This window comes from Allobosea sp. GW821-FHT12C12 (assembly GCF_058807355.1).
In genome coordinates, this window is the sequence record NZ_JBXAQP010000004.1 from 167,064 (window position 1) to 276,699 (window position 109,636).

Annotated in this window: 110 protein-coding genes (2 of these 110 only partly in view); 47 read left to right on the forward strand and 63 right to left on the reverse strand. The window is 68.4% G+C overall.

Translation table 11 applies throughout. From position 1 onward, the window contains the following. The 14 genes from AC1RRW_RS07500 to AC1RRW_RS07565 all read right to left on the reverse strand — a co-directional run. On the reverse strand, positions 1–54 hold the 5' end (the start) of the coding sequence (locus AC1RRW_RS07500) for a RidA family protein (protein ID WP_492900017.1). It extends 405 nt beyond the left edge of the window; 54 of the gene's 459 nt are visible here — the first part of the coding sequence; it begins with the start codon at positions 52–54; the stop codon falls past the left edge of the window. Between the two features lie 149 nt (positions 55–203). Then, a complete protein-coding gene (locus tag AC1RRW_RS07505; RefSeq protein ID WP_492900018.1) occupies positions 204–1,364 on the reverse strand; it encodes an amidohydrolase/deacetylase family metallohydrolase in 1,161 nt (386 codons plus the stop codon). 58 nt (positions 1,365–1,422) lie between these two features. Beyond that, positions 1,423–1,821 carry a type II toxin-antitoxin system tRNA(fMet)-specific endonuclease VapC gene (vapC, locus tag AC1RRW_RS07510; RefSeq protein WP_492900020.1) on the reverse strand — a complete coding sequence of 133 codons (399 nt, stop codon included), beginning with the start codon at positions 1,819–1,821 and terminating at the stop codon, positions 1,423–1,425. Continuing rightward, positions 1,821–2,069, reverse strand: a complete 249-nt coding sequence (gene vapB, locus AC1RRW_RS07515) for a type II toxin-antitoxin system VapB family antitoxin (protein ID WP_492900021.1) — start codon at positions 2,067–2,069, stop codon at positions 1,821–1,823. Before vapB ends, vapC begins: the two co-directional genes overlap by 1 nt. Before the next feature lie 67 nt (positions 2,070–2,136). Beyond that, on the reverse strand, positions 2,137–3,072 hold the full coding sequence (locus tag AC1RRW_RS07520; RefSeq protein ID WP_492900022.1) for an N-carbamoyl-D-amino-acid hydrolase: 936 nt from the start codon (positions 3,070–3,072) through the stop codon (positions 2,137–2,139). Beyond that, complete coding sequence (locus tag AC1RRW_RS07525) at positions 3,069–4,193, reverse strand: diaminopropionate ammonia-lyase (protein ID WP_492900023.1); 1,125 nt, start codon at positions 4,191–4,193, stop codon at positions 3,069–3,071. The genes AC1RRW_RS07520 and AC1RRW_RS07525 overlap by 4 nt, the downstream gene beginning before the upstream one ends. 31 nt (positions 4,194–4,224) lie before the next feature. Beyond that, the gene (locus AC1RRW_RS07530; RefSeq protein WP_492900025.1) at positions 4,225–5,271 is read right to left on the reverse strand and encodes an ABC transporter ATP-binding protein; all 1,047 of its coding nucleotides are present in this window, start codon (positions 5,269–5,271) and stop codon (positions 4,225–4,227) included. Continuing rightward, positions 5,268–6,257, reverse strand: a complete 990-nt coding sequence (locus tag AC1RRW_RS07535; RefSeq protein WP_492900027.1) for an ABC transporter ATP-binding protein — start codon at positions 6,255–6,257, stop codon at positions 5,268–5,270. Before AC1RRW_RS07535 ends, AC1RRW_RS07530 begins: the two co-directional genes overlap by 4 nt. Positions 6,258–6,273: 16 nt before the next feature. After that, positions 6,274–7,191: an ABC transporter permease gene (locus tag AC1RRW_RS07540; RefSeq protein ID WP_492900028.1), complete on the reverse strand. Its 918-nt coding sequence runs from the start codon at positions 7,189–7,191 to the stop codon at positions 6,274–6,276. Next, complete coding sequence (locus tag AC1RRW_RS07545; RefSeq protein WP_492900029.1) at positions 7,188–8,129, reverse strand: ABC transporter permease; 942 nt, start codon at positions 8,127–8,129, stop codon at positions 7,188–7,190. The genes AC1RRW_RS07540 and AC1RRW_RS07545 overlap by 4 nt, the downstream gene beginning before the upstream one ends. Before the next feature lie 189 nt (positions 8,130–8,318). Further along, positions 8,319–9,917, reverse strand: coding sequence for an ABC transporter substrate-binding protein (locus tag AC1RRW_RS07550; RefSeq protein WP_492900030.1), 1,599 nt, complete (start codon positions 9,915–9,917; stop codon positions 8,319–8,321). 218 nt (positions 9,918–10,135) lie between these two features. Next, entirely contained in the window at positions 10,136–11,548 is a 1,413-nt protein-coding gene (locus AC1RRW_RS07555) for an amidase (RefSeq protein ID WP_492900031.1), read from the reverse strand. 90 nt (positions 11,549–11,638) lie between these two features. Then, positions 11,639–12,868 carry a Zn-dependent hydrolase gene (locus AC1RRW_RS07560; RefSeq protein WP_492900032.1) on the reverse strand — a complete coding sequence of 410 codons (1,230 nt, stop codon included), beginning with the start codon at positions 12,866–12,868 and terminating at the stop codon, positions 11,639–11,641. A gap of 58 nt (positions 12,869–12,926) precedes the next feature. Further along, positions 12,927–14,429, reverse strand: a complete 1,503-nt coding sequence (locus AC1RRW_RS07565; RefSeq protein ID WP_492900227.1) for an amidase — start codon at positions 14,427–14,429, stop codon at positions 12,927–12,929. 137 nt (positions 14,430–14,566) lie between these two features. Between AC1RRW_RS07565 and AC1RRW_RS07570 the strand changes: the two genes are divergently transcribed. The 4 genes from AC1RRW_RS07570 (at position 14,567) to AC1RRW_RS07585 (ending at position 19,302) form a co-directional block, all read left to right on the forward strand. Further along, positions 14,567–15,982, forward strand: coding sequence for an MATE family efflux transporter (locus AC1RRW_RS07570; RefSeq protein ID WP_492900033.1), 1,416 nt, complete (start codon positions 14,567–14,569; stop codon positions 15,980–15,982). A 192-nt stretch (positions 15,983–16,174) separates the two neighbouring features. After that, positions 16,175–16,933, forward strand: coding sequence for a L,D-transpeptidase (locus tag AC1RRW_RS07575; protein ID WP_492900034.1), 759 nt, complete (start codon positions 16,175–16,177; stop codon positions 16,931–16,933). A 177-nt stretch (positions 16,934–17,110) separates the two neighbouring features. Beyond that, a complete protein-coding gene (locus AC1RRW_RS07580) occupies positions 17,111–18,415 on the forward strand; it encodes a UDP-glucose dehydrogenase family protein (protein ID WP_492900035.1) in 1,305 nt (434 codons plus the stop codon). Positions 18,416–18,525: 110 nt separating this feature from the next. Next, positions 18,526–19,302: a DUF2076 domain-containing protein gene (locus AC1RRW_RS07585; RefSeq protein ID WP_492900036.1), complete on the forward strand. Its 777-nt coding sequence runs from the start codon at positions 18,526–18,528 to the stop codon at positions 19,300–19,302. A 73-nt stretch (positions 19,303–19,375) separates the two neighbouring features. On the opposite strand, the gene AC1RRW_RS07590 is transcribed toward AC1RRW_RS07585, so the two are convergent. Further along, positions 19,376–20,194 (reverse strand): L,D-transpeptidase, encoded by an 819-nt coding sequence (locus AC1RRW_RS07590; RefSeq protein ID WP_492900037.1) that lies wholly within the window; start codon positions 20,192–20,194, stop codon positions 19,376–19,378. A 430-nt stretch (positions 20,195–20,624) separates the two neighbouring features. Beyond that, positions 20,625–22,070, reverse strand: coding sequence for a lipopolysaccharide biosynthesis protein (locus AC1RRW_RS07595; protein WP_492900038.1), 1,446 nt, complete (start codon positions 22,068–22,070; stop codon positions 20,625–20,627). Positions 22,071–22,181: 111 nt separating this feature from the next. Here AC1RRW_RS07595 and AC1RRW_RS07600 point away from each other — a divergent pair, with 111 nt between their 5' ends. Then, positions 22,182–22,946 carry a sulfite exporter TauE/SafE family protein gene (locus AC1RRW_RS07600; protein ID WP_492900039.1) on the forward strand — a complete coding sequence of 255 codons (765 nt, stop codon included), beginning with the start codon at positions 22,182–22,184 and terminating at the stop codon, positions 22,944–22,946. 5 nt (positions 22,947–22,951) lie between these two features. Here the strand turns inward: AC1RRW_RS07600 and AC1RRW_RS07605 are convergent, their stop codons facing one another. Together AC1RRW_RS07605 and AC1RRW_RS07610 are read right to left on the reverse strand one after the other, a co-directional pair. After that, positions 22,952–23,077: a HepT-like ribonuclease domain-containing protein gene (locus AC1RRW_RS07605; protein WP_492900040.1), complete on the reverse strand. Its 126-nt coding sequence runs from the start codon at positions 23,075–23,077 to the stop codon at positions 22,952–22,954. A gap of 177 nt (positions 23,078–23,254) precedes the next feature. Then, positions 23,255–23,596 (reverse strand): nucleotidyltransferase family protein, encoded by a 342-nt coding sequence (locus AC1RRW_RS07610; protein ID WP_492900041.1) that lies wholly within the window; start codon positions 23,594–23,596, stop codon positions 23,255–23,257. 131 nt (positions 23,597–23,727) lie between these two features. Here AC1RRW_RS07610 and AC1RRW_RS07615 point away from each other — a divergent pair, with 131 nt between their 5' ends. Beyond that, complete coding sequence (locus AC1RRW_RS07615) at positions 23,728–24,231, forward strand: GNAT family N-acetyltransferase (RefSeq protein WP_492900042.1); 504 nt, start codon at positions 23,728–23,730, stop codon at positions 24,229–24,231. After that, positions 24,228–25,070, forward strand: coding sequence for a DMT family transporter (locus AC1RRW_RS07620; RefSeq protein ID WP_492900043.1), 843 nt, complete (start codon positions 24,228–24,230; stop codon positions 25,068–25,070). The genes AC1RRW_RS07615 and AC1RRW_RS07620 overlap by 4 nt, the downstream gene beginning before the upstream one ends. Positions 25,071–25,072: 2 nt before the next feature. On the opposite strand, the gene AC1RRW_RS07625 is transcribed toward AC1RRW_RS07620, so the two are convergent. Both AC1RRW_RS07625 and AC1RRW_RS07630 read right to left on the reverse strand, forming a co-directional pair. Further along, a complete protein-coding gene (locus tag AC1RRW_RS07625) occupies positions 25,073–25,552 on the reverse strand; it encodes a PaaI family thioesterase (RefSeq protein WP_492900044.1) in 480 nt (159 codons plus the stop codon). An 89-nt stretch (positions 25,553–25,641) separates the two neighbouring features. Beyond that, the gene (locus tag AC1RRW_RS07630) at positions 25,642–26,109 is read right to left on the reverse strand and encodes a MarR family winged helix-turn-helix transcriptional regulator (protein WP_492900045.1); all 468 of its coding nucleotides are present in this window, start codon (positions 26,107–26,109) and stop codon (positions 25,642–25,644) included. A gap of 228 nt (positions 26,110–26,337) precedes the next feature. On the opposite strand from AC1RRW_RS07630, the gene groES reads away from it, so the two are divergent. The 5 genes from groES (at position 26,338) to AC1RRW_RS07655 (ending at position 33,644) form a co-directional block, all read left to right on the forward strand. Further along, positions 26,338–26,625 carry a co-chaperone GroES gene (gene groES / locus AC1RRW_RS07635; RefSeq protein ID WP_476846971.1) on the forward strand — a complete coding sequence of 96 codons (288 nt, stop codon included), beginning with the start codon at positions 26,338–26,340 and terminating at the stop codon, positions 26,623–26,625. A 46-nt stretch (positions 26,626–26,671) separates the two neighbouring features. After that, entirely contained in the window at positions 26,672–28,312 is a 1,641-nt protein-coding gene (groL, locus tag AC1RRW_RS07640) for a chaperonin GroEL (RefSeq protein ID WP_492900047.1), read from the forward strand. 446 nt (positions 28,313–28,758) lie between these two features. After that, entirely contained in the window at positions 28,759–30,936 is a 2,178-nt protein-coding gene (locus AC1RRW_RS07645) for a methyl-accepting chemotaxis protein (RefSeq protein WP_492900048.1), read from the forward strand. 201 nt (positions 30,937–31,137) lie between these two features. Then, the gene (locus AC1RRW_RS07650) at positions 31,138–31,554 is read left to right on the forward strand and encodes a hypothetical protein (RefSeq protein ID WP_492900050.1); all 417 of its coding nucleotides are present in this window, start codon (positions 31,138–31,140) and stop codon (positions 31,552–31,554) included. 5 nt (positions 31,555–31,559) lie between these two features. Continuing rightward, positions 31,560–33,644: an ABC transporter ATP-binding protein/permease gene (locus AC1RRW_RS07655; protein WP_492900051.1), complete on the forward strand. Its 2,085-nt coding sequence runs from the start codon at positions 31,560–31,562 to the stop codon at positions 33,642–33,644. Positions 33,645–33,656: 12 nt separating this feature from the next. On the opposite strand, the gene AC1RRW_RS07660 is transcribed toward AC1RRW_RS07655, so the two are convergent. The 4 genes from AC1RRW_RS07660 to hisS form a co-directional block, all read right to left on the reverse strand. Next, a complete protein-coding gene (locus tag AC1RRW_RS07660) occupies positions 33,657–34,139 on the reverse strand; it encodes an META domain-containing protein (protein ID WP_492900052.1) in 483 nt (160 codons plus the stop codon). 315 nt (positions 34,140–34,454) lie between these two features. Next, positions 34,455–35,462 carry an ATP phosphoribosyltransferase gene (hisG, locus tag AC1RRW_RS07665; protein WP_492900054.1) on the reverse strand — a complete coding sequence of 336 codons (1,008 nt, stop codon included), beginning with the start codon at positions 35,460–35,462 and terminating at the stop codon, positions 34,455–34,457. After that, positions 35,459–36,571, reverse strand: coding sequence for an ATP phosphoribosyltransferase regulatory subunit (locus tag AC1RRW_RS07670; RefSeq protein ID WP_492900055.1), 1,113 nt, complete (start codon positions 36,569–36,571; stop codon positions 35,459–35,461). Before AC1RRW_RS07670 ends, hisG begins: the two co-directional genes overlap by 4 nt. Positions 36,572–36,834: 263 nt before the next feature. After that, the gene (gene hisS / locus AC1RRW_RS07675; RefSeq protein ID WP_492900056.1) at positions 36,835–38,415 is read right to left on the reverse strand and encodes a histidine--tRNA ligase; all 1,581 of its coding nucleotides are present in this window, start codon (positions 38,413–38,415) and stop codon (positions 36,835–36,837) included. Between the two features lie 128 nt (positions 38,416–38,543). Between hisS and AC1RRW_RS07680 the strand changes: the two genes are divergently transcribed. The 3 genes from AC1RRW_RS07680 to AC1RRW_RS07690 are packed head-to-tail and all read left to right on the forward strand — an operon-like array spanning position 38,544 to position 39,998. Beyond that, positions 38,544–38,963, forward strand: coding sequence for a PIN domain-containing protein (locus AC1RRW_RS07680; RefSeq protein ID WP_492900057.1), 420 nt, complete (start codon positions 38,544–38,546; stop codon positions 38,961–38,963). Then, entirely contained in the window at positions 38,960–39,250 is a 291-nt protein-coding gene (locus AC1RRW_RS07685; RefSeq protein ID WP_492900058.1) for a pilus assembly protein HicB, read from the forward strand. Before AC1RRW_RS07680 ends, AC1RRW_RS07685 begins: the two co-directional genes overlap by 4 nt. A 46-nt stretch (positions 39,251–39,296) precedes the next feature. Beyond that, complete coding sequence (locus AC1RRW_RS07690; RefSeq protein WP_492900060.1) at positions 39,297–39,998, forward strand: DUF3053 family protein; 702 nt, start codon at positions 39,297–39,299, stop codon at positions 39,996–39,998. Here the strand turns inward: AC1RRW_RS07690 and AC1RRW_RS07695 are convergent. The 4 genes from AC1RRW_RS07695 to AC1RRW_RS07710 all read right to left on the reverse strand — a co-directional run bounded on the left by AC1RRW_RS07695 (position 39,995) and on the right by AC1RRW_RS07710 (position 42,509). Further along, positions 39,995–40,927, reverse strand: a complete 933-nt coding sequence (locus AC1RRW_RS07695) for an SMP-30/gluconolactonase/LRE family protein (protein WP_492900061.1) — start codon at positions 40,925–40,927, stop codon at positions 39,995–39,997. The genes AC1RRW_RS07690 and AC1RRW_RS07695 overlap by 4 nt on opposite strands. Before the next feature lie 9 nt (positions 40,928–40,936). Then, the gene (locus AC1RRW_RS07700; protein WP_492900062.1) at positions 40,937–41,128 is read right to left on the reverse strand and encodes a hypothetical protein; all 192 of its coding nucleotides are present in this window, start codon (positions 41,126–41,128) and stop codon (positions 40,937–40,939) included. After that, positions 41,125–41,358: a hypothetical protein gene (locus AC1RRW_RS07705; RefSeq protein WP_492900063.1), complete on the reverse strand. Its 234-nt coding sequence runs from the start codon at positions 41,356–41,358 to the stop codon at positions 41,125–41,127. The genes AC1RRW_RS07700 and AC1RRW_RS07705 overlap by 4 nt, the downstream gene beginning before the upstream one ends. A 245-nt stretch (positions 41,359–41,603) precedes the next feature. Beyond that, the gene (locus AC1RRW_RS07710) at positions 41,604–42,509 is read right to left on the reverse strand and encodes a LysR family transcriptional regulator (RefSeq protein ID WP_492900064.1); all 906 of its coding nucleotides are present in this window, start codon (positions 42,507–42,509) and stop codon (positions 41,604–41,606) included. Between the two features lie 112 nt (positions 42,510–42,621). Here AC1RRW_RS07710 and AC1RRW_RS07715 point away from each other — a divergent pair, with 112 nt between their 5' ends. From AC1RRW_RS07715 to glcF, 3 genes are all read left to right on the forward strand, one after another. Beyond that, entirely contained in the window at positions 42,622–44,058 is a 1,437-nt protein-coding gene (locus tag AC1RRW_RS07715) for an FAD-binding oxidoreductase (protein ID WP_492900065.1), read from the forward strand. Continuing rightward, positions 44,055–45,242 carry an FAD-binding protein gene (locus tag AC1RRW_RS07720; RefSeq protein ID WP_492900066.1) on the forward strand — a complete coding sequence of 396 codons (1,188 nt, stop codon included), beginning with the start codon at positions 44,055–44,057 and terminating at the stop codon, positions 45,240–45,242. Before AC1RRW_RS07715 ends, AC1RRW_RS07720 begins: the two co-directional genes overlap by 4 nt. A 108-nt stretch (positions 45,243–45,350) precedes the next feature. Then, the gene (gene glcF, locus AC1RRW_RS07725) at positions 45,351–46,727 is read left to right on the forward strand and encodes a glycolate oxidase subunit GlcF (RefSeq protein WP_492900067.1); all 1,377 of its coding nucleotides are present in this window, start codon (positions 45,351–45,353) and stop codon (positions 46,725–46,727) included. Positions 46,728–46,739: 12 nt separating this feature from the next. Here glcF and AC1RRW_RS07730 read toward each other — a convergent pair whose 3' ends face one another. The 5 genes from AC1RRW_RS07730 to mscL all read right to left on the reverse strand — a co-directional run bounded on the left by AC1RRW_RS07730 (position 46,740) and on the right by mscL (position 50,312). Beyond that, the gene (locus tag AC1RRW_RS07730; RefSeq protein WP_492900068.1) at positions 46,740–47,804 is read right to left on the reverse strand and encodes an AbrB family transcriptional regulator; all 1,065 of its coding nucleotides are present in this window, start codon (positions 47,802–47,804) and stop codon (positions 46,740–46,742) included. 120 nt (positions 47,805–47,924) lie between these two features. Next, the gene (locus AC1RRW_RS07735) at positions 47,925–49,115 is read right to left on the reverse strand and encodes a pyridoxal phosphate-dependent aminotransferase (protein ID WP_492900069.1); all 1,191 of its coding nucleotides are present in this window, start codon (positions 49,113–49,115) and stop codon (positions 47,925–47,927) included. Between the two features lie 168 nt (positions 49,116–49,283). After that, positions 49,284–49,628, reverse strand: coding sequence for a type II toxin-antitoxin system YafQ family toxin (locus AC1RRW_RS07740; protein ID WP_492900070.1), 345 nt, complete (start codon positions 49,626–49,628; stop codon positions 49,284–49,286). Next, positions 49,543–49,818: a type II toxin-antitoxin system RelB/DinJ family antitoxin gene (locus AC1RRW_RS07745; protein WP_492900071.1), complete on the reverse strand. Its 276-nt coding sequence runs from the start codon at positions 49,816–49,818 to the stop codon at positions 49,543–49,545. Before AC1RRW_RS07745 ends, AC1RRW_RS07740 begins: the two co-directional genes overlap by 86 nt. A 77-nt stretch (positions 49,819–49,895) precedes the next feature. After that, complete coding sequence (gene mscL, locus AC1RRW_RS07750) at positions 49,896–50,312, reverse strand: large conductance mechanosensitive channel protein MscL (RefSeq protein WP_492900073.1); 417 nt, start codon at positions 50,310–50,312, stop codon at positions 49,896–49,898. A gap of 168 nt (positions 50,313–50,480) precedes the next feature. Between mscL and AC1RRW_RS07755 the strand changes: the two genes are divergently transcribed. Further along, positions 50,481–54,044: a hybrid sensor histidine kinase/response regulator gene (locus AC1RRW_RS07755; RefSeq protein ID WP_492900074.1), complete on the forward strand. Its 3,564-nt coding sequence runs from the start codon at positions 50,481–50,483 to the stop codon at positions 54,042–54,044. A 4-nt stretch (positions 54,045–54,048) separates the two neighbouring features. On the opposite strand, the gene AC1RRW_RS07760 is transcribed toward AC1RRW_RS07755, so the two are convergent. After that, a complete protein-coding gene (locus AC1RRW_RS07760; protein WP_492900075.1) occupies positions 54,049–54,609 on the reverse strand; it encodes an acyl-CoA thioesterase in 561 nt (186 codons plus the stop codon). Between the two features lie 132 nt (positions 54,610–54,741). On the opposite strand from AC1RRW_RS07760, the gene AC1RRW_RS07765 reads away from it, so the two are divergent. From AC1RRW_RS07765 to AC1RRW_RS07790, 6 genes are all read left to right on the forward strand, one after another. After that, positions 54,742–55,254 (forward strand): tyrosine phosphatase family protein, encoded by a 513-nt coding sequence (locus tag AC1RRW_RS07765; protein WP_492900077.1) that lies wholly within the window; start codon positions 54,742–54,744, stop codon positions 55,252–55,254. A 147-nt stretch (positions 55,255–55,401) separates the two neighbouring features. Next, positions 55,402–55,866, forward strand: coding sequence for an Lrp/AsnC family transcriptional regulator (locus AC1RRW_RS07770; RefSeq protein ID WP_492900078.1), 465 nt, complete (start codon positions 55,402–55,404; stop codon positions 55,864–55,866). Positions 55,867–55,945: 79 nt separating this feature from the next. After that, a complete protein-coding gene (locus tag AC1RRW_RS07775) occupies positions 55,946–56,215 on the forward strand; it encodes an exodeoxyribonuclease VII small subunit (protein ID WP_492900079.1) in 270 nt (89 codons plus the stop codon). A 72-nt stretch (positions 56,216–56,287) separates the two neighbouring features. Next, positions 56,288–56,509 (forward strand): DUF4160 domain-containing protein, encoded by a 222-nt coding sequence (locus AC1RRW_RS07780; protein WP_492900080.1) that lies wholly within the window; start codon positions 56,288–56,290, stop codon positions 56,507–56,509. Positions 56,510–56,517: 8 nt separating this feature from the next. Continuing rightward, the gene (locus AC1RRW_RS07785; RefSeq protein ID WP_492900081.1) at positions 56,518–56,937 is read left to right on the forward strand and encodes a DUF2442 domain-containing protein; all 420 of its coding nucleotides are present in this window, start codon (positions 56,518–56,520) and stop codon (positions 56,935–56,937) included. 30 nt (positions 56,938–56,967) lie between these two features. Next, positions 56,968–57,888, forward strand: coding sequence for a pirin family protein (locus AC1RRW_RS07790; RefSeq protein ID WP_492900082.1), 921 nt, complete (start codon positions 56,968–56,970; stop codon positions 57,886–57,888). A gap of 1 nt (position 57,889) precedes the next feature. On the opposite strand, the gene AC1RRW_RS07795 is transcribed toward AC1RRW_RS07790, so the two are convergent. From AC1RRW_RS07795 to AC1RRW_RS07815, 5 genes are all read right to left on the reverse strand, one after another. After that, on the reverse strand, positions 57,890–58,543 hold the full coding sequence (locus AC1RRW_RS07795; RefSeq protein WP_492900083.1) for an MT-A70 family methyltransferase: 654 nt from the start codon (positions 58,541–58,543) through the stop codon (positions 57,890–57,892). Then, positions 58,524–59,144: a BglII/BstYI family type II restriction endonuclease gene (locus AC1RRW_RS07800; protein ID WP_492900084.1), complete on the reverse strand. Its 621-nt coding sequence runs from the start codon at positions 59,142–59,144 to the stop codon at positions 58,524–58,526. The genes AC1RRW_RS07795 and AC1RRW_RS07800 overlap by 20 nt, the downstream gene beginning before the upstream one ends. Positions 59,145–59,182: 38 nt before the next feature. Further along, a complete protein-coding gene (locus AC1RRW_RS07805; RefSeq protein WP_492900085.1) occupies positions 59,183–60,406 on the reverse strand; it encodes an MFS transporter in 1,224 nt (407 codons plus the stop codon). Between the two features lie 76 nt (positions 60,407–60,482). After that, positions 60,483–61,895: an amidase gene (locus tag AC1RRW_RS07810; RefSeq protein ID WP_492900086.1), complete on the reverse strand. Its 1,413-nt coding sequence runs from the start codon at positions 61,893–61,895 to the stop codon at positions 60,483–60,485. Between the two features lie 4 nt (positions 61,896–61,899). Further along, positions 61,900–63,525 (reverse strand): ABC transporter substrate-binding protein, encoded by a 1,626-nt coding sequence (locus AC1RRW_RS07815; RefSeq protein WP_492900087.1) that lies wholly within the window; start codon positions 63,523–63,525, stop codon positions 61,900–61,902. 167 nt (positions 63,526–63,692) lie between these two features. Between AC1RRW_RS07815 and dxs the strand changes: the two genes are divergently transcribed. Both dxs and AC1RRW_RS07825 read left to right on the forward strand, forming a co-directional pair. Continuing rightward, on the forward strand, positions 63,693–65,600 hold the full coding sequence (gene dxs, locus AC1RRW_RS07820) for a 1-deoxy-D-xylulose-5-phosphate synthase (protein WP_492900229.1): 1,908 nt from the start codon (positions 63,693–63,695) through the stop codon (positions 65,598–65,600). Positions 65,601–65,623: 23 nt separating this feature from the next. Then, the gene (locus AC1RRW_RS07825) at positions 65,624–66,385 is read left to right on the forward strand and encodes a TlyA family RNA methyltransferase (protein WP_492900088.1); all 762 of its coding nucleotides are present in this window, start codon (positions 65,624–65,626) and stop codon (positions 66,383–66,385) included. On the opposite strand, the gene AC1RRW_RS07830 is transcribed toward AC1RRW_RS07825, so the two are convergent. Beyond that, complete coding sequence (locus AC1RRW_RS07830; protein ID WP_492900089.1) at positions 66,352–66,741, reverse strand: hypothetical protein; 390 nt, start codon at positions 66,739–66,741, stop codon at positions 66,352–66,354. The genes AC1RRW_RS07825 and AC1RRW_RS07830 overlap by 34 nt on opposite strands. Positions 66,742–66,901: 160 nt before the next feature. Between AC1RRW_RS07830 and AC1RRW_RS07835 the strand changes: the two genes are divergently transcribed. Continuing rightward, the gene (locus tag AC1RRW_RS07835; protein WP_492900090.1) at positions 66,902–67,693 is read left to right on the forward strand and encodes an SOS response-associated peptidase; all 792 of its coding nucleotides are present in this window, start codon (positions 66,902–66,904) and stop codon (positions 67,691–67,693) included. Positions 67,694–67,700: 7 nt separating this feature from the next. Here the strand turns inward: AC1RRW_RS07835 and AC1RRW_RS07840 are convergent, their stop codons facing one another. Beyond that, positions 67,701–67,952, reverse strand: a complete 252-nt coding sequence (locus AC1RRW_RS07840; protein ID WP_492900091.1) for a hypothetical protein — start codon at positions 67,950–67,952, stop codon at positions 67,701–67,703. Positions 67,953–68,222: 270 nt separating this feature from the next. Here AC1RRW_RS07840 and AC1RRW_RS07845 point away from each other — a divergent pair, with 270 nt between their 5' ends. Both AC1RRW_RS07845 and AC1RRW_RS07850 read left to right on the forward strand, forming a co-directional pair. Continuing rightward, on the forward strand, positions 68,223–69,800 hold the full coding sequence (locus AC1RRW_RS07845; RefSeq protein WP_492900092.1) for a gamma-glutamyltransferase family protein: 1,578 nt from the start codon (positions 68,223–68,225) through the stop codon (positions 69,798–69,800). 113 nt (positions 69,801–69,913) lie between these two features. Next, positions 69,914–71,095 carry a MalY/PatB family protein gene (locus tag AC1RRW_RS07850; protein ID WP_492900093.1) on the forward strand — a complete coding sequence of 394 codons (1,182 nt, stop codon included), beginning with the start codon at positions 69,914–69,916 and terminating at the stop codon, positions 71,093–71,095. A gap of 19 nt (positions 71,096–71,114) precedes the next feature. On the opposite strand, the gene AC1RRW_RS07855 is transcribed toward AC1RRW_RS07850, so the two are convergent. Both AC1RRW_RS07855 and AC1RRW_RS07860 read right to left on the reverse strand, forming a co-directional pair. Then, positions 71,115–72,521 (reverse strand): FAD-binding oxidoreductase, encoded by a 1,407-nt coding sequence (locus AC1RRW_RS07855; protein ID WP_492900094.1) that lies wholly within the window; start codon positions 72,519–72,521, stop codon positions 71,115–71,117. A gap of 14 nt (positions 72,522–72,535) precedes the next feature. Further along, positions 72,536–73,819, reverse strand: a complete 1,284-nt coding sequence (locus AC1RRW_RS07860; RefSeq protein ID WP_492900095.1) for a class I SAM-dependent RNA methyltransferase — start codon at positions 73,817–73,819, stop codon at positions 72,536–72,538. A gap of 70 nt (positions 73,820–73,889) precedes the next feature. Here AC1RRW_RS07860 and AC1RRW_RS07865 point away from each other — a divergent pair, with 70 nt between their 5' ends. After that, a complete protein-coding gene (locus tag AC1RRW_RS07865; protein ID WP_492900097.1) occupies positions 73,890–74,936 on the forward strand; it encodes a cysteine synthase A in 1,047 nt (348 codons plus the stop codon). Between the two features lie 13 nt (positions 74,937–74,949). On the opposite strand, the gene AC1RRW_RS07870 is transcribed toward AC1RRW_RS07865, so the two are convergent. The 4 genes from AC1RRW_RS07870 to AC1RRW_RS07885 form a co-directional block, all read right to left on the reverse strand. Beyond that, on the reverse strand, positions 74,950–75,939 hold the full coding sequence (locus AC1RRW_RS07870) for a magnesium transporter CorA family protein (RefSeq protein WP_492900098.1): 990 nt from the start codon (positions 75,937–75,939) through the stop codon (positions 74,950–74,952). A gap of 275 nt (positions 75,940–76,214) precedes the next feature. Continuing rightward, positions 76,215–77,075, reverse strand: coding sequence for an SDR family oxidoreductase (locus AC1RRW_RS07875; protein WP_492900100.1), 861 nt, complete (start codon positions 77,073–77,075; stop codon positions 76,215–76,217). Between the two features lie 14 nt (positions 77,076–77,089). Further along, positions 77,090–77,941, reverse strand: coding sequence for an SDR family NAD(P)-dependent oxidoreductase (locus tag AC1RRW_RS07880; RefSeq protein WP_492900101.1), 852 nt, complete (start codon positions 77,939–77,941; stop codon positions 77,090–77,092). Then, positions 77,938–79,713, reverse strand: coding sequence for an acyl-CoA dehydrogenase family protein (locus tag AC1RRW_RS07885; RefSeq protein WP_492900102.1), 1,776 nt, complete (start codon positions 79,711–79,713; stop codon positions 77,938–77,940). Before AC1RRW_RS07885 ends, AC1RRW_RS07880 begins: the two co-directional genes overlap by 4 nt. A 156-nt stretch (positions 79,714–79,869) precedes the next feature. On the opposite strand from AC1RRW_RS07885, the gene AC1RRW_RS07890 reads away from it, so the two are divergent. Then, positions 79,870–80,847: an L-threonylcarbamoyladenylate synthase gene (locus AC1RRW_RS07890; protein ID WP_492900103.1), complete on the forward strand. Its 978-nt coding sequence runs from the start codon at positions 79,870–79,872 to the stop codon at positions 80,845–80,847. A 35-nt stretch (positions 80,848–80,882) separates the two neighbouring features. After that, positions 80,883–81,833 (forward strand): LysR family transcriptional regulator, encoded by a 951-nt coding sequence (locus AC1RRW_RS07895; RefSeq protein ID WP_492900105.1) that lies wholly within the window; start codon positions 80,883–80,885, stop codon positions 81,831–81,833. Positions 81,834–81,838: 5 nt separating this feature from the next. Here AC1RRW_RS07895 and AC1RRW_RS07900 read toward each other — a convergent pair whose 3' ends face one another. Beyond that, positions 81,839–82,216, reverse strand: a complete 378-nt coding sequence (locus AC1RRW_RS07900; protein WP_492900107.1) for a DUF2513 domain-containing protein — start codon at positions 82,214–82,216, stop codon at positions 81,839–81,841. Between the two features lie 128 nt (positions 82,217–82,344). Between AC1RRW_RS07900 and AC1RRW_RS07905 the strand changes: the two genes are divergently transcribed. After that, positions 82,345–82,629, forward strand: a complete 285-nt coding sequence (locus tag AC1RRW_RS07905) for a helix-turn-helix domain-containing protein (protein ID WP_492900108.1) — start codon at positions 82,345–82,347, stop codon at positions 82,627–82,629. 15 nt (positions 82,630–82,644) lie between these two features. Here the strand turns inward: AC1RRW_RS07905 and acuI are convergent, their stop codons facing one another. Both acuI and AC1RRW_RS07915 read right to left on the reverse strand, forming a co-directional pair. Next, complete coding sequence (gene acuI, locus AC1RRW_RS07910; protein ID WP_492900109.1) at positions 82,645–83,631, reverse strand: acrylyl-CoA reductase (NADPH); 987 nt, start codon at positions 83,629–83,631, stop codon at positions 82,645–82,647. A gap of 88 nt (positions 83,632–83,719) precedes the next feature. Continuing rightward, entirely contained in the window at positions 83,720–84,970 is a 1,251-nt protein-coding gene (locus tag AC1RRW_RS07915) for an MFS transporter (RefSeq protein ID WP_492900110.1), read from the reverse strand. 235 nt (positions 84,971–85,205) lie between these two features. Between AC1RRW_RS07915 and AC1RRW_RS07920 the strand changes: the two genes are divergently transcribed. Beyond that, positions 85,206–86,513, forward strand: a complete 1,308-nt coding sequence (locus AC1RRW_RS07920; protein WP_492900111.1) for a cell wall hydrolase — start codon at positions 85,206–85,208, stop codon at positions 86,511–86,513. Between the two features lie 274 nt (positions 86,514–86,787). Further along, positions 86,788–87,399 (forward strand): hypothetical protein, encoded by a 612-nt coding sequence (locus AC1RRW_RS07925; protein WP_492900112.1) that lies wholly within the window; start codon positions 86,788–86,790, stop codon positions 87,397–87,399. Between the two features lie 345 nt (positions 87,400–87,744). Here AC1RRW_RS07925 and AC1RRW_RS07930 read toward each other — a convergent pair whose 3' ends face one another. The 5 genes from AC1RRW_RS07930 to AC1RRW_RS07950 all read right to left on the reverse strand — a co-directional run bounded on the left by AC1RRW_RS07930 (position 87,745) and on the right by AC1RRW_RS07950 (position 91,289). Further along, complete coding sequence (locus AC1RRW_RS07930) at positions 87,745–88,014, reverse strand: hypothetical protein (protein ID WP_492900113.1); 270 nt, start codon at positions 88,012–88,014, stop codon at positions 87,745–87,747. 10 nt (positions 88,015–88,024) lie between these two features. Further along, positions 88,025–88,297: a translation initiation factor IF-1 gene (gene infA / locus AC1RRW_RS07935; RefSeq protein ID WP_056795444.1), complete on the reverse strand. Its 273-nt coding sequence runs from the start codon at positions 88,295–88,297 to the stop codon at positions 88,025–88,027. Between the two features lie 84 nt (positions 88,298–88,381). Next, positions 88,382–89,839 carry a DEAD/DEAH box helicase gene (locus tag AC1RRW_RS07940; protein WP_492900114.1) on the reverse strand — a complete coding sequence of 486 codons (1,458 nt, stop codon included), beginning with the start codon at positions 89,837–89,839 and terminating at the stop codon, positions 88,382–88,384. A 285-nt stretch (positions 89,840–90,124) separates the two neighbouring features. Further along, positions 90,125–90,334 carry a cold-shock protein gene (locus AC1RRW_RS07945; RefSeq protein ID WP_492900115.1) on the reverse strand — a complete coding sequence of 70 codons (210 nt, stop codon included), beginning with the start codon at positions 90,332–90,334 and terminating at the stop codon, positions 90,125–90,127. Between the two features lie 256 nt (positions 90,335–90,590). Then, entirely contained in the window at positions 90,591–91,289 is a 699-nt protein-coding gene (locus AC1RRW_RS07950; RefSeq protein WP_492900116.1) for an HAD family hydrolase, read from the reverse strand. Between the two features lie 89 nt (positions 91,290–91,378). Between AC1RRW_RS07950 and AC1RRW_RS07955 the strand changes: the two genes are divergently transcribed. Together AC1RRW_RS07955 and AC1RRW_RS07960 are read left to right on the forward strand one after the other, a co-directional pair. Further along, positions 91,379–91,624: a type II toxin-antitoxin system Phd/YefM family antitoxin gene (locus tag AC1RRW_RS07955; RefSeq protein WP_492900230.1), complete on the forward strand. Its 246-nt coding sequence runs from the start codon at positions 91,379–91,381 to the stop codon at positions 91,622–91,624. Then, complete coding sequence (locus tag AC1RRW_RS07960; RefSeq protein ID WP_492900117.1) at positions 91,621–92,007, forward strand: type II toxin-antitoxin system VapC family toxin; 387 nt, start codon at positions 91,621–91,623, stop codon at positions 92,005–92,007. The genes AC1RRW_RS07955 and AC1RRW_RS07960 overlap by 4 nt, the downstream gene beginning before the upstream one ends. 4 nt (positions 92,008–92,011) lie before the next feature. On the opposite strand, the gene ppdK is transcribed toward AC1RRW_RS07960, so the two are convergent. Continuing rightward, the gene (gene ppdK / locus AC1RRW_RS07965) at positions 92,012–94,711 is read right to left on the reverse strand and encodes a pyruvate, phosphate dikinase (RefSeq protein WP_492900118.1); all 2,700 of its coding nucleotides are present in this window, start codon (positions 94,709–94,711) and stop codon (positions 92,012–92,014) included. Between the two features lie 250 nt (positions 94,712–94,961). Then, complete coding sequence (locus tag AC1RRW_RS07970; RefSeq protein WP_492900119.1) at positions 94,962–95,453, reverse strand: YcgN family cysteine cluster protein; 492 nt, start codon at positions 95,451–95,453, stop codon at positions 94,962–94,964. 439 nt (positions 95,454–95,892) lie between these two features. Between AC1RRW_RS07970 and AC1RRW_RS07975 the strand changes: the two genes are divergently transcribed. From AC1RRW_RS07975 to AC1RRW_RS08000, 6 genes are all read left to right on the forward strand, one after another. Next, a complete protein-coding gene (locus AC1RRW_RS07975; RefSeq protein ID WP_492900120.1) occupies positions 95,893–98,118 on the forward strand; it encodes a transglycosylase domain-containing protein in 2,226 nt (741 codons plus the stop codon). Between the two features lie 148 nt (positions 98,119–98,266). Beyond that, positions 98,267–99,298 (forward strand): amino acid ABC transporter substrate-binding protein, encoded by a 1,032-nt coding sequence (locus AC1RRW_RS07980; protein WP_492900121.1) that lies wholly within the window; start codon positions 98,267–98,269, stop codon positions 99,296–99,298. Positions 99,299–99,381: 83 nt separating this feature from the next. Next, the gene (locus AC1RRW_RS07985) at positions 99,382–100,554 is read left to right on the forward strand and encodes an amino acid ABC transporter permease (RefSeq protein WP_492900123.1); all 1,173 of its coding nucleotides are present in this window, start codon (positions 99,382–99,384) and stop codon (positions 100,552–100,554) included. Between the two features lies 1 nt (position 100,555). After that, positions 100,556–101,689, forward strand: a complete 1,134-nt coding sequence (locus AC1RRW_RS07990) for an amino acid ABC transporter permease (protein WP_492900124.1) — start codon at positions 100,556–100,558, stop codon at positions 101,687–101,689. Positions 101,690–101,786: 97 nt separating this feature from the next. Beyond that, a complete protein-coding gene (locus AC1RRW_RS07995; protein WP_492900125.1) occupies positions 101,787–102,362 on the forward strand; it encodes a DUF1214 domain-containing protein in 576 nt (191 codons plus the stop codon). Next, positions 102,359–103,009, forward strand: coding sequence for a DUF1254 domain-containing protein (locus tag AC1RRW_RS08000; protein WP_492900126.1), 651 nt, complete (start codon positions 102,359–102,361; stop codon positions 103,007–103,009). Before AC1RRW_RS07995 ends, AC1RRW_RS08000 begins: the two co-directional genes overlap by 4 nt. On the opposite strand, the gene AC1RRW_RS08005 is transcribed toward AC1RRW_RS08000, so the two are convergent. Both AC1RRW_RS08005 and AC1RRW_RS08010 read right to left on the reverse strand, forming a co-directional pair. Then, positions 103,006–103,821: a hypothetical protein gene (locus AC1RRW_RS08005; RefSeq protein ID WP_492900127.1), complete on the reverse strand. Its 816-nt coding sequence runs from the start codon at positions 103,819–103,821 to the stop codon at positions 103,006–103,008. The genes AC1RRW_RS08000 and AC1RRW_RS08005 overlap by 4 nt on opposite strands. Continuing rightward, positions 103,818–104,042, reverse strand: coding sequence for a hypothetical protein (locus AC1RRW_RS08010; RefSeq protein WP_492900129.1), 225 nt, complete (start codon positions 104,040–104,042; stop codon positions 103,818–103,820). Before AC1RRW_RS08010 ends, AC1RRW_RS08005 begins: the two co-directional genes overlap by 4 nt. A 207-nt stretch (positions 104,043–104,249) precedes the next feature. Here AC1RRW_RS08010 and AC1RRW_RS08015 point away from each other — a divergent pair, with 207 nt between their 5' ends. Beyond that, on the forward strand, positions 104,250–105,374 hold the full coding sequence (locus AC1RRW_RS08015; RefSeq protein WP_492900130.1) for a hypothetical protein: 1,125 nt from the start codon (positions 104,250–104,252) through the stop codon (positions 105,372–105,374). A 7-nt stretch (positions 105,375–105,381) separates the two neighbouring features. On the opposite strand, the gene AC1RRW_RS08020 is transcribed toward AC1RRW_RS08015, so the two are convergent. From AC1RRW_RS08020 to AC1RRW_RS08030, 3 genes are read right to left on the reverse strand one after another with little or no spacing between them, the layout of a single operon-like run. Then, positions 105,382–105,717: a DUF1491 family protein gene (locus AC1RRW_RS08020; protein ID WP_492900131.1), complete on the reverse strand. Its 336-nt coding sequence runs from the start codon at positions 105,715–105,717 to the stop codon at positions 105,382–105,384. A gap of 22 nt (positions 105,718–105,739) precedes the next feature. Continuing rightward, positions 105,740–106,351, reverse strand: a complete 612-nt coding sequence (locus AC1RRW_RS08025; RefSeq protein WP_492900133.1) for a hypothetical protein — start codon at positions 106,349–106,351, stop codon at positions 105,740–105,742. 17 nt (positions 106,352–106,368) lie between these two features. Further along, positions 106,369–108,171, reverse strand: coding sequence for a sensor histidine kinase (locus AC1RRW_RS08030; RefSeq protein ID WP_492900134.1), 1,803 nt, complete (start codon positions 108,169–108,171; stop codon positions 106,369–106,371). Between the two features lie 343 nt (positions 108,172–108,514). On the opposite strand from AC1RRW_RS08030, the gene AC1RRW_RS08035 reads away from it, so the two are divergent. Continuing rightward, positions 108,515–108,745, forward strand: coding sequence for a hypothetical protein (locus AC1RRW_RS08035; RefSeq protein ID WP_492900136.1), 231 nt, complete (start codon positions 108,515–108,517; stop codon positions 108,743–108,745). A gap of 170 nt (positions 108,746–108,915) precedes the next feature. Next, complete coding sequence (locus AC1RRW_RS08040; RefSeq protein ID WP_492900137.1) at positions 108,916–109,344, forward strand: SufE family protein; 429 nt, start codon at positions 108,916–108,918, stop codon at positions 109,342–109,344. 3 nt (positions 109,345–109,347) lie between these two features. Here the strand turns inward: AC1RRW_RS08040 and AC1RRW_RS08045 are convergent, their stop codons facing one another. Beyond that, a protein-coding gene (locus tag AC1RRW_RS08045; protein ID WP_492900138.1) for a DUF6456 domain-containing protein crosses the window boundary here: on the reverse strand, positions 109,348–109,636 show its final stretch. 551 nt of this gene lie beyond the right edge of the window; the window shows 289 of its 840 coding nt (coding positions 552–840); its start codon lies beyond the right edge, outside the window; it ends in the stop codon at positions 109,348–109,350.

Below are 109,636 nucleotides of genomic sequence, written 5' to 3' on the forward strand. Positions count from 1 at the left end.
CGCGACGGCGGGAAGGGTCAGACCGAGCTCGGCAAGTTTCTGTTCGGCGGACATGGGAGTTCCTCTTGGACGAATGAATGCAACGGCCTTTCCCGTCATGGTCGGGCTTGTCCCGACCATCCACGTCTTTGCCGCCGAGGGTCAAAAGACGTGGGTGCCCGGGACAAGCCCTAGCATGACGGCGATATTTCAAGAGCGAAGTCTCAGGCCACCTTCCTGAACTTGTTGCTTCGCTTCGGATGCCACCAGGCGCCTTTCAGCACGACGCCCTCGGAGACGATCTTGCGGTCGCCGGTCATGTGCTCGCCGGTGACGTCGGCATAGTCGAACTTGCCTTCCTTGATCGTCAGGATCGTCGCGTCGCCGAGCGAGCCGACCTTGAGCGAGCCGTATTCCGGCCGCTTCAGCGCCATCGCGGCGTTCACCGTCGAGGCCGCGATCACGTTCTCCAGGTTCATGCCCATCACCAGGAACTTCGACATGGTCGTGACCTGATCGTAGGCCGGCCCGTCGATGCAGAGCTTGTGGACGTCGGACGAGATCACGTCCGGCTCGAAGCCGTTGGCGAGCATGACTCGCGTCGTCTTGAACGAGAACGAGCCCTTGCCGTGGCCGATGTCGAAGATGACGCCGCGCTTGCGGGCGGCGAGCACCTCGGGCTTCACCGTGCCCTGCGCGGTCGCGGGCGCGTTCGGAAAGGGGCGGAAGGCGTGGGTCAGCACGTCGCCGGGACGCAGCATGTCGACCACCTCCTCGTAAGAAGGCGGCGGATGGTCGATATGGCACATCAGCGGCATGCCGACCTCGTTGGCGACCTGCAAGGCGATGTTGAGCGGCGCCGTGCCCTGGTCGCCCGAGGCGTGAAGGCCGACGCGGACCTTGATGCCGACGATCAGGTCGCGGTTCCTGTCGGCCACCTCGGCGCAGTCGATCGGGTTCATCATCGCCATGTCGCGGCTCTCGCCGACCATGACGCGGTGGTCGAAGCCGTAGATGCCGGCATGGGAGACGTGGAGATAGGCGAGGATGCGCGCCTGCGAGCGCTCGATCACATGCTTGCGGAAACCCGGCCAGTTGCCGGGGCCGGCCGAGCCGGTGTCGACCGAGGTGGTGACGCCGGACGCGCGGCAGAAATCGTCGGCGTCGATGCCGAGCGAGGTGCCGCCCCAGTAGACATGGGTGTGCAGGTCGATCAGGCCTGGCGTCACGATGTAGCCGGAGACGTCGCGCGTTTCCTTCGCCCCCTTCAGGTCCTTGCCGAAGCCGGAAACCTTGCCGGCGGTGAAGGCGACGTCGAGCACGCCGTCATGCTTCTGCGACGGGTCGATAACCCGGCCGCCCTTGAGAATGAGATCGTGGGTCATGGCGTGTCCTGAGGGGCGGCTGAGGATCGGATGGAAGGAAGCATATCGGGCGGGCCCGTCAGACCCAATTCTCGACGCGCAGGCCTGGCATGCGGTCGAACTCGCGGCGGTCGCTGGTGACGACGATCAGGCCTCGGCTGCGGGCATGGGCGCCGATTTCAACGTCCAACAGGCCGCAAGGCGTTCCGGCAAGTTCCAATTCGGCCCGGAGCGTTCCAAAATGTAAGGCGGCATCAGCGTCAAAGGGCAAAATCGGCATGCGTTCCGCGAAACGCTCAAGCGTTTGTAGGCTCTTTGCGCGGTTCTGCGATTTCTCGGCACCATATTGCAATTCGCCGAGCGTGATACTCGAAATGCAAATGCGTGCCGATTCAGCGTTGAACCGATCGTTAAGCTGGATCAGGTCGCCCTTGATGACATATATACAGATATTCGTGTCGAGCATGTACTCCAGCATCAGAATTCTTTGCGTTCCTCATCTTGAGGCTGAACGCGTTCGCTCATGAAATCTTCATCCATGAACGGACCGTTCTGAAAAAAATCGTCCCAGCTCTTGCCCTTCGGGACCACGAGCCGCCCTTCGCCCTGCTTGATAATCTCGACCTCGGTGACGCCTTCAGGAAAGGCGAATTCCTTTGGCAGGCGCACAGCCTGCGTCCTGTTGGTCACGAACAGCTTGGTCGTCGCCCGGGTTCTCGCAAGCATCGTCACCTCCGTATATCCAAGACGGATATACTATGCCTGAGACGCTGCGCCGACAAGCGCGACTTACTCATTCCGGCCCCACCGCACCTTTGCGCTCGACGATCAGCCCATAATGCTGCGGCTCGCGGTGCCTGGCGAAGTTGAAGGTCGAGGCCTTGTAGCTCTTGCCCAGATCCATGTCGCAGCGCGCGATCACCAGTTCGTCGCCCTCCGTCACCGCCTGCGCCACGACTTCGCCGGTCGGCGCGATGATGCAGGAGCCGCCGATCTGGTCGACGCCCGCCTCCAGCCCCGCCTTGGCGACGCCGACGACCCAGCAGGCGTTCTGGTAGGCGCCCGCCTGCATCACGAGCTGGTTGTGGAAGTTGCCGAGCCGGTCATGGTCGGGGGCGGGCGGGTTGTGCTTGGGCGTGTTGTAGCCGAGCACGATCAGCTCGACGTCCCGCAGGCCCATGCTGCGATAGCTTTCCGGCCAGCGCCGGTCGTTGCAGATCATCATGCCGATATTGACGTCCATCGTGCGCCAGACCGGCCAGCCGAGGTTTCCGGTCTCGAAGTAGCGCTTCTCGAGGTTCTGGAACGGGGCATCGGGCCTGTGCTCGGGATGGCCCGGCAGATGGATCTTTCGGTATTTCCCGACGATCGCGCCCGCCTTGTCGACCAGGATCGCGCTGTTGAAGCGGCGCTTGCGGCCTTCCTCCCGCGCCAGTTCGCAATAGCCGAGATGGAAGCCGACGCCGAGCCGCCGGGCCTCCTCGAACAGCGGCGCGGTCTCGTTCCCCGGCATCGCGCCCTCGAAATATCCGTCGATCTCGGCCTCGTCCTCCATCCACCAATGCGGGAAGAAGGCGGTCAGCGCCGCTTCCGGGTAGACGACGAGATCACAGCCATTCGCCTTGGCTTGCCGCATCAGCGCGATCATGCGCGCGACCGCCGAGGAGCGCGGCTCTTCGCGCTGGATCGGGCCCATCTGGGCGGCGGCGATGGTCAGGATGCGGCTCATCTCGCCACCTCCTCCGCGCCGCGCCCGACGATGGCGCGGTAGACCTCGGCATCGGTCGCGCCCTCGGTGCCGTAGCAGAGCACGCGGGAGTTTCCGTCGAGCTTGAGCTGCGCGCGCGGATGCGGATCGCCGGCAGCCTTGATCAGGCCCGCCAGTCCCGCGACGCCGGATTCGCCGCCGACCACGCCGAGGCTCGCCAGCAGCTTCATCGCGTCGGCAGCCTCGGTATCCGGGATCGTCATGAAGGCGTCCGCGCCGGGCTTGAGGATGCGCCAGGCCAGGATCGAGGGCTCGCCGCAGGCGAGTCCCGCCATGATGGTGTCGAGATCGCCGCCGACCGAGGTGACGTCGCCGGTTTTCGCGGATTCGAACAGGCAGGCGGCCTTTTCCGGCTCGACCACGACGAGGACCGGCCGCTCAGCTCCCAGCTTCTCCCAGCGATGCGACAGCACGCCGGCCGCCAGCCCGCCGACGCCGCCCTGCACGAAGACATGCGTCGGCCTTGCGCCTTGCGCCTCCGCTTCCATGGCCAGCACGGCATAACCCTGCATCACGTCCTTGGGCACATCCTCATAGCCCGGCCATGAAGTATCGGAGACGATCTCCCAGCCATTGCGAGCGGCGGCCTCCGCGCAGGCGCGCACGCTGTCGTCATAGGTGCGGCCCTCGCGCACAACCGTCGCGCCGAAGCCGCGGATGGCTTCCGCCCTGCCCTCGCTGACGGTCTCGTGGACGTATATCACCGCCCTGACGCCAGCCCGGCGCGCGCCCCAGGCGACCGAGCGGCCATGGTTGCCGTCGGTGGCGCAGGCCACGGTCAGATTGACGCTGCCTTTCGCCGCGCCCCTGGCCGCGACCAGCCGGTCGACCGCATAGGCCCCGCCGAGCGCCTTGAAGCTCTTCAGCCCGAAGCGCTCGCTTTCGTCCTTGTAGAGCACCTGCGCCAGGTCGAGCCGATCGGCGATGGCGGGCAAGTCGCGCAGCGGCGTCGGCGCATAGCCGCTCCAGCCGGCGATCGCGGCATGGGCCGTGCGGGCGGCGTCCAGCGACAGGATGGCGCGGCGCGCGTCGCCATAGGCGGCCGAGCGATCGAGATGCGGGTTGAGCACGAAATCGGTCATGGCGGATCGTCGGCTTCGAGCCTTGGCCCGGTCAAGCGTCGGCGGGCGCAGGCTCGCCTTGCGTCAGGAGCGGGTTCTGCGTCGGCGGCAGGTCGTGGAGATGGCAGGCCGCGACATGAGCCGCGTCGTTCAGGTCCGCCGCCATGGCGCGCAAAGGCGGCTCCTCCGAGCGGCAGCGGTCGAAGACATAGGGGCAGCGCGTGTTGAAGCGGCAGCCCTTGGGCGGATTGATCGGGCTCGGCACGTCGCCCTTGAGCAGGATGCGCTCGCGCCTGATCTTCGGGTCGGGCACCGGCACGGCCGAGAGCAGCGCCCTGGTGTAGGGGTGGCGCGGGGCGGCGAAAATCTGCCGCTTGGTCCCCATCTCGACGATCTTGCCGAGATACATCACCGCGACGCGATGGGTCATGTGCTCGACGATGGCCAGATCATGGCTGATGAAGAGCAGCGCCAGACCGAGCTCGTTCTGCAGGTCGCAGAGCAGGTTGACGATCTGCGCCTTGACCGAGACGTCGAGCGCGGAAACCGCCTCGTCGCAGATGATGATCTCGGGCTCGGCCGCGAGCGCGCGAGCGATGCCGATACGCTGGCGCTGGCCGCCGGAGAACTCGTGCGGCCAGCGATGCACGGCGTCGCGCGGCAGGCCGACCTTGTCCATCAGCTTCATGGCGCGCTCGGTGATCGCATCCTTGCCGGTCGCGAGGCCGAAATTGGTCATCGGCTCGGCCAGGATGTCGCGCACCCGCATGCGCGGATTCAAACTCGAATACGGGTCCTGGAACACCACCTGCACGCGCTGGCGCAGCGGCCGGAGCTTGCCGGCGGAGAGCTGGTCGATGCGCTGGCCGGCGAGCACGACCTGGCCGGCCGTGATCGGGAACAGCCGCAGGATCGCCTTGCCGACGGTCGACTTGCCGCAGCCGGATTCGCCGACGAGCGAGAGCGTCTCGCCCTTGTCGATATGAAAGGAGATGCCGTCGACGGCGTAGACGTTGGCGGTGACGCCGGAAAAGAAGCCGCCGCGGATCGGGTAGTGTTTCTTGAGGTCGTTGACCTGGAGGATCGGTTCGCCCGTCATGCCGCGACGGCCTCCTTCGGCGCGAAATGGCAGGCGGCGATGTGACCCGGTGCCTTCTGCTCCAGCCCCGGCGCAAGCTGGCGACAGACGTCCCGCACCTTCGGGCAGCGGCCGGCGAAGACGCAGCCGTCGATCTTCTTCTTCAGACTCGGCACGAGGCCGGGGATCTCGGCGAGACGCTCGGTCGCCCCCGTCAGCGAGGAGCCGAGTTTTGGCACCGCGCCGAGCAATCCCTGCGTATAGGGATGGCGCGGCGAGGCGAAGAGATCGCCGACCGGGGCCTCCTCGACCTTGCGGCCGGCATACATCACGACGACCTGGTCGGCGACCTCGGCCACCACGCCGAGATCATGGGTGATCAGCATGATCGCCGCGCCGACGCGGGCTTTCAGGTCGCGCATAAGGTCGAGGATCTGAGCCTGGATCGTCACGTCGAGCGCCGTCGTCGGCTCGTCGGCGATCAGCAGCTTCGGCGAGCAGGCGAGCGCGATCGCGATCATCACGCGCTGGCGCATGCCGCCCGAGAGCTGGTGCGGATACTCGGCGACGCGGCGGCGGGGTTCCGGAATGCCGACCAGCGTCAGCATCTCGACGGCGCGCTCTGTCGCCTCGTTGGCCGAGAGCTTCTGGTGCAGGCGCAGGGTCTCGCCGATCTGGCGGCCGACGGTGAGCACCGGGTTGAGGCTCGTCATCGGCTCCTGGAAGATCATCGAGATCTCGTTGCCGCGGATCTGGCGCATCTCGGCGTCGCTGCAGTCGAGCAGGTTTCTGCCCTGGAACCGGATCTGGCCGGCCATCCTGCCCGGCGGCTCCGGGATCAGCCGCAGGATCGACATGGCGGTGACGGACTTGCCGCAGCCGGACTCGCCGACGACGGCGAGCGTCTGCCCGGCCTCGATCTTGAACGATACGCCGTCGACCGCACGGTTGATGCCGTCGGGCGTCCGGAAATGGGTCTGGAGCTGGTCGATCTCGAGCAGGGCCATGTCAGGGGTTCTTCATCTAGATGTTCTTGGCCATGCGGGGGTCCAGCGCGTCGCGCAGGCCGTCGCCGAGCAGGTTCACCGCCAGCACGGTCAGCGAGAGGAAGATCGCCGGAAACAGGATGATGTGCGGACGCACCTGCCAGAGCGCGCGCCCCTCGGCCATGATGTTGCCCCAGGACGGCGTCGCCGGCGGCACGCCGGCGCCGATGAAGGACAGGATCGCCTCGACGATCATGGCGCTGGCGCAGATATAGGTCGCCTGCACGCTCATCGGCGCCATGGTGTTGGGCAGGATGTGGCGGAAGATGATCATCGGCGTGCGGGTGCCCGCCGCGATCGCCGCGTCGACATAGGGCTGTTCGCGCAGCGAGAGCACGACGCCGCGCACGAGGCGCGCGACGCGCGGGATCTCGGCGATGGTGATGGCGATGATGACGTTCTGCACCGAGCCGCGGGTCAGCGCCATCAGGGCGATGGCGAGCAGGATCGGCGGGATCGACATCATGCCGTCGATGACGCGCATGACGATGCCGTCGGCGACGCGCACGAAACCGGAGAACAGGCCGATGGCCAGCCCCGCGATCGAGGCCAGCGTCGCGACGCTGAAGCCGACCAGCAGCGAGATGCGCGCACCGTAGATGACGCGGGAATAGATGTCGCGCCCGAGCATGTCGGTGCCGAACCAGTACAGTTCGGAGGGCATCCGGGTGCGCCGCGCCGGCGAGATCGCGGTCGGATCCATCGTCCAGAGCAGCGGCGCGACGATGGCGATGAAGAACATCACGCCGAGCAGCGCGCCGCCGATCGCGATGGAGGGGTTCTTGCGCAGGAAGCCGGTGAAGCCCTTGAGCGGCTTGCGCGGTTTCAGCACGTCGGGAAGCTCGGGCGCGACCGCGAGATCGGCCGGCGCGGGAGCGGGGGGGTGCGCGTTCAATAGCGTATCCTCGGATCGACGAGGGTGTAGATCAGGTCGATGATCAGGTTCACCAGCACGTAGACGAAGGAGAAGATCAGCACGACGCCCTGGATGACGGGATAGTCGCGCCGCAGGATCGCATCCAGCGTCAGCCGGCCGAGGCCGGGAATGGCGAAGACGCTTTCGGTGACGACCGCGCCGCCGATCAGGAGCGCGACGCCGATGCCGATGATGGTGATGATCGGCACGGCGGCGTTCTTGAGCGCGTGCACGAACAGGATCGCGTTCTGGGCGACGCCCTTGGAGCGGGCGGTGCGGATGTAGTCCTGCTGCAGCACGTCGAGCATCGAGGCGCGGGTGATGCGGGCGATCAGCGCGATATAGACGAAGCCGAGCGTGATCGCGGGCAGGATCAAATTCCTGAACCAGGGCCAGAGCCCTTGCGAAAGCGGCGTGTAGCCCTGCACCGGAACCCAGTCGAGCTGGAGCGCGAAGGTGTAGGCGAGCAGGTAGCCGACGACGAAGACCGGCACCGAGAAGCCGAACACGGCGAAGGTGACGACGGCCCGGTCGATCCAGGTGCCGGCCTTCCAGGCGGCGAGCACGCCGAGCGGAACCGCGATCGAGACCGCCAGGATCAGCGTCAGCACCATCAGCGAGAGGGTCGGCTCGATGCGCTGGGCGATGAGCTGCGTCACCGGCAGCGATGTGAAGATCGAAGTGCCGAGATCGCCCTGCAGCACGCGGAAGAACCATTCGCCGAAGCGCACGAGATAGGGCCGGTCGAGCCCGAGCGACTGGCGGATGCGCTCGACATCGGCCGGCGAGGCCTGGTCGCCGGCGATGACGGCGGCCGGGTCGCCAGGAGCGATGTAGAGCAGCGAGAAGACGAACAGCGCGACGAACCCCATGACGGGGATCGTCGTGATGACGCGTCTGACGATGAATGCGAACATCGGGGCGGGCAAACCTGTTTCGAGCGGATACGGCTCTCGTCAAAAGCCGACGTCATCCCGGACAAGCGAAGCGCGGACCCGGGATCCACCATAGGGGTCGGTCGGTGTTCCATGATGGATCCCGGATCGGCGCGGCTTGTCCGGGATGACGGCGGAGAGGGCCGAGCGAACCGCCCTCTCCTGTGACGATCACGCCTTCGTGACGCCCCAGAACACCGGGAACGGTCCGCTGGTCACGCCGGTGACGTTCTTGCGCCAGGCCTGGTAGCCGAGGAAGAAGCCGGTCGGCGCATAGACCACGTTCTCGACGGCGGCCTTGTTGAGCCGGCCCATCGCCGCCTTCTCCTCGGCCGCGTCCTTGGCGTCGAACCAGTTGGTGACTTCGGTCTCGACCGCAGGCACGTCCGGCCAGCCGAACCAGGCCTTGTCGCCATTAGCGCGTATGGCGGTGTAGGAGGCCGGGTTCACGCAGTCGGCGCCGGCATGCCAGGTGTGGAACATGCTCCAGCCGCCCTGGCTCGGCGGCGTCTTCTGGGCGCGGCGCGCGCCGACGGTGCCCCAGTCGGTGGCGACGAACTCGACCTTCATGCCGATGCTCTTGAGCAGTTCGGCCGTGACGTCGCCCATCGACTTCACCGCGGCCATGTCCTGCGCGACGACGCAGACCACCGGCTCGTCCTTGTAGCCGGATTCCGCCAGCAGCTTCTTGGCGGCGGCGACGTTCTTCGCCTTCATCATCTCGCCGCCCTCCTCGGTGTAGAGCGGCGTGCCGGGCGTGAAGAAGCCCGCCATCGGCTTCCAGAGCTTGTCGTCGTCGCCGACGATCGAGCGCATGTAGTCTTCCTGGTTCAGCGCCGTCATCACCGCCTGGCGAACCTTGAGATTGTTGAAGGGCGGATGCAGGTGGTTCATCCGGAAGGCGCCGATATTGCCGAGCGGATCGCCGATATCGACGTTGATGTTGGCGTTCTTCCTGAGCACGGGCACGAGGTCCGACAGCGCGGTCTCCCACCAGTCGATCTCGCCGCTCTGGAGCGCCGCGGCGGCCGTGGCCGCGTCGGGCATGATGACCCATTCGACCCGGTCGAGGAGCATCTTCTTGCCGCCGGAGAGCCAGGAGGCCGGCTCGTCCCGCGGCACGTAGTCGGCGAACTTCTCGAACACCGCCTTGGCGCCGGGCACCCATTCGCCGCGGGCGAATTTCATCGGCCCCGAGCCGATATATTCGGTGATCTGCGTGAACGGATCGGTCTTGGCGATGCGCTCCGGCATGATGAAGGAGCAGGGCGAGTTGTTCTTGCCGAGCGCGAACAGCATCTTTGGATAGGGCTGCTTCAGCGACCATTTGAAGGTCGTGTCGTCGACGGCTGTGATCTCGTTCTGGATCGCACGGATCATCAGGCCCATCGGGTCGCGGGCCGACCAGCGGATCAGGCTGGCGACGGCGTCCTTGGCGAGGACAGGCGAACCGTCGTGGAATTTGAGGCCGGGCCGCAGCTTGAAGGTCCAGGTCAGGCCGTCGGCGGAGACCTCCTCGCCGGCTGCCATCTGGCGCTTGGGCTGGAACTTGTCGTCGATGCCGTAGAGCGTGTCCCAGACCAGCAGGCCGGCGTTGCGCACGACATATTGCGTGCCCCAGATCGGGTCGAAATTGGCGAGGTTGGCCTGCGGCACGAAGCGCAGGGTCCTGGCGGCGGCGCCCTGCGACAGCGCCGGCATGGCGAGCCCGCCGGCGGCGGCGAACGCGCCGGCGCCCGTCGCGGTCTTCAGAAATGTTCTGCGATCCATCACTTGCTCTCCCCTGAACGCGGCGACCTCTGTGCGGGCGACCTTGGCGCGAGTTTGGGCAGAAAATTCGGCCCTGACAACACGCGAAACGGACGGCCTAAGCGCCGAGTTCGCTTGCACGCATCGTGCCATACGGAACCGATCGGCCGACCGTAAGCAAAATTGGCAATCCCTGCCGGATTTGCTGCGCTCGCCGTACAAAATTGCGAATAATGGCCTTAAATCGATTTGATCGGCGCATTGACCCGCGCGAACGGCCGCGCCGTCTCGAATGCGGCGGCCGCACGCAGCACAAGCGCATCGCGGCCGAATGCAGCCACGAGCTGCAGGCCGGCCGGCAGACCGGTCTTGGTCAGTCCGCAGGGGAGCGAGATCGCCGGCGCCTGGGTGATGTTGAAGGGGTAGGTGAAGGGCGTCCAGCGGGTCCAGTCGTCGCCATAGCCGCCATGGGGAGGCGTGTTGGCGCCGACGGCGAAAGCCGGCAGAGGCAGCGTCGGCGTCAGCAGCAGATCGAAGCGTGCATGAAATTGCGCCATGCGATGCGCAAGCGCGTTGCGCTGGTTCAGCAGCGCATCGACATAGCCCGCGCCCGGCACGCGTTCGCCGGCTTGCGCGACCGCGACGAGACCGGGGTCCATCCGCGCGCGCTCGGCCTTGCCAATGCCGCGCAAGGCGAGCGCCGCGCCCGCCGACCAGATCGTCATCAGGGTCTCGATCGGGTCGGCGAAGCCGGGATCGACCTCCTCGACGCTCGCGCCGAGACCACTGAAGGCGAACGCCGCCTCTCGCGTCAGCGCCGCGATCTCGGGATCGATCGGAACGTCGCCGCCGAGGCTCGGCGACCAGGCGAGCCGCAGGCCTTTCACGCCGCCCTTCAGCGCGGCGACATAGTCGGGCGGTTCGTCGATCGTCGCCGTCATGTCACGGTTGTCGGGCCGGCCGATCGCGTTCATCGCCAGCGCGACATCAGTGACCGTGCGGGTCAGCGGGCCGAGATGGGCGAGGAAGCCCATGGTCGAGATCGGCCATGCCGGCACGCGACCATAGGTCGGCTTCAGGCCGACCACGCCGGTAAAGGCGGCGGGAATCCGCACCGAGCCCGCCCCGTCCGTGCCGAGATGGATGCAGCCGAGATTGAGCGCCGCGCAGGAGGCCGCGCCAGCCGAGGAGCCGCCCGGCCCCGTATCGGTATTCCAGGGGTTGCGGGTGATTCCCGACAGGGGGGAATCGCCGACCCCCTTCCAGCCATATTCCGGCATCGTCGTCTTGCCGAGAAAGACGCAGCCGGCCTCGCGCAGCCGCGCGGCCGCCGGCGCGTCATGGGCGAAGGGCGCATCGCCGCCGACCGCCGAACCCCGCCGCATCGGCCAACCGGCGATGCCGATATTGTCCTTGATCGTCACCGGCACGCCGTCGAGCGGGCCTAGCGCCTGCCCCTTGAGATGGCGCGTCTCGGCCGCCTCGGCCATCGCCAGCGTGACCTCGGCGTCGCGAACGACGAAGGCGTTGATCTCGGGCTCGAAGCGCTCGATCCGGTCGAGCGCGTCCTTCGCGACCTCGACAGGCGAGAGCGTGCGGGAGGCGAAAAGCGGGCCGAGTTCGGCGGCGGAAAGGGCAGCGATCGCGGTCATGATAAAGGTCTCTCGAAAGCAGTGACGGAGACAAGCGTAGCTCCTCCCCTCCCTCTTGTGGGGAGGGGAATCAGGTCTCGCTTGACAACGTCACGCATTCGCGACGCGCCACGCCGCGCTCAGCAGCACGTTCGCGCCCTTGACCATGTCCTCGTCGGTCGAGAACTCGGCCGGGTTGTGCGAGAGGCCGCCGATCGAGGGGATGAAGACCATCGCCGTCGGGCAGAGCCGCGCCATCATCTGCGCGTCGTGGCCCGCCCCCGAGATCATCCGGCGGATCGGCAGTCCGAGCTCCGCGGCGCCGCGCTCCACATCGGCGATCAGCTCCTCCGCGAAGGCCGTCGCCGGAAAGCGGGCGAGATCGCGGAAGGAGATCGCGATGTCGTCCGCGGCCGAGAGTTCGGCGCAGAACCGGCGCAGCGCCGCTTCCGCCTCCGCCAGCGGCGCGTCGAGCGGATTGCGCAGGTCGAGCGTCATCACGACGGTCTCAGGCACGACGTTGACGTTGCCGGGCCGGACGCGGATGACGCCGGAATTGGCGAGCTGGCCGGGGATGCGCTTCGTCAGATCGTTGGCGAAGAGGTTGATGCGCGCCGCCGCCAGTCCCGGATCCTTGCGATAGGCCATCGGCGTGGTGCCGGCATGGCTGGGCTTGCCCTTGAGCGTGAGTTCGAGCCAGCAGATCGCCTGGACGCCGGTGACCGCGCCGAGCCCGCCGCCCTCGCTCTCCAGCACCGGCCCCTGCTCGATATGAAGCTCGAGATAGGCATGCGCCTCGAGGAAGCCCGGCGGCTCGGTTCCCTCGTAGCCGATGCGGCGCAACTCCTCGCCGAGCACGGCGCCGTCGGAATCCTGCTCGGCATGGGCGTCGGCCACGCTCATGCCGCCGGCCCAGACATGGGAGCCGAGCATGTCGGGATGGAAGCGCGCGCCCTCCTCGTTGGTGAAGGCGATCACCGCCATGTCGCGCTTCGGCATCAGGCCGGCATCCTTCAGCGCCGCCAGCACCTCGACGCCGGCGACGACGCCGAGCGCCCCGTCGAAGCGCCCTCCGGTGCCGACCGTGTCGATATGCGAGCCGAGGATGACGGCCGGCCCCTCCTGCTGCCCTTTCAGGATGCCGACGATGTTGCCGATCGCATCGACGCGGACATCGAGGCCGAGCGCCTTCAGTTCGCCGACCAGCCAGTCGCGGCCCTGCCTGTCCTCGTCGGACAAGGCGAGCCGCCGGCAGCCGCCCTCGGGCGTCGCGCCGATCCGCGACAGCGCCGCCAGTCGCGAGACCAGCCTGTCGCCGTCGATCCGCAGATTGGTGCTCATCGACAAAGTCTCCATGGCGGACGGGAATGCGGTGGCGGGGCGGGCCCGGGGCGTCGGCTCAGCCGGCAAGCAGGTCGGGCTTGCGCGCCTCGACCCAGCCGGTCGCATCCTCATAGGCCTGCGAGAGTTCGAGCAGGAAGCGCTCGGACTGGTTCGGCCCCCAAAGCTGCATGCCCATCGGCAGGCCCGCCGCGTTGAAGCCGGCCGGAACGCTGATCGCCGGGCAGCCGGACATGGTCACCGCCACGACGACCTCCATCCAGCGGTGATAGGAATCCATCGCCCGGCCGGCGATCTCGCGCGGCCAATGGGTCTCGATCGCGAAGGGAAAGACCTGCGCGCTCGGCAGCGCCAGGACGTCGTAGCGCTGGAACAGCCTGACGACCTGCTGATACCAGGCCGAGCGCAAAGCGGACGCCTTGAGCACGTCGCCGCCCGACATCGCCAGCCCCTGCTCGATCTCCCATGCCGCTTCCGGCTTGAGCAGGCCGCGCCGCGCCGGGTCGGCGTGGATCGGCAGCAGGGCATGGCCGATCTGCCAGGAGCGCAGGCTGCGCCACGCCTGCCAGATCGCCTCGGGATCGAAGCCGAGGCTCGCGTCCTCGACGGTCGCGCCGAGCCCCTCGAAGGCCTTGAGCGCCTCGCGGCAGAGCGCGGCGACGCCTTCCTCCATCGCCAGATGCCCGTCGAGATCGCCGAGCCAGCCGATCCTCAGGCCCTTCACGTCGCGATCGAGCGGACCGAGGAAGCCGGCCGGGTCCTGCCGGATCGACATCGGCGCGCGCGGGTCATGGCCGGCCTGCACCGCGAGCAGCGCCGCGAGATCCCTCGTCTTGCGCGCCATCGGCCCGGCGACGCTCATGCCCGGCAGGAAGACCTCGTCGACCGCCGCCGGCACGCGGCCATGGGCCGGGCGCAGGCCGAGCACGTTGTTGAAGGCGGCCGGGTTGCGCAGCGAGCCGCCATGGTCGGAGCCGTCGGCGACCGGCAGCATGCGCATGGCGAGCGCGGTCGCGGCCCCGCCGCTGGAGCCGCCGGCCGTCCGCGACTGGTCGTAGGGGTTGCGGGTCGGGCCGAAGACCGGGTTGAAGGTGTGCGAGCCGAGCCCGAACTCCGGCGTGTTGGTCTTGCCGACGAAGATCGCGCCCGCCGCCCGCATCCGCGCGACGAAGATCGCGTCGGCAGGGGCGACGATGTCCGCGAAGACCGGCGAACCCTTGGTCGTGGCGAAGCCGGCGCAATCGGCCAGATCCTTGATCGCCTGCGGGAAGCCGTGCATCCAGCCGCGCGAGCGCCCGGCGTCGAGTTCGGCATCGCAGGCGGCGGCTTCCGCAAGGAGCACCTCGCGCGGGCGCATCGAGACGATGGCGTTGACGACCGGGTTGAAGCGCTCGATCTGGTCGAGATGGGCCTCCATCACGGCGACGCAGGAGATGGTGCGGGCGTGGATAGCCGAGGACAGCGCCATCGCGTCGAGGGAGACGATCGCGGGATCGGTTGAAGGGGCCAAGGCGGTCGTCTCGCTGCGCGGACTCGGGAGCGCGATGATGGCCGGGCGCATCGACGCCTGCCAGCACTGTTTCGACAGGCCAGCGCGCGCCCGGCGCAGATCGGCCAAGCAACCGCGCCTTGCGCCGGCGCGGCTGTCGCCCGCCCGGCGATCCGGATAGAAGCGACGCCCCGGTTCCAAAGATCGCCATGTCCGAATCCGCCGTGCCCGTGCCGAGACGAAATCCCTGGGCGACCGAGGCGAGGGCGATGCTCGCGCTGGGCTGGCCGATCGTTCTGACCAATGTCGCGCAGACGGCGATGACGACGACCGATGTCGCGATGATGGGCCATCTCGGCCCGGACGCGCTCGCCGCCGGGGCCCTCGGGGCGAATCTCTATCTCGCCGTGCTGATCTTCGGCATCGGGGTGATGGGCGCGGTGCCGCCGATGCTGGCGATCGAGCTCGGGCGCAACCGCCATGCCGTGCGCGAGATCCGGCGCACCGTGCGCCAGGGTTTCTGGGCGGCGCTGACGCTCGCCCTGCCGATGTGGCTCTTCCTCTGGCAGGCCGAGGCCGTGCTGCTGGCGATGGGGCAGGATCCGGCCCTGTCCAGGGCGGCGGGGTCCTATGTCCGCACCCTGCAATGGGGCCTGCTGCCCTTCTTCCTCTACCTCGTGCTGCGCGGTTTTCTGGCTGCGCTGCAGCGGCCGTTCTGGGCGATGGTCGTGGTGATCGCGGCCGTCGCCTTCAACGCCCTGGCGAACTGGTGCCTGATGTTCGGCCGGCTCGGCCTTCCGGCGCTCGGCCTGCCGGGCTCCGGGCTGGCGACGTCCTTGTCCTCGCTGCTCATGCTGCTCGGGCTCGCCTTCGTCGTGACGCGCGACCGGCGCTTCCGGCGCTACCGCCTGTTCGGCCGCTTCTGGGTCGCGGACTGGCCGCGCTATCGCGGGCTCTGGCGGCTCGGGCTGCCGATCGGCGCGGCGACCGGCTTCGAGGTGCTGATCTTCAGCGGCGCGGCCTTCCTGATGGGGCTGATCGGGCCGAACTCGCTCGCGGCGCACGCCATCGCGATCCAGATCGCCTCGCTGACCTTCATGGTCCCGCTCGGCATCGGCCAGGCGGGCACGGTCAGGGTCGGGCGGGCCTTCGGCGCCGGCGATCCCGACAGCGTCACCCGGGCCGGCGCGACCGCGATCGCCCTCGCCATCGGCTTCATGACGCTGACGGCGCTGGCGATGCTGCTCGCGCCGCACTGGCTGATCGCGCCGTTCCTCGACAGGGCGCAGCCCGGGGCGGCCGCCGTGGCGGAACTGGCGATCGCCTTCATGCTCTGGGCCGCGATCTTCCAGATCGCCGACGGCGCGCAGGTCGTCGGCGCCTGTGTGCTGAGAGGCCTCGGCGACACCCGCATGCCGATGCTGTTCGCCATGCTCGGCTACTGGGGCTTCGGCCTGCCGCTCTCGGCCGTTCTAGGCTTCCGGACGCCGCTCGCCGGCGTCGGCATCTGGGTCGGGCTGGCGGTCGGGCTGGCCATCGTCGCGGCGCTGATGCTGTGGCGCTGGCATCGGCGCGAGCGGCTCGGGCTGGTCGCCGTTCAGCCCGCGGGGCGTCACCTGTCGTGACGGACGCGGCCCGGCGCATCCGTCCGTTGCCGAATCGCAACAGTCCGTATCTGACACGTTTTCGCCATGATCTGTTCACCCCGCCGCCATGCCGCGGGCCTTGAAGGCATTGTGCAGCGCATCTAGGGAACCAGAGGCCTGTCCTTTCGTTATCCGCCCGTCCGCAATATCAGACAAGCAGAGCCAAACTTCATGTCCCCCGCCACAAACCTCCCGGCCCGTCCCCTTCTTCAGCGCCTGCTCGGCCGGCTCGCTCTATTGCTGATGCCGCTGGCGCTCGGCGCCTGCGTCAGCGCGCAGCCGCAGCCCTTCGAGGTCGCGACCCCGCCGGGCATCAGCGCCCAGTATCTCGCCATGTATGGCGAGCAGCCGGAAGAGACCTTCCCGCTGCCGGCGACCGATCTCACCGAGGTCGATCCGCGCTTCCTGCGCCAGGAGGTCGCCTATCCGACGCGCGAGGCGCCGGGCACGATCGTGGTCGATACCGACAACCGCTATCTCTATCTCGTCCGCGAGGGCGGCCGCGCCATCCGCTACGGCATCGGCGTCGGCAAGCAGGGCATGTCGTGGCGCGGCCGCGCCACCGTGGGGCGCAAGGCCCAATGGCCGCGCTGGACGCCGACCGCGGCGATGATCGCGCGCGACCCCGAGAAGAACGGTCCCTGGGCGGGCGGCATGGCGGCCGGGCTCGACAACCCCCTCGGCGCGCGCGCGCTCTATCTCTACCAGGGCAACCGCGACACGCTCTACCGCATCCACGGCACCTCCGAGCCCTGGTCGATCGGCAAGTCGGTCTCGAGCGGCTGCATCCGGATGTTCAACCAGGACATCATCGACCTGCACAGCCGCGTCCCGACTGGCACGACCGTCGTGGTGTTGAACCGCGGCAAGCTGCTGGCCCCGGATCCGGACGAGGACGGCTCGATCCCGCCGCCCGACGACAGCATCTGAGGCCTCCTGCCTCGGCGGGGCAAGCCGGCCAAGCGTCATCGCAACGAGACCCTCGCCCGCCATCACAAGCCGATGGCGGGCTTCCTGTTGTGCGCGCCACGCAATCTGCTGTAGGCGGGGCGGCTTCCATGAGCCGGCCCGCCTTCCGGCGAACCTTCAGGCGAGAAAGACCCGCCCATGCGCGTGACGATGATCGGATCGGGCTATGTCGGCCTTGTGTCGGGCGCTTGCTTCGCCGATTTCGGCCATGTCGTGACCTGCGTCGACACCGACTCGGCCAAGATCGCGGCGCTCGACCGCGGCGAGATTCCGATCTTTGAACCCGGCCTCGACGCGCTGGTCGCCAGCAATATGCGCCAGGGCCGACTGACCTTCACCGCCGACCTGACCGGGCCTGTCGCGCAGGCGGACGCCGTCTTCATCGCGGTCGGCACCCCGGCGCGGCGCGGCGACGGCCATGCCGACCTGTCCTACGTCTACCAGGCGGCGCGCGACGTGGTCGCGGCGCTCGACGGCTTCACCGTCGTCGTGACCAAGTCGACCGTGCCGGTCGGCACCGGCGACGAGGTCGAGCGGATCATGCGCGAGGCGCGCCCGGACGCGGACTTCGCCGTCGTCTCCAATCCCGAGTTCCTGCGCGAGGGCGCGGCGATCGCCGACTTCAAGCGGCCCGACCGGATCGTCATCGGCACCGACGACCCGCGCGCCAGGGCCGTGATGGAGGATGTCTATCGGCCGCTCTACCTCAACGCCGCGCCGCTGCTGTTCACGCAGCGCCGCACCTCCGAGCTGATCAAATACGCCGCCAACGCCTATCTCGCGACCAAGATCACCTTCATCAACGAGATGGCGGACCTGTGCGAGGCGGTCGGCGCCAACGTCCAGGAGGTGGCGCGCGGCATCGGGCTCGACAACCGTATCGGGGCCAAGTTCCTGCACGCCGGCCCGGGCTATGGCGGCTCGTGCTTCCCGAAGGACACGCTCGCCCTGATGAAGACGGCGCAGGATCTGGCGAGCCCCCTGCGCATCGTCGAGACCGTCGTCGCCGTCAACGACCAGCGCAAACGCGCCATGGCGCGCAAGGTCGTCGCCGCCTGCGACGGAGCCGTGCGCGGCAAGACGGTCGCGGTGCTCGGCCTCGCCTTCAAGCCCAACACCGACGACATGCGCGAGGCGCCCTCGATCGCCGTCATCACGGCGCTGCAGGACGCCGGCGCGAGCGTCGTCGCCTACGACCCCGAGAGCATGGAGGCCGCGAAGGCGCTGATGCCGGACGTGACCTATGCGGCCGACGCCTATTCCTGCCTCGACGGGGCCGACGCGCTCGTCATCGTCACGGAATGGGACGCTTTCCGCGCGCTCGACCTCGACCGCGTCAAGGCGAAGCTGCGCGAGCCCGTCGTCGTCGACCTGCGCAACATCTATCGCTCGGAGGACATGCGCCGGCGCGGCTTCCGCTACAGCAATATCGGCAACGCCTGAGCGGAATTGCCGAGTTCCGGCGCTTCGCTGCGCCTTGATACCGTCACAGCCGCGCCCCACCTTCCGCGAGGCCGCGCAGCCGCGCCGCCCAGTGATGAGAGGAGATGACGATGACGCCGCAAGAACGCGACGTGATCGCCGGGATTTTCGACCGCCTGCGTCCGGCGGCTAACCAGCCCCGCGACCCCGAGGCTGAACGCTACATCGCCGAGCGCCTGCGCGACCAGCCCTATGCGCCCTACGCCATGGCGCAGGCCGTCTATGTGCAGGAGGCCGCGCTGGCCAACCTTCAGTCGCAGGTCGAGGATCTGCAGGCGCGGCTGCGCGACGCGCAGAACCGCCAGCACAGCGCGCCGGCCCAGTCGGGCGGGTTTTTCTCCGGCATCTTCGGCGGACGTCATGACGAGGCCGCGCCGCGCGCGGGCTCCGTGCCGGCCATGCCGCAGCGTGCGCCCGGCCAGCCGTCCGCGGCCTGGAACGCGCCGCAGGCCGGACCGATGCAGGCCGCGCCGATGCAGGACGGCCCGCATCAGGGCATGCCGCAGCAGCCCGGCCCCTGGAACGGCCAGCAGCAGCAACCGCCCCCGCGCGGCGGCGGCTTCATGGCGACCGCGGTGACCACCGCCGCCGGCGTCGCCGGCGGCATGATGCTCGGCAACGCGCTGACCAACGCCTTCGGCGGCGGGGCCAAGGCGGCGGAGAGCGCCAGCGGCTCCGCGCCGAAGGACCAGGCGGCCAACACGCAGACGGCCAGCGACAACACGAACTACGACGACGGGTCGTCCAACGCCGCGAACTACCAGAACGCCGGCTACGACGCGCCGCGGGACGCGGGCTACGACGACGGCTCCAGCTTCGGCGGCAGCGACGACGACAGCTGGGCCTGAAGCCGCGCGCCGACAATGAGAACAGCCCGCCCGGCTCGCGCCGGGCGGGCTTTCTGCTGACCGATCCGTTGCCTCAGATCACCAGCACTTTCGTACCGACGCGGACGCGCTCGTAGAGATCGACGACGTCGTCATTGGTCATGCGGATGCAGCCGGAGGACACCGCCTGACCGATGGTGTCGGGTTCGTTGGTGCCGTGGATGCGATAGAGCGACGAGCCGAGATACATGGCGCGCGCGCCCATCGGATTGTCCGGCCCCCCGGTCATGAAGCGCGGCAGGTCGGGACGGCGTTTCAGCATCTCGGGCGGCGGCGTCCAGCTCGGCCATTCCGCCTTGCGGGTGATGGGCTTCATCCCGGCCCATTCGAAGCCGGGACGGCCGACGCCGATGCCGTAACGCAGCGCCCGCCCGCCCGGCTGGACGAGGAAGAGGAAGCGCTGCGGCGTGTCGATGACGATCGTGCCCGGCGCCTGCTTGCCATCATAGGCGACCTCCTGCTTGCGGAAGCGCGGATCGATGACGCGCTCGACCGGGCGCCCGGCCTCGACCGGCTCGCCCAGAGCCGCCACGCGGCGGCCTGGAGCCCGTTGCTCCATGGCCGGCGCGAAGGGATCGGATCCATAGCCGGCCGGGTGGCTGCGCTGGCCATAGGCAGCCTGCGCGCCCGGGTGGTTGTAGACCGCGCCGCCGCGCGCCTGCGGCGTCGGATCGCGGCCCGTCATCAGCATCTCGATGAAGCCGCCGCCATAGTTGCCGCCTCGGGCAGGCATCGAGCCCCTTGTAAACGGATCGGGCCTGGCGGGCTGGCCGAAGCTCTGCGCGGCGGCGGAGCCGGTTAACGCCAGCACCCCGGCCAGCGCGGTGAAGGTCAGGAAGCGGACTGAACGCATGACGCAAACTCTCTCGACATCAACCTGCGAAAGAGCCTGGGCGTCGTTCTTAAAAGAAATGGTGAATCGTTCGCCGCGATGCGGCCATGAGCGGATTGATCCCGCCAATTCAGCGAATTAACCTTAGCGGATCGGCAATGGACACGGTGAACGAAAGGTTGTCCGCCTGCCGAGCACGGACGATTTCACGACATGCTCGCCGGTCCGGCTTTCATCCGGCCGGCGCGGCATGACGCCGCCGTTGGGGCCCTGGCGATGATGTAGGGCGCGCCGCGTCGGCCCGCGGCGGCGCGGACGCGGGGCACGCGTCCGCCTCGCGGAAATAGGCCGCCAGCCCAGCGGCCGACGAACCGAGGGGCGGCCCGTCCAAGCGCGGGGCCGGCGGCGCGGACGGCAAGCCCGGCGAAGATCGCCGCGATCGGGATCGCTTTCATGTCGTCGCCCTTCCGGCTTTGCGGCTCTTGCGCATCGTCCACCACAGCATTAGCGCGGTGCGCAATCGTGCGACATCGCCGATCCAGACGATCGCCAGATAGATCGCGCCGCCGATGGCGATCTGCAAGGCGAGTTCGAGCGGCGCGGCGAGGCTGCCCCGGAGCGGCCAGATCGCGGCGGCCATGACGCAGCAGGCGAGCACAACGAGCCCGCAATCGCGCAAGGGCGGCCATTCCGGCAGGGCGCGCAGGGCCGCGATCGCGGTCACCGCCAACACGGTCAGGAAACCCGCGCTCTGGGCGATCGCATAGGCGCGCGGCTCGCCGCCGAGCGCGAAAGCGGCGACCACGCCGACATTGACCGCGAGGCCGAGCAGCGCGACCAGCGTGGCGATGCCGGTGCGCTTGCCGATCAGGAAGACCGGGTAGAGCGCCGCCTGAAAGATCGTGATCGCGGCGAAGCCCGGCAGCAGGATCGCCATATAGGCGGCGAAGCGGCCCTGGAAGTTCGACGGCACGATCAGCCGGTCGAAGGCCGGAAGCGCCAGCCAAAGTCCGGCGGCCACTGGCAGCGCCACCGCCAGCACGATGACGACGTTCTTCGCGATCTTCCTTTCGGCGGCGCGCCGGCCGCGCGTCTCGTCGAGCCGGATGATCTCACGCAGCAGCACGATCTCGAGCGTCGCCCCGAGCGCGCCGAACAGCCGCAGGCCCATATCGGAGGCAAGCGAGAAATAACCGGCCTCGGCATAGCCATGGGCGGAGGCGAGCAGCGAGCGGTTCATCAGCGGGATCAGCGAGTAGATCGCGTTGCCGGCGACGAGCGGCAGCGCGTAGACGAAGAACATCCAGGCGATGTCCTTGCGCGCCGCCCCGATCGAGAGCGGCGCATCGGCCAGCGCCCGGCGCACCGCCAGCAGCGCGACCGCGACGCTGAGCAGCCCGCCGAGCAGCACCACCGTCGGATCGCGCGTCAGCCAGGCGCCGCCGACCATCAGGACGAGCGCCAGCACGTTCTTGACGACGATCAGCTTCGCATAGGCGGCATCGAGAAAGCGGGCGCGGGCGATCGCGCCATGATAGTCGAACAGCCCCGCCCCGATCCCGGCCAGCACGGCGGCCGAGAGCAGCATCGCCGGCAGCCTGAAGTCGATGCCGGCCGCGACGGCGGCGACGAGCAGCGCGGCCGTCGAGATGCTGATGCCGGCGACCAGCAGGTCGAGCGTGGCGCGGATCTCGGGCTGGGTCGCGCGCGTCGTCAGCGAATAGAAGCGCAACGCCGAGAGCCTGACCCAGTCGAGCAGCGCCGTATTGACCAGCACGATGATCGCCGCGCCTATGGCGTAGCGGCCGAACTCGGCCGGCCCGAGACAATAGGCGATGAGCAGTCCGAGGACGAAATTCAGCCCGGCATTGATGACGAAGGGCACGAGGACGGTCATGTCGGCTCGGTCGCGGCGGGGCGGCGGAGGCCTCGCGACTCAGGCGGATGCCGGAGACGGGGCCGGAAATTGGCGTAACCACATGACGCCTGTTTTCCAAGCGCCGAGCTGATGCCGACCGATCCGTTGTTCTATCTCGTCGGCTGGACGACGATCCTCGTCATCGCCGTCGGCAAGAGCGCCTTCGGCGGCGGGCTCGCCATTCTCGGCATCCCGCTGCTCGCCTTCGTGGTGAAGCCGCTCGACGCCGCCATCATCGTCGCCATGCTGGTGTCGCTGATGGACCTCATCGCGCTGCGGCGCTTCGGCGCCGAGACCCGCTCGAAGCCCGATCTGGTCTGGCTCCTGCCCGGGCTCGTGGTCGGCATCGGCATCGGCTATCTCGTCTTCGTCCATGTCGATCCGCGCATCGTCACGCTGGTCATCGGCCTGACCACGCTCGCCTTCACGCTGCAATGGTTCCTGACGGGCCGGCTTGCCGCGCCGGCGCAGCGGCCGGTCTCGCCTCCGCTCGCGCTTCTGGCCGGCACGGCGTCGGGCTTCACCACCTTCGTCGCCCATGCCGGCGGACCGCCCGTGGCGATATACCTGCTCGGGCGCGGCCTGCCCAAGAGCCTGCTGGTCGGCACCACGATCGCGCTGTTCACGCTCGCCAACTGGCTGAAGCTGCCGCCCTATCTCCTGCTCGGGCTGAAGAACCCGGACGCGCTCCGGGGCGCGCTGGCCCTGGCGCCCGCCGTGCCGTTCGGCATCTGGCTCGGCCGCATCGCGCATGACCGGCTCGACCAGAAGACGCTGTTCCTCTGGTGCTACGGGATGCTGTTCGTGGCGGCGCTGAAGCTGACGGCGGATGCGGGACTGGCGCTGTGGGATTGAGGTCGTCAGGCCGGTCCTGACTCCAGCTCAAGACGGATCGCCGCCATCACCGCCTGCAAGCGCGGGAGATCGTCTTTGACCACGCTCCAGATGATCTCGTCCGAAATGCCTTGATGCTCATGACGCAGCACATTTCCGACAGCCCGAACCTTAGGCCAGGGGATTTCGGAATGACGCGTCAGATATCCGGTGGGAGATGGCGCGCCGCTTCCGAGATGATCTCGACGCCGCGCTAACGCCATGACGAAGCACCCAACTCGAGCGGAATTCGTCCAGCGTCTTGCCGTTCGTTGCCTAGATGATGCCCCTCAATCGCCGCTTCGATGTCGAAGACGAAGACGGTCGCGCCTCATCGGAACAACCCTAACCGCGTCCTGCTGAATGCGCGCGCTTAGCAAAGGATAGAGGCTGTCGCGTGTCGTCAAGTCGATGGGGATGAGCAATTCGTCTTCGAGGTAGAGTTTGATCCCCACGAGATCGAGCAACAAAAAACGGCTCTCCCGATCATAGTCGATAAACAAGTCGATATCGCTACCGTCGGCGGCCTCGTCGCGAACCGTCGAGCCGAACGAGTAAAGCGATGTCGCGCCCATCGCCCTGAGGGCATCGGCTCGCTGGTTCAGCTCCCGCAGGGCGATCTCGCGTTTCATCATGCGCAGTATGGCGCAAAGGGCGATGACAGGGAACGCGGGCAGCCGCCAAGCCTCGGCATGCGTCAGCCGAATAGGACTGCCCTGCCCGCCCCCTGTCGTGGGCGAGGCGCTATCGTTATGCCGGAGACATGACCACCGCCCTGCCGCCGATCCGCGACGCCCGCGACAGCGATTCCGAACCGCTGGCCGCGCTGATCGCGGCGAGCTTCGCCGAATATCCGAACTGCCTGTTCGAGTGGCCGGAGTTTCCCGAGCTGCGGGCGCCTGCTAGCCACTTCGCGGCGAAGGGCGGACGGCTCTGGGTGGCGGATGCGCCGGGTGGCGGCATCGCCGGCTCGCTCGGCGTCGTGCCGCTGCCGGAGCAGAACGCGGCCGAGATCGTCAAGGTCTATGCCGATCCGGCCTTTCGCGGCTCCGGGCTGGCGCAGGCGTTGTTTTCCCGCGCGCTCGCCTTCGCCGAGGCCGGAGGCTTTTCCGAGCTGATGCTGTGGTCCGACAGCCGCTTCGCGCGCGGCCACCGTTTCTACGAAAAGCTCGGCTTCGTGCGCTGGCCGGGCGAGCGCTATCTCGCCGACGTCTCGGCGACCTGGGAATACCACTTCCGCAAACCTCTCGCCGGCCCCGCGCCATGAATCCGACGACGGCGCTGCGCGCCATGCTCGGCATCGCGCTACTGACCGCGATGGACGCGGTCATCAAAGGGCAGATGCGCGAGCATCCCTTCATCGTGGCGGTGTTCATGCGCTTCGCCATGGGCGGGCTCTGCTCGCTCGCCGTGCTGGCGCTGGTGCGCCCGGCCTTCCCGACGCGCGCGAGCCTGATCGGCAACGCCATCCGCGTGCCGGTGGTCGTGGTCACGGCCGGCAGCTTCTTCTATTCGATCTCGGTGCTGCCGCTGGCGGAAGCGCTGACGCTCTCGTTTCTCGCGCCGGTCTTCGTCGCCCTGCTCGGCGGCCTGCTGCTGAAGGAAAAGCTCGACAGCCGCATCTTCACCGCGCTCGGCTTCGGCGTCGTCGGCATGCTGGTGATGGTCTGGCCGCGGCTGCAGGGGAACATGCCGAGCGCCGAGCTCGGCGTCGCGGCCGCGCTGTTCTCGGCCGTGGCCTACGCCTTCAACCTCGTCCTGCTGCGCCGCATCGCGCTGAAGGAGCATCCCGCCGTCATCGTGGTCTTCCAGAACTGCGGGCCGGCCCTGTGCCTCGCCGTTCCGGCGGCGCTCGCCTTCGTGCCGATGACGCTGGCCGATCTCGCCGCTTACGCGCTCGCCGGCGCGCTCGCCGTCGGCGGGCACCTGTCGCTGACCTCGGCCTTCGCCCGGGCCGAGGCCTCGCGGCTGGCGCCGATCGAATACACGGCGCTGATCTGGGCGAGCCTGCTCGGCTACCTGATGTTCGGCGAGATACCGCTGATCACGACCTATGCCGGGGCGCTGCTGATCGTGGCGGGGGCGGTCGCGGTGAGCCGGCGATAGGTTCAGCTTTTCGCCTTCGCCGAGAAGACAAGGCAGGTTTCCGCGCCATGCGCGAGCAGCCTGCCGCGCTCGTCGACCAGCCGCCCCTCGGTGGTGATAACCGTCCCGCCGCGATGGATCAGCCTGCCCTCGCAGCGCACCGGCCCGCTCTCGGGCATCACCGCGCGGACATAGTTCAGCTTCATCTCCAGCGTGGTGTAGCCCTCGCCCGCCTTCAACGTCGAATGCGCCGCGCAGGCCATGGCGGAATCGAGGATCGTCGCGGTCCAGCCGCCATGGATCGTGCCGAGCGGGTTGAAGAAGCGGGCCGAGGGCCTGCCGGTGAAGACGACGCGGCCTTCCTCGACCTCGGCCAATTCAAAGTCCATCTCGGCCGCGAAGGGCGCGCCGGGATGGCGGCCTTCCAGCATGCCGCGCAGGAAGGCGACGCCGCCCCCCGCCAGCAGAACCTCGCGTGAGACGACCCCGATTTGCCGCGCCATGTCTGCTCCATCCATGTCCGCTCATCTATTGTGTAGATACACTATAGGCAGCGGACGCCGGGCGGGTCAAGCCGCTCTCGATCACGTCGTCAGGCCGGCTGGCGCGCGATCCGGCGCAGCGCCTTCAGTCCTTCGCGGGTCTCGCCCCAGCGCGTTTCGCCGAGCCCGCTCTCGATCCGGTCCTGCGCCGCCCGCCAATACGGGATCGCGGCCTCGATCGCCGCCCTGCCCTGGTCGGTGACGGCATAGATCGAGGCGCGGCCCTTGCAGATCACGGGTTCCACCAGCCCTTCCGCCGCCAGAAGCTGGAGATTGCGGGTGAGCGAGGTCCGCTCCAGCGCGAAGCGTTCGGCCAGCTCCGTGACCGACTTCCACTGCCCGGTGCTCAGCGCCGAGAGCAGCACGAACTGGGTGATCTTGAGCCCGCTCGGGCGCATCGCCTCGTCATAGGCCCGCGTCACGGCGCGCGCCGTCATGCGCACGTGCAGCGCGACGCAGGAGCGGGCGATGTCGTCGAGCCTGGGATCAGGACGAGGGTGGGAAGAAGGCGTCGTCATCCCGCCATGCTAGCGTGTTCGTATCGGATTTGGCAGCGGACCGTTCCGGCCCTGGTGTCGCGCGCGGAATTCACCTTCCGCCGCATGCTTCCTTGACTCGGGCGAGGCCCGCGCCTATCTCCGCGCCATCCCTTAGCACTCTCCTTGCGTGACTGCTAACGGATGCCCCGTCGCGGGCGCCGTTCGGGCGGCCCGCAGCAAAATTCGATTCGAGAGGAAGACAGAACCATGAAGTTCCGTCCTTTGCATGACCGCGTCGTGGTCCGTCGCCTGGATGGCGAGGAGAAGACCAAGGGTGGCATCATCATCCCCGACACCGCCAAGGAAAAGCCCCAGGAGGGCGAGGTCATCGCCGTCGGCCCGGGCGGCCGCGACGAGGCCGGCAAGCTGACCCCGCTCGACGTCAAGAAGGGCGACCGCGTCCTCTTCGGCAAGTGGTCGGGCACCGAGGTCAAGATCGATGGCCAGGACCTCCTGATCATGAAGGAATCCGACATCATGGGCGTGATCGGCTGACCGGCCTGCGACCGCCTTTCCCCAAATTCCACAAGGAGTTGCTCTCATGGCAGCCAAAGACGTCAAGTTCTCCACCGATGCCCGCGACCGGATGCTGCGCGGCGTCGAAATCCTCAACAACGCCGTCAAGGTGACGCTCGGTCCCAAGGGCCGCAACGTCGTGATCGACAAGTCGTTCGGCGCGCCGCGCATCACCAAGGACGGCGTCACCGTCGCCAAGGAGATCGAGCTCTCCGACAAGTTCGAGAACATGGGCGCGCAGATGGTGCGCGAAGTCGCCTCGAAGCAGAACGACGCCGCCGGCGACGGCACCACGACCGCGACCGTTCTCGCCGCCGCCATCATGCGCGAAGGCCTGAAGTCGGTGGCCGCCGGCATGAACCCGATGGATCTGAAGCGCGGCATCGACCTCGCGGTCGATGCGATCGTCTCCGACCTGAAGAAGAACTCCAAGAAGGTCACGACCAACGCGGAAGTCGCGCAGGTCGGCACCATCTCGGCGAACGGCGACGAGTCGGTCGGCAAGATGATCGCGACCGCCATGCAGAAGGTCGGCAACGAGGGCGTCATCACCGTCGAGGAGGCCAAGACCGCCGAGACCGAACTCGACGTCGTCGAGGGCATGCAGTTCGACCGCGGCTATCTCTCGCCCTACTTCATCACCAATGCCGAGAAGATGGTCGCCGAGCTGGAAGACCCCTACATCCTCGTCTTCGAGAAGAAGCTCTCCTCGCTCCAGGCGATGCTGCCGATCCTCGAGGCCGTCGTGCAGACCGGCAAGCCGCTGCTCATCATCGCCGAGGACGTCGAGGGCGAGGCCCTGGCCACGCTCGTCGTCAACAAGCTCCGCGGCGGCCTGAAGGTCGCGGCCGTCAAGGCGCCGGGCTTCGGCGACCGCCGCAAGGCCATGCTCGAGGACATCTCGATCCTGACCGCCGGCCAGATGATCTCGGAAGACCTCGGCATCAAGCTCGAGACCGTGACGCTCGCCATGCTCGGCCGCGCCAAGAAGGTGCGCATCGAGAAGGAGAACACCACGATCATCGACGGCGCCGGCAAGAAGAAGGACATCGAGGGCCGCGTCGCGCAGATCAAGGCGCAGATCGAGGAGACCACCTCGGACTACGACCGCGAGAAGCTCCAGGAGCGCCTGGCCAAGCTCGCCGGCGGCGTCGCCGTCATCCGCGTCGGCGGCGCGACCGAGGTCGAGGTCAAGGAGAAGAAGGACCGCGTCGACGACGCCCTCAACGCGACCCGCGCGGCTGTCGAGGAAGGCGTCCTGCCGGGCGGCGGCGTCGCCCTCCTGCGCGCGCTCTCGACCGTCAAGTCGATCAAGACCCAGAACGACGACCAGAAGACCGGCGTCGAGATCGTCCGCAAGGCGATCATGGCCCCGGCCAGGCAGATCGTCGACAACGCCGGCGACGACGGCGCGGTCGTGGTCGGCAAGCTGCTCGAGTCGAAGGAATACGCCTACGGCTACAACGCCCAGACCGGCGTGTATGGCGACCTGGTCAAGGCCGGCATCATCGATCCGACCAAGGTCGTGCGCACGGCGATCCAGGACGCGGCTTCGATCGCCGGCCTGCTGATCACCACCGAGGCGATGATCGCCGAGGCGCCGAAGAAGGACTCGCCGATGCCCCCGATGGGCGGCGGCGGCGGCATGGGCGGCATGGATTTCTGATCGAAATCCAAACGCCCATCTCCTTGGAGCTCTGGAACCGGGCAAGCCCGGTTCCAGTGGCGGCATGGATTTCTGATCGAAATCCAAACGCCCACCTCCTTGGATCTCTGGAACCGGGCAAGCCCGGTTCCAGTGGCGGCATGGATTTCCGATCCAGCCATCCGGCCCAGACAGACGAGGCCCGGCGCAAGCCGGGCCTTTTCATTTATCAATCTTGAGTTGCACAATCCCGGAGCAGGCGTTGAAAGGCCGTTCGGACGTGCCGCCTTCATTGCTCTACAAAAAACGAAATTTTAGGCGGAAACATGGTCATTTTCCGCAAATAGACGCTGAATCTTCACAGTTCCTCAACCATTCCGAGCGATTTTACAGATAGAGACTACTTACCTCAGGTTGCAGGCCCGCGACACGCATCCGCTCCCGCCTGGCGAAGGAACAGACGAGCCATGTTCTCCCGATCCCGGAAATCGCCACCCGTCGATCTGGCGCGGCGCGAACTGGAAGCCAAGGTCGCGGCGATCAGCCGGTCGCAGGCCGTGATCGAGTTCGATCTCGACGGCCGCATCCTCGATGCGAACGCCAATTTCCTGAACGCGATGCGATACGCCCGGGACGAGGTCGTGGGCCAGCACCACAGCATCTTCGTCACGGCGGAAGAGCGCGCGTCGGAGGCCTATCGGCAATTCTGGAAAAGGCTCCGCAGCGGCGAGTTCGAAACCGCCGAATACATGCGCATCCGCAAGGACGGCAGCGAGATCTGGATCCAGGCAACCTACAACCCGATGCTCGATGGCGACGGCAAGCCCTACAAGGTCGTCAAATTCGCGACCGACATCACCGACAGCAAAATCCGCAGCGCCGATCATTCCGGCCAGATCGAGGCGATCGGCCGGTCCCAGGCGGTGATCTCGTTCAACCTCGACGGCGTCATCCTCGCGGCGAACGCCAATTTCCTCGCTCTGATGGAGTATGGACTGCCCGAGGTCGAGGGCCGTCACCACCAGATGTTCGTGACCCCGGCCGAGCGCGCCAGCGACGGCTATCGCGAGTTCTGGAACCGCCTGCGCAAGGGCGAGTTCTTCAGCGCCGAGTTCAAGCGCCTGACCAAGAGCGGCCGCGAGGTCTGGATCCAGGCGTCCTACAACCCGATCTTCGACCTCAACGGCAAGCCGTTCAAGGTCGTCAAATTCGCCAGCGACGTCACCGCCACCAAGCTGAAGCTGGTCGACTATTCCGGCCAGGTCGCGGCGATCGGGCGATCGCAGGCCGTGATCGAGTTCGATCTGCGCGGCACGATCCTCAACGCCAACGAGAACTTCCTCAAGACGGTCGGCTATGGCGCCGCCGAGGTCATCGGCCAGCATCACAGCATCTTCATGCCGCCCCCGGAAGCGCAGAGCGCGGCCTATCGGGACTTCTGGGCGGCGCTGGGACGCGGCGATTATGTCGCGGGGGAGTTCCGCCGGCGCGGCAAGGGCGGACGCGAGGTCTGGATCCAGGCGTCCTACAATCCGATCTTCGACCTCAACGGCATGCCCTTCAAGGTGGTCAAATACGCCACCGACATCACAGCCGAGATCGAGCGGCGCGCCATCATGAACCAGTTGTCGCTGGTCGCGAACGGCACCGACAATTCGGTCATCATCACCGATGCGCAGCGCCGGATCGAATACGTCAACAGCGGCTTCGAGCGACTGAGCGGCTTCAAGGCGGCCGACGTCATGGGCAAGAGCCCCGGCAAGGTTCTGCAGGGCGCCCATACCGATCCCGAGACGGTCAAGCGCATCCGCTGCAAGCTCGATCGCGGCGAAGCGTTCTACGAGGAAATCCTGAACTACACCCGCGATGGCCAACCCTACTGGATCAGCCTGGCGATCAATCCCGTGCTGGGCGCCGATGGCCGGGTCGAACGGTTCATCTCGATCCAGGCGAATGTGACCGACACCAAGCAGCGTGCGTTGGAGTTCACGACCAAACTGGAAACGATCGGCGAGACCAACGCTCTTGCCGAGTGGAAGTTCGACGGCGCGATCTCGGCGGCGAACGCCGCATTGCTGAAATGGGAGGCGCAGACCGAGGGCGCGGCCGTCAGCCTCGACCGCCTGCTGCCGATCGCGGACTGCGCGCAATTGCGGGCCGGCGAGAGCATTCGCCGGGAAGTGACATGGCCGACGAAGAGTGGACATCGTTCGCTCGACGCCGTGTTCTCGGGCATGCGCGACATTCAGGGCAATGTCGCCAATGTCCTGATGTGCGGGATCGACGTCTCGGACCGACGCCGCGCCGTCGACGAGACCAGCGTGGCGATGAAGGACGTGCTGCAATCGAGCCAGCGCATCGCAGACATCGTGTCCTATATCGACAACATCGCCTTCCAGACGAATATTCTGGCGCTGAACGCCGCGGTCGAGGCCGCGCGGGCGGGGGACGCCGGGAAGGGCTTCGCCGTCGTCGCGGCCGAGGTGCGCTCGCTCGCGCACCAGTCGGCCGAGTCCGCGCGCGACATCTCGCGTCTGGTGACCGAAAGCCGGGAGCGCATGGCGACGCTGGCGGAATCGCTCGCCCGGCTCGACAAGGCTGACGTGGCCCGGGACGGCGAGGCCGCGAGCCGCCAGGCCGCCTGAACCCGGCTGCGCATCCCGCGCGGTTCACCACGCCTGCATGATCTGTCGACAGTCGCCGCGACAGGCTCGCCCCGCGCCTCCCGCCTTCTCCTATGCGTCGGAAGCGCAAGCGCTTTTCGTCCTCTGTCGATGAAGATGGCAGAGGCTTGCCGCGCACGGCCGGGGCCATGCCCGCAGCGCGGGCAAAGCAGGCGTCGCATCATGGTTCGGCGCTCTGCCGTGGTCGTCGGCATCCATGCCGTCATTGCCTTGATTGCGGTCGCGGCGGCGCTGGCGAGCGGATGGTGTGCCTTCGAGGAAATGCCGCCGGTCACCCTTGCGGTGGCTGCCGGCGGCCAGGGCGGCAATGTCGACCAGTTGATCGGAGAGGTCCGCGACCTCGTCGCCAGCCAATCGAAGACGCCGCGGCCGACGCTGGTGCTGCGAGCCTCGATCGCGGAGGCTATCGGCGAGGTCCGCGCGGCCGGACAGCATTCGGGCCGGGCGGCGGCCTGCGGCACATCACAAATCGCTGAGCGAGGGAGCCTGCGCCTTGAGCCTGGCTTTCTTGTCTGTTGCGCTGCGGTGGATCATGGTCCGAATCGCGGCGTCCGCCGCGAGCCTTCCCAATCAGGATAGCGCCGATGCGTCCGTTGAGCTTTGCCGTCGCCATCCTGGCCGTAATCGCGCTCGCCATCGGCATCCAGGCCGGCAACGCCGGGGTGATCGGGATGGGCGTGGTCGGCCTCCTGCTGGCGGCGGCCGTGTTCCGCGCGACCGGCATCGCCTACTTCCTGAAGATCTTCTCGGCGATCTTCGGCACGGAATATGTCGCCTTCGGCGCGGGCGCCGTGCTGGCCCAGCTCGGCTTCTGGCCGCAGAACTGGACGGCGGTCGCGCCGCCGCCGAGCCTGCCGACCACGGTCGCGGTCTTCGGCATCCTGATCTACCTGATCTCCTTCGCGCCGGTGGTGCAGCGCATCGCGCGCATCGCCTCGCCCTATTTCCTCGCCGATCAGCGTTCGACGCTGAATTTCGGACCGCTCGGCAAGGTCAGCATCAGCCTCGGCCATTCGGCCGTCGCGCTGCTCGTCTTCCTGATCGTGCTCAACCAGGCGCAGGTCGGCATCTCGCTCAGGCTGAACTTCTTCTACCGCGACTTCTACAACGCGCTGCAGAACTACGACGTCTCGGCGTTCTGGTATCAGTTGATCTGGGTCTTCGGCGTCTGGGCGACGATTTCCGTCGTGACCAACCTGATCGAGATCGTCGCCAACAGCGTCCTGCTGATCCGCTGGCGCGAATATATGGCCGACGATTACAACCGGCGCTGGCTCTCGGCCGGCGCGCATTATCGCATGTCGCTCGCCGGCACGGCGGACAACCCGGACCAGCGCATCGCCGAGGACACGCGTTCCTTCCTGAACCAGACCTACGCCTTCTCGCTGACGCTGCTGACGCAGATCTCCACTCTGGTCTCGTTCTCGATCATACTCTGGTCGCTGCCGGTGACGATCAAAGTGCCGGGCACCGAGATCGTCATCCCCGGCTTCATCTTCTGGGCGACGTTTCTCTATGCGGCGCTGGCGACCTGGATCACCCATCTGATCGGGCGCTACCTGATCCCGCTCGAATTCGAGCAGGAGCGGCGCGAGGCGAATTTCCGCTTCTCGATGGCGCGCCTGCGCGAATATTCCGAGCAGATCGCCTCGATGCGCGGCGAGAAGGCCGAGCTGACGCATCTCCGCCACCGCTTCCGCGACATCGTGCGGAACTTCTACGAATTGATGTGGCGCAAGCTGAAGCTCACCAGCTTCACCCTGTCCTACAACCAGGCGAACGTCATCATTCCTTTCCTGCTGCTGGCGCCCGGCTACTTCGCCAAGGAGTTCCAGCTCGGCACGCTGACGCAGACCTCCTCGGCCTTCGGGCGCGTCGAGACGGCCCTGTCCTTCATCATCAACAGCTACCAGTCGATTGCCTCCTATCTCGCCTCGATCAACCGCCTGACCTCGTTCGAGGCGGCGATCCGGCAGGCGCAGGAATCGCAGGAGGGCGGCGTCGATCGCACCCGCCAGCCGGGCGCGAGCCTCACCGTCGACGGCGCGACGCTGACGCTGCCCAACGGCAAGCCGATCGTGCGCGCGGACGGGCTCTCGCTCGGCGGAACCCGCACGACGCTGCTGGTCGGCCCCTCGGGCTCGGGCAAATCGACCCTGTTCCGCGCCATAGCGGGGATCTGGCCCTTCGGCGACGGCAAGGTCGGCATCCCCGAAGGGGCCGAGGTCATGCTGCTGCCGCAGCGGCCCTATCTGCCGCAGGGTTCCCTGCGCGCGGCGCTGGCCTATCCGGCGCAGGAGAACGCCTTCGACGACGCGGCCCTTCGCGATGCGATGGACAAGGTCAAGCTCGCCCATCTGGCCGAGCGGCTCGACGAGGTCGATCTCTGGGGCCAGCGTCTGTCGGGCGGCGAGCAGCAGAGGCTGGCCGTGGCGCGGGCGCTGCTGGCGAAACCCGACTGGCTCCTGCTCGACGAGGCGACCGCCTCGCTCGACGAGAAGCTGGAAGGCGAGATCTACGAGACGATCCGGACCGGGCTGCCCGAGACGAGGATCGTCTCGATCGGCCATCGCTCGACGCTGCGCGAGATGCACGACGCGATCGTCACGATGGAGCCGAACCCGGACGGCACCTTCAGCCCGAAGGCGGCAGCGCTGGCGCCGGCCTGACCGGAGACGCTGTCAGAGCGCGCGTTCGAAGACGAGATCGCCGCCGGCGGTCGAAAGCACCAGCCGGCCCTGCACCAGATCCCATTTGCGGGCGCCGCGCAGCGCCAGGAGATAGCTGCGCTCGAAATCAGACACGCCCTTGTCGCAGGCGCGCTTGGTCAGGGCGAGCGGGCCGACGGCGAAGCCCTGCTGGCGCAGCGGATAGGCGGCGGCCGAGAAGGTGTTGCAGCCGCCGAAGCCGGTGCCGCGCAGATTGGAGTCGACCAGCAGCGTCGCGCGCATGCTGGCGATCGGCTTGCCGTTCATCGTCGAGGCGCTCCAGGCCGCACCGAACGGAAAGATCTTTTCCTGCGGCGCCATCGGCATCGGCGCGGGCTTGCCGAGTTCCTCTCGCGAAGGCATCGGCATGCGGCCCTGCGCACAGGCCTCGGAGACGGCAAGCGTCATGACGGCAAGAGTGGCGAAGGCGGCGGCGAGGCCGGGGCGTCGGTTCATCATCATCTCAACCTGCACTCATCGAGAAAAGCGGTCGCGCTGCTGTCTTCAACAGACAGCGCGTAGAGCGCTATCGTTAACGGATCAACCCTGAACGCAAGCCATCGGCCGGATTCCCCGGAGAGATGACGAAAGCAGGGCGCTGTCGAAGCGGGGAAAAGGTCCGACGCAAGAAATTCGCGGCGTCCGCATCCGCCCGCGAGGGGTGGCGCGTAGCATGTACATGTCGGGATCACGGGTTCGGCGACCTGCCATTCCCCCCTTTGACAGGTCGCGCCATGCGAGGCTGCTCCCCCCGGAGCGGCCCCGTTTTGATCAGCCCGCGCTGCCGATCCGGGCCAGCAGCCTGGCCAGCAAGGGGTTCTCGCGCCGGAAGACATAGGCCGGCGCGGAGACCGTGACATCCTCGGCCCCGGCCTCGGCCAGCCGCGCGACCAGCGCGAAGACGGCTTTCTCAGGACAGTGGATCGTCGCGGGCGCGCCCGCCACGGCCGGCCCGAAGGGCAGGCGCGCGCCGAGGCCGGCGACGATATCGGCGAGCTGACCCGTTTCGCCCAGATTGGCGCGGACCTCCCGCACCGTGCGCGCCTCTTCCTCGGCGGCGATGCGCGAGAGGATGGCGTGGGCCGCCCTGCGCGCGGCCGCGTTCCAGTTGGCGTTGACCGAGGCGACGAGGTTGGCTTCCGAGGCCAGCATCACGCCGTCGTCGAGCACCTTCAGCGCGTTGGCCGCGAGCGTCGAGCCCGTCGTCGTGATGTCGACGACGATGTCGGCCGTTCCGGCCGCGGGCGCGCCCTCGGTCGCGCCCAGGCTCTCGACGATGCGGTAGTCGTTGAGCCCGTGGCCGGCGAAGAAGCGCCGCGTCAGGTTGACGTATTTGGTCGCGACGCGGAGCTTGCGGCCTTGCCGCGCGCGCATCAGCGAGGCGACGTCGTCGAGATCGGCCATGGTCGCGACGTCGATCCAGGCCTGCGGCACCGCGACGACGACATTGGCCTGGCCGAAGCCGAGCGGCGTCAGCATCTCGACGGCGTTGTCGGCGTCGGCGACCTGCTCGCGCACCAGATCCTCGCCGGTGACGCCGAGATGGGCCTTGCCCGAGGCGAGTTGCGCCACGATCTCGGAGGCCGAGAGGAAGGCGACCTCGGCGCCCTCCACGCCGGCGATCGCGCCGCGATACTCGCGCGCGCCGCGCGACTGCACGAATTTCAGCCCGGCGCGGCCGAAGAAGGCGGTGGCGTTCTCCTGAAGCCGGCCCTTGGACGGAACGGCGATGACGAGCGGTGCATCATGGACGAGCGGCGCATCGTTCGAAGCGGTCATGAGGCGGCTCCCGGCAGCCGGTCGAGCCAGAGCGAGGCGCCGACCGCAGGCGTCGGCTTCGCGGCGCCGAGCCGGCCGAGCACGCCGTCATAGCGCCCGCCGCCGGCGACGGGCTTGCCGTCGCCGCGGCCTGCGTCGTGCAGCTCGAAGATGAAGCCGCTGTAGTAGTCGAGATTGCGGGCGAAGCCGGCCGAGAACGCGATTGAGCCCACATCGACGCCGCGCACGGCGAGGAAGCCGGTGCGCTCGTCGAAGGCGTCGAGCTCGCGGGCGAGATCGAGCGAGGCGGTGTCGGCGAGCGCGCGCAGGCGCGCGGAGGCCGTATCGGGATCGCCAGCCACGGCGAGAATCTCGGCCAGCAGCGCGCGCGTCCCGGCATTGACCGGGTTCTCGCGCTCGGCGGCGCGGGCCAGGAAGCGCTCGGCGATGTCGCCGGGGCTGCGCCCGCCGACCGCCGCGATGCCGGCGATCGAGAGCACGTCCTCGACGAAAGCCTTGGCCGCCTTGGGATCCTGCCCTTCCAGCGCCTTGAGCAGGCCGGCATGCGCCGCCTCGCCCTCGGCCGCGACCGGGGCGAGCGCCTCGACGGCGTCAGCCCCCCTGCCCTGCACCACCGCGCGCATCAGCCGGCGGCGCGCGCCATGGGGCACGGCAAGCGCGTCGAGCACCGCGTTCAGGATCGCGACGTCGCCCATGACGATGCGCGGCGTGACCAGCCCGAGCGCGGCCGCCGCCTCGATGGTCAGCGCCATGATCTCGGCGTCGCTGGCCGAGAGATCGTCGCGGCCGAAGGATTCAAGCCCTGCCTGGACGAATTCGCCGGGCTCGCCCGAGCGCATGCGGAAGACCGGGCCGCAATAGCAATAGGCGGCGGGCTCGGTCGCGCCCGAGGCGATATGGGCGAGCGCGACGGGGATGGTGTATTCCGGCCTGAGGCACCAGTCTCTGCCCTCGGCGTCCTGCGTCATGAAGATGCGCCGGCGGATATCCTCGCCCGACAGGTCGAGAAAGACATCGGCCGGCTGCAGGATCGCGGGCTCGGCCAGGCCATAGCCCTCGCCTGCGAGCAGCGCGGTCACGGTCTCGATGCTGGCGCGCGATGCGGGCAAGGGCGTTCGTCCTGTTGAGCGCGCTGTCCTAGCAGCGGTGCCGGGGATTTTCGACGGTTTTTAGGGAATTGGGTGAATGGGAACTGGCGCGAGGGAAGCACCGCCGCTTTCTTCCCTTCTCCCGGATGGGAGAAGGTGGCCCGGAGGGCCGGATGAGGGCCTGCCGTTGCCGCATGAAGTGCACCGGCTCCGTCTCACTTCAATCACGAGCGGCGGGCCCTCATCCCTGCCCTTCTCCCTCCGGGAGAAGGGTTCCCCGCGCTCTATGAGTAGCGTGCGAGCACTTTTCTGACGCCCTCCACCAACTCCTCCATCGGCACCGCGAACTGCGCCTGCGCCTGCCGCTCCTTGTGCTCGGCGGAATCCTTGACCTCGCGCCCGGCGGCGGCTAGCTCCGCGCCCATGATCAGATCCTTGACGATCGCTGTCCCCGCCTCGCGTTCGGACGAGCCCTGGATCACCGCGCAGACCGCATTGCGCCGGTCGGCATACTTCATCTGGGCGTTGAAGCCCGAAGAGCCGAGATAGAGATCGGCGCGCAGCAGCGGTTTTCCGGCGTCGTCGGTCGCCTTGCGCAGCTCGGAGACCATCGCCTGATAGGCAGGCATGTGCTCGGGCGTCTTGTTGTCCATCGCGGTGACGACCACGAGCGGCAGCTCCGCCTTGGAATCGACGATCGGCGACTTCACCGCCTTCAGCGCGGAGTAGAGCCGCGAGACACCGATCGAGAAGCCCGTCGCCGGCACGGGCTCCGGCCGGAAGCGGCCGACCAACCCGTCATAACGCCCGCCGCCCGCGACCGAGCCGAAGCGCACGACCTGGCCGTCCTCGTTGGTCACCGGAAAGGTCAGTTCGACCTCGTAGACCGGGCCGGTGTAGTATTCGAGGCCGCGGACGACGGAGGGGTCGATGCGGATGCGGTCATCTTCATAGCCGCTAGCGTGGAGAAGAGCTTTCATATCGGACAGTTCGACCACGCCTTGTCCGAATGTCATGTTAGCAGTTTTGCTGAAGAGCTCATTCAGAGGAAACCGCTTGTCAGGAGTGAACGCTGCTGCGCCTCCATAGGCTTCTCCACCTCCAGCCTTGCCCTGAATAGCTATGGTGGCATGTATGATTGCAAGAACGAGGTCAGCCTGCTCTTCGCTCAGCCCCGCCCCCTTCGTAAAATCCCCGCTCTCGTCCTTGCGCCCCTCGCCCAGCAGCAGCCGCACGCCCTCCGGACCGAACTTGTCGAGCTTGTCGATCGCCCGCAGCACTGTCAGCCGCCGCCCGGCGTTCTCCTCGCCGCCGAGCCCTATCGCCTCCATCACCCCGTCCAACACCTTGCGATTGTTGACCTTGACGACGTAGTCGCCGCGCCTGATCCCCAGCGCCTCCATCGTGTCGGCCGCGAGCATGCAGATCTCGGCGTCGGCCGCGACCGAGCCCGCGCCGACGATATCGGCGTCGAACTGCATGAACTGCCTGAACCGCCCCGGGCCCGGCTTCTCGTTGCGGAAGACGTAGCCGGCGCGGTAGCTGCGATAGGGCTTCGGCAGCGCATCGAAATTCTCGGCGACGTAGCGGGCGAGCGGCGCGGTCAGGTCGTAGCGCAGCGAGAGCCACTGCTCGTCGTCGTCCTGGAAGGAGAATACGCCCTCGTTCGGCCGGTCCTGATCCGGCAGGAACTTTCCGAGCGCATCGGAGAACTCGACGAACGGCGTTTCCACCGGCTCGAAGCCGTAGCGCGAAAAGCTCTCGCGGATGACGCCGAGCATGCGCTCGGTCGCGGCGACGTCGGCCGGCCCGCGATCGACGAAACCGCGCGGCTGGCGGGCTTTCAGCTTGGTGGGGGTGGACATGGGCGTTTCGTTGACTTGAGACAATGGTTGCGGAGGCGGGTTAGACCGCGCCGGGCCGGCCGGCAAGCGGCGCGCGACGATGCCTGCGCGCAATTGCTCTCAGCGTGGATTTCGATATCCTATGAGATATGCTGCGCTGGGTTTTTGACACGTCGGTGATCGTCTCCGGCCTTCGCAGCAGCAGAGGGGCGAGCTTCGTGTTGCTCGAGGCTATCGCGCGCGGCACGCTTCGTCCGCTGATCACGACAGCATTGCTGCTGGAATACGAGGATGTTCTCAAGCGAGCGTCGCAGGCCGCTATACATGGTTTTGCAGAAGCCGAGATCGACGCCTATCTGCGGCAGTTCGCGCTCCTCTGCGATCCGGTCGAGATCAGGTTTCGTTGGCGTCCGCAACTCCGTGACGCGGCCGACGAACTGGTTCTGGAAGCCGCGATCAACGGGGGCGCTACGGCGATCGTGACGCATAACGTCCGCGATTTCGGTCCAGCGGCGGCGTTCGGGATTGCGACCATCAAGCCTTCGGAGGCCTTGCAGGAGATTTCATGAGCAAAAGCTCCTATCCCCTCAAACTACCCGCTTCGCTCAAGCGCGAGGCGCAGCGCCTCGCCAAGGACGACGGCGTTTCGCTCAATCAGTGGATTTCGATCGCCGTTGCCCAACAGATCACGGCGCAGGAGACGACCGCTGCGTTTTTGCGGCGCTTTGCCGGGGATGCCCGGCCGGAGGAGATGCTGGCGCTGCTCGCCAAGGTCCCTGACGTAGACCCGCTTCCCGACGACGAGCTGCCCGAAAGTCGGCAGCGCCGACAGAAGGTGTCTGACGCAGATGGATGAGAGTTAGCTTTCGATGCCGGAAAGTTGTCTTTCGAGGGAAAGGTCCATGTCGATCCGACTCCGAAGCGCCCTGGTCTGCCTTGCCTTGAGCGTCGCGCTCGCCGCCTGCGGGCCGAGCGAGCCTGACCAGCGCAAGGCCTTCATCGCCTTCCTGCAGACCGAGGTGCTGCCGCGGCCCGGCGCGCGCGTGCCGCGACCGGATGCCGAGAAGCAGAAGACGTTCGGCGACTATGCCGGGCATTATGCCGTGATCACCCGCTTCCACGAGCGCATGAACGCGTCGGTCGCCACGCCGATGCAGCAGGCGATGACGAACGGCGTGCCGCGCTCTATCGAGGAGGTCGTCACCCGCAAGGCCGATCTCGCGGCGGTGCGCGCCGGTTTCAAGACGATGCGGACGGCGCTCGACGAGGCGGCCGCCGCGACCGAGGCCGAGCGCGCCGCGCTGAAGCAGCCCGACGACCTGCACGCCGTCTATGCAAGCGTCTACGACAAGCTGGTCACCCAGCCGGTGACGGCCTTCCGCGAGATCTTCCCGCCGACCGACGAGGCCTTCGGCTCCGTCCTGGCCATGGCGGAGCTGGTCGAGGGCAACCGGGAGGCGATCAAGCTCAATGGCTCGCAGCTCGAGGTCACGAACCCGGCCCTGCGCGCGAAGGTGCAGGCCGCGCTGGAGGGCATGGCGAGCAAGCAGCGCTCGATGACCGAGGCGCAGCAGAAGATGCGCCGGGTGCTCTACGGAAGCTAGCCGCCCGGCCGCGTCGCCCCGTTCGCGTGCGTCATGATCGCGTAGAGCGAGGTCGTGCCGCAGATGAAGAGGCGGTTCAGCTTCGGGCCGCCCCAGCAGACATTGGCGACGATCTCGGGGATCGCGACCTTGCCGATCAGCGCGCCGTCCGGGTGATGGATGTGGACGCCGTCGGCGGCGGAGGTCCAGATCCGCCCCTCCGCATCGAGCCGGAAGCCGTCGAACAGCCCGGCCGTGCAGGTGGCGAAGACGGTCGAGCCGCCCAGCGCCGCGCCCTCTACCGCGCAGGCGCGGATGTGGCGCGGGCCGTGCTCGGGATCGTGGCTCGCGCCGGTGTCGGCGATGTAGAGGATGCTCTCGTCGGGCGAGAAGGCGAGCCCGTTGGGCTTGACGAAGTCGTCGGCGACGACGGTCAGCGCGCCGGTCGCGCCGTCGATGCGGTAGACGTTGCAGCGGCCGATCTCGCCCGCGCTCTTGTCGCCCTCATAGTCGCTGAGAATGCCGTAGTCGGGATCGGTGAACCAGATCGAGCCGTCCGACTTGACCACGACGTCGTTGGGCGAATTCAGGCGCTTGCCCTCGTAGTGGCTCGCCAGCACGGTGATGCGGCCATCGTGCTCGGTGCGCGTCACCCGCCGCCCGCCATGCTCGCAGGTGACGAGCCTTCCCTCGCGGTCGACGGTGTTGCCGTTGGAGTTCCGCGCAGGCTGGCGGAAGACGGCGGTGTGGCCGGAGAGCGCATCGTAGCGCAGCATCCGGTCATTGGGGATGTCGGACCAGACCAGCGTGTTATGCGCCGGAAACCAGGCCGGCCCCTCGGCCCAGCGCGAGCCGGTCCAGAGCCGCTCGACGCGGGCGGAGCCCGGCACGATGCGATGGAAGCGCGGATCGAGGACGCTGACCCCGGTGCCTTCGAGAACGCCGAACATGAATCGCGATCAGGCCGCCCCACGTCGCCTCGACGACCGAATGTCGACGGTGGTCTTCTCGGGACGACCGAGTGCCTCACGCACCCGCGGGTCCTCCAGCAGACGCCGAGTCGTCGCCTCGATGCGCTCCTTGGGGGTCAGCATCAGATGCTCGCGCAGCGCAGGGTCCTCAAGCGATGAGCGCGTCTTCGCCGAATTCATGTTCTTCGCTCCACCCACCCGATGCCGCAACCAAAATGGCGATACACTTTCGTCACGACGTAGCCGTGCTTCTGCAAGGCAGCCAATAAGCGATCATACTTTCGCAACGCACGTTCAGGCAAATCCGCCCGGCAGGTCGTGAAGGTCAACACGTTTGGCGCGGCCTCGGCCACCAACAACGCAACAAGCTGGCATATGGCGTCGAGGATCGCGGCTCGATCACGCGCCAATGGAACAATCCGTTGGGTTTCAAGACCGTCAAAAAGCGCTGTTCGACGTTCCCATCCCACAGCGACAAAGCGAAGACCAGCTCGAACTCTCCCGGCCAAGCGCCGGGAAATTGAGACAGCGCAGCAAAGGCATCCAGACTGCCGACGGCGCCTGGCCAAGCGGCACGGTGCAGATCCACTCCCCATCGACAAACTGGGGCTGGCCAGGCGCATGCGGCAAGATCGCGATGGGGCGGCCTTTTCGCTCACAAGGCCAGCCCCTCGTCCCAATACGGCGTCGCGCCATAAAGCTCGGCCAGATAATCGACGAACACCCGGACCTTCTGCTCCATGTGCCTCCGGCTGGGATAGACCGCGTGAACCGCGACACGCTTGCCGACCGAGTACTCCGGCAGCACCCGCAGCAGCGCGCCTGATTTCAGCTCCGGTCCGACATCCCAGGTCGAGCGCAGCGCGATGCCGACGCCGGCCAGCAGCGCCTCGCGCACGACCTCGCTCGAATTGGTGCGCAGCGGGCCGCTCACCCGCACGTTGACCGGCCCGCCCGGCCCGTCGAGCCGCCACTGGTCGGCGTTGTGGGCGATCAGGGTGTGGCGCGACAGCGCTTCGATCGTCTCGGGCGCGCCGTGCGCGGAGAGATAACCGGGCGTCGCGCAGAGCACGCGGTGGTTCGGGGCGAGCCGCTTGGCGACGAGCGAGGAATCCTGCAGATCGGCGATGCGGACCGCGAGGTCGAAGCCCTCGCCGATGATGTCGACGAACGCGTCAGTCAGGATCAGGTCGACGCTGACCAGCGGGTTGGCGTCGAGGAAGGGCTTGAGATGCGGAGCGATGTGCATGCGCCCGAACGAGGTCGGCGCGGAGACCCTGAGCGTGCCGCGCGCCTGGCCGGCTCCGCTCGCGACCCAGGCCTCGGCATCCTCGATCGAGGACAGGATCGAGACGACGCGCTCGTAGAAGCCCTGCCCCGCCTCGGTCAGCGAGAGCTGGCGCGTCGTGCGCTGGAGCAGGCGCACGCCGAGCCGCTCCTCGAGCCGCCGGATGCGCTTGGAGATCACCGCCGGCGACAGCTTGAGCTGCCGGCCGGCCGCCGACATGCTTTTGGCCGTCACCACATGGGCGAAGACGTCGAGATCGCCGAACCTGTCCATGCGCCACGCTACCTCCGCGCGATCTTTTCCGAAATGGAAATAATCATGGACGTCGGTCGCACTGCAAGGTGGTTGGAATTGGTCTAGGGTCTGGACGAGTGGAGAATAACGCATGTCCGCCATCGCATTCCCCGCGCCCGACCAGAGCATCCTCGCCCGCCGCGACGCCATCGTCGCGGGGCTCGCACAACTCGTCGCGCCCGAGGCTTTGATCACAAGCGCGGACGAGCGCCGGCCTTATGAAACGGACGCTCTGACCGCCTATCGCCGGCTGCCGCTCGCCGTGGTGCTGCCCTCGACGACGCAGGAGGTCGCGGCGGTGCTGAAATATTGCAGCGCGCAGGGCGTGCCGGTGGTCCCGCGCGGGGCCGGCACCTCGCTCTGCGGCGGCGCGATTCCGCAGGAGGACGCGGTCGTGATCGGCGTCTCCAAGATGAACCGCATCCTCGAGATCGACTACGCCAACCGGATCGCCAAGGTGCAGGCCGGCGTCACCAACCTCGCCGTCACCGGCGCGGTCTCGGAACAAGGCTTCTTCTACGCGCCAGACCCGTCCTCGCAGCTCGCCTGCTCGATCGGCGGCAATATCGGCATGAACTCCGGCGGGGCGCATTGCCTGAAATACGGCGTCACCACCAACAACGTGCTCGGCGTCACGCTCGTCATGCTCGACGGCGCGATCTGCGAGATCGGCGGCGGCCATCTCGACGCGCCCGGCTACGACCTGCTCGGTCTCGTCGTGGGCTCGGAAGGCCAGCTCGGCATCGTCACGGAAGCGACGGTGCGCATCCTGCGTTCGGCCGAGGGGGCGCGCCCCGTCCTGTTCGGCTTTCCGACCAGCGAGCAGGCCGGCGCGGCCGTAGCGGCGATCATCGGGGCGGGCATCATCCCGGTCGCGATGGAGTTCATGGACAAGCCTGCGATCGAGATCTGCGAGGCCTTCGCCAAGGCCGGCTATCCGATGGATGTCGAGGCCCTCTTGATCATCGAGGTCGAGGGCTCGGACGCGGAGATGGACGCGCAGCTTTCCCGCATCGTCGCGATCGCCCGGGAGCACGGCGTCAAGACGGTGAAGGAAAGCCAGTCGGCGATGGAATCGGCCGCGATCTGGAAGGGCCGGAAGTCGGCTTTCGGCGCCACCGGGCGCATCGCCGACTATATCTGCATGGACGGCACCATCCCGACCGGGCAGTTGCCGCATGTGCTGCGGCGCATGGACGAGATCGTGAAGGGCTACGGCTTGCGCGTCGCCAACGTCTTCCATGCCGGCGACGGCAACCTCCATCCGCTGATCCTCTACAACTGCAACGACCCGGTCGAGGCGCGGAAGGCCGAGGCTGCCGGCATGGACATCCTCAGGCTCTGCGTCGAGGTGGGGGGATGCCTCACCGGCGAGCACGGCGTCGGCATCGAGAAGCGCGATTTGATGACGTTCCAGTTCAACGAGGCCGACCTGCGCCAGCAGATGCGGGTGCGCGCGGTGTTCGACGGGCAGTGGCTGCTGAACCCGGCAAAAGTGTTTCCGCTGGAAGGGCGGGTGGCGGCGTGACCCTGCACACCCCCTCCTCCGAGGCCGACGCCCGCGCCTTCGTCGCCTCCGCCATCGCCGCCCGCACGCCGCTCGCCATCGTCGGCGGCGGCACGCGGGCCGGGCTCGGGCGGCCGACGCAGACCGAGGCCACGCTCTCCAGCGCCGGCCTGAGCGGCATCACGCTCTACGAGCCGGCCGAGATGGTGATCGGCGCGCGGGCGGGAACGCCGCTGTCGCACATCCAGAAGACGCTCGCCGATCGCGGACAGATGCTGCCCTTCGAGCCGATGGACCATCGCGCGCTCTACGGCACGAGCGGCGAGCCGACGATCGGCGCGGTCGCGGCCGGCAACATCTCCGGCCCGCGCCGGATCAATGCCGGGGCGGCGCGCGATTCCCTGATCGGCATCCGCCTCGTCAACGGGAAGGCCGAGGCGATCAAGTCCGGCGGGCGCGTGATGAAGAACGTCACCGGGCTCGACCTGGTCAAGCTCGTCAGCGGCAGTTCCGGCACGCTCGGCTTCCTGACCGAGGTGACCTTCCGCGTTCTGCCGATGCCGGAGCGCGTCGTCACGCTCGCCTGGCGCGGCCTGTCGGACGAGGCCGGCGTGGCGCTGCTCTCGGCGGCGCTCGGCTCGCCCTTCGAGCCCTTCGCGGCGGCGCATCTGCCGGCCGGCATCGGCGCGGAGCAGGCCCGCACGCTGCTGCGGCTGGAGAATTTTTGCGACTCGATCGACTATCGCAAGGCCGAGCTCGCCTCCCTGCTGGGCGCGCATGGCCAGCCGGAGCTGATCGAGGGCGAAGCGTCGACGGCGCTCTGGGAGCGGATACGGGACGCGCGCTTCTTCGCCGAAACGGACGAGGCGGTCTGGCGGCTTTCGCTTGCGCCGGGCGACGGGCCGAAGGCGACGGCCGCGCTGGCCGGCGTCCTGCCCGGCGCGCGCCGGTTCTACGACTGGGGCGGCGGGCTGGTCTGGCTCGGCGTGCCGCCGGAGGGCGACGCGGGCGCGAGCGCGATCCGCGCGGCGATCAGGCCGCGCGGCGGTCACGCGACGCTGGTGCGCGCGCCGGACGCGATCCGCGCCAGCGTGCCGGTGTTCGAGCCGCTCGGCGAGCCGCTGATGCGGGTGACGGCCGGCATCAAGGCGAGCTTCGATCCGGCCGGGGTGTTCGAGCCCGGGCGGATGTATGCGGGGGTCTGACCGCCTCCATCGTCATGGTCGGGCTTGTCCCGACCATCCACGTCTTCTTTCAGCCGCGTCGCAAGACGTGGATGCTCGGCACAAGTCCGGGCATGACGGCGAGTGATCATGCAGACCAACTTCACCCCGGACCATCTCGCCTCCGACCCGCGCCTGCCGGCGTCGGAGAAGATCCTGCGGACCTGCGTGCATTGCGGCTTCTGCACCGCGACCTGTCCGACCTATCTGCTGCTCGGCGACGAACTCGATTCGCCGCGCGGGCGCATCTACCTGATCAAGGACATGCTCGAGAACGGCAAGCCGGCCACGCCTGAGGTGGTCAGGCATGTCGACCGCTGCCTCTCCTGCCTGTCCTGCATGACGACCTGCCCCTCGGGCGTGCACTACATGCACCTCGTTGACCATGCCCGCGCCCATATCGAGGAGACCTACACCCGCTCCTGGCACGACAGGGCGCTGCGGCGCGTGTTGGCGGCCGTGCTGCCCTATCCGGAGCGCTTCCGGCTCGCCATGACGGCCGCGCGGCTTGGAAAACCCTTCGCCGGCCTGCTCGGCGGCCTGCCTGTGGTCGGCGCGCGGCTGAAGGCGATGCTGGAGCTTGCTCCGCCGAGCCTGCCGACGCGCTCGACCATGGAAGGCCCGCGGAGCTTCGCCGCGGCCGGCCCGCGCCTCAAGCGCGTCGCCATGCTGTCGGGCTGCGCCCAGCCCGTGCTCGATCCCCGCATCAACGAGGCGGCGATCCGGCTGCTGACCCGCCATGGCGTCGAGGTCGTCTTGCCGAAGGGCGAAGGCTGCTGCGGCGCGCTCGTTCACCATATGGGCCAGGAGCACGATGCGCTCGCCTTCGCCCGCCGCGACATCGACGCCTGGACGGCCGAGACCGAGGGCGCGGGACTGGACGCGATCGTGATCACGGCCTCGGGCTGCGGCACCACGATCAAGGATTACGGCTTCATGTTCCGCAACGAGCCGGCCTATGCGGAAAAGGCGGCGCGTGTTTCGGCGCTGGCCAGGGACGTGACCGAGGTGCTGGAGACGCTGGACATCGCGCCGACGCGCGACGTCGCGATGCCGATCGCCTATCACTCGGCCTGCTCGATGCAGCATGGCCAGCAGCTGAAGGACGGCCCCAGGCGCCTGCTCTCGGCAGCCGGCTTCCGGGTCAGGGAGGCGGCCGAGAGCCATATCTGCTGCGGCTCGGCCGGCGTCTACAACATCCTCCAGCCGGAAATCGCCGGCCAGCTCCGCGCCCGCAAGGTCGGCCATATCGAGCGGACGAAGCCGAGGCTGGTCGCGACCGGCAATATCGGCTGCATGACCCAGCTGGCGAAGGGCTTTTCCGACAAGGGCGCGACCACGCCGGTCGTCCACACCGTCGAACTGCTCGACTGGGCGACCGGCGGGCCGCTGCCGGCGAAGCTCGCCGAGGCGGGCTTCACCGAAGGCGGGCCGCCTCCCGCCGCGAAGCCGCTGCCGAGCGCCTGAGCCGGCGAAGGCTCACTCCTTCGGCGTCTCCGCCTTCAGCCGCGCCACGATCAGCGGCATCGCCAGTCCGATCGCGAAGAAGCGCGCGAGATGGTGCGCGCCGACATAGAGCGGATCGAGACCCATCGAGAAGGCGAGCATCGCCATCGCCTCCAGCCCGCCCGGCGCGAAGGCCGCCATCGCGGAGGCGTAGGGCACGCCGGCCGCCAGCGCCGCCGGCCAGGCGAAGGCCAGCGCCACCGCCATCGAGACGAAGAAGCCGCCGATCGCGAGCGGAAACAGCATCATCAGCTCGCCGCGCTTCACATTGGAGACGCGCCCGCCCATCACCGCGCCGAGCATGACGAGCGCGACCGTCTGGATGTCCATCGGCAGCACGCCCTCGACCCAGCCTCCGCCATGCAGCACCGCGCTGGCGAGCGTCGCGCCGAGGATGAGCGGCGCGGTGACGCCGAGCCGCTCGAAGAACAGGCCGCAGACGAGCGCCGCCGCCATCAGCACGATCAGCCCGCCGAGATCGACGACATGCGCCGGCGGCGGCAGGCCGAGGCCGCCGCCCGCGCTCGCCTGCATGACGCTCGGCAGAAGCGCGACCAGGACGAGGATGCGGAAAAGCTGGACGGCGGCGATCTTGCCGATGTTCGCGCCCTTGGCCTGCGCCACGGCGATCACCGCCGAGAGCGCGCCCGGCGCCGCCGCCAGCAGCGAGTCGATCCAGGACCAGCGCGCGACGTAGCGGAGATAGGCCCCGGTCGCGAGCATGATCGCGGCAAGGCCGACGAACATGATCGCCAGCGAGCCGGGATAGCGCGAGGCGGCCGACAGCGCCTCCGGCGTCGCGGCCGAGCCGATCAGGACGCCGGAGACCAGCATCGTCGCGTCGAACCAGGGCTGGCGCAGGATCGGCAGCGGCCGGAAGACGCCGACGACCGCGACCGTCAGCATCGCGCCGGACAGCCAGGCCGCCGGCACGCCGAGCAAGGCGAACGCGCCGCCGCCCGCCGCCGCAAGCGCGATGACGGCGGCTTCGCCGGCCCAGATCTTCAATCGTCGGGAAGGGTACCGCGCCGGATTCATGGCTCGCTGGATCGCCTGCGCGGAGAGGTCCGCGCCGAGGCGTTCAATGCCCGCCCGCGACGGCCGGCGCAAACCGCCTGCGCGCAGGGCAGACCCGCTTGCGCGGCGTCGCGCGCCGGGTCAGGGCGAGAGCGCCCGCTGCAGCCGCGTCACCACCTCATGCAGATCGGACGCCTGGCGCGCGAAGCACAGGCGCAGGCCCGTCTCGCCGCCCGGCCCGAAGGCTGTGCCCGGAGCCAGGCCGACATTGGCGTCGTCGACCAGCTCGATCGCGAGCGCGCGCGAATCCTCGCGGCCGTCGACCGAGAAGAACTGGTAGAACGCCCCGTCCGGCGCGGCCAGCGAGACGCGATTGGTGGCTTTCAGCCCCTCCGCGATGATCCTGCGGCCCTCGGCGGCACGCGCGATCTGCTCGATCACGAAGGGCTCGCCCTCCTCGAGCGCGGCGACGGCGGCGCGCTGGACGAAGACCGGCGAGCCCGAGGTCGAGTACTGGATCAGGTTCTCGATGATCTGGCCGAAGGCGGCGGGCGCCTCGATCCAGCCGATGCGCCAGCCGGTCATGGCCCAGTTCTTTGAGAAGGTCTGGACGAAGAGGATGCGGTCCTCGGGATCCATAACATCGTGGAAGGAGGCGGCGCGGGGCTTTCCGTCATAGACGAAGCGGCCGTAGATCTCGTCGGCGACGATCCAGAGGCCGTGTTTGCGGGCGAGCGCCAGCAGCCCGGTCAGCTCGGTCTTCGTCGCGGTCCAGCCGGTCGGGTTCGCCGGGGAGTTGATGACGATCGCCCGGCTCCTCGGCGTGATCGCGGCCTCGAGCTTTTCGAGATCGAGCGAGAAGCGGCCCTGCGCCAGATCCATCGGCACGCACACGGCCTTCGCGCCGGCGATGCCGATCGCGGCGGCGAAGTTCGGCCAGGCCGGCGTCGGGATGACGAGTTCGTCGCCGGGACCCGCGATCAGCCTGACCGCGATCTGGACCGACTGCATGCCGGAGCCGGTGACGAAGAAGCGGTCGGACGGGAGCGGCTGGCCGTAGAGCGTCGTATGATAGCGCGCCAGCGCCTCGCGCAGCTCGGGAACGCCGCGCTGCCAGGTGTAGAACGTCTCGCCGTCGGCCAGCGACCTGTTCGCGGCGCGGACGATGAAGTCGGGCGTCGGCAGATCGCCCTCGCCGACCCAGAGCGGGATCAGACCGGGCTTGAGCCGGCCGTGATTGACGACCTCGACGATGCCGCTTTCGGGCGCGTTGCGCGCCTCGGGCCGCAGATCCGGGATCAGCCTCGCGCCGGGCAGGGTCGTCGTGGTCATGCGCTCGTCCTCGCGAAACTCATGCCGGGCTTCTAGCCGATCCAGGCTGCCGCCGGCATGAAATCGCGAGATCGGGTCGATCGTTCGCGGTGATGAATCGGCCTTGGCCTCGCTCCAGTTCAATTCATTTGAACAGTTGTGAGTGGGTTCCGATTGCGACGAACGTGATCACCTCGTCCGAACCCCGGGCATCGACCCTGTGATCAGGAGAAAATCGCCGCCGATATGGCATTCCCTATGGCCAGCCCATTCGCCCTTCAAAGGATGATCGAGCCATTCCGCCGATAACGGGGCGTCGTTGGCGATCAACGCCATCATCACCTCTTTCGCGTGAACCATATCGTAGCGGCCAGACCGCGACAGAGTGGTCCATTCGCCATGAAAGCGCTTTGTGTAACGCGCTTCGCGCGGCAGCGTCGCTCGCTTGCTACTCGCCGGCTTTGTCAAGCGCATCGAACAGAGCCGCAGCGGTCTTGTAGGTCGGGGCGTTCGAACGCACCATCTCGTCCGCATCGGCCATTGCAGCGCGGGTCTCAGCGTTCGGTACGCGGATGTCGAAAGGGATCTCCTTCTCCGCAGCGACGCGTCGCAGAAAAATCTTCACCGCCGCAGAAACGGTGAGTCCCATCGCGGCAAGTGCCTCGCTCGCCTGTTCCTTGACCTCTTCATCCACCCGGACATGGACCATGGTCGTCGTGGCCATCGGCTGACCTCCTTTGATCGACGTGAGATACATTGTATCTCACGTCGACGACGTCAAGCCTCGTCTTGATGGTAAGCTCAGACCGTCTTCTGCTTCAGCAGATCGCGGATTTCGCCGAGCAGGACGACGTCCTCGGGCGTCTTGGCCGGCGCGGGCGCCGTCTCTTCCTTCCGCTTGAGCCGGTTGATCCCTTGAACCACGAGGAACAGGACGAAGGCGATGATCAGGAAGTTCAGCGCCACGGTGACGAAATTGCCATAGGCCAGCACGGCGCCCTGCTTCTTGGCGTCGACCAGCACGGGCGATGTCACGGCGCGGTTGAGACCGATGAAATAGTTCGAGAAGTCGACGCCGCCGAGCGCGCCGATGAACGGCATGATGATGTCGCTGACGAGCGAATCGACGATCTTGCCGAACGCCGCGCCGATGATCACGCCGATCGCCAGGTCGACGACATTGCCCCTGAGGGCGAATTTCTTGAACTCATCGAGCATTTTTAGGCCCTTTCCTGACGATGCCAGCTAGTATGAGACGAAAGGCTAGCGGCTTTGCGGCGCGGTTAGAAGCCCCCGGTTCCGACTGTCCCCAAAGCGCTCTGGCGGGCCGGCAACGCGCCGGATAGGCTCTGCCGGCCGCACGCTCATCGGAGACACGTCCGCAGCATGATCCCTGCCTGGTCCGTGATCCTGGTGGCCTTGGCCTATCTGTGCGGGCTGTTCGCGGTCGCGCACATGGCCGACACCTCGGGCCGCCGGATGATGATGGCGGGGCGCGCCCGCACCACGATCTACGCGCTGGCGCTCGGGGTCTACTGCACCTCCTGGACCTTCTACGGCTCGGTCGGCTTCGCCAGCCGGGCCGGCTTCGACTTCCTCGGAATCTATGTCGGGCCGATCCTGGTGATCGGTTTCGGGCACCGCTTCGTCGCCCGCATCGTCACCATCGCCAAGTCGCAGAACATCACCTCGATCGCCGATTTCGTCGGCGCGCGCTACGGCAAGAGCGAGCGCGTCGCGGCCTTGGTCTGCCTCGTCGCTGTGATCGGCGCCCTGCCCTATATCGCGCTGCAGCTGAAGGCGCTCGCCAACTCGCTCTCGGTCTTCCTGACCGCCACCGGCGGCCAGGCGCTGACGCCGGACGTGCCGGTGCTGAGCGACCTCGCCTTCCTCGTCGCGATGGTGCTGGCGGGCTTCGCCTGCGCCTTCGGCACCCGCCATATCGACGCGACCGAGCATCAGGACGGGCTCGTGCTGGCGATCGCGGTCGAATCGCTGATCAAGCTCGTCGCCTTCCTCGTGCTCGGCGTCTTCGTCGTCTACGGGCTGTTCGACGGCGCCGGCGACCTACTCGCCAAGGCCGCGAACCCGCCGAGCGGCGCCCCGCCGATCTGGGAGCGGACCTCGAACTGGCCGACCTTCCTGACGCTGACGCTGCTCTCCTCCTGCGCCGCGCTGCTGCTGGCGCGTCAGTTCCACATGACGATCGTCGAGAACCGCGACGCGCGCGATGTCCGCCGCGCCGCCTGGATGTTCCCGCTCTACCTGATCCTGATCAACCTGTTCGTGCTGCCTCTGGCGATGGCCGGCGAACTGCTGCTGCCGGGACCGGGCGTCGACCGCGACATGACCGTGCTGCTGCTGCCGCTGGAGCGCCAGGCCGGCCTGCTCGCGCTCTTCGTCTTCGTCGGCGGCCTGTCGGCGGCGACCGCGATGGTGATCGTCGCCTCGGTCGCGCTCGCGATCATGATCTCGAACCATCTCGTCATGCCGCTGCTGCTGCGCGGCCGGCGCGGCCTGACCGATCCGAACCGCGCCTCGCCGCCCGACTCCGACAACGGCACCAGCGGCGGCGATCTCGGCTCGCAGGTGGTGATCATCCGGCGGGTCGCGATCCTGGTCGTGATCCTGCTCGGCTATGCCTATTACCGGGCGGCGGGCGAGGCGGCGCTGGTCTCGATCGGCCTGCTCTCCTTCGCGGCGACGGCGCAGATCGCGCCGGCCTTCTTCGGCGGCCTGCTCTGGCGACGCGGCACGGCGCTCGGCGCGGCCGCGGGCCTGAGCATCGGCATCGCGGTCTGGGCCTATACGCTGCTGCTGCCGAGCCTGGTCCATGCCGGCAGCCAGTGGGCGAGCCTGGTTTCGCTCGGCCCGCTCGGGATCGCCGCGCTCAGGCCGGAGGCGTTGTTCGGGGTCGACCTGCTGCCGCTGCCGCATGGCGTATTCTGGAGCCTCAGCCTGAACGTGCTGGCCTATGTCAGCTTCTCGCTGCTGCGCCCGGCCACGGCGATGGAGCGGCTGCAAGCCAACGCCTTCGTCGAGTCCGGAACCGCCACCATGGCGCAGTCCTTCTCGCTCTGGCGCTCCAGCGTCACCGAGGCCGAGCTGCAGTCGACGATCGGGCGCTATCTCGGCCAGGAACGGACGCAGCGCGCCTTCGAGAGCTTCGCCAGCGGGCGCGGCGAGGCGCACAACGTCAACCGCGAGGCGGATATCCATCTGCTGCGCTTCGGCGAGCACCTGCTCTCCTCGGCGATCGGCGCGGCCTCCTCGCGACTGGTGCTGTCGCTCCTGCTGCGCCGGCGCAACCTCTCGACCGAGGCCGCCTTCAAGCTGCTCGACGACGCCTCGGCCGCGCTGCAATACAACCGCGACATCCTCCAGCACGGGCTCGACCATGCCGGCCAGGGCATCACCGTGCTCGACCGGGATCTGCGCCTGCTCGCCTGGAACCAGGCCTTCATCCAGCTCTACGACCTGCCGCCCTCGCTGGTGCGCTTCGGCACCGGGCTCGACGAGGTCGTGCGCTACAATGCGGCGCGCGGGGCCTATGGCGACGGCCAGCTCGACGAGCTGATGGCGGCCCGGCTGGAGAGCTTCGTGCGCGACCGCGAGCCGGTGCGCCTCAAGCTCTATCCGTCGAAGAAGGTGATCGAGATCCGCTCCAACCCGCTGCCCGATGGCGGCCTCGTCACGACCTACACCGACATCACCGAGGCCGTCGCGGCGCAGGAGGAGCTGGAACGCACCAACGAGACGCTGGAGGGCCGCGTCGTCGAACGCACCGAGGAGATCCTGCGCGTCAACACCGAACTCCAGCGGGCCAAGGCCGCCGCCGACGACGCCAACGCCTCGAAGACGCGCTTCCTCGCCGCCGCCAGCCACGATATCCTGCAGCCGCTCAATGCGGCGCGGCTCTACGCCACCTCGCTGGTCGAGCGAGACCGGAGCAGCGGCCAGCCCGACCTCGCCGAGAACATCGACGCCTCCCTCGACGCGGTCGAGGAGATCCTGACCGCGCTCCTGGAAATCTCGCGGCTCGACGGCGGCGCATTGAAGCCCGAGCTGACCGCCTTCCGCCTCGACGAACTGCTGCGCCAGCTCCAGCGCGAGTTCGAGCCGAGCGCCCAGGAAAAAGGCCTCAAGCTCGTCTTCATGCCGAGCAGCATCGCGCTCCGCTCCGACCGCCGCCTGATCCGCCGGCTGCTGCAGAACCTGATTTCGAACGCGATCAAGTACACGCCGAGCGGCAAGGTGCTGGTCGGCTGCCGGCGGCGCGGCGCGCAGGTCTCGGTCGAGGTGCTGGATACAGGCCTCGGCATTCCGCCCAGCAAGCAGAAGACCGTGTTCCGCGAGTTCCAGCGCCTCGACCAGGGCGCCAAGGTCGCGCGCGGGCTGGGTCTCGGCCTGTCGATCGTCCAGCGCATCGCGCAGGCGCTCGACCACAGGCTGACGCTCGATTCCGTACCGGGACGCGGCACGCGCTTCGCGATCCTGGCCCCGCGCGCAGCCCCGCTGCCGGCGATGGCGACGAGCGCGGCGCCGCGCCAGTCGCCAGCCGGCCAGTTGGCGGGCCTGCGCCTGCTCGTCATCGACAACGAGCCGACGATCCTCGACGGCATGCGCCGCCTGCTCGAGGGCTGGGGCTGCCAGGTCTCGACCGCGGCCGGGCTCGACGAGGCGCTGGCGGCCATGAAGCCGCGAAACGAACCCGATGTCGTGATCGCCGATTATCATCTCGACCACGGCAACGGCCTGACCGCGATCAGCGCGCTGCGCGAGCGGACCAGCAGGCGGGCGCCGGCGATCCTGCTGACGGCCGACCGCTCGCCGCAGGTGCGCGAGGCGGCGGCCGCGCTCGACGTGCATCTCCTCAACAAGCCGCTCAAGCCCGGCGCGCTCCGCGCCCTGCTGGCTCAGTGGCGCGCGACGCGGCTGGCGGCGGAGTAGCGCCTCAGCCGGCCGAGGCCCCGGCCGCGCGCAACGCCTCTTCCGCTGCCAGGAAGGCCGCGATTTCGGGCGCGGGTTCGGGGCTCGCAGCGGTGATACCGATCTCGGCCATCAGCCGCGCGACCGGGACATAGCCCCTCGCCGCCTTGTCGTAGAGCGCGGCGCGCACCAATGCGACCGCCGACACGATCTCGGCTCCGTCGCGGCCCCTCGTCAGGACGCGGTGTTGCATCACCAGCCAGTTCTCGCTCCAGCACAGGATCGTGGTCTCCAGCCGGAGCGGCCGAAACAGCCTGACCTCGCGCCGGAAGCGGATCGTGCCGGCATTGACCACCGGAACCCAGCGATGCCGCAGCACGGCGCGCCACAGGCCCATGCGCAGCATCAGGTCGGTGCGGCCCAGATCCATCAGCGTCCAGTAGCGCCCGTTGTTCATGTGCAGGCTGGTGTCGAGGTCGTGCGGCCAGACCCGGAAAGGCAGCACGGACGCCTCAAACGGCGGCTTGAGGCGCGGCCGGAAGGCCGTGGTCAGCAGGAGCCAGAGCAGGCGGAGCCAGAGATTCATCGCGGTGTCATGTCCGGAAGCGTGGCGTGTCGGAGCGGGTTCTAGCCGGAAGCGCGGCCCTGTCGATATCCTTGTCATCGCGGCCCGCTTGGCCGCATGTCCGGACGGCATCGATTCGACAGGACGATCTCCATGCCCACCCTGCACGTCTCGTCGCTTGCCAGGCTGCACGATACGGTCGCGGCGGTGCGGGCGAGCCATCTCGTCACGCTGATCAACGTCGCGACCAGGGTCGAGCGGCCGGCAAGCATCATCGAGAGCCGGCATCTCTTCCTCGGCATGTCCGACATCGCCGCCCCGATGGACGGCCATGTCGTCCCGGCGGAAGAGCATGTCGAGCGCTTCCTGCGCTTCGTGCGCGGCTGGGACCGCGCGGCTCCGATGGTGATCCATTGCTGGGCCGGGATCAGCCGGTCGACGGCCGCCGCCTACGTCGCCGCCTGCGCGCTGGCGCCGACGCGCGACGAGGACGAGATCGCCGGCGCCTTGCGCACCGCGTCGCCCTCCGCGACGCCCAATCCGAGGCTGATCGCGCTGGCCGATGCGAGCCTTGGCCGCGACGGCCGGATGAGCCGCGCCATCGCCCGCATCGGGCGTGGCGCGGACGTCTTCGAGGGCGCGCCGTTCCGGCTCGATCTGGCCTGACAAGACCGGGATTGCGCGCAGCATCGTGCGGACTTTTGCCGGCGCCGCGTCGATTTCGGCGTTTGCTGTCCAAATCGGTGCAGAAAATTGCTTGCCTTCGGCAATCTTTGCGACGAAGCATCACGGCAGCAAATCCTGGCTGACCGCATGACGATCGAACTCGATTCCCGCGACCGCTCGATCCTGCGCATCCTGCAGGCGGATGGGCGCATCACCAATTCGGACCTCGCCGAGAAGGTGCATCTCTCGCCCTCGGCCTGCCTCAGGCGCGTGCGCCAGCTCGAGGAGAGCGGGCTGATCCGGGGCTATGCGATGATGCTCGACGACAGGATCGCCGGCTTTCCCGGCACGGCCTTCGTCTTCGTCACGCTCGATCAGCAGGGCCGCGCCTCGCTGGAGGGTTTCGAGCAGGCGGTGAAGACGCTGCCCGAGATCCTCGAATGCCATCTGCTCGCCGGCGCGCATGACTATCTGATGCGGGTGATCTATCGCGACAGCGCCGATTTCGAGCGCATCCACACCGATATCCTGACGCAGCTTCCCGGCGTCACCCGCGTCCAGTCGACCCTGACGCTGCGCACGATCAAGAAGACCTCCGCCCTGCCGGTGTGACGATGGCGGCCTCACGCGCTTTGCGGTTGCGACGCGCAGCGCGCGGGCTGATAGACTGCGCCCAAACAGGAATCACGCCGTGACCGAAACGAAAACCGCTGCCGCCGCCAACGCCGACGTCGCCGCCCTGCCCTTCGAGGCGGCGCTGAAGGAACTCGAGACGATCGTCGCCAAACTCGAACGCGGCGACGTCGCGCTCGAGGAATCGATCGACATCTACACGCGCGGCGAGGCGCTGAAGGCCCGTTGCGACGCCCTGCTCAAGCAGGCCGAGGCTCGCATCGAGAAGATCACGCTCGGCGCGGACGGCAGGCCGACCGGGGCCGCGCCGCTGGACGTGGACAAGTAGGAGCCTGCTTCGCGCGGCGGGATTGCGCAGTCGCCGCGCTTGAATAACCCAACAGATCGGTTATTCTCCACCATGGTCGTCATCCATCGGTCCCATGGCTTCAGGTTCGTGATCTACACACAGGATCACCAACCCGCGCATGTCCATATCACTGGGCCCGGACAGGCGAAGATAGACCTTGTCGGACGCGATGGCGAGATGAGACTGGTCTACAGCATCGGCATCAAGCGCGCCGATATGCGCAGATTGCTGGCGGAGACACGTCTCAACCGTGACGCGTTTTTGCAGGAATGAGCGCATCCATGGCCGATCCGAGCGATGACGAACTATCCGCCGCCGAGAAGCGCGGCGAAACGATCCTGAGCCAGGGACCGCGCGCTTTGACGGCGCGCTACGACGAAGCGACGGGCCGCATTCTCGTCGAACTCGCCGATGGCTGCGTCTATGGCTTTCCGCCGTGGCGCATCGAGGATCTGCAGGGCGCGGACGTCGGTGCGCTCGCCGAGATCGAGGTCGACGGGTTCGGGCTCAACCTGCATTGGCCACGCCTCGACGTCGATCTGTTCGTTCCTGCGCTGGTCGCCGGCGTCACCGGAACGAAAGCCTGGATGACTCGCGAACTGGCGCGCGTCGCAGGGCGCGCGACATCCCCGGCCAAGGCGGCCGCGGCCCGCGCCAACGGCGCCAAGGGCGGCAGACCCCGCAAGCTCGCGCAACGCTGAGATCGCGATAGAGGCAGCAGGAGAGCGACGATGTCCCAGCTTCCCGCCGAAGACCCGATTCTCGGCGACGCCCTGTCCTGCCAGGCGATCGAGCAGGTCATCGTGCCGCGTGCGCGCGACCTCGGCGGGTTTTCCGTCCGCCGCGCCCTGCCCTCGGTCGGCCGCAAGATGGTCGGTCCCTTCATCTTCTTCGACCAGATGGGGCCGGCCGAGTTCCTGCTCGGCGAGGGACTGGACGTGCGCCCGCATCCGCATATCGGGCTTTCGACCGTGACCTGGCTGTTCGACGGCGAGATCATGCACCGGGATTCGCTCGGCACCGCGCTGGCGATCCGGCCGGGCGCGGTCAACCTGATGACGGCGGGGCGCGGCATCGTGCATTCCGAGCGCACCGGCGCGGAGGAGCGGCTGAAGGCGCCGAAGCTCTACGGCATCCAGGCCTGGCTCGCTCTGCCGAAGTCGCATGAGGAGAACGCGCCGGAATTCGTCCACCACGCCGCGCCGGACCTGCCCCGGATCGTCGAGGGCGGCAAGCGCATCAGCCTGATCATGGGCCAGGCCTATGGCCAGAGCTCTCCGGTCAGGTTCCCCTGGGACGTGCTCTACGCCGAGGCGGTGCTGTCGCCGGGCGCGATCCTGCCGCTCGACGCCGATCATGAGGAGCGCGCGGTCTATATCGTCTCCGGCAAGATCGACATCGCCGGCGACGAATTCGGCGCGGGACGGTTGCTGGTCTTCAAGCCGGGCGACCGCATCTCGATCCTGGCGCTCGACCAGAGCCGGCTGATGCTGGTCGGCGGCGAGCCGATGGACGGCCCCCGCCACATCTGGTGGAACTTCGTCTCCTCCTCGGAGGAGCGCATCGACCAGGCCAGGGCGGAATGGAAGGCCGGCCGCTTCGACACGGTGCCGGGAGACGAGGCGGAGTTCATCCCGCTGCCGGAGGGGTGACTTATTCGGCAGCTTGCCGTCGCATCAGCGACGAGTTGTGAGCATACGTGTCCCAGTTCGGCTCATAACCATCGTGCGCTTGGTTACCCCAATACGTCCAACCGGGTCGAGTTCCACGTGCAAACATCTCAAGATATGGCCCCGGCGAGCAAGCCTCAATGATTCGATACTGCTCTTCCGGCTTTCGGCTATGTTCCTGTTTGCGCGATGATAGATAGTTTACTTGCCTGCGACCGGCCACTTCTGTGCGAGCATTTTTTCCTCGGGTTCCAAACAAAATGATCTCTGTTACGTTTCTAAAATAAAACCCAACCCCTCGACCGTCTGAACCGCCGTCCTTCCTTATCTTGTGCCAAACAAGATTCGCTTTATAGGTAAAACCCCAAGCCTCCATTACTTTCAGCCCATCAGGCAGGAGCGCATTTGGCACCCACAAATAGAGATGGGCCGTACTGGTTAGAACCTCGCTCACCGGCAATGCGCAGATGGCTTTAGTGTCCATAGTGCTGTAGCGCGCCAACCTGCGATGCTCAGGAGCGACCTTGCCGGTTCGGTTGATAAATCGCCAAGGCGGATCGGCCATCACCGTCCTAAACTTTCGCCCGCGCATGTGGGACGCAAAGTCCAGCATCGTATCAAGCGATTGGTCGGTCATCAGTATAGGCCTCTGGCTTGATCGAGAATACGAGAACCGGGCATCCGCCCGCGCCGCCCCCAAAGATCCGGGGATAAAGTTTATTTGAGTGGGTCGTGGATGAGCCGTATGTCCCAGGCTGCTTGCCAAGCTCGCGGTGATTCGCGTGCAACCAACTTTGGAGTGCGCTAGTCCTTGTCACAATGACGCCAACATCAATGACACCCAACTCATAAAGCAGCCGAAAATTATTTAAATCCCGGTCGAAGAACGGATCTTTGTTATTCCATTCCACTTCAAGTGCCACTTTACCCTTGTAGCAGTCAACTTCGTGTGTTGGAGTTTCACGTTCGTGATCGTCCACCACAATTTTTGTACGAAATTTCTTTTCGACCCAACCACAGCGGTAGAGGCCCGAGTCGAGAATGCCTGCCATTTCGCTCTTATTTCCCTTGCCTTTCATCGAGACGGCTGACCAACGTAACTCGAATTTGCAGAGAACGTCTGCGATTTCGTTCCATTCTTGCGGATGGACAGTCTGCAAAATAGCCAACGCGTTTCGCCAATCGAAAACCTCAAACTTTGACGGGATGAGCGGCGGCATGGAATCGATCGGAAGCATGCCTGCAGCGTAGCCGCCATCAGAGTTATCTCCAACCATCATCCGCACATCGGCGGCGCCATCTTCCCCTCCGGCATCGTCTTCAGCTTCGGCATCGCCGAGGCCAGGATCGCCAGCGTCGAGAGAGCGAAAAGGCCGATCGGCAGCCAGATCGCCGCCTGCAGGCCGAACCCTTCGCCGGCGAAGCCGCCAGCCAGCGCGCCCAGCGGCCGCATGCCGTACATGGCCGTCGTCAGGGTCGCGCTGACGCGGCCGAGCAAGGCCGGCGGGGTCACGGCCTGACGCAGGCTGGTCTGGGTGATGAACCATAGGATCGGGCCGAAGCCGAGCAGCAGGAAGGCGAAGCCCAGCGCCGCGACGCCGAGCGCCGGCGGAGCGAGCGCCAGCGCGCCGACGCCCATAAGCGAGACCGCCGGGCCGAAGATCAGCAGAGCACCGGTCGGCAGCCGCGCGATCAGCGTCGGCCCGGCCAGCGCGGCGAGGATCGAGCCGATGCCGGCGATCGAGGAGGCGAGCCCGATCATCGCCGGCTCCAGCAGCAGCACGCGGGCCGCATAGGGCGCGAACAGCGCGAGGAAAGCGAAGAAGGCGAGGTTCCAGGCCACGGCGCAAAGCGCGATCGGCCTCAGATAGGGATGATGCGCGACGAAGGCCCCGCCCTCCACGATGGCGCGATGCAAGGCGAGGCGCGGCTGGGGCGGCGGCGCATCGCCCGGCAAACGACCGGCGGCGATCAGGATGGCCACTCCGACGACGGCGCAGATGACGAGGCCGAGCGGGCCAGCGCCCCGCGCCACCGCCCAGCCGGCGATCAGCGGCGAGACGAGGCTCAGCAGCGCGCGGCCGAGTTCCATGCGGCCATTGGCGCGCGGCAGTTCGGCGACGGCGACCATGCGCGGCAACAGGACGAAGATCGAGAGCGCGATCACGACCGGCCCGGCCGCCGCGAGGAAGGTCGAGAGCGCCAGCGCGAAGCCGATCTGGCCGAGACCGAGCAGGCCGGAGCCGATGGCCGAACCAGCCAGCATCAGCCCGCCGCCGAGCCTGATCAGAGCGCGCGGTGCGATGCGGTCGGCGAAGACGCCGGCCGGCAGCGAGATCAGCAGCCACGCCGCCGATTGCGCCGCGACCAGCAGGCCTACGAGGCGCGGACTGGCTCCGGCCTGCGTCGCCGCGAGCGAGATCGTGTCGAGCGCCAGCTTGTCGGCGAATTGCGCCAGGACGCCGGTGACGAGCAGAGCGAGGGGGAGCGGAGCCGACATGGGAAAGGTTCCTGCTTGCGTGGCCCGCAAGCTCTCCCATCAGCGTTGTTCCGAACCACCCGTTTCCTGTGCGCGATCACGCCACCATCGGCGGCAGGCACAGGTGATGATCGCTCGCCTGCTGCAAGGCGTAGCCGATCCGCAGCGCCGTCGCCTCCTGATAGCCGGCGCAGTTGATCTGCAGCGAGAGCGGCAGGCCCGTCGCCGCAAATCCGTTGGGCAGGGAGAGCGCGCACATCTCGAGGAAATTGGCCAAGCGGGTGAAGCGCGAGGGGAAGACGAGCTGGTCGACCTCGGCCAGCCTGATCGCCGGCGTCGGCGTGGTCGGCGTCAGGAGCGCGTCGATGCCCTCCATGGCGTGGGCCATGAGCAGCTTGTCCTCGACCTGCCGGCGCTTGGTGGCGAGGTAGTCCTGCGCGCTGATCCCCGCTCCCGCCAGCACGCGCGGCCGCACCGCCTCGTCGAGCCGGGCTTCCGGATCGTCGACCAGCGCGCGGTTGAAGAAATAGGCCTCCGACGCCGTGACCGCCTGCGCGCCGACGAAGTCACCGAACAGGAAGGGCAGCCTGATCTCGACGATCTCGGCCCCGAGATCGTCGAGCAGATGGAGCGAGCGGTCGTAAGCCGCGAGCACCTCGGCGTCGCAGCCGGCGCGCTCGGTGTCGGGCATCCGAGCCAGCCGCAGGCCGCGCACGCCGCGCCGCATCATCGGCAGGGGATCCTCCGGCGCGATGCCGCGCGTATTGGGATCGAGCGGGTCCGGCCCCTGCAGCACATTGTAGAGCAGCGCCACGTCCTCGACGTCGCGCGCCATCGGGCCCGGCGTATCGAGCGTGGTCGAGAGCGGCAGGATGCCGGAGGTCGGGATGCGGCCGATCGTGACCTTGAGGCCGGTCAGGCCGCAATAGGAGGCCGGCAGCCTGACCGAGCCGCCGGTGTCGGTGCCAATCGCCCACGGAGCCAGCCGTGCCGCGACCGCGACGCCCGAGCCGCTGCTGGAGCCGCCGGGCGTGCGCGGATCGGTTGCGTCCCACGGATTCCAGGGCGTGCCCATGTGCTGGTTGGTGCCCCAGCCGCCATAGGCGAACTCGACGGTATGGGTCTTGCCGAGCACGATCATGCCCTGCGAGATCATCCGGCGCGCGATCGTGGCGGTCACGGTCGAGCGGCGCTGGCGCGACATCGCCGAACCGCCGGTGGTGATGCGGCCTTCGAGCTCGATCAGGTCCTTCAGCGCCACCGGCACGCCATGGAGCGGACCGACCGCGTGGCCGGAGCGGATCGCCTTGTCGGCGCCCTCGGCCGCGAGCCTGGCGTCCATGCCGTAGACGGCCACGAACGCCTGGAGCTTCGGCTCGTATCTGTCGATGCGCCCGAGCAGCGCGTCGACGATGTCGACCGGCGAGACGCGCCTGGCAGCGATCTCCCGGGCCAGAACATGGGCGGGCAGGAAGGCGAGATCGGACGGCATCGGCGAGGCGCCGTTCATGGCGTCATCGCAGGCTTACAAGGGTCAGGTCGACGAACCAGGATTGCGGCGAGACGAAACCCTTGACCCTGGACGACATGGCGCGCGGGTTCAGGTCGTGGACGACATAGAGCCAGGGCGGATTGTCGACCATGCGCTCATGGGCGATGGCCGTCTGCTCGGCGATGACCTTCGGGTCGGTCGCGCTCGCCAGCCTGGCGAAGGCCGCCTCGAAGGCGTCGTCCTTCCATTGAGGGAAGTTGAAGCCGTTGGGCGGCATTCCCGCGGCGGCGAAATACCGCGCCATCTGGCTCGGATCGGTCGAGGCCGAGCTGATGTTGAGCGACATCGACCCGCCCAGCGCCGGCGCATCCGGCAGGGAGCGCATGTTGTTGAGCAACACCTGCCATTCGGTGACGTTGAACTCGACATTGACGCCGCAGGCTTCCTTCAGGTTGGCCTGCAGGAACTCGTTCATCGGCAAGGGCGCCATCTGGCCGGAGCCCGAGGTCGAGATCATCACCTTGAAGGAGAGCGGCTTGGCGGCCGTGAACCCCGCCTGCGCCAGCAGCGCCTTGCCCCTGGCCGGATCGAACCCGTAGCGGTTGGCCGGCTTGCCGAAATCGGGGTCGCTCGCCTTCAGCCAGCCGAAGGCGGGCTCCGCCGTGCCGTTGAGCAGCTCGACGATGCCGGCGCGGTCGACGCAGTAGTTCAGCGCCTGGCGCACGCGCACGTCCTTGAACGGGCTGCCCGTCGCGCCGATGTTGAAGAACCACGGCCAGACATGCGGATAGGAGCCCGTCGTGATCTGAAACCCGGCCTGCCTCAGCGAAGGCAGGCTGTCGGCCGGCGGCGCCTCGATCCAGTCGACCTGGCCGGTGCGGAGCGCGGCGAGGCGCGCATTCGCCTCCGGGATCGGCAGCAGCACGACCTTGTCGACTTTTGCGCGTTTCGCGGCGTCCCAGTAGCTGTCGTTGCGGGCGAGCTCGACCCGTTCGCGCGGCACGACGCTCGTGATCCTGAAGGGGCCGGTGCCGGCCGACGGCAACATCGCCGTTCTGGCCCAGTCCCGTCCCGCCTTCTCGAAGGAGGCGGGCGACGAGAACGGGATCAGCGCGGCGATGTATGGGAAGTAGGAGGCGGTCTCCGACGTGGTGAGCGCGATCCGCCCGGCGTCGAGCTTGCGATAGCCGGTCATGATCGACGCGCGCGCCCGGACGATGCCGGCGGCCGGCGGCTCGAACTGCGGCGCATCCCTGTTGAAATAGCGCTCGAGGTTCCAGATCACGGCATCGGCGTCGAAGGCGGCGCCGTCATGGAACGTCACGCCCTTGCGCAGGTGGAAGATCCAGGTCTTCGGATCGTCTGCGGCCTGCTCCCAGCGCTCGGCGAGGCCGGGCCGCACCGGCGCGAGCCGGTCGGTCGTCGTCAGGTCCCAGAGCACGAGGCTCTCGAACACGGGATAGCCGAGGAAGCGCATGCCCTCGTAGCCGTTGTTCGGCAGACCCGTCGTGGTCGGGATATCCGACGCCGTCATGCCGATCCTCAGGGTCTGCGCGCCGGCCTGCAGCGGCGCCAGCAGCGCGCCGGCGAGCGGCAGCGACATGACGAGCCGGCCCAAAAGGGCGCGGCGGCGGGATTGGCTCGGCATCATTCGCTCCAGCTCGACCATCGGGGGATTTGGCCCGACCCAGCAAGTCCCGGGTCAGATTCGGTTCGCAACCTGGAGGCGAGCCCAGCCTTGCGGCTGCGTCAAGAGGCGTAAGCCCCATGGCCTTGTGCCTGACCTCGCCGATGGGATAGACCGGCGCCGTGACGATGCGACAACAGACCCCTCTGCTCGACACAATCCGCACGCCGGAGGCACTGCGCCAGCTCCCGGACAGCGATCTGCGCCAGCTCGCCGACGAGCTGAGGCTGGAGACGATCGACGCGGTCTCGGTCACCGGCGGCCATCTCGGCGCCGGGCTCGGCGTCGTCGAGCTGACGGTGGCGCTGCACCATGTCTTCGAGACCCCGCGCGACCGGCTGGTCTGGGATGTCGGCCATCAGGCCTATCCGCACAAGATCCTGACGGGGCGGCGCGACCGCATCCGCACGCTCCGGCAGGGCGGCGGGCTTTCCGGCTTCACGCGACGCTCCGAAAGCGAATACGACCCCTTCGGCGCGGCGCATTCCTCGACCTCGATCTCGGCCGGGCTCGGCATGGCCGTGGCGCGCGATCTGGCGCGCACGCCCAACAACGTCGTCGCGGTGATCGGCGACGGCGCGATGTCGGCCGGAATGGCCTATGAGGCGATGAACAATGCCGGCGCGCTCGGCTCGCGGCTGATCGTGATCCTGAACGACAACGACATGTCGATCGCCCCGCCGGTGGGCGCGATGTCGGCCTATCTGGCAAGGCTGGTCTCTGGCCGGACCTACCGTTCGATCCGCGAGATCGGCAAGCATCTCGCCGAGAAGCTGCCGCGCTTCTTCCATGACAAGGCCAAGCGCACCGAGGAATACGCGCGCGGCTTCTGGACCGGCGGCACCCTGTTCGAGGAGCTCGGCTTCTACTATGTCGGGCCGATCGACGGGCATAATCTCGACCATCTGCTGCCGGTGCTGCGCAATGTCCGCGACGCCGGAAACGGGCCGATCCTCGTCCATGTCGTGACGCAGAAGGGCAAGGGCTATGCGCCGGCCGAGGCGACGGCCGACAAATACCACGCGGTCGTCAAGTTCGACCCCGTCACCGGCCTTCAGGCCAAGACCCCGGCCAATGCGCCGAGCTACACCGGCGTCTTCGCCAGCGCGCTGATCAAGGAGGCGCGCAAGGACGACAGGATCGTCGCCGTCACGGCCGCCATGCCGTCCGGCACCGGGCTCGACGCCTTCGGCAAGGAGTTTCCGACCCGCACCTTCGATGTCGGGATCGCCGAGCAGCATGCCGTGACCTTCGCCGCCGGCCTCGCGGCGGAAGGCTTCAAGCCGTTCTGCGCGATCTACTCGACCTTTCTGCAGCGCGCCTACGACCAGGTCGTCCACGACGTGGCGATCCAGAAGCTGCCGGTGCGCTTCGCGCTCGACCGGGCCGGGCTCGTCGGCGCCGACGGCGCCACGCATGCGGGCGCCTTCGACGTCGCCTATCTCGCCTGCCTGCCGGACATGGTTGTGATGGCCGCCGCCGACGAAGCCGAGCTGACCCATATGGTCGCGACCGCCGCCAGCTTCGACGACGGGCCGATCTCCTTCCGTTATCCGCGCGGCGAGGGCGTCGGCGTCGAGCTGCCGCAAGCCGGGACGCCGCTCGATATCGGCCGGGGCCGCATCGTCAGGGAAGGGACGCGGGTGGCGCTGCTCTCGCTCGGCACGCGGCTCGCCGAGTGCCTGGCCGCGGCCGAACTGCTCGGCCAGCGCGGGCTGCCGACGACAGTCGCTGATGCGCGTTTCGCCAAGCCCCTCGACGAGGCGCTGATCCTGCGCCTCGCCCGCGAACACGAGATCCTGCTCACGGTCGAGGAAGGCTCGATCGGCGGCTTCGGCAGCCACGTGCTGCATCTGCTGGCGCGCAACGGCCTGCTCGACGGCGGGCTGAAGGTCCGCACGCTGACGCTGCCGGACTTCTTCCAGGAACACGACAAGCCCGACGCGATGTACGCCAAGGCCGGCCTCGACGCCGCCGGCATCGTGCGCACCGTCGAGACGGCGCTCGGCGCGCCGAACGCGATCAGGCGGGCCTGAGCCGCGACGAAGCGGAACCAGCGATGAAGAGCCGGGCCGACCAGTTGCTCGTCGAGCTCGGCCTGTTCGAGAGCCGGGCGCGGGCGCAGGCCGCGATCGCGGCCGGGCTCGTCAGCGCCGATGGCGTCGCCGTGCGCAAGGCCTCCGAGATGGTGGCGCGCAACGCCGCGATCACGGCGCGGCCGCCGCATCCTTACGTCTCGCGCGGCGGACTCAAGCTGAAAGCGGCGCTCGACGCCTTCGGCATCGATCCGGCCGGGCAGCTCTGCCTCGATGTCGGAGCCTCGACCGGCGGCTTCACCGACGTCCTGCTCGGCTGCGGCGCGACGCAGGTCGCAGCCGTCGATGTCGGCCGCGACCAGTTGCACGCCAGCCTGCGCGGCGACAGGCGGGTGCTGAGCCTGGAGGCGCAGGACATCCGCACGCTGTCGCCCGATGCTCTGCCCGGCCGGCCCGGTTTCGCCTGCATCGATGTCAGCTTCATCTCGCTGAAGCTCGTGCTGCCGGCGGTGGCCGCGCTGCTTGCGCCCGGGGCCGCGCTGGTCGCGCTGGTCAAGCCGCAGTTCGAGGCCGGTCGCGCCGCGCTGAAGAAGGGCGTGGTCCGCGACGCCGCGATCCATGAGGCGGTCTGCGCCGAGATCGTCGCGGTTCTGGCGGGGCTCGGCTTTGCGACGCGGGGGCCGATCCCCTCCCCGATCGAGGGCGGCGACGGCAATCGCGAATTCCTGATCGGCGGGCGGTCGGGCGAGGCTCAGCCGCGAAAAAACGCGTCGATCTCGTCCTGAAGGCCATGGCCCAGGAGCCCCTCGATGTCGATGCGCCCATTAGCATTGATGAACTGGGTGGCGCGGCCGATCTGAAAGCGCAACGTCGCGCAACTGTCGTCGATGAATTCATTGGCTTCGTCGGCGGCCGGCAGTTGCGCCAGCACTCCCGCCGCCGTCAGGATCAGATTGTCCATCGTGCCGCACAGGACCTCGAAGGCGCCGCGGCGGTCGGCCGACAGCGCGTCGTAGGCCGCGATCGCCGAGTTCCGGCAGCGCAATTGCGAGACTTCGAAATGGGCCCGGTACCCAAGCGGACGCCAGGCCGTGAGATCCGCGACGGCGTCGCGATCGACGCAGGCCATCTCGATCAGCATCAGCGCTTCGCCGTAGCGATTGAGATAGTCGGTCGAGAGCTGCGGCGTCCGCCCGCCGCCAGGAGCGTCGTCCGCGGCAATGGTCGTCGCTCTCATCGCCGAGACGGTCATCGTGAACCCCGAAAAACGCGGCCACTATGCGTGCCGAAACGCAAAGAAAGTGTTGATCGGACCTGTCCGCGCCGCCATATCCGCAGGCATGTGCGGCCGCTACGCCATCACCCTTCCGCCCGAGGCGATGCGCGCGCTCTTCGCCTATCGCGAGCAGCCGAACTTTCCGCCGCGCTACAACATCGCGCCGACGCAGCCGGCGCCGGTGGTGCGGCTCGACAGGGGCGAACGGCAGTTCGTCCTGATGCGCTGGGGCTTCATTCCCGGCTGGGTCAAGGACCCCAATGACTTTCCGCTGGTGATCAACATCCGGGGCGAGAGCGCGGCCGAGAAGCCGTCCTTCCGGGCCGCGCTGACGCGGCGGCGCTGCCTGATGCCGGCCGACGGCTTCTACGAATGGCACAGGGTCGGCGCCGGCCGGCAGAGCGAGAACCGCGCCTACCTGTTCCGCCGGCCCGATCGCGGCCCGTTCGCGTTCGCGGCGCTGTGGGAGACCTGGCACGCGCGGGACGGCTCGGAGATCGACACGGTCGCGCTCGTCAACGGCCCGGCCAACGGCCTGATGGCGGCCATCCACGAGCGCTGCCCGGTGATCGTCGATCCGAAGGACCTTGACGCCTGGCTCGATCCGGACGCCGATGCGAAGCATGTCGCGCCCCTGCTCCGGCCGCCGCCGGACGATCTGCTGGAAATGGTCCGCATCGGCAGCGCCGTGAACAAGGTCGCCAATGACGGACCGGAGGTTCAGGCGCCGTTCGACGGGGCGGAGGAGAAGCCGCCCCTTTCGGTGCGCGCGACCCGCCGGCCGCCGGGCGGCGACGGCCAGGGCAGCCTGTTCTGAGGCGCTGTCAGGTGTCCGCCTGGGCGATGCCGAACTTCTGCCTGAGCTGGCTGCGATCCATGCAGCTGACGTCGTAGCTGACCTGCCGGCCCTTGAAGTCCTCGCGCTTGCCGAATTCCCTGGTCATCGCGGCGGTGATGTCGTCGATGCGGGCCTCGCAGGCTTCCACCGTGGTGAAGGCGAGTTCGCTGACATGGGCGGCCGTGCAACGCGGCTCGCCGGCGACGCAGGCGACGATGACCATGGTGAATGCATCCATCAGGCGGCTCCCGTGCTTCGCAATCCGTGTGCACAGGCTCGGCCGATATGGTTAACCGAGCCCTAAAGCGCGCCCCGATCGCTACGAGCAGGATCGAAGCCAGCCGCGCGGGGCGCGCGCAGCCGAGACCCACCATGCAAGAACGGCACCCCGCGCCGGCGCGAATGGCGGGCAAGCGCGCCTGCCCGCTCCGACGATCTGTGCTCTGATCGCGGCCGACCAGACCGCAAGCCCTGAAGGACGAACGCGATGCATGGCCGCCGCCCGACGATGACTTCCCGCCACGGCATGGTCGCCGCCGCCCATCCGCTCGCGGCGCAGGCCGGCGCGCGGATGCTGGCGCAGGGCGGCAACGCGTTCGATGCGGCGGCGGCGACGGCGGCGGCGCTCAACGTCGTCGAGCCGTTCATGTCGAGCCTCGCGGGCATGGGCTCGGCGACGCTGTGGGTCGCGGCCGAGAGCCGGGTCCGCGTGCTCGATTTCGTGCCGCCGGTCCCGGCGAGCTTCCAGCCCGAGCGCTTCAGCAGGCGCTCCGATCTCGAACGCGGCGCGCTCGCCGTCGCCGCGCCGGGCAATCTCGCCGGCTGGTGCGAGATCGCGAAGACCCATGGCCGCACGCCTCTGGCCGACATCCTCGCGCCGGCGATCGCGCTGGCGCGGGACGGGTTCGCGCTGGCCGAGTTCGGCGTCGCCGAGTTCAACGAGCAGGCGCCGCTGCTCGAAGCCCATGCCGAGCTCTACCCTGCTTTCGCCGCCGTCTACCTGCCCGATGGCGGGCCGGTGCGGCTCGGCCAGCCGCTGCGCCAGCCGGACCTGGCGCGGACGCTGTCCGAGATCGCCGCGAACGGTCCCGACCATCTCTATCGCGGCGCGCTCGGCCAGCGCATCGTCGACCATCTCGCCGCGCTCGGCGGCACGATGACGATGGCCGACCTCGCCGCCGTCCAGCCGCGCTGGCGCGAGCCGCTGGCGGCGTCCTATCGCGGCCGGACCATCCATGTGCCGCCGCCGGCCTGCGAGGCGTTCCAGTTCCTGCTCTCGCTGCGCATCCTCGACGGCGTCGATCTCGGCGGGCTGACCCGGGACGGGCCGGACCATCTCGACCTGGTCTACCGCGCCATCCGCCTGGCGGCGGGCGTGCGCATCGCCCACAACAATCCCTCGCCGGACAAGCTCGCGGAAATCCTGTCCGAACCCTTCGTCGAGGGGCTGCGCGCCCGCCTCCGCGACGGCAAGCCGATCACCGGCCCGACCGAGCAGTGGACGCCGCGGGAGGGCGAGGACCCGGCCCACACCACCTCGCTCTCGATCGGCGATGGCGAGGGCAACCTGATCTGCCTCACCAACAGCATCGGCAGCCCCTTCGGCAGCGGCGTCGTCGTGCCGGGCACGGGGCTTTGCCTGAACAACTTCCTGTACTGGGCCGATGTCCAGCCGGAGAGCCCGAACCGCTCGAAGGCCGGCTCCGAACTGCCGATGTGCATGTCGCCGAGCCTCTCGACGATCGACGGCGAGCCGGTGCTCGCGCTCGGCACGCCCGGCTCCTACGGCATCCTGCAGACGCAGGTGCAGGCGATGGTGCAGCACCTCGATTTCGGCCTGCCCCTGCAGGAGGCGATCGAGGCGCCGCGCGCGCGGCTCTGGGACGGGCGCTCCATCCAGGCCGAGAACCGGATCGCGCCGGAGACGATCGCGGAGCTCGTTCGGCGCGGCCACGGGATCGAGGCCTTCGACACCGGCTGGACGATGAAGTGCGGCGGCATGCAGGCGGTGGCGCGCGACCCGGCCAGCGGCGTGATGACCGGAGCGGCCGATCCGAGACGGGACGGCTATGTCGTGGCGGTGTGAGAGGCAGGCCGCGACTGCTCTTCCCGGAGAATAACTTACCCCGTATGAGCATCGGCGTAGAACGTTGTTCTAGACCGCCGATGCTGCCCGCGCGAGCCAAAGCGATAATGACGATGACCAAGCCCGATTTCGACCTGCCGATCGACCGCCGCGGCACGCATTCGGCCAAATGGGACATGATGGAGGCAATTTACGGGGTCCCGGCCATGGACGGCATCTCGATGTGGGTGGCCGACATGGATTTCCGGCCGCCGGCTTGCGTCCAGGCGGCGCTCGAGCACATGGCCAGGCACGGCGTCTACGGCTATTTCGGCGACGACAGGGCGAACCGCGACGCCATCCGCTGGTGGATGAAGACCCGCCATGGCTGGGAGGTCGAGCCGGCCGCGATCTTCACCACGCATGGGCTGGTCAACGGCACGGCGCTCTGCGTCGAGGCCTATACCCAGCCGGGCGACGGCGTCGTGCTGATGACGCCGGTCTATCACGCCTTCGCGCGGATCGTGAAAGCGGCCGGCCGGCAGGTGGTGGAATGTCCGCTCGCGCTCGAAGACGGCCGCTATGTCCTCGACATCGCCGGCTGGGACGCGGCGATGACGGGCAGGGAGCGGATGCTGATCCTGTGCTCTCCGCATAATCCCGGCGGCCGGGTCTGGACCCGCGAGGAGTTGCGCGCGATCGCCGATTTCTGTGTGCGCCACGATCTCGTGCTGGTCTCGGACGAGATCCATCACGACCTGCTGATGCCGGGCCAGAAGCACATCGCCATGCCGCTCGCCGCGCCCGACATCCTCGACCGGCTGGTGATGATGACGGCCACGACCAAGACCTTCAACATCGCAGGCTGCCATATCGGCAACGTCATCATTCCGAGCGAGGGGCTGCGCGCGCCGTTCCAGGCCCGGATGAACGCGCTCGGCATCTCGCCGAATTCGTTCGGCATGATGATGGCGACGGCGGCCTACAGCGAGGGCGGCGCGGCCTGGGTCGACGCGCTTTCGGTTTATCTCGACGGCAACCGCCGCCTCTTCGACGAAGCCATGCACGCCATACCGGGCGTCCGCTCGATGCCGCTGGAAGCGACCTATCTCGCCTGGGTCGACTTCGCCGGGACGGGCATGACGGCGCGCGAGTTCACCGACCGCGTCGAGAAGCAGGCGCGGATCGCGGTCAATCACGGCCCGAGCTTCGGCCTGGGCGGCGAGAGCTTCCTGCGCTTCAACCTCGCGACGCCGCGTCCCGTCCTGGTCGAGGCGACCGCGCGGCTGCGGCAGGCCTTCGCCGACCTGCAATAGCGTCGGGCAGGAGGCCTATTCAGATCACCGCGCCGGGGTTGAGGATACCTTTCGGATCGAGCGTCGCCTTGAGCGTCTTCATCAAGGCGAGCTCGACCGGATCCTTCACGCCCGGCAGGAGATCGCGCTTGAGCCGGCCGATGCCGTGCTCGGCCGAGATCGAGCCGTGCAGTTCCGCGACGATGGCGTGCACGGCAGCGTTCATCTCGCCCCAGCGGGCGATGTAGCCGGCCTTGTCGGCGCCGACCGGCTGGCTGACGTTGAAATGGATGTTGCCGTCGCCCATGTGGCCGAAGGGCACGGGCCGGCAGCCCGGCACCATCGCCTCGACCGTCGCGATGGCGCGCTCCAGGAACTCCGGCACGGCATGGAGCGGCACCGAGACGTCGTGCTTGATCGATCCGCCCTCATGCGTCTGCACCTCCGACAGCATCTCGCGCAGCTTCCAGAAATCGGCGCGTTGGGCGAGCGAGCCGGCGAGCGCGGCGTCGGTGACCAGACCCTGCTCCAGCGCCTCGCCCAGAAAGGCCTCGGCCGCCTCGTCCAGCCCCGTCGGCGACTGCGACGACAGTTCCATCAGCACGTACCAGGGCGAGGGCTCCGACAGCGGATCGCGCGTGCCGGAGGCGTGGCGCAGGACGATGTCGAGGCAGAAGCGCGACATCAGCTCGAAGGTCGTCACCGTGCCGCCGGCGCCCGCCTTGGCGGCGTTGAGCAGTTCCAGCGCCGCGACGGGACTCGGCACCGCCAGAAAGGCGGTGGCGCGCGCGGCGGGTCGCGGAAAGAGCTTGAGCACGGCGGCGGTGATGATGCCGAGCGTGCCTTCCGCGCCGATGAAGAGGTTCTTCAGATCGTAGCCGGTGTTGTCCTTGCGGAGCTGGCGCAGCCCGTTCCAGATCCGGCCGTCGGCCAGCACCACCTCCAGCCCCATGCAGAGCTCGCGGGCGTTGCCATAGGCCAGCACCGCGGTGCCGCCGGCATTGGTCGAGAGATTGCCGCCGATGGTGCAGGAGCCTTCCGAAGCGAGCGAGAGCGGGAACAGCCGCCCCGCCGCCTCGGCCGCGTCCTGCGCCCGCCGCAGCGTGACGCCGGCCTCGAGCGTCATCGTGTCGCTGTCGGCATCGACCGAGCGGACCTTGTCGAGCCGCTGCAGCGACAGGATGGTCTCGCGCCCCTCGGCGATCGGGATCTGGCCGCCGACGAGGCCGGTATTGCCGCCCTGCGGCACCAGCGTCGTAGCCGTCGCGGCCGCGAGCTTCACCAGCGCCGCGACCTCCGCCGTCGAGCCCGGCCGGACCACGGCGCGGGCCGTGCCGCGAAACAGGTCGCGCCATTCCTTGAGATAGGGGACCATGGCGTCGGCCTCGGTCACGACGTTCTTCGCGCCGACGATGGCTGCCATCTGCTCGAGGATATCGCTGCTCATCGGTCCTCCATGCGTCAACGCCTGGCCCCGCGCCTGAGGACGCCGACGAGCTCGATATGGGCGGAATAGCGGAACTGGTCGACCGGCGTGACGCCGTCCAGCGCATAGCCGCCCGCGATCAGGATCGCGGCGTCGCGGGCAAAGCTGCCGACGTCGCAGGAGACGTAGATCACCGTGCCGACGGTCGAGGCGGCGAGCCGGCGGGCCTGCGCCTCCGCGCCGGCGCGCGGCGGATCAAGCACCACCGCGTCGAACGGCTTCAGCTCATGCTCCAGCAGCGGCCGGCGGAACAGGTCACGGGTTTCCGTCGCGGTGGGCTTCAGCCCCTGCGCCGTGCCCGCCGCCCGCGTCAGCGCCAGCACGGCCGCCTTGTCGCTCTCGACCGCATGGACCTGCACGCGCTCGGCGAGACGAAAGGCGATCGGCCCGCAGCCGGAAAACAGGTCGGCGGCGCGCTTGGCCCGCTTCGGCAAGGCCGCCAGCACCAGCGCCGCGATCGCCTCCTCGCCTGTCGCCGTCGCCTGCAGGAAGCCTCCCGGCGCGGGCGCGACCATCGCCTTGCCCATGCGCTGCCGGGGCGGGCGGCGCTCGACCATGATCTCGCCATGCATCGACAGCCGCGCCAGATCGAGCCGTTCGGCGGCCTCGGTCAGGGACAGCCTGAGCTTGTCGCCGGCCGGGCCATGGCCGCGGATATCGACGTCGAGACCGGCATCCGAGGCCGTGATCTGGATGTCGAGCGGCTTGTTCGAGCCGCCGAGCCGATTGGCGAGGAGCTGGGCCGCGGCCGGGGCGCGGGCGAGACCGGGAGCCAGCACCGGGCAGGCCTCGACGGCGACGAGGTCGTGCGTCCGGGCCGCCATGAAGCCGACCGTCATCCCCAAACCCTCGCGGCGCGCATGGAAGGTGACGCGGCGGCGGCCGGCGCCATGGGCATCGACGATCTCGGCGACCGGAGCCTCGATGCCGGCGCGCTCAAGCGCCGTGACGACTTGGCTGCGCTTCCAGGCGCGGTAGAGCTCCTCCTCCATGTGCTGGGCGGCGCAGCCGCCGCAGCGGGTGAAGAGCGGGCAGATCGCGGCGATGCGCGAGGAAGCCGGCGCGATGATCTCGACGAGCTGGCCGCGCTCGCCGTCGCGCACGACGCGGACGGTCTCGCCGGGCAGAGTGTAGGGCACGAAGACCTGGCCATAGTCGGCCTCGGCGATGCCGTCGCCGCGCTGGCCGAGGCGGGCGATCGTCAGCGTCTCGTTCATCGCGAGCCGGCGTTCGGGCGCTGGTTTTTCGGCAAGGGGCATGCGCGGGCCGACTGGTGATTTTTCGGAGGCTTTCGCCTATCAGGTCAGAGCCAAACAGGGAAATTTCGACATGACCATCCGCGACGGCGTCATCGAGGCGATCGGCAACACGCCCCTGATCAAGCTCAGCCAAGCCTCGGCCGAGACCGGCTGCACCATCCTCGGCAAGGCCGAGTTCATGAACCCCGGCCAGTCGGTCAAGGACCGCGCCGCGCTCGCCATCATCCGCGACGCCGAGCGCAGCGGCGCCTTGCGGCCCGGCGGCGTCATCGTCGAGGGCACGGCCGGCAATACCGGCATCGGCATCGCGCTGGTCGGCAATGCGCTGGGTTACCGCTCGGTGATCGTGATCCCGGAGACCCAGAGCCAGGAAAAGAAGGACATGCTGCGGCTGGCGGGCGCGACGCTGGTCGAGGTGCCGGCCGTCGGCTACGTCAACCCGAACAACTATGTGAAGGTTTCCGGCCGCCTCGCCGAGGAACTGGCGAAGAGCGAACCGAACGGCGCGATCTGGGCCAACCAGTTCGACAACACCGCCAACCGGCAGGGCCATTTCGAGACGACAGGGCCGGAAATCTGGGAGCAGACGGACGGCAAGGTCGACGGCTTCATCTGCGCGGTCGGCTCGGGCGGCACGCTGGCAGGGGTCGGCATGGCGCTCAAGGCACGCAACCCCAAGGTCACGATCGGCCTCGCCGACCCGATGGGAGCGGCTCTGCATTCCTTCTACACCACCGGCGAGCTCAAGTCGGAAGGCTCCTCGATCACCGAGGGCATCGGCCAGGGCCGGATCACGAAGAACCTGGAGGGCGCGCCGGTCGACGTCTCCTTCCGGATTCCAGACGCGGACGCCGTGCAGATCGTCTTCCACCTGCTGGAGCAGGAGGGGCTGTGCCTCGGCGGCTCGTCGGGCATCAACGTCGCCGGCGCGATCCGGCTGGCGAAGCAGCTCGGGCCGGGCCACACCATCGTGACGATCCTTTGCGACTACGGCACGCGCTATCAGTCGAAGCTGTTCAATCCGGAGTTCCTGCGCTCGAAGGACCTGCCGGTGCCCGGCTGGCTGGAGCGGGACGCGGGCGGGCTGAAGGATGCGATGGCGCGGGTGCTGGGCTGAGAAAGCCGCCGCCCTAAAGCCACTTCTTCCACCTGAAGAACAGATACGGCAGGATTGCGAACATCAGCATCATACCGAGCGCCATCGGATAGCCGAACTGCCATTCCAGCTCCGGCATCGCCTTGAAGTTCATGCCGTAGACCGAGGCGATCAGCGTCGGCGGCATCAGCACCACCGAGACGACCGAGAACAGCTTGATGATCTTGTTCTGCTCCAGCCCGACGAGGCCGAGCGTCGCCTGCAGCATGAAGGAGAGCTTGCTGGAGATGAAGGTCGCGTGCTCCTCGATCGCCTGGACGTCGCGCACCGCGGTGCGCCATTCCGGCGCGAAGCCGCTCGCGACCTTGGTCGGCCGCTTGAAATTGGTCGACAGGAACAGCAGCACGCGCTCGACCGAGACCATGCTTTCGCGCACGTTGGAGATGATGTGCTCGTATTGGCCGATGTTCTTGATGATCGCCTGATAGGCGTTGTTCTGCTCCACGGCCGAACTCTTGCCCTCGAAGACCTGGCGCGAGGCCTCGTCGATCTTGTCGCCGACGCCGCGCAGCACCTCCGCCGCGCGGTCGACGATCGCCTCGATCAGCCCCTCGATCACGGCGGCCGGCTGCATGCCGCAGCCGCCGGGCTTGCCGACGCGGTTGAGGAAGATGCCGAAGGCGCCCGGCTCGTCGTAGCGCACGGTGACCAGCGCCTTCTCCGTCAGGATGAAGGTCACGTCGGCGAGCTTGGGCACCTGCGTCTCGGACTGGCAGATGATCCGCGCCGTCATGTAATGCGCGCCGTTCTCGGTATAGATGATTTCCGACGGTTCGAGATCGTGCATCTCCTCGCGCGTCGGGATCGAGATGCCGAGATGGGTCTCGATCTTCTTGTCCTCGCCGGGCGTCGGGTTGAGCAGGTCGATCCAGACCGAGCCGGCCGGAATCTCCTCGTCGACCAGCAGGGTGCGGTGGATCAGGCGGTCGCCGGTGTCGGGGCAGATGCCGTGGGTCTGAATCATGGCAGGGCACTCTGGGAGGCAACGAAGCAGGCTTATGCTGCGCTGCAAGAACTCCCATCGCGCAACGATGTCAAACGGATGACGGCGGCGGGGCGATACGGGTATCGCATCCGCATTTCCGAGCCTTCGTCCCGAGGAGCCGCAAGGCTGCGTCCCGAAGGATGCTACAGTCCGCTCAGTCAGCGTGTCGCTGGAGCATCCTTCGAGGACGCGATCCCTATGGGATCGCTCCTCGGTATGAGGGCTGTAGGATCCGATGCGACAGGCGCACCATCCTACATCCCGCCCTTGACGCCCCGCGGCGGCTTGTCGTCGGCCGGCACGAAGAAGTCCGGCATCAGCGGCACCGACGGATCGACGCGATAGGGCGTGAAATCCGTGACGCCTTCGCCCGCCATGAAGCTGTCGTCGATCAGGAAGCGGCCGGAGAATTCGCGCGAGGGCTTGCTGAAGATCATATGGGCCGCGTCGGCCAGGATCGCCGGCGTGCGGCTGGCCTGCACCATCTTGTCGCCGCCGAGCAGGTTCTGGACTGCCGCCGTGGCGATCGTGGTGCGCGGCCAGAGCGCGTTGACCGCGATGCCCTTGCCGGACAGTTCACCGGCCAAGCCGAGCACGCACAGGCTCATCCCGTATTTCGCGATCGAATAGGCGAGGTGCGGCGCGAACCAGCGCGTCGACATGTCGAGCGGCGGCGACAGCATCAGGATATGCGGGTTCCGCGCCTTCTCCAGATAGGGAATCGCGTATTTCGAGACCATGAAGGCGCCGCGCGTGTTGATCTGGTTCATCAGGTCGTAGCGCTTCATGTCGGTCATCCGCGTGTTCGTCAGCGAGATCGCGCTGGCGTTGTTCACGACGATGTCGATGCCGCCGAAGGTCTCGGCCGTCCTCGCGATCGCGCCCGCCACGCTCGCCTCGTCGCGGACATCGACCATCAGCGGCAGGCATTTGCCGCCGGCCGCCTCGATCTCGGCCGCGGCGGTGTGGATCGTGCCCTCGAGTTTGGGATGCGGCTCGGCCGTCTTCGCGGCGATGGTGACGTTCGCGCCGTCGCGCGCGGCCCTGAGCGCGATGGCGAGCCCGATGCCGCGCGAGCCGCCGGTGATGAAAAGCGTCTTGTCCTTGAGCGACATCGTCGCCTCCCCTGTTATCCCGAGATGCTGAAACGGGCCGGCTGCGCGCCGTCCCGGTCGGTGAATCCGTAGGTTCGCGCGAGGTCGGCGACATGCAGGATCTCTCCGGCATGGCGCGCCACGTCCGGATCGGCGAGCAGCGCCGCGACCGCGCGGCCGGCATAGAGCGGGCTTTCGGTCGTCGCGGCGGCGAGGCCCGCATCCGCGACGCGCTCGGTCAGGACATGGCCGGGCGAGAGGCCGAGCGCGGTGACGCCGAACGGTTTCAGTTCGTGCGCCATCGCCAGCGTCAGCCGGTTCATCGAGGCCTTGGCGAGATCGTAGACGACGTCGCCGAGATAGCCCGCGGCCGTATCGAACGAGACCGTGACGATCAGCCCCTTGCGCGCCTGAACCATGGCCGGCGCGACGGCGCGGGCCAGCAGCAATTGCGCGTAGACGCCGCTCTCGAAGCTCCGGGCCAGCCGCGCCACCGGCCTGCGCCAGAACGGCGCGCCATAGGCCGAACCGTCGGGGTAGCGCTCGCCGTCATAACCCTCATTGCCGCCCCAGACCGCATCGACGACGCAGTCGAGCCTTCCGAAACGGCGCAGGCTCCATGAGACGAGCTGGTCGACCTCGCGCTCCTGGGTGTGCTCGCAGCGATAGGGATGGCCCTTGCCGCCGGCGGCCTCGACCTCGCGCGCGGTATCCTCGAACGTCTCGGACCGGTGGTCGGTGCGCGGGCCGGCCTCGCTGGAGCGGCCGGTGACGATGACCGTCGCCCCGGCCTCGCCCAGGGCCTTGGCGACGCCGCGCCCGACTCCGCGCGACGCGCCCGCGACGAGGCAGATCTGGCCGGCGAGCGGGCGGAGCGCCTCGCTCACGCCGCGAAGACCGCGTCCGAATCCGCGACCGCGCCGGCGCCTTCCGTGACCGCCAGCTCCAGCGCCGGGGCCTCGGTGGCGAGGTGCTCGGCGAAGAAGCGGCAGGTCGCGAGGTGGCCCTGGCCGCCCTCCTCGCCGCTCTGCGCGAGCGCCTTTTTGGCAAGCCCGGCGCCGCCCTGGGCGAGCGCGAAGAGCTTGAGATAGGGCGTCGCTCCCGCCAGCGCCTCGCCTTGGCTCGCGCCCATCGTCGCCAGCATCCACTCGGTGGCGCGCTCCAGCGCATCGACCGCCGCCTTCAGCCGCGCCGCGCCGCGCCCAAAACCCGGCGTGTTGGCGGCCTCGACCTCGGCGACGACGCCGCGCATCTCGGCGATCAGCGCCCTGACCGCCTCGCCGCCCGAGAGCGGCAGCTTGCGCAAAGCGAGATCGATCGCCTGGATGCCGTTGGTGCCCTCGTAGATCGTCAGGATGCGGGCGTCGCGCAGATGCTGGGCCGCGCCGGTCTCCTCGACGAAGCCCATGCCGCCATGGACCTGAACGCCGGTCGAGGCGACCTCGATGCCGATATCGGTGGCGTAGGCCTTCGCGACGGGGGTGAGGATCGCGGCGCGCTCGGCGGCGGCCCTGGCGCGGGCGGGATCGGTCTCGCGCCTGGCCCTGTCGAGGCTGGCGGCGAGCAGGTAGCTGATGGCGCGTGCGGCTTGCGTCTTGGCGCGCATCTCCATCAGCATGCGGCGGATGTCGGGATGGACGATGATCGGGCTCATCGCGGCCCCCTTGGGCGCGTCCAGGCCTGAGCCCTGCCGGCGCTCCCTCGCGAAATTCAGCGCCTGCTGATAGGCCCGCTCGGCGATGGCGACGCCCTGGATGGCGACGTTGAGGCGGGCGTTGTTCATCATCGTGAACATGCAGGCGAGGCCGCGGTTCTCCTCGCCGATCAGCCAGCCGATCGCGCCGCCCTTGTCGCCGAAGGCCATGGAGCAGGTCGGCGAGGCGTGGATGCCGAGCTTGTGCTCGATGCCGGAGCAGCGCAGATCGTTGTGCTCGCCGAGCGAGCCGTCGGCGTTGACGAGGTATTTCGGCACGAGAAAGAGCGAGATGCCGCGCGTGCCGGGAGGCGCATCGGGCAGGCGGGCCAGCACGAGGTGGACGATGTTCTCGGTCAACCCGTGCTCGCCATAGGTGATGAAGATCTTCTGGCCCGTGATGCGGTATGTGCCGTCACTGAGCCGCTCGGCCCTGGAGCGCAGCGCGTTCAAATCCGAGCCTGCCTGCGGCTCGGTCAGGTTCATCGTGCCCATCCACTCGCCCGAGACGAGCTTGTCGAGATAGGTCGCCTTGAGATGCTCCGAACCATGGGCGTGCAGCGCCTCGATCGCGCCGACGGTCAGCAGCGGGCCGAGCGCGAAGGCGAGCGCGGCCGAGTTCCACATCTCGGTGCAGGCCGATTGCAGCAGCGCCGGCAGGCCCTGTCCGCCATGCTCTTCCGGCCCCGGCAGCGCGTTCCAGCCGGCGGCGGCCCAGGCGGTGTAGGCCTCCTTCCAGCCCGGCGGCGTGGTGACGACGCCGTCCCTCAGCGTCGAGCCGTGCTTGTCGCCGATACGGTTCAGCGGCGCGATCACCTCGGCGGCGAACTTCGCCGCCTCGTCGAGCACGGCCTCCGCCACGCCGCCCTCGAGCTCCGGCGCGAGACCCTCCGCGATCAGCGCCTCCAACCCCGCGACATGGCGCATGGTGGCGAGGATATCGTCGACCGGGGCGCGGTAGCTCATGATCGTCTCCCTCGAGCCTGGCGAACCTTCGCCTTGCGGCCGATCGCGTCTTTGATTTTGGCGTTGCCGCAATGTTAGCGAGGAACTATCCCCGACGCCACGCGGACAAGCGCGCTCTCGCGGTATAGTTTATATATAAACCATCTCAGGTCAATCGTGCAGCGGCAGCGCATCATCCGCCATCTGGACGCCAGCGAGACCGGCATCGCGGAAGCCGCCACGCTGCTGCGCGAAGGCGGGCTCGTGGCGCTGCCGACCGAGACCGTCTACGGGCTCGCGGCCGACGCGACCTCCGGGGCCGCCGTCGCCGGCATCTACGCCGCCAAGGAGCGGCCGAGCTTCAACCCGCTGATCGCGCATCTGCCGGATCCGGCGGCGGCGCAACGGCAGGGGCTGTTCGACGCCGACGCGCTGGCGCTGGCGCGCGTCTTCTGGCCGGGCCCCCTGACGCTGGTCGTGCCGGTCTCGAAGGGTTGCACGGTCTGCGATCTGGCGCGGGCCGGACTCGAGACCGTTGCTCTGCGCGTGCCGTCGCATCGGGTCGCACAGGCCGTTCTGGCGCAGGCCGGCCGGCCGGTCGCCGCGCCCTCGGCAAACCGCTCCGGCCGCGTCAGCGCGACCAGCGCCGCCCATGTGCTGGCCGATCTCGACGGCCGCATCGACGCCGTGCTCGACGCCGGCCCGACCGAGGTCGGCGTCGAATCGACCATTATCGCCTGCCTCGACGGCGCGCCGCGCCTGCTGCGGCCGGGCGGCATCCCGCGCGCCGCGATCGAGGGCGTGATCGGGCGCGCACTGGTTCTGGCCGGCGCAACCGGCACCGCGCCGATCGCGCCCGGCCTGCTCGCCTCGCATTATGCGCCCTCGGCACAAGTCAGGCTTGCCGCCGACGGGCCGCGGGCCGGCGAGGCCTGGCTCGGCTTCGGGCCGGAGCCGGACGGCGCGCCGCTGGCGACCCTGGCGCTCAACCTCAGCCCGTCAGGCGATCTCAACGAGGCGGCGGCGAACCTGTTCGGCCATCTGCGCCGGCTCGACGCCGCTGTCCCGGCCCGTATCGCGGTCGCGCCGATCCCCGGTCACGGTCTCGGCGAGGCGATCAACGATCGGCTGAGACGCGCCGCCGCGCCGCGCTGAGATCCCACCATCTTGCAAACATGCAAGATATCGGCTTGGATTCCCGTATCGTCAGGAGCCCGAGCCGTGAAGTGTCCGCGATGAACTCCAATCTCGCCTGGGACGATTTCCGCCTGATCAAGGCGATCGCCGACCATGACGGGCTGACCGGCGCGGCCACCGCGATCAACGTCAACCACTCGACCGTGTTCCGCCGACTCGGGCAGATCGAGGAGCAGCTCGGCCTGCCCCTGTTCGAGCGCCGCAAGACCGGCTACGTCGCGACCGTCGCCGGGGCCGAGATGGCGGCGCTGGCCGGCCGCATGGAGGAGGACGTCACCGCCTTCGGGCGCAGGCTCGCCGGGCGCGACGTCGCGCCGTCCGGCGAGGTCCGCGTCACCACCACCGACACGCTCTATCTGAATGTGCTGCTGCCGATCTTCGCCGCCTTCCGGCTGGCGCATCCGGCGATCCGGCTCGACGTCGTGGTCGGCAACCAGACGCTGAACCTGTCGAGGCGCGATGCCGACGTCGCGATCCGCGCCAGCGACACGCCGGGCGAGACGCTGGTCGGACGCCGGCTCGCGACGCTGACCTGGGCGATCTACGGCCGGGCGCAGGACGGGCCGACCCCTGAGGAAAGCGCCGATCCCGGCCTGCTCTTCCAGCGCGACTGGGTCACGCTCGGCGACCAGCTCGGCTACGTGAAGGCGGCGCGCTATGTCCGCGACCGCGTCGCCCCCGAGAGGATCGCGCTGAAGAGCTCGGCCGTGCTCGGGCTGACGGAGGCCGTCGAGCAGGGGCTCGGCATCGGCCCCCTGCCCTGCTTCATCGCCGACCAGCGGCCGGGGCTTGTCCGGCTGCAGCCGCCGGATCCCGATTTCTCGACGGGCCTGTGGATCCTGACCCATCCCGACATCAGGAATGCGCCGAGGGTCAGGGCCTTCATGGAGTTCGTCGGCGGAGAACTGGCGAAGAGGCGCGGGCTGATCGAGGGGGCGGGGTAGGCTGGTTAGAGCTTGATGCCGGTGTAGTCTTCGACCTGCTTTTTTAACAGTCCTCTGGCCAAGTCACGCAATAATTCGACTGTGAAACCACCGGCTGCTGCTGCGCCCTTTTTTGTTTTCTTCCAGACCTCGGGATCACGAACAGAGTCGATAAAGTCGTGCCCTTCCCAGGTCAGACAGCGAAACGAAACGCCTGTGATGGGGTTGGCGTTTACCCCGTCGATGAAGCCAGCTTTCTTTATCATATCCAAGTGGTACCCAATCTGATCGGCATCGTAGCCCTCAATTTGGATTTCCTCGTCATTAGCGGAGATAAAGGCGACAGCCCCATGCCGTAGCGGATATGCCTCTAGTTTGAGCAACAGCTCCCGAACGAGATCCATATCTCTCTTCATGTGGATGCTTTCATATTGACTAAGGCACTGAAGCTGTAACTGCATTTATCGCCGCCGCAAGCGGCAACGAAAGCCGACCTCGATTTTGGAAAAGCGAGAGCAAAGGAAACGTACCCATGACGAAATCATGGTACTGGGGCTCGTCCCTCGACGATTTCCTGAAAGAGGAAGGTGTCTATGAGGAGTTCACCGCCGCGGTCGATAAGGAAGTCATTGCCTGGCAATTTGCCGAGGCGATGAAAGCTCAGAACCTGACCAAGACCAAGATGGCGGCGCTGATGCAGACCAGCCGGACGCAGGTCGACAAGCTGCTCAATCCCAAGGATGGCAACGTGACGCTGGAGACGCTGCGCAAGGCTGCAGCCGTGCTCGGCAAGCGGTTCGAATTCAAGCTCGTCTGATCGCGGCAGGCCGCCTCACCCCACCTCCACCACGACCCGCCCCCTCACCTTCCCCTCGACGATCGCCTTGCCCGTCTCGACCACGCTCTCCAGCGGGATCGTCGTCGTCATCGCCGCGAGCTTGTCCTTGTCGAGGTCGGTCGCCAGCCTCGCCCACGCCTCGAGCCGGCGCGGCTTCGGGCACATCACTGAATCGACGCCCAGCAGCGAAACCCCGCGCAGGATGAAGGGCGCGACCGAAGCCGGCAGGTCCATACCCTGCGCCAGGCCGCAGGCGGCGACGGCGCCGCCATATCTCGTCATCGCCAGCAGATTGGCGAGCGTGTGCGAGCCGACCGCGTCGACGCCGGCGATCCAGCGCTCCTTGCCGAGCGGGCGGCCGGGCGCGGAGAGCTCGTTGCGGTCGATGATCTCGGCCGCGCCGAGGCCCTTAAGGTAGTCGGCCTCCTCCGGGCGGCCGGTCGAGGCGATGACATGCCAGCCGGCCTTGGCCAGCAGCACGGTCGCGACCGAGCCGACGCCGCCGGCCGCGCCGGTGACGACGACCGGGCCGTCGCCGGGCTTCAGGCCATGCTTTTCCAGCGCCAGCACGCAAAGCATCGCGGTGTAGCCGGCGGTGCCGATCGCCATCGCCTCGTCGGGGTTCATGCCGGGCGGCAGCGGCACCAGCCAGTCGCCCTTGACGCGCGACTTCTGGGCGTAGGCGCCCAGATGCGTCTCGCCCGTGCCCCAGCCGTTCAACACGACGAGGTCGCCCGGCTTGAAATCGGGATGCTCCGAGGTCTCGACGCGGCCGGAAAAATCGATGCCGGGGATCATCGGCCAGCGCCGCACCACCGGCGCCTTGCCGGTCAGCGCGAGCCCGTCCTTGTAGTTCACCGTCGAATGCGTGACCCGGACGGTGACGTCGCCCTCCATCAGGTCGGCTTCCGCGAAATCGGTCAGGCTGAGGTTCGTGCCGGTCTCGCCCTTGGTCGCGACGAGGGCCTTGAAGGTGGACATGGGCATCTCCTGAAGCTTTGCGCGCAGGAGATACGCGCAGCCTACGGCGCGCAACCCCGCGCGCCGTGCGTCTTTGCTCAGTTCCGGATCAGGCCGGCTGCGCCACCGGGCGCTCGACCGCCTTCTCGACGATCGGCAGGTTGATCAGCGCGGAGGCGATACCGAGCGCGATCGAGAGCCACCAGACGATCTGGTAGGAGCCGAAGGCCTCGTAGAGCACGCCGCCGAGCAGCACGCCGAGGAAGCCGCCGACCTGATGCGAGAAGAAGGCGAAGCCGTAGAGCATCGCCATGTATTTCGTGCCGAACATCAGCATGACGAGCGACGAGGTCGGCGGGATGGTCGAGAGCCAGAACAGGCCGATGACCGCCCCGAAGGCGATCGCGGTCGCCGGGCTCGGCGGCAGCAGGATGAAAGCGAGGATGGCGAGCGAGCGGCCGAGATAGATCAGCGCCAGCAGGTGGCGCTTCGGCATGCGCGAGGTCAGCCAGCCCGAGCCGAGCGAGCCCGCCGCGTTGAACAGACCGATGACCGCGAGCGTCCAGCCGCCGACCCAGGCCGCCATGCCGACATCCTTGAGATAGGCCGGCATATGCGCGGTGATGAACGCGAGCTGGAAGCCGCAGGTGAAGAAGCCGAGCACCAGCAGCACATAGGAACGGTGCTGGAAGGCTTCCGACAGGGCCTGCGCGATCGACTGGCCCGGCAGGTTCGCCGCCGCCGCCGTCTGGGCCGCGTCGAGCTTGCGGCTCGCCAGCACCACGGTCAGCGGCATCACCAGCAGCACCGAGGCGGCGAAGACATAGAGCGCCTGGTGCCAGCCGAGCTGCTCGATCAGCACGTTGCCGATCGGCGGATACAGGAACTGGCCGAAGGAGCCGGCCGCCGTGCCCGCGCCGAACGCCATCGGCCGCCAGCTCTCCGGCAGCAGCTTGCCGAAGGAGGCGAGCACGAGGTTGAAGGAGCAGGCCGAGAGGCCGAAGCCGATCAGCACGCCGGCGCTCATGTGCATGGCGAGCGGCGTCGTGGCCATGCCCATGCCGACGAGGCCGAGCGCATAGAGAACCGCGCCGAAGCAGAGCACGCGGATGGTGCCGAAGCGGTCGGCGATGGCGCCGGCGAAGGGCGCGCCGAGGCCCCAGAGCAGGTTCTGGACCGCGATGGCGAGGCTGAAGGTGTCGCGGCCCCAGCCGAATTCCAGCGTCATCGGAATCTGGAACAGGCCGGCGCTTGCGCGCGGGCCGAAGGTGATCAGCGCGATCAGGCAGCCGCCGGCGACGATGATCTCGGGAGCATGGCCGCGCGCGGGTTTTCCGCTGGTGACGGGCTCGGCGCTCATGGGGCGGGTCTCCGGCGGCATCTTCGTGTGTCTGCACGATACCCCGCCGCCGCGCGGCGCAACAACGCCTTTTCGTGACATCCCGCATCACGGGACTGCATGGCCCTGTCGATGGGACCGTATCCGTCGCGCTGCGTTAACCCCGCCTCAACCCTGTGCAGAGAACATCGCACTGTCGCAACCCTGCCACGCTGGCTGCTGCGATGCGCGCGGTCTTCAGCATGAGTGGGCGGTTTTGAGTCAGTTGCGGGTGCACAGGCGGACAAGGCGGAGCCGGTCGCTCAGGCTGCAATGGGCGCTAGCCACCGTCGCGCCCTGGGCGCTCTCGGTCGGACTGCTGGTCTCCTTCACCGCGTCGGCCGGCCAGGCCGACCACTCCGACGGGCTGCCCGCCTCGCTGATCCAGCGCGCCGCGCCCGCGCAGCAATCGGCGCTGGAGGAAGGGCCGTCGCTGCTGGTCGCGGCCAGCGCCTTTCGGCTGCCGGGCCTGTCGCTGTCCTCCAGCATCACCCAGGCGCATCTCTCCTTCGAGCAGCCGGAGCGCCGCGTCGCGATCGACCCGCGCCAGCCGCGCGAGGACATGAAGCGTTTCGCCAAGGACTTCCCCGAGATCGACCGCAGCGCCAAGGGCGATCCGCTGCCGGGCCTGCGGCCCAGCATCTCGACCAGGCCCGCTCCGCTGGACCTGGCGCGCGTCGTCTTCGGCGACACCCGGCCGGGGCTGATCTCGGGCGGCTTTTCGCTCGACGCGCTGCGCGAGGCGGAGGCCATCGACGGGCCGCAGACCGGCTTCGTGCCCTATGCCAACGAGGAAGGCCTGACCGACCCGGCGCTGTCGGACGCCTCGCCGAGTTCGCTGAAGCCCGCCATCGCCTCGCCGCGCGCCGCCGAGCAGCATCTTGAGAGCATCGACGGCTCGACGCCGCTATCGTCAGGCCGCGCCGCGATCACGGCCTCGACCACCCCCCCCGTCCGCCATGACGTCGTGACGCTGATCCCGGCCGCGCCGCCGGCCGTGCTGGTCGCGCTCCCGCGCGCTCCCGCGGCGGCCGGCCAATCGGGCGCGGCGACGGCGGTCGCCTCGGCCTCGGCCGGCCCGCGCGAGATCTATACGAACCTGATCGCGGAGGGCGACATGGCCCGCCAGCAGCGCTGCCTCGCTGAAGCGGTCTATTTCGAGGCGCGCTCGGAATCGGAGAAGGGCCGCGCCGCCGTGGCGCAGGTCGTGCTCAACCGGGTCAAGAGCGATCTCTACCCCAAGACGGTCTGCGGCGTGGTCTACCAGAACAGCGATCGCTACCTCGCCTGCCAGTTCACCTTCACCTGCGAGGGCAAATCGCTGCGCATCACCGAGCCGGAGCCCTGGCGCGCCGCGGTCCGGATCGCGCGCGAGGTCTATGAGGGCAAGACATACCTGGCGGAGGTGGGCGGCGCGACGCATTACCACGCGCAGTATGTCCGGCCATATTGGGCCAAGAAACTGAAGAAGATGGACACGATCGGCCAACACGTATTTTACATGCTGCGGCCGGGGCAGACATAGCGCAAATACAGCACGGCGCTCCAGGATGGATCCCGGGCCGGCCTGCGGCCGCCCGGGATGACGGGTGTGTTTTCGAGCCGACATGGACGAGACGGGCCATTGCCTCGCATTCGAGCGATCATGTTCAGCCTCGCGAAACAGGTCTGAATCTCCGCGTGACGGCGGCAATGGTTAATTTTACCTTGTTTGCGCGTTTACCTTGCGTTCATCACTCCAATCCGGCTTCCTGAACTCCACAAGCGGCGCGATGACGCCGGGGCGAGGGTTCAGACAGATGCGTGAGTTTATCGTCACTTCGGCGTTCGGCGCGGCTCTCCTGCTCGGCGCTTCCGGCGCGCAGGCCGGCGGCTGCGACGGCTCGTCCTGCCGTCCGGTCGCCAAGCCCTGCCAGGGCTCGTCCTGCTACAGCCTCGTGCAGACGCCGCCGGTCTACGGCTCGGTCGCGGAGACCTATCTCGCCCGCCCGGCGCAGACGCAGGCGCAGGTGATCCCGGCCGAATACGAGACCGTCAGCGAGACGGTTCTGATCCAGCCCGAGCGCCAGATCCCGCGTCATCGTCCGGCGCGCTACGAGACCGTCTCCGAAAAGGTCATGATCTCGCCCGGCGGCAAGCGCTGGGAGGTCACCACCGACGCCTATGGCCGCACCACCGGCTGCTGGGTCTACGACGAGCCGCGCTACGCCTATCAGCAGCGCACCGTCGAGGTCGAGCCGGCGAGCGTGTCCTACGAGACGATCCCCGCCGTCTATGGCGAGCGCCAGCGCAGCGTCATGACGCGCCCGACGCAGGTCGTGCGCCACACCATTCCCGCCGTCTACGAGACCCGCTACCGCCAGGTCATGATCAGCCCCGGCGGCCAGCGCTGGGCGCGCGGCGGCTACTGAGTTTTCCACGCCTACAGAGTATCGGACGACCCTTCACCACGGACAAGACCACTTCGAAGCCCCGGCTCCGCCGGGGTCTTTTTTTGGCCGGAGGGGTGCTGGCTGACATCCGCTGATGTCACCCGGCCCACGCCGTCATCTCGGACAAGCGGCGTCAGCCGCGTCGATGCGGGATGACGGCGTGTCGTGTGGGGGAGCAACTCAGAACCCGTCTCGAAACTCGCCGCGGCGAGTCGGCTGGCGTGGTTTTCGAGAACCGGAGCGGAGCGGACTTCTCGTCCGTGAGCACCGGAAGCGGAGAAAGCCGCGTCAGGCGGCCGGCGCGGTGGAGTTCGGGATGGGCTCTCAGGCCAGCTTGCCGGTCATCAGCAGCAGCACGCCGATGCCGAGCGCGAAGGCGGCGATCCTGGCCGGCATGGCGATCAGAGTGCCGGGCGCACGCCCCGTGGCGAAGCCGCCGACGATCTCGATCAGGGCGAGGCCGAGCAGCACGACGACGAAGGGCGGGAATGTCGCCATGGCGGCGAGCCAGCCGGCCTCGACCGCGAAACCTACAGCTGCGCCGAGCGCGCCGCCCGCGGCGATGAAGACCAGCTCGACCCGCGAGAGCGTCATCCGGGCCGCCTCAGCGCCGGCGGAAGTTCTGGTTGCGCGGCGGGCCGCCCGGCGCGGGGCCCGCGGTCTTCTGGCGGAAGTTGATGCGGCCGCGATCGAGATCGTAGGGCGACATCTCGACGACGACGCGGTCGCCGGCGATGGTGCGGATGCGGTTCTTCTTCATCTTGCCGGCCGCATAGGCCAGGATGACGTGCTCGTTGTCGAGCTTGACCCGGTAATTGCCGTCCGGCAGCACTTCGACCACCGTTCCGTCGAACTCGAGCAGTTCTTCTTTAGCCATTCTGTCGTCCTTCGTGTGCCCGTTGGCGCTGGGAGCGGCCCGCCCGTGTCGGACAGGCCGCGCCCGGTTCTCATGCGCCGCGCGTCAGTTCGCGCGACGCCGGGCGCCGTTGGTGCGTGGTTGCTGAGTTCTTTGCTGCAAGAACGCGACGCCGCCAAGCCCTTCCTTGGCGGAGCCCCCGTCTTTTCGCTGGGCCGGAGCCTCGCTGCGCTGCGGCGGCCTGTCGTTGCGGACGCCGTCGCGCTGGCCGCCGCCGGCATGGACAGGCTTGCCGCCATGCGAGGGCTTGGCGGAGTGCGCTGGTTTGCCTTGGCGCTGGCCCGAGGGCCGGCCATGGTCGCGGCCGCCGTTCTGCTGGCCGCGCCCGCCGCGGCCCTGATTCTGGGGCGGCTTCTTCGGGGTGCGGCCGTCCCAGTACGGAACCTCGCCGATCGGCGTGATCGCGACGCGGGTCAGCTTCTCGATGGCGGCGAGGTCGCCGCGCTCTTCCGGCGTGCAGAAGGCGATGGCGACGCCGGACGCTCCGGCGCGCGCGGTGCGGCCGATGCGGTGGACATAGGTCTCGGCGACGTTGGGCAGGTCGAACTGCACGACATGGCTGATGCCGTCGACATCGATGCCGCGCGCGGCGATGTCGGTCGCGACCAGGATGCGCAGATCGCCGTCGCGGAACGAGCCAAGCGCCCGCTCGCGCTGCCCCTGGCTCTTGTTGCCGTGGATCGCCGCCGATTTGATGCCGGCGATCTCGAGCTGGCGGACGACCTTGTCGGCGCCGTGCTTGGTGCGGGTGAAGACGATGGCGCGCTCCATCTCGGGAACGCTCAGCGTCTTGGCCAGCAGCGCCGGCTTCTGGCCGGCTTCCGTGAAGATGACGCGCTGGTCGATCTTCTCCGCCGTGGTCGCCACTGGCGCGACCGAGACCTCGGCCGGATCGGTCAGATAGGCCTGGGCGATCTCGCGGATGGGTTTGGGCATCGTCGCCGAGAACAGCAGCGTCTGGCGCTTGGCCGGGATCAGCGTGGCGATGCGGCGCAGCGCATGGATGAAGCCGAGATCGAGCATCTGGTCGGCTTCGTCGAGGACGAGATACTCGATCTCGCGCAGCGAGACGGCGCGCTGGTCGACGAGGTCGAGCAGGCGGCCGGGCGTGGCGACGAGGATGTCGACATGCTGGCCGAGCGCGCGGATCTGCTTGCCGACGGGCACGCCGCCGAAGACCACGGTCGACTTGATCGTGGTGAACTGGGCGTAGGCCCGGATCGAGGTCTCGATCTGGGCCGCGAGCTCGCGCGTCGGCGAGAGGATCAGAGCGCGCACGGAGCGCATCTGCATGCGACGCGGGTTGTTCAGCAGACGGTGCAGCAGCGGCAGTGCGAAGGCGGCCGTCTTGCCGGTGCCGGTCTGGGCGGCGCCGAGAAGGTCGCGGCCCTGCAGGATCGGCGGGATCGCCTGCGCCTGGATCGGGGTGGGCGTGGCGTAACCTTCGGAGGCAAGCGCCTTGAGCAGTTGCTCGGCCAAGCCGAGGTCGGTGAATCGAGTCAAAACAGGTCTTTCCGGACGCCGCGACGCAAGGGGCACATGTGGATATCGGCTGTGCCGCCGGATTGCGCCCGGCCATTTTTGGTATTTGCTCTTTCCCGCCGGCGAACCGCTAAGCCACAGCGCCGGAGGGTGTCGTCTTGCGGACCGGAACGGCGCGAACGCCGCCCCGGCCGCTTTGCCGGATCACCGCGCGTCCGATGGACGCGAAGTGCGATCCGACTTTTTGTCCAGCATTCGGATTAATCCCGAAAGGTGCATTCCACTTTTCGGTCCGATGCTCCAGTCTCAGGCGATGGCGAGGTTGCCGGCCGAGGACTTGCCGGTCTTGCGATCGGCGATCAGCTCGTAGGACACGACCTGACCCTCGACCAGCTCGCGCAGGCCGGCGCGCTCGACGGCGCTGATGTGGACGAAAACGTCCTGCCCGCCGCTAGACGGGGTGATGAAGCCATAGCCCTTGGTGGCGTTGAACCACTTGACGGTGCCCTTATCCATAATGGGATAGTCCTTACGTTTCAGATCCGCGTGTTCGATGAGGCCCGGGGCTCGACGCGCGGACGCCTCGCTCCGGTCTTGTAGTCGATGTGTGGTGGATCTGAATCGTGCCCGCCGACCGGACTTCAGCGCCCGCGCGGAGGAATGGCCAGAACCCGGCCGCATCTCGTCTTACATGGGGTGAGCTAGCATAATTTGCAACGGCGGTCCAGCGCGGGTAATTTTGCCCGGCGGTGTCGGCCAAGATACTCGATCTTCACCCGATCTCCCGCACCAACTCGTCCAACCCGCCCAGATCAGCCAGCTTGCGATACCGTCTCTCCCCCACCGGCTCCTTGGCATGCTCCAGCGCCCAGGTCAGCTCGTGCGGCACGTGCACCGCCCAGGCGCCGGCCTCCAGCGCCGGCAGGATGTCGGATTTCAGCGAGTTGCCGACCATCATGGCGCGCCCCGCGCCGTCGCCATGGCGGGCGAAGATGCGCTCATAGGTAGCGGCATTCTTGTCGCTGACGATCTCGACGGCGTCGAACAGTTCGCCGAGGCCCGAGGCCGCGAGCTTGCGCTCCTGGTCGAAGAGATCGCCCTTGGTGATCATGACCAGCCTGTAGTCGCCGGCCAGCGTTTGGAGCGTCTCGCGGACATGCGGCAGGGTCTCGACCGGGTGGGCGGCCATCTCGCGGCCGGCCGCGAGGATCTCGGCGATTACGGAGGCCTCGACCTCGCCTTTGGTGAGCTCGATCGCGGTCTCGATCATCGAGAGAACGAAGCCCTTGATGCCGAACCCGTAGAAGGCGAGGTTGCGGCGCTCCGCCTCCAGCAGCCTGCCGGAAATCTCCGCCGCCTCGCCATGCGCGCCGAGCAGCGCGACGAAGCGGTCCTCCGTCAGCCGGAAGAACTGTTCGTTCTGCCAGAGCGTGTCGTCGGCGTCGAAGCCGATGGTGGTGAGAAAGGGCATGGGAAGCCTTTTTTGGAGCGAAGCCGCTCGATCTTGAAGCATTATGGGATTGGACTAAGCTAAGCGGACTAAATCAAGCGGAGATCATGATGGAGATCGTGAACATCCACGAAGCCAAGACGCATCTGTCGCGCTTGGTCGACAAGGCGGCGAAAGGCGAGGGTTTCATCATAGCCAAGGCGGGCAAGGCCATGGTGAAGGTCGTTCCGATCGAAGCTCCGTCTCATGCGCAGATGCGTCGCATCGGCTTCATGAGCGGGCAGTTCGCCGTGCCGAACGACTTCGACCGCATGGACGAGGACGAGATCGTGCGCCTGTTCGCCGGCGATCCATGAAGCTGCTTCTGGATACGCATCTGTTGCTGTGGCTGTCCCTCGATGCCCCCGAGCTCCCGGCGCAGGCGAGGACGATCATCGAGGAACCGCGCAACGCGCTGTTCTTCAGCACCGCGAGTATCTGGGAAGTCGCCATCAAGCGCGGGCTCGGCCGCGACGATTTCACGGTCGATCCGCGGCTCCTGCGACGGGGACTTCTCGACAACGGCTATCAGGAAATCCCGATAGAGGGCCGTCACGCCGTCGTGACGCTCGATTTGCCGCTCCTGCACAAGGATCCGTTCGACCGCATCCTCATTGCCCAGGCGATGGTCGACGGACTGATGTTGGCGACCGTCGACGAGGCGGTCGCTCGGTATCCCGGGCCGATCATGAGGCTTTGAGGACTCACCCCTCCTTCTGCTTCACCGCGCCAAGCGCCGCCTGTGCCGCCGCCAGCCGCGCGATCGGCACGCGGAAGGGCGAGCAGGAGACGTAGTCGAGCCCGATGCTCTCGCAGAAGCCGATCGAGGCCGGGTCGCCGCCATGTTCGCCGCAGATGCCGAGCTTGATGTCGGGCCTCGCCTTGCGGCCGCGTTCGGCCGCGAGCCTGACCAGTTCGCCGACGCCTTCCTGGTCGATGGTGACGAAGGGGTCCTGCGCCAGGATGCCCTTCTGCGTATAGGGGCCGAGGAACGAGGCGGCGTCGTCGCGGCTGATGCCGAGCGTGGTCTGGGTCAGGTCGTTGGTGCCGAAGGAGAAGAACTCCGCGCTCTTGGCGATCTCCGCCGCCATCAGCGCGGCGCGCGGCAGTTCGATCATGGTGCCGACCTGATAGGTCAGATCGACCTTGCTCTCGGCGATCACCTCTTTCGCCATCGCGTCGATGCGGGCCTTGACCAAGTCGAGCTCGGCCACACCCATCACCAGCGGCACCATCACCTCCGGGATCACCGGCTTGGCCGTGTCCTTGGCCGCGATCACCGCCGCCTCGAAGATGGCGCGCGCCTGCATCTCGGCGATCTCGGGATAGGCGATGGCGAGGCGGCAGCCCCGGAAGCCGAGCATCGGGTTGAACTCGTGCAATTCGGCGGCGCGATGCTTCAGCGCGTCCGGCGTCACGCCGAGCGCCCTGGCGACGGCGGCGATCTCGGCCTCGCCATGCGGCAGGAACTCGTGCAGCGGCGGATCGAGCAGGCGGATCGTCACCGGCAGCCCCTTCATGATGGTGAAGAGCTGGACGAAGTCCTGGCGCTGCATCGGCAGGAGCTTGGCGAGCGCGGCGCGGCGGCCGGCGTCGTCATGGGCGAGGATCATCTCGCGCATCGGCTGGATGCGGTCCTCGTCGAAGAACATGTGCTCGGTGCGGCAGAGCCCGATGCCCTCCGCCCCGAACTCGCGCGCGGTGCGGGCGTCGTCCGGCGTCTCGGCGTTGGCGCGAACCCTGAGACGGCGGACCTTGTCGGCCCAGCCCATCAGCGTGCCGAACTCGCCGGAAAGCTCCGGCTGCTGCATCCTGATCTCGCCGAGCAGGACCTGACCGGCGCCGCCGTCGATCGTGATGAAATCGCCGGCCTTCAGCACGGTCGGCCCCACGCTCATCGTGCCTTTGGCGTAATCGACGCGGATCTGGCCCGCGCCCGAGACGCAGGGCTTGCCCATGCCGCGCGCCACCACGGCCGCATGCGAGGTCATGCCGCCGCGCGTGGTCAGGATGCCCTCGGCGGCGTGCATGCCGTGGATGTCCTCAGGGCTCGTCTCGACGCGGACGAGAATGACCTTCCGCCCCGCCTTCTTCGCGGCCTCCGCCTCGTCGGAATTGAACACGATCTCGCCGGCGGCCGCGCCGGGCGAGGCCGGCAGGCCGGTCGTCAGGACGCGACGCTCGGCCTTGGGGTCGATCGTCGGGTGCAGAAGCTGGTCGAGCGCGCCGGGCTCGACGCGGCCGACCGCCTCCTCCTCCGAAATCAGCCCTTCCTTGGCGAGCTCGACCGCGATGCGCAGCGCCGCCTTGGCGGTGCGCTTGCCGGACCGGGTCTGCAGCATCCAGAGCTTGCCCTCCTGGATGGTGAACTCCATGTCCTGCATGTCGCGGTAGTGCTTTTCGAGGATGCCGTAGATGCGGCGGAGCTCGGCATAGGCGTCGGGCATCACCCGTTCCATCGAGGGCTTGTCGGAGCCGGCCTCCTTCCTGGCGGCCTCGGTGATGTCCTGCGGCGTGCGGATGCCGGCGACGACGTCCTCGCCCTGGGCGTTGACCAGGAACTCGCCATAGAGCGCGTTCTCGCCGGTCGAGGGGTTGCGGGTGAAGGCGACGCCGGTCGCCGAGGTGTCGCCCATGTTGCCGAACACCATCGACTGCACGTTGACGGCGGTGCCCCAGGCGGCGGGTATGGCGTTGAGCTCGCGATACTTGATCGCGCGCGCGTTCATCCAGGAGGAGAACACGGCGCCGACCGCGCCCCAGAGCTGGGCCTGCGGTTCCTGCGGGAAGTCGGAGCCGAGCGCCTTCCTGACGATCTCCTTGTATTTCCCGACCAGCACCTTCCAGTCGTCGGCCGAGAGGTCGGTGTCGAGATTGAGGCCCTTGCGCTCCTTGTAGTCCTCCAGCGCCTCCTCGAAATCGCCGTGGTCGACATCGAGCACGACGCTGGAATACATCGTGATGAAGCGGCGATAGCTGTCCCAGGCGAAGCGGGGGTCGCCGGAGGCCTTGGCGACCGCCTCGACGGTGATGTCGTTCAGGCCGAGATTGAGCACCGTGTCCATCATGCCCGGCATCGAGGCGCGCGCGCCCGACCGCACCGACACCAGCAGCGGATTGGCCGGGTCGCCGAAGGTCTTGCCCGTGAGCCTCGCCATGCCGGCGAGCGCGGCCTGAGCCTGCGCCTCCAGCTCAGGCGGGAACGTCTTGCCGTTTTCGTAATACCGGGTGCAGACCTCGGTTGTGATGGTGAAGCCGGGCGGGACCGGCAGGCCGAGATTGCTCATCTCGGCGAGATTCGCGCCCTTGCCGCCGAGCAGGTTCTTCATCCCCGCCTCGCCCTCGGCCTTGCCGTCGCCAAAGGTGTAGACCCACTTGCCCGCCGCGGTCTCGTCGCCTGCCATCGTCAATGCCTCTCAAACCGTTAGCCGAGCGCAGGAACGCGGCGGCGAGCGCATGGTTGCGCAGGCGCAGCGCCCCGGCGGGGTGGCGTGGTCATGCCGAAAAGCGACCGAACAATCAATCGCGCCGCGAACGTCCGCCTGCGCGGCGGCGTTGCTCGATCATGGCGTGCCGGTCGCGGCGTTCGAGCGCTACGGCTTCTCGCCGAGGTCGCCGACCTGACCGAGAGCCGCGCCGGCGCGCGGGACGGACCTACCGCCGGGCCTTCGCCCCGCGCGGCCAGCGCAGCGGCCAGTCGACGATGCGCTCGGGCAGATCGTCCTCGGCGACGTCGTCCTCGCCGGCGAAGACGCGGCCTTTCACCGAGACGCCGGCCGCGACCACCGTCCCGGGGTCGCCCGAGACCAGCGGATGCCACCAGAGCAGGTCGCGCCCCTCGGCCACGAGCCGGTAGGCGCAGGTCGGCGGCAGCCAGCGCAGCTGGCGAACCGCCTCGGGCGTGAGCGTCACGCAATCGGGCACGCGTTGCGAGCGCTTCCCGTAGTCCGCGCAGCGGCATGAACCGGCGTCGAACAGCCGGCAGCCGACATCGGTGGCGAGGATGCGCCCGCTCTCCTCGTCCTCGAGCTTGACGAGGCAGCAGCGCCCGCAGCCGTCGCAGAGCGATTCCCACTCGGCGGCGCTCATCTCCTCCAGCGTCTTCGTCCGCCAGAAGGGCGCGGTCAGGGTCGGAGCATCGGCCATGGCCGCTTATGCCCGGCGCGGGGCGCGAAGGAAAGCCGCGCCTGGCGAGCGGCACGCCGGCAGCGCCCGGCGCCGTCCCGACTCATCTTTCTTTTGAAGGACTGAAATCTATGAAAATCGAGCCAATACTTCATCCCATCTATCAGGAACGCATATCCCGCCAGATCAAGAGTTTCCGATGCTGGCCGGACAACTGTTCATGCGCGCTGCACGACGCCCTGCGCCTTGCCTCCTCGACCCCTTCGCCCTGCTTGCGGCCAAGGGCTGACGCGCCGTTTGGCCGGCGTCCCGAGCGCGATTCAGCTTGACGCGGGATTGCGTGACGCACCCCCTTCCGTCCGGCCGCGCCAGCGCCTAATTTCGCCTCGTCGAGGCGGATGCCGGGCCTGCCGCGGCACAACGTGCCGCGCACCGGGTGTCGGGGTCGTCGAAAGCCGTGATGGAGTTCAGGAAGAGGCGATGGGCGACCCAGGCGAAGCGCTTCGCGCTCGCTTTCGACTCATGGGTCGACGCCGGGCTCTGGGGCGCCGGGCGCGGGCTCGGCGAGCGCTATGAGCGCTTCCGCAGCGTCATGGATCGCTTCACCGTCACCGGCGGCAAGCGGTGGGCGGCGGAGTTCGCCAGCGAGGGCCTGAACGTCGGCGTCGCGACCGCGTTCCTCATGCTGGCGCTCGCCATCCCGTCCTTTCAGGAAGGCCGCGAGGAAGCGCTGAAGAACCAGGTCTTCGCCGTGACCTTCCTCGACCGATACGGCTCGGAACTCGGCCGTCGCGGCGCGCGCCATGACGATTCGCTGAAGCTCGAGGAGATGCCGGACCACCTGATCAAGGCGGTGCTGGCGACGGAGGACCGGCGCTTCTACGATCATTTCGGGATCGACGTGTTCGGCACCTTCCGCGCGCTCAGCGTCAATGCGCGAGCCTCCGGCGTGGTGCAGGGCGGCTCGTCGCTGACGCAGCAGCTCGCCAAGAACCTGTTCCTGACCAACGAGCGCTCGCTCGACCGCAAGATCAAGGAGGCGTTCCTCTCGATCTGGCTGGAATACCGGCTGACCAAGAACGAGATCCTGAAGCTCTATCTCGACCGCGCCTATATGGGCGGCGGCACCTTCGGCGTGGCGGCGGCGGCGGAATATTATTTCGGCAAGTCGGTGAAGGACGTCACGGTGGCCGAGGCCGCGATGCTGGCCGGACTGTTCAAGGCGCCGACGAAATACGCGCCCCACGTCAACCTGCCGGCCGCCCGCGCCCGCGCCAACGACGTGCTCAACGCCATGGTCGACGCCGGCTTCATGACGGCGGGCCAGGTCGACAGCGCCAAGCGCAATCCGGCGACTCCGATCGACCGCAAGCGCGATTCGAGCCCCGACTACTATCTCGACTGGGCCTTCGACGAGATCAGGAAGCTCGCCGACGACGGCAAGCTCGGCCCCGAGCGCGTGCTGACGGTGAAGACGCCGCACGACCCGGCGATCCAGGAGCGCGCCGACGAGGCGGTCGAATCGATCCTGCGCCAGCACGGCCCCGGCTACAAGGCCAAGCAGGCCGCGACCGTGATCATGGACACCGACGGCGCGGTCCGCGCCATGGTCGGCGGCCGCGACTACGGCGCGAGCCAGTTCAACCGCGCGACGTCGAGCCTCCGCCAGCCCGGCTCCTCGTTCAAGCCCTATGTCTACGCGGCGGCGATGTCGGCGGGGCTCTACCAGCCCAGCACCATCGTCACAGACCGGCCGGTCTGCATCGGCAACTGGTGCCCGAACAATTACGGCCGCTCCTATGCCGGCTCGATGCCGCTGACGGTCGCGCTGGCGAAGTCGATCAACACGATCCCGGTGCAGATGTCGATCGCGATCGGCAAGGCGGCCGGCGAGACGCACGAGGCGCGCGCCGCCCGCATCGGTCGGATGAAGATCGTCGAGACCGGCCGCGCCATGGGCCTCAATACGCCGCTGACCGACACCGTCTCGCTGCCGATCGGCGCGGCCGAGGTCACCGTCATCGACCAGGCGGCCGCCTACGCCGTCTTCGCCAATGGCGGAAAGCGCGCCAAGCCCTATGCCGCGACCGAGATCCGCAACTCGCAGGGCGAGGTGATCTACCGGCACGACCGCGACGAGCCGGCCCCGAAGCAGGTGCTGAGCACGCAGGTCGCCAACGACATCAACTTCATGCTTTCCAAGGTGCCGACCGAGGGCACCGGCCGGCGCGCGGCGCTGGAGGGCGTGATCACCGCCGGCAAGACCGGCACGACCAATGGCTACAAGGATGCCTGGTATGTCGGCTATTCCGGCAACCTCGTCGGCGCGGTCTGGTTCGGCAACGACGATTCCTCCGAGACCAACAGCATGACCGGCGGCTCGCTGCCAGCCATGACCTGGAAGGAGATCATGCAGTTCGCCCATCAGGGCATGGAGCTGAAGCCGATCCCAGGCGTCGCGCCGCCGACCGTCGATCCGAAGGCCGCGGCCATCGCCAGGGCGACGACGCCGACGCCCGCGCAGCCGGCCGCGCCTGCCGGCCCCGGCGCCGGCCACATGCCGCGCCAGTCCTTCGAGGCGCTCTCGGCGGTCGGCTCGATGTTCAAGGCGGTGGAGCCGGCGCGGGTCGCGGGCGCGTCTGTGCAGGCGGGGATTCGCGAGATGAGCGGGACGCGGCTACGGTAGCGCAAGAGTTTCCGCCGACAGTCCCCCATTCGCGACATCTCCACCCCGCGCCGGCCGCACCCTCCGTCAGCTTGAAGCCGGTTCCATCCAGAACTAGGCTTGCTCCCAACGCACCGGCTGGAAGGGTGCGGCACATGGGAGTGGACTGATGAATCGGATGATCACGAGATTGGCGATGCTTGGCCTGCTGGCCGCGGCGAGCGCCTTATTCGCCGGCCCGGCCTCGGCGCAGGCGACGCTGGACGCGGTCAAGAAGCGCGGCAAGGTCTTGTGCGGCGTCTCGCCGAGTTCGGCCGGCTATTCCTACGCCGACGACAAGGGCGTCCGGAAAGGCTTCGATTCCGATGTCTGCCGGGCTGTGTCCTCGGCGGTGTTCGGCGCGCCCGACAAGGTCGAGTTCGTGCCGCTCAACACCAATATCCGCTTCCAGGCGCTGCAATCGGGCGAGATCGACGTGCTCTCGCGCCAGACCACGATGACCTTCTCGCGCGACAACTCGCTCGGCCTCGATTTCGGACCGGTGGTCTTCTATGACGGCCAGGGCCTGATGGTGAACGTCAAGCTCGGCGTGAAGAGCGCCAGCGAACTGTCGCAGGCCGCGATCTGCCTGCTGCCGGGCACGACGACGCTGCAGAACCTCGAGGACTACTTCCAGCCGCGCGGGATCAAATACGAATCGGTCGTGTTCGAGGACAACAACGAGTGGCGCAACGCCTTCTTCTCCGGCCGCTGCGACGTGATCACCACCGACCGCTCCGACCTCGCCTCCGTGCGCGCCGTCGCCAACGACCCCAAGCAGTTCGTCATCCTGCCGGAGACGATCTCGAAGGAGCCGCTCGCGCCCGTGGTGCGCCAGAACGACAGCAACTGGAAGGACATCGTCTCCTGGTCGGTCTACACGCTGATCGCGGCGGAGGAATACGGCATCACCCAGGCGAACGTCGACGAGAAGCTGCAGAGCAAGGAGCCCGAAGTCCAGCGCATGCTCGGCGTCAGCGGCGAACTCGGCAAGATGCTCAACCTCGACAACAAATGGGCCTACAACATCGTCAAGCAGAACGGCAATTACGGCGAGCTGTTCGAGCGCAGCCTCGGCGAGAAGACCCCGCTCGGCCTGACGCGCGGCCCGAACCAGCTCTGGACCAAGGGCGGGCTGATGTACTCGCCGCCGTTCCGGTGAGCCGCGCCACACTCTGACCCGCTCCTGGAATCGCCGGCGGCGCGCCTTGCGCCGCCGGCAGCGCTTTCTGCCGGGAACCGAGCATGCCTTCCCCAGCCTCCAGCCCGACGCGGCTGCTCTACGACGTGCGCGTGCGCGCCGTGCTCTATCAGGTCGTCGCCGTGGCGCTGGTCGTCGGCGTCGGCGTCTACCTGTTCGGCAACGTCTCGCGGAAGCTCGCCGAGCAGAACATCGCCACGGGCTTCGCCTATCTCGACAGGCCGGCGGGCTTCGTCATCAGCCAGTCCTTCATCGCCTACGATTCGAGCAACAGCTATGCGCGCGCGCTGCTGGTCGGCATCTTCAACACGATCTGGGTCTCGGTCTTCGCGGTCGTGCTGTCGACGACGATGGGCCTGATCGTCGGTATCGCGCGGCTCTCGCGCAACCCGATGCTGTCGTTTCTCGCGCTGATCTATGTCGAGGCGCTGCGCAACGTGCCGCTGCTGCTCTATCTCTTCCTCTGGTATGCGCTGATCGTCGCGGTCTTCCCGCCGGTGCGCGAGGCCTGGCAGCCCATCCCCGAAGTCTTTCTCAGCAATGGCGGGCTGATCGTGCCCTCGCTGCGCTGGTCGGGCGCGCACGGCGCCGTGCTGGCCGCCGCGATCGCCGGCGTGGTGCTGGCCTTCGTCGTCGCCGGCCTCTTCCGGCGCAGGCGCGTGGCGAGCGGCCAGTCGCGGACGGGTTGGCCCTTCGTGCTGGCGGCCCTCCTCGCCCCGCCCTTGCTGGCGGTGGTGGTGACGCAGCCGGACTTCGTGGTGAACTGGCCCGAGCGCGGCCGCTTCCGCATCACCGGCGGGGTGCAGGTCACGCCGGAGTTCACCGCGCTGCTGGTCGGGCTCGGGCTTTCGGCCTCGGCCGGCATCGCCGAGATCGTGCGCGCCGGCATCCTCTCGGTCAGTCGCGGGCAATGGGAGGCGTCGCGCTCCGTCGGCTTGCGCGACCGGCAGACCATGCGCCTCGTCGTGCTGCCGCAGGCGCTGCGCGTGATCGTGCCGCCTTTGACCAGTTCCTATCTCTCGACCTTCAAGAACTCGTCGCTGGCCATCGCCATCGGCTATCCCGACCTCGTCATGGTCTCGAACACGACGATGAACCAGACCGGACAGGCGATCGAGGGCATCGCCATCTTCATGCTGGTCTACCTGACCATGTCGATCGCGATCTCGCTGTTCATGAACTGGTACAATGCGCGCGTCGCGCTGGTGGAGCGCTGAGATGGCCACCGCCGCCGAGATGGACGCCCTCAACCTCGTGCGCGAGAACGCAGGGTTCAAGGACCGGCCGCCGCGCCGAGAGCGCAGCCCGGCCTCGCTCAAGCCCTATTTCGGCACGCCGCTCAACGCCGCGATCACGCTCGCCTGTCTCTGGCTGGTCTGGCGCGTCGCGACCGGCGCCTGGGGCTGGCTCGTCACCCGCGCCATCGTCGAGGGCGGGCCGCAGGCCTGCAAGGCCGGCGCGGGCGCGTGCTGGCCGTTCCTGGCGGCGAAGCTGCGCTTCATGCTGTTCGGCTTCTACCCTTACGACGAGCACTGGCGGCCGGCGCTGGCGGTCGCGCTGTTCCTGGCCGCGATCGTCGTCTCGATGATCCCACGCTTCTGGAGCCGCGCCCTGCTCTGGCTCTGGATCGCGGTTCCGCTGATCTGTGGCGTGCTGATGTATGGCGGGCTGCCCGGCCTGCCCGTCGTGACCACGACGAACTGGGGCGGGCTGCCGCTTTCCTTCATGCTCTCCTTCGTCGGGCTGACGCTCGGCTTCCCGCTCGGCGTCGTGCTGGCGCTGGCGCGGAGCTCGAAGCTGCCGGCGATCCAGGTCATCGCGATCGTCTTCATCGAGGTCGTACGCGGCGTGCCGCTGGTCTCGATCCTGTTCATGGCCTCGGTGATGCTGCCGCTGTTCATGCCGGACGGCGTCACGGTCGACAAACTGCTGCGCGCGCAGGTCGCGATCATCATCTTCGCCGGAGCCTATATCGCCGAGACGGTGCGCGGCGGCCTGCAGGCGGTGCCGAAGGGCCAGCACGAGGCGGCGGCCGCGCTCGGGCTCGGCTACTGGCTCGCGATGCGCAGGATCATCCTGCCGCAGGCGCTCAAGATCGTGATCCCGCCGCTGGTCAACATCTTCATCGGCTTCTTCCAGGACACGACGCTGGTCACGATCATCGGCCTGCTCGACTTCCTCGACACCGTGCGCGCCTCGCTGCGCGACCCGAACTGGCAGGGCATCGCGGTGATCGAGGGCTATGTCTTCGCGGCCTTCGTCTACGCCGTCTTCAGCTACAGCATCGGCTCCTACAGCCGCTTCCTGGAGCGCCGGCTGAAGACCGACCACGACCGAAGTCCGGGGCATTAAGGCAAGGCCCGTCACGATAACCGTTGACGCCGCAGCGCCGGCTGGCTCAACTCCCGCCGCTGGCCGCGTCGCCGGCCGAACCGGACAGCCCCGCCCCGTGCGCGTCGCCCATCTTTCCTATGTCATGCTGCTCGGCGCCGGTCTCGGGCTGGTCTCCGCGCATCTCGCCATCGCCGGACGGCCCATCGTCGGGCGGGTGCAGATCGGGCCCTGGGACGCCTGGCCGAAGGGTGGCGGACGCGACATCGACCCCTATCTGCGCGCCCATCTCGCGCGCGGCGTGCATCTGCCGCTCGGGGCCGGCGAAGGGCTCGAACTGATCGCCGAGCGCGACAGCGAGGGCGCGCGCCTCGACGGGCGCTGCCGCTATCTCGTCATCGGCGCGACGCCGACGACGCGGGGCTGGACGCTCAGTGTCGGGGACAATGCCGGCCGGCCCTTCCGCCTGCCGCTCGACCGCTCGGGCTTCAGCGACGCCGAGATCGTGCGCGACGAGAGCGGAGCGATGCGGATCACGGCCGCGGCGACCGCGCAGGCCGGCAACTGGCTGCCGCTGCCGTCGAGCGGCGGCTTCCAGTTCAGGCTTCGCCTCTACGACACGCCGATCTCGAGCCAGGCCGGCGAGCTCAGGCCCGAGATCCTGCCCGCGATCAGGCGGGGCGAATGCCGATGAGCGCGATCGGCGACGGCGCGGCGGTCGAGCCGCAAGCCGCGCCGAAGGCCACGCAATGGCGGCCGGCCCGGCGCAGGGGCTTCGCCGCCGGCCTCGGTCGGCTCGTCCTGCTGACGCTGGCCGGGCTCGTGCTCGCCGGCATCGTCCATATCGTCGCGATCCTGATGATCCCGGTCCTGTCCGAGCGCGACGCGACCAGCGCCTATCTCGGCCTCGGCCTCGGCGGCAAGGCCGAGCTCGTCTCCGGCCCGAACGCGGCCCCGGGCCTGCCGACGCCGCTGGAGGTCGACCCGGCCGTCGTCACCGCCGTTTGCGGCTATGATCTGTCATCGGGGCCGATGCGCGTCGTCGCCCGCACCGGCGCGCTGCCGCTCGGGCTGACGCTGCATCGGCGCGGCGGCGGCGTGATCTATGCGATCACGGACCGGGCCGCGATCCGCGGCGTCGTCGAATTCCTGGTGATGAGCGAGGCGCAGCTCGACGAGCGCGTCGCCCGGGACGAGGAGGGCCAGACCAGCCGGGAGCTGCGCATCGTTTCCGACACGGCGCAGGGCCTGATCGTCGCGCGGGTGCTCAGCCCGCTGCCTTCCGATCGCGGCGACGCCGAGGCGCTGGCGACCGGCGTCGCCTGCGGACTGGCGGATTAGCCCTTGTAGACGGCCGCGTCGCCCTGCCCGCGCTCGGCAGGGGGCTGCGGCGGCGCGGTGCTTTGGCCGCGTCCGAACACGCCGATCAGCGGCAATTTGCAGAGCGGGCCCGATTCGGCTTCCAGCGCCATGATGGCGCGCTCGGCCCTGATCGCCTCGCGCGAGGGCGTCTCGACCACGAGGTTGGCGAGCGCGTAGCGATAGCTCTCGATCCGGTATCCGACGCGTTCGCAGACCCAGAGGATCAGGCCCTCGTTCTCGACGACGCGGGCGAAGGCCGGATCCTGCTTCTCCGGCGGCACATAGGGCGAGCCTTCGGCCGCGCGCAGGCGGACCCGGTCGGCCGCCACGACGCGGGAGGCGTTGGCGCGGAACGGCGCCAGCAGCAGCCGGTCGGCATTGGCGTCCTCGGATAGCCGGTTGTAGCGCGAGGCCTGCGAGGCGTAGGAACCTCCGGTCAATGCGCGATGATAATCGGCGACGGCGAAGGACTGCGCCTCGACCGGCAGGATCCGGGCATGGGCCAGCGCGGAGACCTCGCGCGAAAAATAGCCGCGCTCCTGGGCGGGCATGACGAGCCGCCAGGCGCGGTCGCGCAGTTGGTTCTCGTCGTCGGTCATGCGGAAATACGAGGCGGCCTCGCCGCGAAAGGTCGCCGACCAGAAGCCGAGCTCGGGCGCGATCGCATCGCTCCAGAGACTGGGGCGCGGCCGGCCGAAATCGCCGGTGCAGGCAGACGCGAGCAGTCCCGCCAGCAGCACGGCCGCGAGGCTTCGCCGGAAAACGCCGGGCGGGGCCGCGGCCGGGGTCACACCGTCTGACCGGCCACCGCCGTGCGGGGCAGACGCTTTGCGCCGGCGCCGGCCCGGCGCTTGCGCGGCGCGAGGTCGATCGCGGGTTCCGGTTGGCGCTCGTAGCGCACGCCGGTGAAGAACAGGATTGCGGCGCTCTCGCGCGGCGCGCCGGCCTCTGGCTGCGCCGCCTTGCGCCGCGGCGCGGCAGGGTTGGGCGCGAAGGGAATGACGATGGTCATGACCCGCCTCCTTGTCTGGCGCCGGGGGTTGAAGCGATGCAGCACGAACGCGGTCTTCGTTTCGGTCGAGCATGGCGGCGCAGACCCGCGCCGAGACATGCGTTCAGGCCCGTCTGACCGCATCAGGCCCCGACATGGTTAACGCCCCATTAACGCCTCGCGAATACGCTGCCGGGAGCCTCGAGAATCTGGATAAGAGTTGCCTTCATGCCGAACCGCATCGCCGCCGAACTCGCGCAGCTCGCCCATCTGGCGCGGGACGGCGGCCTCGATCTGAGCCAGGTCTCGCTGCGGGTGAAGGCCGACCTGCTGATGTCGATGCCGGAGCCGCCGGAGGCCGATCTCGCCGCCTTCGCCGAGATCGCGACCGCGCTCGCGCCGCAGATCGACGAGGCGACCGCGGTCATCCTCGCCCGCAAGCTCGCCGGCTGGCCGCATGCGCCGCGCCCCGTGCTGAAGGCGCTGCAGGCGCGCGGCGGCCCGGTGCTGGCGGCGCTGCTGCAGCACGGGATGACGCTGCCTCCGGCCGAGCTCGAGGCGCTGGCCGAGCACGGCGCGATCGAGGCGGCGCAGGCGCTGGCCGAACGGAACGACCTCACCAGCACCGCGACGCTCCTGCTGCTCGGGCGCGACGAGCCCGTGCTCGACCTCGCCTTGCTCGCCAACGCGTCCGCGCCTCTCCCGCGCGCGGCGGTCGACCTGCTGCTGGCGCGCGCCCGCCACGAGCCCGCCTATGCGCAAGGCCTGCTGGCGCGCGGCGACCTCTCCAATGCCGACCTCGCGCCGCTCTTCCTGCAGGCGGGCGCGGAGCGGCGCACCGCGATCCGCGATTCGCTGGCCGCGATCGATTCGCTGAGCCCGGCGGAACGCCGGCCGGGCGTCGCCGGCGAATTGTTCGCAGGCTGGCTCGCGACCGCCGGCGACGACCATCGCGGGGCCTTCGGCGCGATCGCGGAGCATCTCGGCGGCGGCGAGGCTCTTGCCGTCGCGCTGCATGACGACCGCTCGCGCGACCTGACGGCTCTTTCGCTCGTGGCATGCGGCGTCAGCGTCGAGGACGCGACGCGCTTCCTGATCCGGCTCGGCGACGCGACCGCCCATTCCGTGCCGCGCATCTTCGCGCTGGTCGGGCTGATGCGCGAGATCAGGCCGAGCGTGGCCCTGCGCCTCGTCATGCAGGTCGCCGGCACGCGCATCCAGCCGGCCGAGCGCAAGGGCCAGCACCAGCCCGCCATGGCGCCGGGCGGCACATCCTCGCGCGCGGGCGCGGCGCGTCAGGACAGCCCGCAACTCGCCAGCGAGATCATGCGGAAATTCGGGCTGCCGCGGTAACCGGCCTTCAGTCCTCGACCAGCGGCAGGCGCGGATCGCCGCCGCGATCCTCGACCTCGACCAGCCAGAGATCGGGGTCGAAGCGGCGCTCGCGCTCGACCTTCTCCTCGATCGTGGCGGGATCGCTGTCGAGCACCAGCTGGAAGCGGCGCTCGCCGCCGGCGTCGGCCAGCATCTGCGGGGCCGGACCGTAAAGCGCCGCCGTGCCATCGAGCCGGTCGAGCTTGACGAAGATCGCGCCGGCCTCGGCCGCGCCGCGCCGCCGCAGCACGGCGACGCGCCCGTCATGGCCCGTCTGGCGCAGATAGGCCGAAACCCAGAACTCGCTGGTCAGGCGCGCCATGGCGCGACGCGCTCCGCGAGGCTCAGTCCTCGACCGCGCGTCGCGGGACGGCGGTCTTCGCGGCCGCGAGGCCCTTGATCTCGGCGGGCGGGCGGAAATCGGAGCCGTTGATCAGATCGGCGATCGGGTCGCGCGCGGCTGCGCTGCGGGCCGGAACGGGAGCCGGCGCGACCGCGGTCGCAGCCGGCGCGGTGCGCGGGATGCTTGTGACCGGGGCCGGCGGGCGCGGCGCGGCGGCCTCGCGCGCGCCCTGCGGCAGGTCGCTCGGACGCGGCGGCGGCAGCGGGGCGGAGGTCGGGCTCATCGTGGCGGCCGCGGATTGCGGCGCGGCCGGCGGCGTCTCCTGCCGGCGCTCGACAGGGCGCTCTGCCTGGCGCTGCGGGGCGCCGGTCGAGGGGGCCGAGATGATCGGGGCCGGGTGCCGCGCCTTCTGGAACAGCATCGCGTTGACCAGGATCGCGACCGCCACGGCCGAGAACATCAGGAGTAGCAAGGAGCGGCCGGGCTTGCGCGAGACCATCCTGCCTATGCGCCTCAGCGGCGAGGCGGCGGGGGCGCGGCGCGGCGGCTGGGCGCGCCTGACCGGAGCGGTCAGCGTGGCGCTGGAATGGGCGCGGGCGGCGATGGTGGACATGGCGGTTTCGCTCGGGCTCAGGCGGTCAGACGGATGGGTGCTTTGGTGTCGAGGCCCCGGCGCGGAGCCCGGGCGAAGGTCGCGATCCTGACCGGCTGCGAGGCCGCGGCGACGCCGCCGACCGGCAGCCGGACCGAAACGCGCGTGCCGGTGCCCGGCGCGCTCTCGATGGTGAGCCGTCCGCCATGCAGGCCGACGAGCCCGCGCACGACCGAAAGGCCGAGGCCCGTGCCCTCATAGGCGCGGTCATAGGAGCCCTTGGCCTGGAAAAAGGGATCGCCGAGGCGCGGCAGGTCGCTGGCGGCGATGCCGATGCCGGTATCGGAGACGGAGATGTCGATCACGTCGCCGTCGCGCACCAGCGCCAGCACGACGCGCCCGCCGGGAGGGGTGAATTTCACCGCGTTGGAGAGCAGGTTGATCATCACCTGCTTCAGCGCGCGGCGGTCGCCCGGAATCTGCGGCAACTCCGGCCCCAGCACACGCTCCAGCGCGACCTGCCCGGATTCGGCGCGCAGCGCGATCAAGGCGGAGCAGTCGCGGGAGAGATCGCCGAGGTCGAGCATGTCCTGCTCGATCGTCATCGCGCCGCTCTCGATCTTCGAGATGTCGAGCAGCGTGTTGACGACGTCGAGCAGATGATTCCCGGAATCATGGATGATCCTGGCGTATTCCTGCCGCCTGTCGGCATCGAGCACGCCATGCGCATCGCTGGACAGCATCTCGGAGAAACCGATGATGGCGTTGAGAGGCGTGCGCAGCTCGTGGCTCACCGTCGCCAGGAACCGCCCCTTGACGTCGCTCGCCTGCAGCGCGTCGGCATGGCCGCGGGCCCGCTCCTCGTCGAGGGCGCGCCGCGCCGTGATGTCGCGCATCACGCAGACGACGGCGGCGCCGTCGCGCAGGCCGGCATTGGCAACGCGGTGGGCGTGCATTTCGAGCCAGAGCGCGACCGGGGCCTCGCCGCCGCCGTCGCACGGCACGAACAGGGTGCGGAAGCAGGCGGTGCTGTGGCCCGCGCCATGGGCGGCGTCGCTCAGCGCCTTCAGGAAGAGCGGCCGGTCGGCGATGTGGACGCGGTCGAACAGGCCGCGACCGTGCAGCTCGACCGGCTCGGCCCCCGCAAGCGCCTTCGCGGCGGCATTGGCGAAGACCACCGCGCCGCTGGCGTCGTGCCAGGTGACGAGATCGCCGACATGGTCGAGTAGGAGCTGGGCGCGCGCGTCGGAGGCGCGGTGCTCGCGCAGTTCGGCGTCCCGGCGGCGCAGGAAGCCGACCGCGATCGCCATGGAGTGCAGGATGCCTATGGTGACGAAGGCCGGCATCATGCCCGACGTCCAGGGCGGGGGCGCCGCGAACGCGCCGAGATGATGCAGGGTCATGACGCTGGCGAGCGCGATCGCGGCGATGGCGCTGGCGCGGGCGACGAAGGGACGCGCGCCGAAGAACATCGCCTCGGCCGGCACGGCGGCGAGCCAGAGCAGCAGCGGCGAGGCCGCGCCGCCGGTCATGCCGGCCATGGCGCAGATGAAGATCGAGAAAGCCGCCGCCGAGATGCAATGGGCGATGTCGAGACGGCCCGTGCGCGACAGGACGACGACCGCCAGAAGCGGCAGGGACGCCGCCGCGACGATCAGCGCCTCCAGCCCGCCGAGCCCGCCGCGCCAGGCGATGTAGGCGGGCGCGAGGCCGAGGCCGAACGCGCCGACGGCGAGCCGCGTCAGCATGAAGCGCTCATGGCGCATCCGCTCCAGCGAATTCGGCAGCACCGATGGGTGCACCATCGCCGCCACCTGTGTCCTGATCGCCCTGATCGCCATGAAGATCCGCAACGCCCAACCTGTGCGGGCTCCGACGCCCGCGTTGCCGCAATCCTCGCCAGCGCCGGTTTAAGCCGGACTTAAGGCGCAGGCAGCGCGATCGGGCCGGATCCGGCGCAAGCGGGCGATAGCGCTTGAATTACAAGGGTTTGGTGCACGGAAAGCGAATCCGGCGCGTGGCGCCGTGTTTGAAAGCAGGGTGAACGGAAGCTGAAGACGGATCGCGGCATTCGATTCAAATGCAGGCATCCGCGCAGACGCGATCTTCGGGCCTGCGTGCCTATGATGCGGACGAATGCGGGACAGGCCTGGAAGCCGCCCGCCGGAGATCGGGGATACGGAGATGGCCTATATCCTGCGCAGCCTCGCGGTGATCGGCGTGATCGCGCTGAACTCCCCCGTGCATGGCGGCCGTTCCGACAAGGACGACGCGCTCGCGACCGTGGCCTCGGCCGCCCGTCTCGCGGGCCAGATCGACGCGCGCAGCGCGATGAACAGCGTCACGGCGGCCCGCGAGGCGGCCCGGATCCTGGCCGGGCTCGATCCCGGGACGCGCAAGCGCGTGCTCGACTGAGGCTTCAGGCGGACGCCGCGCGCGGCGGCGCCAGCCCGCGCGGGACGACCGCCGGCATCCGCTGAACGGCCCAGGCGCGGCCTTGCGGCGCTTGACGGCGGGCGACGACGCGCCGAAGAGGCAGAGGTCCGCCAAGACCGCGGCGGACGAGCCCCGCGAGCGGACGGCCCATGAGCGCAAGCCTCGACGAGATCAACGCCAATTTCGACCTGCTCGAGGAGTGGGACGACCGCTACCGCTATCTGATCGAGCTCGGCAAGGATCTCGAGCCTCTGTCGGAAGAGGCGCATAACGACGCCAACAAGGTGCGCGGCTGCGCCAGCCAGGTCTGGCTGGAGGCGCGCCGCGAGGGCGGGCCGGGCCCGGAGACGCGGCTGCATTTCCGCGGCGACAGCGACGCCCATATCGTGCGCGGCCTCGTCGCGCTGGCGCTCGCGATCTATTCCGGCAGGCAGGCGAGCGAGATCGCGGCGACCGACGCCTTCGCGATCTATGAGCGGCTCGGCCTCGCCGCCCATCTGACGCCGCAGCGCTCCAACGGCGTGCGCGCGATGATCGAGCGGATCAGGTCGGACGCGCGCGCCGCCGCCGAGGGTTGAGCCTCAGGCCGGCGCCGCCGGCATGATGCGCGGGCGGGCATCGTCCGCCTGCCAGGCCGAGCGGCGCGGACGGGGCGCCTGCTGTCCGAGCCCGTAATGCGCGACGAGCCCGGCCAGAGCCAGCCGCAGCACCACCTTGGCCGAGCGCGCCGGCCAGCCGCGTTCGCGCTCGATCAGGTCGAGCCCCTTCAGGAAGCCGCAGACATCGATCGCCAGCCCGGACAGTTCCGGGCCGAGCCTGTCGCAGGCCTGGCGCACGCGCTGGCGCGCCGCGAGCGAGGCGTCCGAGGCG

What these genes read in the sequence shown, in the direction of transcription:
- vapC (WP_492900020.1), bottom strand. Translation starts at nt 1,821, where the DNA reads ATGCTGGAGTACATGCTCGACACGAATATCTGTATATATGTCATCAAG.
- AC1RRW_RS07875 (WP_492900100.1), bottom strand. Translation starts at nt 77,075, where the DNA reads ATGTCGCTCAAGGACAAGACGCTTTTCATCACCGGCGGCTCGCGCGGC.
- AC1RRW_RS07575 (WP_492900034.1), top strand. Translation starts at nt 16,175, where the DNA reads ATGTCCCCCGCCACAAACCTCCCGGCCCGTCCCCTTCTTCAGCGCCTG.
- acuI (WP_492900109.1), bottom strand. Translation starts at nt 83,631, where the DNA reads ATGTCCACCTTCAAGGCCCTCGTCGCGACCAAGGGCGAGACCGGCACG.
- AC1RRW_RS07690 (WP_492900060.1), top strand. Translation starts at nt 39,297, where the DNA reads ATGTCGATCCGACTCCGAAGCGCCCTGGTCTGCCTTGCCTTGAGCGTC.
- AC1RRW_RS07945 (WP_492900115.1), bottom strand. Translation starts at nt 90,334, where the DNA reads ATGGATAAGGGCACCGTCAAGTGGTTCAACGCCACCAAGGGCTATGGC.
- AC1RRW_RS08010 (WP_492900129.1), bottom strand. Translation starts at nt 104,042, where the DNA reads ATGACCATCGTCATTCCCTTCGCGCCCAACCCTGCCGCGCCGCGGCGC.
- AC1RRW_RS08015 (WP_492900130.1), top strand. Translation starts at nt 104,250, where the DNA reads ATGCCGAACCGCATCGCCGCCGAACTCGCGCAGCTCGCCCATCTGGCG.
- AC1RRW_RS07685 (WP_492900058.1), top strand. Translation starts at nt 38,960, where the DNA reads ATGAGCAAAAGCTCCTATCCCCTCAAACTACCCGCTTCGCTCAAGCGC.
- AC1RRW_RS07715 (WP_492900065.1), top strand. Translation starts at nt 42,622, where the DNA reads ATGTCCGCCATCGCATTCCCCGCGCCCGACCAGAGCATCCTCGCCCGC.
- AC1RRW_RS07795 (WP_492900083.1), bottom strand. Translation starts at nt 58,543, where the DNA reads ATGACCGACCAATCGCTTGATACGATGCTGGACTTTGCGTCCCACATG.
- AC1RRW_RS07730 (WP_492900068.1), bottom strand. Translation starts at nt 47,804, where the DNA reads ATGAATCCGGCGCGGTACCCTTCCCGACGATTGAAGATCTGGGCCGGC.
- AC1RRW_RS07600 (WP_492900039.1), top strand. Translation starts at nt 22,182, where the DNA reads ATGCCGACCGATCCGTTGTTCTATCTCGTCGGCTGGACGACGATCCTC.
- AC1RRW_RS07925 (WP_492900112.1), top strand. Translation starts at nt 86,788, where the DNA reads ATGCGTGAGTTTATCGTCACTTCGGCGTTCGGCGCGGCTCTCCTGCTC.
- AC1RRW_RS07755 (WP_492900074.1), top strand. Translation starts at nt 50,481, where the DNA reads ATGATCCCTGCCTGGTCCGTGATCCTGGTGGCCTTGGCCTATCTGTGC.
- dxs (WP_492900229.1), top strand. Translation starts at nt 63,693, where the DNA reads ATGCGACAACAGACCCCTCTGCTCGACACAATCCGCACGCCGGAGGCA.
- AC1RRW_RS08040 (WP_492900137.1), top strand. Translation starts at nt 108,916, where the DNA reads ATGAGCGCAAGCCTCGACGAGATCAACGCCAATTTCGACCTGCTCGAG.
- AC1RRW_RS07620 (WP_492900043.1), top strand. Translation starts at nt 24,228, where the DNA reads ATGAATCCGACGACGGCGCTGCGCGCCATGCTCGGCATCGCGCTACTG.
- AC1RRW_RS07855 (WP_492900094.1), bottom strand. Translation starts at nt 72,521, where the DNA reads ATGAGCAGCGATATCCTCGAGCAGATGGCAGCCATCGTCGGCGCGAAG.
- AC1RRW_RS07625 (WP_492900044.1), bottom strand. Translation starts at nt 25,552, where the DNA reads ATGGCGCGGCAAATCGGGGTCGTCTCACGCGAGGTTCTGCTGGCGGGG.
- AC1RRW_RS07885 (WP_492900102.1), bottom strand. Translation starts at nt 79,713, where the DNA reads ATGAGCTACCGCGCCCCGGTCGACGATATCCTCGCCACCATGCGCCAT.
- AC1RRW_RS07985 (WP_492900123.1), top strand. Translation starts at nt 99,382, where the DNA reads ATGCCTTCCCCAGCCTCCAGCCCGACGCGGCTGCTCTACGACGTGCGC.
- AC1RRW_RS07680 (WP_492900057.1), top strand. Translation starts at nt 38,544, where the DNA reads ATGCTGCGCTGGGTTTTTGACACGTCGGTGATCGTCTCCGGCCTTCGC.
- AC1RRW_RS07850 (WP_492900093.1), top strand. Translation starts at nt 69,914, where the DNA reads ATGACCAAGCCCGATTTCGACCTGCCGATCGACCGCCGCGGCACGCAT.
- AC1RRW_RS07650 (WP_492900050.1), top strand. Translation starts at nt 31,138, where the DNA reads ATGGTTCGGCGCTCTGCCGTGGTCGTCGGCATCCATGCCGTCATTGCC.
- AC1RRW_RS07900 (WP_492900107.1), bottom strand. Translation starts at nt 82,216, where the DNA reads ATGGATCTCGTTCGGGAGCTGTTGCTCAAACTAGAGGCATATCCGCTA.
- AC1RRW_RS07520 (WP_492900022.1), bottom strand. Translation starts at nt 3,072, where the DNA reads ATGAGCCGCATCCTGACCATCGCCGCCGCCCAGATGGGCCCGATCCAG.
- AC1RRW_RS07545 (WP_492900029.1), bottom strand. Translation starts at nt 8,129, where the DNA reads ATGTTCGCATTCATCGTCAGACGCGTCATCACGACGATCCCCGTCATG.
- glcF (WP_492900067.1), top strand. Translation starts at nt 45,351, where the DNA reads ATGCAGACCAACTTCACCCCGGACCATCTCGCCTCCGACCCGCGCCTG.
- AC1RRW_RS07840 (WP_492900091.1), bottom strand. Translation starts at nt 67,952, where the DNA reads ATGGATGCATTCACCATGGTCATCGTCGCCTGCGTCGCCGGCGAGCCG.
- AC1RRW_RS08030 (WP_492900134.1), bottom strand. Translation starts at nt 108,171, where the DNA reads ATGGCGATCAGGGCGATCAGGACACAGGTGGCGGCGATGGTGCACCCA.
- AC1RRW_RS07580 (WP_492900035.1), top strand. Translation starts at nt 17,111, where the DNA reads ATGCGCGTGACGATGATCGGATCGGGCTATGTCGGCCTTGTGTCGGGC.
- infA (WP_056795444.1), bottom strand. Translation starts at nt 88,297, where the DNA reads ATGGCTAAAGAAGAACTGCTCGAGTTCGACGGAACGGTGGTCGAAGTG.
- AC1RRW_RS07990 (WP_492900124.1), top strand. Translation starts at nt 100,556, where the DNA reads ATGGCCACCGCCGCCGAGATGGACGCCCTCAACCTCGTGCGCGAGAAC.
- AC1RRW_RS07905 (WP_492900108.1), top strand. Translation starts at nt 82,345, where the DNA reads ATGACGAAATCATGGTACTGGGGCTCGTCCCTCGACGATTTCCTGAAA.
- AC1RRW_RS07740 (WP_492900070.1), bottom strand. Translation starts at nt 49,628, where the DNA reads ATGCGGACGAGATGGTGCGTTCGAACGCCCCGACCTACAAGACCGCTG.
- groES (WP_476846971.1), top strand. Translation starts at nt 26,338, where the DNA reads ATGAAGTTCCGTCCTTTGCATGACCGCGTCGTGGTCCGTCGCCTGGAT.
- groL (WP_492900047.1), top strand. Translation starts at nt 26,672, where the DNA reads ATGGCAGCCAAAGACGTCAAGTTCTCCACCGATGCCCGCGACCGGATG.
- AC1RRW_RS07825 (WP_492900088.1), top strand. Translation starts at nt 65,624, where the DNA reads ATGAAGAGCCGGGCCGACCAGTTGCTCGTCGAGCTCGGCCTGTTCGAG.
- AC1RRW_RS07960 (WP_492900117.1), top strand. Translation starts at nt 91,621, where the DNA reads ATGAAGCTGCTTCTGGATACGCATCTGTTGCTGTGGCTGTCCCTCGAT.
- AC1RRW_RS07645 (WP_492900048.1), top strand. Translation starts at nt 28,759, where the DNA reads ATGTTCTCCCGATCCCGGAAATCGCCACCCGTCGATCTGGCGCGGCGC.
- AC1RRW_RS07610 (WP_492900041.1), bottom strand. Translation starts at nt 23,596, where the DNA reads ATGAAACGCGAGATCGCCCTGCGGGAGCTGAACCAGCGAGCCGATGCC.
- AC1RRW_RS07560 (WP_492900032.1), bottom strand. Translation starts at nt 12,868, where the DNA reads ATGAGCACCAATCTGCGGATCGACGGCGACAGGCTGGTCTCGCGACTG.
- AC1RRW_RS07535 (WP_492900027.1), bottom strand. Translation starts at nt 6,257, where the DNA reads ATGGCCCTGCTCGAGATCGACCAGCTCCAGACCCATTTCCGGACGCCC.
- AC1RRW_RS07745 (WP_492900071.1), bottom strand. Translation starts at nt 49,818, where the DNA reads ATGGCCACGACGACCATGGTCCATGTCCGGGTGGATGAAGAGGTCAAG.
- AC1RRW_RS07845 (WP_492900092.1), top strand. Translation starts at nt 68,223, where the DNA reads ATGACTTCCCGCCACGGCATGGTCGCCGCCGCCCATCCGCTCGCGGCG.
- AC1RRW_RS07980 (WP_492900121.1), top strand. Translation starts at nt 98,267, where the DNA reads ATGAATCGGATGATCACGAGATTGGCGATGCTTGGCCTGCTGGCCGCG.
- AC1RRW_RS08025 (WP_492900133.1), bottom strand. Translation starts at nt 106,351, where the DNA reads ATGTCCACCATCGCCGCCCGCGCCCATTCCAGCGCCACGCTGACCGCT.
- AC1RRW_RS08035 (WP_492900136.1), top strand. Translation starts at nt 108,515, where the DNA reads ATGGCCTATATCCTGCGCAGCCTCGCGGTGATCGGCGTGATCGCGCTG.
- AC1RRW_RS07860 (WP_492900095.1), bottom strand. Translation starts at nt 73,819, where the DNA reads ATGCCCCTTGCCGAAAAACCAGCGCCCGAACGCCGGCTCGCGATGAAC.
- AC1RRW_RS07550 (WP_492900030.1), bottom strand. Translation starts at nt 9,917, where the DNA reads ATGGATCGCAGAACATTTCTGAAGACCGCGACGGGCGCCGGCGCGTTC.
- AC1RRW_RS07975 (WP_492900120.1), top strand. Translation starts at nt 95,893, where the DNA reads ATGGAGTTCAGGAAGAGGCGATGGGCGACCCAGGCGAAGCGCTTCGCG.
- AC1RRW_RS07785 (WP_492900081.1), top strand. Translation starts at nt 56,518, where the DNA reads ATGGCCGATCCGAGCGATGACGAACTATCCGCCGCCGAGAAGCGCGGC.
- AC1RRW_RS07595 (WP_492900038.1), bottom strand. Translation starts at nt 22,070, where the DNA reads ATGACCGTCCTCGTGCCCTTCGTCATCAATGCCGGGCTGAATTTCGTC.
- AC1RRW_RS07780 (WP_492900080.1), top strand. Translation starts at nt 56,288, where the DNA reads ATGGTCGTCATCCATCGGTCCCATGGCTTCAGGTTCGTGATCTACACA.
- AC1RRW_RS07915 (WP_492900110.1), bottom strand. Translation starts at nt 84,970, where the DNA reads ATGAGCGCCGAGCCCGTCACCAGCGGAAAACCCGCGCGCGGCCATGCT.
- AC1RRW_RS07630 (WP_492900045.1), bottom strand. Translation starts at nt 26,109, where the DNA reads ATGACGACGCCTTCTTCCCACCCTCGTCCTGATCCCAGGCTCGACGAC.
- AC1RRW_RS07660 (WP_492900052.1), bottom strand. Translation starts at nt 34,139, where the DNA reads ATGAACCGACGCCCCGGCCTCGCCGCCGCCTTCGCCACTCTTGCCGTC.
- AC1RRW_RS07800 (WP_492900084.1), bottom strand. Translation starts at nt 59,144, where the DNA reads ATGCTTCCGATCGATTCCATGCCGCCGCTCATCCCGTCAAAGTTTGAG.
- AC1RRW_RS07555 (WP_492900031.1), bottom strand. Translation starts at nt 11,548, where the DNA reads ATGACCGCGATCGCTGCCCTTTCCGCCGCCGAACTCGGCCCGCTTTTC.
- AC1RRW_RS07765 (WP_492900077.1), top strand. Translation starts at nt 54,742, where the DNA reads ATGCCCACCCTGCACGTCTCGTCGCTTGCCAGGCTGCACGATACGGTC.
- AC1RRW_RS07590 (WP_492900037.1), bottom strand. Translation starts at nt 20,194, where the DNA reads ATGCGTTCAGTCCGCTTCCTGACCTTCACCGCGCTGGCCGGGGTGCTG.
- AC1RRW_RS07930 (WP_492900113.1), bottom strand. Translation starts at nt 88,014, where the DNA reads ATGACGCTCTCGCGGGTCGAGCTGGTCTTCATCGCCGCGGGCGGCGCG.
- AC1RRW_RS07970 (WP_492900119.1), bottom strand. Translation starts at nt 95,453, where the DNA reads ATGGCCGATGCTCCGACCCTGACCGCGCCCTTCTGGCGGACGAAGACG.
- AC1RRW_RS07950 (WP_492900116.1), bottom strand. Translation starts at nt 91,289, where the DNA reads ATGCCCTTTCTCACCACCATCGGCTTCGACGCCGACGACACGCTCTGG.
- AC1RRW_RS08020 (WP_492900131.1), bottom strand. Translation starts at nt 105,717, where the DNA reads ATGGCGCGCCTGACCAGCGAGTTCTGGGTTTCGGCCTATCTGCGCCAG.
- AC1RRW_RS07615 (WP_492900042.1), top strand. Translation starts at nt 23,728, where the DNA reads ATGACCACCGCCCTGCCGCCGATCCGCGACGCCCGCGACAGCGATTCC.
- hisS (WP_492900056.1), bottom strand. Translation starts at nt 38,415, where the DNA reads ATGTCCACCCCCACCAAGCTGAAAGCCCGCCAGCCGCGCGGTTTCGTC.
- AC1RRW_RS07695 (WP_492900061.1), bottom strand. Translation starts at nt 40,927, where the DNA reads ATGTTCGGCGTTCTCGAAGGCACCGGGGTCAGCGTCCTCGATCCGCGC.
- AC1RRW_RS07805 (WP_492900085.1), bottom strand. Translation starts at nt 60,406, where the DNA reads ATGTCGGCTCCGCTCCCCCTCGCTCTGCTCGTCACCGGCGTCCTGGCG.
- AC1RRW_RS07505 (WP_492900018.1), bottom strand. Translation starts at nt 1,364, where the DNA reads ATGACCCACGATCTCATTCTCAAGGGCGGCCGGGTTATCGACCCGTCG.
- AC1RRW_RS07790 (WP_492900082.1), top strand. Translation starts at nt 56,968, where the DNA reads ATGTCCCAGCTTCCCGCCGAAGACCCGATTCTCGGCGACGCCCTGTCC.
- vapB (WP_492900021.1), bottom strand. Translation starts at nt 2,069, where the DNA reads ATGCTTGCGAGAACCCGGGCGACGACCAAGCTGTTCGTGACCAACAGG.
- hisG (WP_492900054.1), bottom strand. Translation starts at nt 35,462, where the DNA reads ATGACCGCTTCGAACGATGCGCCGCTCGTCCATGATGCACCGCTCGTC.
- AC1RRW_RS07570 (WP_492900033.1), top strand. Translation starts at nt 14,567, where the DNA reads ATGTCCGAATCCGCCGTGCCCGTGCCGAGACGAAATCCCTGGGCGACC.
- AC1RRW_RS07710 (WP_492900064.1), bottom strand. Translation starts at nt 42,509, where the DNA reads ATGGACAGGTTCGGCGATCTCGACGTCTTCGCCCATGTGGTGACGGCC.
- AC1RRW_RS07830 (WP_492900089.1), bottom strand. Translation starts at nt 66,741, where the DNA reads ATGCTGATCGAGATGGCCTGCGTCGATCGCGACGCCGTCGCGGATCTC.
- AC1RRW_RS07810 (WP_492900086.1), bottom strand. Translation starts at nt 61,895, where the DNA reads ATGAACGGCGCCTCGCCGATGCCGTCCGATCTCGCCTTCCTGCCCGCC.
- AC1RRW_RS07955 (WP_492900230.1), top strand. Translation starts at nt 91,379, where the DNA reads ATGGAGATCGTGAACATCCACGAAGCCAAGACGCATCTGTCGCGCTTG.
- AC1RRW_RS07865 (WP_492900097.1), top strand. Translation starts at nt 73,890, where the DNA reads ATGACCATCCGCGACGGCGTCATCGAGGCGATCGGCAACACGCCCCTG.
- AC1RRW_RS07870 (WP_492900098.1), bottom strand. Translation starts at nt 75,939, where the DNA reads ATGATTCAGACCCACGGCATCTGCCCCGACACCGGCGACCGCCTGATC.
- AC1RRW_RS07700 (WP_492900062.1), bottom strand. Translation starts at nt 41,128, where the DNA reads ATGAATTCGGCGAAGACGCGCTCATCGCTTGAGGACCCTGCGCTGCGC.
- ppdK (WP_492900118.1), bottom strand. Translation starts at nt 94,711, where the DNA reads ATGGCAGGCGACGAGACCGCGGCGGGCAAGTGGGTCTACACCTTTGGC.
- AC1RRW_RS07655 (WP_492900051.1), top strand. Translation starts at nt 31,560, where the DNA reads ATGCGTCCGTTGAGCTTTGCCGTCGCCATCCTGGCCGTAATCGCGCTC.
- AC1RRW_RS07585 (WP_492900036.1), top strand. Translation starts at nt 18,526, where the DNA reads ATGACGCCGCAAGAACGCGACGTGATCGCCGGGATTTTCGACCGCCTG.
- AC1RRW_RS07530 (WP_492900025.1), bottom strand. Translation starts at nt 5,271, where the DNA reads ATGACGGGCGAACCGATCCTCCAGGTCAACGACCTCAAGAAACACTAC.
- AC1RRW_RS07525 (WP_492900023.1), bottom strand. Translation starts at nt 4,193, where the DNA reads ATGACCGATTTCGTGCTCAACCCGCATCTCGATCGCTCGGCCGCCTAT.
- AC1RRW_RS07815 (WP_492900087.1), bottom strand. Translation starts at nt 63,525, where the DNA reads ATGCCGAGCCAATCCCGCCGCCGCGCCCTTTTGGGCCGGCTCGTCATG.
- AC1RRW_RS08000 (WP_492900126.1), top strand. Translation starts at nt 102,359, where the DNA reads ATGAGCGCGATCGGCGACGGCGCGGCGGTCGAGCCGCAAGCCGCGCCG.
- AC1RRW_RS07760 (WP_492900075.1), bottom strand. Translation starts at nt 54,609, where the DNA reads ATGAATCTCTGGCTCCGCCTGCTCTGGCTCCTGCTGACCACGGCCTTC.
- mscL (WP_492900073.1), bottom strand. Translation starts at nt 50,312, where the DNA reads ATGCTCGATGAGTTCAAGAAATTCGCCCTCAGGGGCAATGTCGTCGAC.
- AC1RRW_RS07770 (WP_492900078.1), top strand. Translation starts at nt 55,402, where the DNA reads ATGACGATCGAACTCGATTCCCGCGACCGCTCGATCCTGCGCATCCTG.
- AC1RRW_RS07735 (WP_492900069.1), bottom strand. Translation starts at nt 49,115, where the DNA reads ATGACCACGACGACCCTGCCCGGCGCGAGGCTGATCCCGGATCTGCGG.
- AC1RRW_RS07565 (WP_492900227.1), bottom strand. Translation starts at nt 14,429, where the DNA reads ATGCGCCCGGCCATCATCGCGCTCCCGAGTCCGCGCAGCGAGACGACC.